This window comes from Rhizobium sp. O111 (assembly GCF_055616315.1).
In genome coordinates this window covers 2,496,828-2,610,478 of sequence record NZ_JBSHXL010000001.1, presented here as the reverse complement: position 1 = coordinate 2,610,478, position 113,651 = coordinate 2,496,828, and the positions used below count along the sequence as shown (strand labels likewise).

Here is a 113,651-nt window from a genome sequence, read left to right as displayed (position 1 = left end):
GTACTTGGTCATGCTGTCATCGAGGAGGACCTGCGTCATCGACGTGTATTGCGACGTGGAGAACAGCAGGTAGATCACCGCCAGCGTCACTGTCGCTGCAACGCAGAGCGCGATCGAGCCGACGCGGCGCATCAGGATCGCGATCAGGCGATCGATGTCGATGAAGGAATCGGAGTCGTCGGGCGCTTTTGGCAGAGAGCTGTGCAAGGTGAGGTTCCGTTGGTTCATGGCTCTATCCTTTGCGGGAACGGGTCGTGCCATCGATGGCTGTGAGGTCGGCCTGCGGGCCAATCAGTTTGCGGAGCGACGCGATAACGCGGTTGGCCCGTGCTGCGATGGGCATGCTGAGATGCCCGACAGCGGATGGGGTGCCCCAGGCTGTTCTGATCGTTCCGAGGATCGACCGGTCTTTGATATTCTGGACGAGAACGAGGAAGGCTCTTCCCCGAAGCAGGCTTTTTGCCCTGAAATCCTGGGCGGCGGCTGCTTCCGCATCCAGCGTGTGATTGCGAAGGAAGGTCTTATCTCCTTCGATCATGGCGTCGATGTGGTGAAGCGAAAGAACGCGGGAGATCGATCCTTCGCGGATATTGTAGTCGTAGCCGGCAAGCGGCTCGAAGACGCAGCGTCCGCCGAGCGCCATGGCGCTGGCGAGATAGAGATAGTCTTCACCGATCTTCAGGCTTTCATCGAAGCGAAGGGCATGGCTTTCGATGAAGGCGCGCTGAAAGATCGGCTTCAGGTAGCCGAAATTATGGGTGGTTTGGAAAAGGGCGTTGGAGCGAATGAAGGCGGAAAGGGTGAGCGTCGGCATTTGCGCCAGCGCGTCCTCGGCAAACATGGTTTCGGCCGGCGTGCCGTCGGTCCTGATGACACGCAGGTTGTCGACGGCGATTTCGGCGCCGGCATCTTCGGCGCGTGATATCATCCGGCGCAGCCGGTCGGGGTCAACCGTGTCGTCTGAATCGAGCACCGCCAGCCAGCGGCCGGTGGCGGCCGAGATCGCGGCGTTGCGTGCGGCCGACGGGCCGCCGTTGCGGGCGAGCGCGATCAGCCGGACGTTGCGGTCGGCATAGCTTTCGGCGATCGCCCTGGTTTCATCGGCCGAACAGTCGTCGGCGACGATCACCTCGACCGTGACGCCGCGCTGGGCAAGCGCGCTGTCGATCGCCTTTCCGAGCGTCGCCGCCGCATTATACGCGGCGATGATAAAGCTGACGTCGGGCATGTCTTGCTTCATGCGGCCTCCGCCGTTCCGTACTGGCGGATTTCGCGCACGCCGAGCAGGCCGCTGACGACGCCGGAATGCATGACGCCGCGAAGAGCGTAGCGGTAGCGCGGCACGGCCGAGAAGACGCAGGCGAGGGCGGCGGCGTAGCAGAAGCCGGCCTTTGCGGCTGCGAGCACGATCTGCTTCGTCCGGTTGAGGCCACCGGAACCCGTCTCCTGCAGCAACCGCCCATGGGTCTGGCCGAAGCGGAAGCGACGCTTGGCGAGCCAGGAGAGATCGGCGCGGTTTTCGGTCACGGGTTCGTAGACATAGGCCTTCTCGGCAAAGGCGATCTTGCCGCCGGCCTCATGCATGTGGCTGAAGAATTCCGTGTCCTCACCGCCGGTATGGCCGAGCGCCAGATTGAAGCGGCGGCCGGCAAGGCTTGGCGAGGAGAGGCGCAGCAACACGTTGCAGGTATAGCCGGTTCGGATTTCGCCGTTGACCCAGACGGGGAGCGTCGAATGGAAGTCGCCGACCCGCATCCAGCGCGGCGCGGTGTCCGCGTAGACGCTGCGGACAGGTCCGAGAACGGCGTCGGCTTTGGTTGATCGGGCGGTCGAGAGGAGCTCGACCAGCCAATCCTCGCTCGCATCCTCGTCGTCGTCGATGAAAGCCAGGAAGTCGCCGGTGGCGTTGTCGAGGCAGGCGTTGCGGGCGATCGAGATGTTCGATGCCGGGCAATGCACATAGGCGATCTCGTGGGCGATGCGCGGACGAAGCGCCTCGACGCGCTCCCTGGCGCTCGGGGTCTTGTCGTTATCGGCGACGATGATGCGCAGGCGTGAGCCGGGAGGCACTTCGAGGACGGCCAGCGACAGCAGCGCTTCGTCGAGCGACGCGCGGCGATAGGTGCAGATGCCGATGTCGATCTGCAATTGTCTCGTCTGCTGTTTCTTTGTCTGCTCTGGGGGCTGGTTCACGACGCCACCTTTCTGCCGCGGAAGCTCAGGAGTTCCATCCAGAAGCCGGCCGACCAGGCGAAATGCATCACCATGGCCGATACGGCGGCCAGCGGGCCGTAGGGGTTGCGCTGGCCGATCGCCATCCAGAAACCGTAGCCGACGCAGGCGACCGCCCAGAGGCTGAACGGTATGACGGCGGCCCAGTTCACCACGGCCAGGAATGCGCCGATGAAGACCGGAACGACCAGAAGCGGCAGCATCTGGCGAACATTCGGCATGCTGCCGTGCTTCAGGATGTTCTTGGCGCGGCCGCGGCCATAGCCGAGATACTGCCGGAACAGCGTGGCGACGCTGGAGCGCGGGTAATAGACCATGCGGGTCTTGTCGGTCATCCAGATGCCGAAGCCTGCCTTCTTCAAGCGGTAGTCGAGTTCGGCGTCTTCATTGTGGCTGAAGGTCTCGTCGTAACCGCCGACGGCCTCGAAGGCGGCGATGCGCATCAGGGCGTGGTGGCCATGATTGGTCCAATGGCCCTTGGCGCCCTCGCGGTGTTTCGAGCCGCCATTGCCGAGCTTGGAGTTCTGGGCGAAGGCGGTGGCCTTCTGGAACATGCCGAAGCCGACGGTTTCCATCGATACGACCACGGAATCGGCCTGGGTCGCGACGGCTTCCTCGACGAGGCGGCGGCAGTAATCGTCGGGATAATCGCCATGGGCGTCAATGCGGATGAGATAGTCGTAGTCGCGGCCGAAGGTGGCGACGGCCAGATTGGTGGCGGCGCTCTGCAGGCGGCGCGGATTGTCGAGGAGGACGATGCGCGGATCGGACATGCTGATGCGGGCGACGATCTCGCGCGTCGCATCCTTGCTGCCGCCGTCGGCGACGACGATCTTGGCGTTCATGTGATCGATCTCGCGGCTCAGCTTGGCGAGCAGCGGCTCGATGTGTTTCTCTTCGTTCAAGCAGGGGATGATTATGAGACTGGAGACGCTGGAACTGGCATCAGGCTGCATGGTTGTCCACCCTTCTGGAGATACGGTTTTCAGTGCGGATGCACTGCTGTCGCCCCTCTCGACGGCAGCAGGCACAAGGCGGGAAAGGCTGGCGACGAGCGCTTCGCAGTCGCTGCGGTCGGCGAGCCAGGTTTTCTGATCAGTGGCGGCGACGGCGTCGCTGAGCGCATGGTAGCGCTCGCCGGTCATGGTTTCGAACAGCGCGCGCAGCGCTGCCGGGCTTGCATCTGGAAGGGCAAGACCGATTGATTTTTCGCGCAGGAAACGCGCGGTCTGCGTGCCTTCAAGCGCGATCGGAACGGTGCCGTAGAGGCATCCCTCGTAGAGCCGGTTCGGCAGGAGCCAGCTGGAATTCAGGCCTTCCTCGAAGAAATCGATCGCCCAGGAGAAGTGGACGTCGTCATAGATCGCCCTCAAATCCTCCGGGTTCTTGTAGGGGCCTTCGAAGCGGAGATAGGGTTCGTTGGCGACGAAGCCGTCGAAATCCTCGAATTCGGAATAGGCGGGGCGGCCGCGCAATACGATCTCGAGGCGGCCTTCCATGAGGCGCGAGAACTCGGCGAGCATGGTCAGCGACTTCCTGCAGCGCAGCGCGCCGAACCAGCCGATCTTCCAGGGCTGGCCGGGCTGTTTCAGCGGGCGGGCGATGGTCGGCTGAACCGTCTGGTCGATTGATATTACCTTGTTTTCGATCAGCAGCGTTTCGGCCTTGATGCCGGAGCGCGGTGCGAAGTGGTGTTCGATGAAGGCGGGCGAGCTGGTCATGATCAGCCGCGCGTTGCGGCCGAAACGGGCCTCGGCGCCGCGCATGATCTTTCCGACCACGTCGTTGCGCGACAGCAGCCGGTGAATATCGAGGCATTCGTAGACGACGGGCACATCGCCGCCGAACATCGCATTGGCGCGATCGGCGACGGCGAGTGCCTCGAGGTTGCGGCCGATGATGACATCGGGCTTGTCGACGGTCTTCAGCAGGCTCTTCAGCCCGCTCATCGCTTTCACGACAGCACCGATGCGCTGCGCGAACTTGGCGTCGGCGGTGCGGCCAAGCTCGATCGGCGTGACGCCGTGCACTTCGGCGAGGCGGTTTTCGCCGCGCCGGAAGCCGGCCAGCGTCACCTCCGCGCCGCCCTCGCGCAGCATCAGCACCCGCCGCCGCACGGCGGGATCCGAGAGATCATGCACGAGATACAGGACTTTGAGCATGGCACTCCTTGTCATTTGCGCGCCTTCGGCGCCGATCAGTTCAGCGTGCATGCGATCGATTCAGGGAACTGGCACTTGTCGCCGGGGGCCGTGTAGGCGAAGCGCTCGACTTCTAGCGATGTCGGCTTGGTGTAGGCGAACTTGCCCATCCAATCCTTCAGCGTGTCGGTGCCCCAGAGGCTGAAGAAAATCTTCTGCTGGCTATCCGGGATCTTCGAGGGATCGGTGACATCCTGCACGAGCTTGCCGTTCAGATAATAGCGCAGCCGGCCGGGCTCCCAGACGAAGGCGTAGTCGTTGAAGCCGTCATCGGCATTGGCGCCGATCGGAACCAGCTTCTCGTTGCCGCCCTTGGCCTTGATGTACTGGTTGACCTGCACCTGGCCGGAATTCTTGCCGAGGATCTCGAAGTCGATCTCGTCATGCGGCTTTTTGTCGGCCGGGCCGATATAGGTGAAGAAGGCGGAGTTCAGGCCGGGACCGGTGGCTGTCTTCATCCGGGCCTCGTAGGTGCCGTAGCCGAAGCGCTTCTTGGTCTGGATTTCGCCGCAGAGATAGTTGCGGTCCTTCGACTGACCTTCGGCGAAGGAGAGCTGCAACGCGCCGCCTTCGACCTTCACCTGGTTTTTCGACCACGTGCAGTTCTGATGCGGGCCGTTGTTCCAGCCGTCGGAAATGAACCAGACGCTGCGGTCGAGCTTATCGAAGTTCTCCACGAAGGAGGCACTGCCCGGTTGTTGCGCGGCCTGCTGGGCAAAGGCCGAGGTGGCGCCGAGGAGGAGCGTGCCGATGATACCGAGTGCGGGGCAAAGTTTTCGCGCATGGGCGATTTTGGTCGTCATGTGTCACCTTTGCTGTGTAACGAGTTTGGAAGGAGCCGCGCCCGCCGTAACCAGCTTTTCATAGGGCTTCTTGGCGCGAGCGCCGGTCAGGACGGCGTAAAGGCGAGGGGCGATCCTGCGGCAGAGATTGTTCGAGAAAGCCAGAAACGGGAACAGGACCGCCAGCGAGAGAATGAAGAAGGCCGGGTAGAAGCTGACGCCCGCTTTGCCCCAGACGATCCACATGAAGATCAGCAGCGGATAGTGGCTGCAGAAAATCCAGAAGCTCAGGCTGCCTGTTTTCGACAGGCGCTGGCCGATCTGTGTCTCGATCAGCGGCGCCGACAAGAGCCAGAAGCCGAGCGCGCCGAAGATGGCGAGCGTGTTGCGCAGGAACTGGACCCAATCCGGCAGGCTCGGGCCGGTCATGTAAATGACAGTGGCAAGCGCCGCGCAGCTGGCGAGCAGGAGGACCGCGCCAAGCGTGGCGAAGCGGTCGAGCGCCTTCAGGTCGATCTTGTTCAGGCCGATGTAGATGCCGAGGCTGAACGAGAAGAGGATGGAGCGCTTCAGCACGACATAGAGCGATGCCTCCGGCACCACGGCGACCACGAGCAACACCGACAGCGTGAGCAGCGGCGCATGGCGGATCAGCCATGCCAGCAGCGGCGACAGCAGGATGCAGACGAACAGGTCGCGCAGGAAATAGAGCGGCACGTTGACCGGGAAGTCCTCGACCGCGAAGAGCTGGGTCATCAGCTCGCGCGCCGAGGCCTGCCACGGGTTCGGCACGTATCCGTCGCCGAGGCCGACGCCGAGCGCCAACAGGATCGCCAGGAAGAACAGCCCGTTCCACAAGAGGAATGGCAGGAGCACGGTCTTGGATTTCGTGCGTACCGTTTTCAGGTAGCTGAAATTCTCCAAGCCGCCACGGAACAGGAGATAGCCGGAAATCGCACTCAGGCAGGGCACACCCACCCTGAACAGCGCTTCCGCCAAGAATACTCTCAGCCAATCGAAGGCGCCGTAGGTCCCGACAAAGGGACTGGTCTGGTCGCCGAATGGTATGTGTACGAAGACGATGCCCGAAATGAGCACAATCCGCATCAGGTTGATCCGTGAGGACACGTTGGTATCAACATTCACGTTGTCAGTCACCCCTTTTGGGTCGCAGCTCCCCTTTGCAACCGTTTCAATCAGAGCAGACTTCAGCCCGCAGCGAGGGAAGTTAGGGCGAATTCACGGAAGAAAATATGGCACTGCAGCAAAAGTGATCGATCACGCCGTTTCGTAACGGATACTACTTGCCGTAACGGCTCGCGAAAAATGCGCGGCCTAGGTGTCTCCGCCCCGGCCAGAAGCCAGTGTCAGCAGTGCATTCAAGAAAATGATTATATTCACTGGCTTAGGTGCAAAAGGCGTGGTGCGGCGCACGAAAGTTTTTATCAAATGAGAGGAAATGTTACAGTAGCCGTCCGCAAGTGGTTCATCATTTATGGTCGGAATGGGGCGGTTTGATCCGGAATGGAGCGTTTCCGGATCGAGGGGCCGTCAGCGGTCTTCGTGCCGCCTTTGACAAATTTCGGCCGAAATGCCCCTGATGCTTGTGCGGTGCAGCAGCTGGCCTAGATGGCACGGCTACAGGCACCGACCGAAGCACCAATTCGAACCTCTCAGGGAGAGAGTATGGCGACTTTCACGATCATTATTCCGTTCTACCAGCGGGATGACGGCATCCTCAGACGGGCGCTTGCGTCGGCGTTTGCGCAGAGTTTTCAGGACTTCGATATCATCGTCGTCGACGATCAGTCGCCCTATGCGCCGGCAAGCGAGCTTGCGCCGCTGACCGCCGAAGAGCGGGCGCGAATCACCGTCGTCAGCCAGCCGAACGCCGGGCCGGGCGGCGCGCGCAATACCGGGCTCGATCATGTTCCCGCCGACACGCGCTATGTCGCGTTTCTCGATTCGGACGATATCTGGACGCCGGATCATCTGAAAAACGCGTTCACAGCCATGGATACGCTCGGCGGCGATTGCTACTGGGCGTCGATCGAGGGCGGGGCGGAATTCGACTATCACTTCGGGATCGCGGCGCTTGCGAAGATCGACGGTGCCAAGCGTCTGATGGAGACGCCCCACATCCTATCGGTTCCCGATATAGCGGGAGTGATGATCAACGACTGGGCCTTCCTGCACATGTCGTGCATGGTCATCGGCCGTCCCTTGATCGAGACCGTGCGTTTCGATGCGGCGCTGCGGCTGGCGGCGGAAGATGTCCTGTTCTTTTGCGACTGCATGCTGGCGGCCAAGCAGGTTCTCTTGTGCGCCGATGCGGGCGCGTTGCGCGGCGAGGGGATCAACATCTTCCATGGCGTCGACAACACGTCGCCGGAATATCTGAAGCAGCAGTTCATCACCTGGATGGCGCTCGACCGGCTGGAAAGCCGCTTCGCCTCGCGGCCGCGCGAGATCGCGACCATCCGGTCCTACAAGAGCCGGGCGCGCAAGCAGGCGCTGTGGGGGCAGGTCGGCCAGCTCAAACGCCGCCGCCGCCCCGATTTCGGCTTGCTCGCCCGCTGGCTGGTGCAGGATCCAAGACTGATCCAGAGCGCCTTCCAGCTCGCCGCCGGCAAGCTCTCAAAGTAACGCGCTACTCCGCCGGCGCGTCGAGCAGATAGCGAAGGCGGTCGCCGCTTGAGGTGACCGCCACCCCATCCGGGTTGCGCCAGCGCTCCGTCTTGTCGGCGAGGATGCCGCCGGCGATTGCCGGGAAGGCAGAGGGATGCGTCGCGACGTAACCGATCGCGGCGCCGGCGCCCTTCTGGTTCTTGATGTCGAGGAAGTGGCGCAGTTCGTATTTGGCGCGGATGTGCTGTTCGTGCCGGCGCACGGCGTCCGCCGCCATCGGCTTCAGCTTGAAATCCTTCAGCAGCGAACGGTCCGCCTCGTAAAGGCGGCGCAGGTCTTCCGTGCGGTGGCTGCCGCTCAGCGAATTGCCACGCACGACGGCGCCGTAGCCGCAGCTGTGGATCACCTTGTAGCGGGCGCCGAGCGCAAGCGCGCGGATGTAGAGATCGTAATCCTCGCCGAGGCGCATGTCCTCGCGGTAGCGCAGCTGATGCTTGTCGAGAAAGCTTCGGCGCATGACGGGCTTCAGGAAGCCGATCTCGCCGCGGCGCACGCCGCGCTTGGATATGTTGCCGTCCACGAAGGTCGTAAGATCGAGATAGAGAGGGTTTTCGGCGAAGCGATCGAGCTTCTGCGGCGCCTGGGCGACCGTGTCCGCATCGACGAAGGCGATGTTGTCGGCCACGAACTCCCAATCATCGTCCGAGAGCATGCGGGAGAAGCGGCCGGCGAAGAAGAAATCGTCGGCGTCGAGAATGGCGATCAGCGGCGCTGTGGAGATATCGATGGCATGATTGCGCGCGGCGGACGGGCCCTTGTTCTTCTCGAACCTGACGATCCTGAGCCTGCCGGTGGCGTCGTTTCCGCGTTCGGCGGCTTGCGCCGTGGAATCGCTCGAGCCGTCGTCGACAACCACGACTTCGGCGACCTCAGGCTCGAGAAGTGCTGATCTGACGGTGATTTCGATCGTATCGGCCGCGTTCTTGGCGGCGATGATGACGCATATGCTAGCTGTTTCAGCCACGCTCTACCTCCGTTGTTTCGCCCAAGACCTAGGACGTTGCAGCGCAGCAGACAACAAAGAGCGCTTCACATGATGTTACGAAGGGTGGGTTCGTGAGCGGCGACCGGGCAGTTACGGCTGCCCTTGGCGCTTAGCGATTGAACGGCTCGGAGCTGTTAAAAGGCGGTACGTGCAGCTTTTCAGCCTCTTCCGCGCGGCCGGCCGCGCGCTTGGCGCCGCTGCGCTCCTTGCTTTCCTTCCAGACGAGGTAGAGCACGCCGCCGAAATAGCCCGCCTGCAGCAGGATCGCGCAGATCACGGTCTTGATGATGGTGCCGGATAAGGAGCCGCTCAGCCAATAGGTCGCGACGGCGAACACGGCGAGTGCGCCCAACATGCTGACAAAAACGCGAGGTGCATACATTTGTTGCCTCCCCAGATGGTGCCCTTCAATGAACAGCCATTGAATACGCGGCCACACCAGGACCCTTTTGTAGATTCTTTTTACAGGACTTCGTCATATAACTAAAGCGGTGAAGACGTCGTTTGCGCCTGTATTCAGTATCTACAAGTGTCATCTTAAAGCTTTGTTCCGGGTATTGGTAAAAATGCCACTTATCGGTCTGGCCGCCCGGCAATCGGAAAACGTCGTTAAAGTTGGGTTTCGATGTGAGGGTTGCATCGAATTTGACAATGCACGTTCTTGTTTATGCCACAATCGATACCCGCTGAGGTGTAGTGGGCGCGTTTCGCATTCAACTTTTATTACAAAGATTTAATTTCAACCGATTTGTGAGTGCGGCGCAAAAACGATGCTGCGATGCAATAAAACGCCCCCGTTCAAGTTTAAAAACAGGTCCGTTGCAGAAGTGATGGCCGCGCTCAAGAACTTTCGACCGCGACCGGTCACCCCTGTAAACTTCGCTCAGGGTGTATTGGCAAGAAGTCACGGGACATTTTATTTCGATCTGCAAATATAGTTTTGATCGCTTTGGTGGAATCTAAATATGTTTCAGCGACCACTGAAATACAAAAAGTTGAACAAATGTTTCCAAAACCGTTCGATAACGACCGGTTTTAAAAACGTGGCTTAAAAAAACAAAATCCCCTCATACACTCCCAACTCGTCAGCGCTAGCTTAGCGTCCTGAGCCTTAACCGACCAAACGGCAAACATAAGTGGAGTTACCTCTATGAAGTCTGCGACGAGATCGGACAGTTCGCCATTTTATGGCGCAGTTCACGAAAACGCGTTTCCGCCCACGGGCGGCTTCGCAAAACGGGCATTCGATGTGTCCGCCGCCTGCCTCGGGCTTCTGTTTCTGAGCCCAATCTTTTTGATGGTGATGCTGCTTGTGAAGCTCACGGACAAGGGTCCGGCCTTCTATGGCCATCGCCGTATCGGCCACAATGGCCAGGAATTCCGTTGCCTGAAGTTTCGGACAATGGTCACCAATGGCGACAAGGTGCTGCAGGACTATCTGCGCAACAACCCTTCCGCCATGGATGAGTGGCGCGCCACGCGCAAGCTGCAGAACGACCCCCGGGTCACTGCCGTTGGCGCCGTGCTGCGCAAGCTGAGCCTTGATGAGCTTCCCCAGCTCTTCAACATCATTCGCGGTGAGATGAGCGTCGTCGGTCCGCGTCCCGTCGTTCAAGACGAACTTGAAATGTACGAGCACGCCGCCGTCTTCTATCTGCAGTCCCGCCCGGGCCTTACCGGTCTCTGGCAGGTCAGCGGACGCAACGACGTCTCCTATGCCGCTCGCGTCGCTTTCGACACCCACTATGTCGAAAACTGGTCGATGGCCCGGGACGTTGCGATCATCGCAAAGACCATTCCCGCCGTCTGCGCTCAGCGCGGAAGCTACTAACGGCATCCTTACGCCCGACGAGCACGTCTTATGGCTCGCCGTCGGGACGAAACACGGGGAAAAATATGAACGAACGTCTATTTGGCAGTCAGGCTGGGCGATCCCGTGCCCTTCGATCCGGTGTTGCAGTCGCTGCCGGGTTGAGTGCATTCCTGCTGTCCTCATTCATTGCCAGCGCGGACGACTACCGCCTTGGAACCATGGATAAAGTGAAGATTCGAGTTGCCGAATGGCAGACGGCGGATGGGACGATCCGCGACTGGTCTGTCGTCAGCGGCGACTATACGGTTGGCCCATCCGGCAGCATCTCGCTGCCATTCGTCGGCGATCTCGCCGCTTCCGGGCAGACCACCGACGCTATCGCCAAGCAGATCGGCATGGCCCTTCAGAAGCAGTTCGCCCTGAAGGACCGGCCGTCAGCATCCGTCGAATTGTCGGAATTCCGCCCTGTCTATCTCTCCGGAGACGTGGAGAAGCCGGGTGAGTTTCCGTTCGCGCCGAACCTGACCGTTGCCAAGGCTGTCAGCCTTGCCGGCGGCCTTCGCCGGGCTGATTCCGGCCAGCGGTTCGCCCGCGATTTCATCAACGCCAAGGGCGACGCCGTCGTCTACATGGCGGACAGGGCGCGGCTTCTGGTGAAGCAGGCTCGTCTTCAGGCCGAAATCGACAACAAGGATAGTTTCGAGATACCGGCCGAGCTGAAGGACAAGCCGGAGGCCAGAGCGCTCGTCGACAGCGAGAACGCGCTCATGACCTCGCGCAAGAAGCGGCTGACGCTGCAGCTTCAGGCACTCGATGACTTGAGAGCTCTGCTGCAGAGCGAAGTCGAGACGCTTGCCAAGAAGACGCAGACGCAGACCCGCCAGCTGGAACTTGCCACGGCCGATCGCGACAAGGTCGACGATCTCGCCGAGAAGGGGCTGGTGCTCAGCGCCCGCAAGATCACGGCCGAGCAACGCGCGGCCGATCTTGAGGCGATGCTTCTGGACATCGACACGAACTCGCTCAAGGCCAAGCAGGATATCAGCAAGGCCAACCAGGACGAGATCACGCTTCGCAACGACTGGGACGCTCAGCTCGCCCAGGAAAAGCAGAGTGCCGATGCGCAGATCGATCAGCTCAACCTGAAGCTCACGACCAGCAACTCGTTGATGGCCGAGGCGCTCACGCAGTCCACGGATGCAGCCCGGTTCGACACATCGACCGGTGCCGCCAGCATTGCCTACTCCGTCATCCGCGACGTGGATGGCAAGCCGAAGGAAATCCCGGTGCAGGAAAGCACCGCATTGCAGCCCGGCGATCTGATCAAGGTCACCGCCGGACTGGCCATGAGGTAACGAGGCAGTATGCGTATCGCTAAGTCGGCGCTCATCCAGCCCGGCGGGAATATGGCCTATGCCGTTCCCGCCGTGGCGCTCTCGCTTTTTGCATTCGCCTACTCGCTCAGGTTCGGGCAGGTGGCGATCCTGCTTTACTATGCGCTCTGGCTGCCGCTGATCGTGGTCGATTACCGCAAGGTGCTCGGCAACTACAATCGCTACGCCTGGATTTACGCCTTCGCGGCGATCGCCTTCCTTTCAGTCTTCTGGTCGGCGGCACCCAGCGTGTCGATGCGCGCTGCCATTCAATATTTCACGCAGGTGCTCTGCGCGCTCATCGCGGTCAGGGTGCTCGATGCCAGGACGCTGACGCTCGGCATGGTCGCCGGCATCGGCATCGTTCTCGTCTATTCGGTGCTGTTCGGTCACTACGAACTCGACGTGATGGACAACACCTACAGCTTCGTCGGCGCCTTCGCGTCGAAGAACCAGCTCGGGTTCTATGCCTCGCTCGGCCTGATCGCCTGCTACGCTACCGTCTTCATTTTCGGCGAACGCCGTCCATCATGGCTGGGTGCCACAGGCGTCGTCGGGCTGCTATCCGCCTACTGCCTCATGGTGTGCCAGTCGGCGACCTCGGTTTTGACGGCGGTCGTGGTTCTGGCGCTGATGGTCGGCTTGCGTGTGGTGCTGACGCTGACGCCCGACCAGCGCAAGCTGCTCGTCATCGGCGGCGGTGTCGCGGTGATCGTGCTTGCGGTCGCCGGTGTCTATCTCGGCGCGGTCGATGCTGTGCTCGGGATTTTCGGCAAGGATTCGACGCTCACGGGGCGCACTTATCTGTGGCAGCAGGGGATCGAGGCTGCGGCTGACAATCCCTATTTCGGCGTCGGTTACCAAGCCTATTGGGTTCAGGGCTTCTCGGAGCCGGAACGGCTCTGGGAAGAGTTCTTCATCGGCTCGCGCAGCGGCTTCCATTTCCACAATACCTATATCGAAACCGCGGTGGAGCTTGGTCTCGTCGGGGTGGCGATCCTGGCCTTCACGCTCTTGAAGATCCTGTGGGGGCATCTTCGCCGTCTCATCGAAGATATCAGGAACGACGAATCCTATCTGCTGTTTGCCATTGCCGTGCTTCTGGTGATCCGCTCCTTCGTCGAGATCGACATTCTGACGCCCTACAATGTCGGGACATTCCTGTTCTATTTCTGCGCCGGAAAGCTGATGAGCGTGCGCCGCCAGCCGGATGTTGCTGCATGGGCGCGGCAGGCGCGGCAGCCCGAACCGTTGATGCATTCGCACTAAAAAGCATTGTCGGCCGGCATTGACCGGTCATTTGAGGAAACCGGATGAAGACCCTTTACGGCATCCAATATCTGCGCGCCTTCGCGGCGCTTGCTGTCGTCGTTTTTCACGCGGCCGAGAAGTCCGGCGAGCACTTCGCCATCGGGGCTGCCGGTGTCGATGTGTTCTTCGTCATCAGCGGCTTCATCATGTGGGTGATCAGCGAGCGCCGGCCGATGACGCCGCAGGGCTTTCTCATCGACCGCCTGCGCCGCATCGCGCCATCCTACTGGCTGGTGACAGCAATCATGATCGCCGGCGCCGTGGCCGGGCTGTTTCCGAACCTGCAGCTGACGACGTCGCATATCCTTGCGTCGCTGTTCTTCATTCCCGCGCATTCGCCGAGCACCGGCGACATCTGGCCGGTGCTGGTGCAAGGGTGGACGCTGAATTTCGAGATCTTCTTCTACGTGCTCTTCGCCGGCGCGCTGTTTCTGCCGCGCAAATGGCGTCTCGTCTTTCTGCTCGCGCTGTTCGGCGGCTTCTTCCTGGCCGGTCAGATCCTGCAGCCGACGACGCCGGCGCTCTACACCTACACGCGGCCGATCATTCTCGAGTTTGTCGGCGGCGTATTGATTGCCGAGCTGTGGCTGCGCTGGTGGATTGCCGGCACCAGCCTCGGGCTTGCCTGCGTGGGCGCCGCCCTTTCCGGCTTCGCCGCCATCCATCTGATGGGCGCCGAGTTTAATGCCGGGATCTGCGGTCCGCTGGCGATGGTGCTTGTTTACGGCATGGTGTCGCTGGAGGCGGCCGGAAGTCTCGGCCGCATGCCGCTGCTCACCTATCTCGGCGACGCCTCCTACTCGATCTATCTCTGGCACACGCTGGCGATCTCGGTGGTCGCCAAGGCCGGGCAGGTAATCGGCCTCTCAGCCACCGTTATGGCTCCGGTGTGTGTTCTCGCTGGCGTGGTTCTTGGAACCGCGGCCTACGAACTCATCGAAAAGCCGCTGAGGAGGCTGCTTTCCAGCTCGCGGTCGAAACAGGCCACACTCGCCCGCCGAGCCTCATGACGAGGCTTCGGCTGGCGGTGCTTGCGTATCCGGTTCCTCTGTCTTTGCCGGCCGGGCCTTTCTCCTGAACGAGCGCAGCGCGACATAGAAGACGGGTGTCAGGAACAGACCGAAGATCGTGACGCCGAGCATGCCCGAGAAGACGGCCGTACCGAGAGACTGGCGCATTTCGGCGCCCGGGCCGGTGGCGATCGCAAGCGGCAGCACGCCGAAGATGAAGGCGAAGGCCGTCATCAGGATCGGGCGCAGGCGCAGATGGCTCGCCTCGACGGCTGCCTCCACCGGCGACTTGCCTTCGTCTTCCGCCTGGCGGGCGAATTCGACGATCAGGATCGCGTTCTTCGCCGCAAGACCGATCAAGACGATCAGGCCGATCTGCGTCAGCACGTTGTTGTCCATGCCCCGGAACCAGACGCCGATCAGTGCCGCGAGCACAGCCAGCGGAACGATCAGGATGATTGCCAGCGGCAGGACCCAGCTTTCATATTGCGCCGCGAGCGCCAGGAAGACGAAGATGACCGACAGGGCGAAGATATAGACCGCCGTGTTGCCGGTGTGGGTTTCCTGGTAGGCGAGTTCGGTCCATTCGAAGGTCGTGCCCGGCGGCAGGATCTTGGCGGCCAGCGCCTCCATCTTCTTCAGCGCGTCACCCGTCGATGTGCCCGGCGTCGGGTTGCCCTGCAGCGGGACGGACACATACATATTGTAGCGCTGGACCAGGGCAGGGCCGCTGGAATCCTGAATATCCATCAGCGTGCCGAGCGGCACCAGCGCGCCGGTCGCCGAGCGCACCTTGAGGCCTAAAATGTCCTCGCGGTCCATGCGGTATTGCCGGTCGGCCTGGGCGCGGACCTGGTAGACGCGGCCGAAGGCGTTGAAGTCGTTGACATAGGCGACGCCGAGATTGATCGACAGCGCGTTGAAGATGTTGGGGATCGGCACGTTGAGGAAACGGGCCTTGTCGCGATCAATCGCCAGGTAATATTGCGGGCTGGCGTCCGAGAAGGTCGTGAAGACGCCGGTCAGGCCTTCGGTCGTCGCGGCTGCGCCCATCATCTGCCGGGCAAGGCCGAGAACGCGGGTCATGTCGGCGTTCTCAAGATCGAGGATCTGCATCTTGAAGCCGCCGGAATTACCGACGCCGCGCACCGAAGGCGGCGGGACGGCGATGATGAAGGCCTCCTGGATGCTCTGCAGCTTGCCAAACAGCTCGCCGATGATCTTGTTTGCGGTCTCGCCGCCTTCCTCGCGCTCGGCGAACGACTTGAACGGCACGAAGACGACGCCGGAATTGGAGGCGTTGGTGAAGGTCGCGCCGCTGAAGCCGGCGAACTGGACGGCATTGCCGACGCCGGGCACGGTGCGAGCGATATCGCCCACCTGTTTCACCACCGCGTCGGTACGCGCCAGCGACGCGCCATCCGGCAGCTGGACGACGATGATCGCGTAGCCCTGGTCCATGGTCGGGATGAAGCCTGATGGGACCTTGGTGATCATGAAATAGGTGGCGCCGAGCAGGCCCGCAAAGACGAGCAGCGAGCAGGTGATGCCGATCCAGCTTCTGACGAGATGCCTGACGATCCACGAATAGCCGTGGCTCAGGCGATCGAAGCCGTTGTTGAAGCCATTGGCGAGACCGCGCCCGAAACGCAGGGCGATGTTGTTGCGCGTGTGCTGGTGATCGTGGCTTCTCAGCAGAATACCGGCGAGCGCCGGCGACAGCGTCAGCGAGTTCAGCGCGGAGATCGCGGTGGTGACCGAGATGGTCACGGCGAACTGCTTGTAGAACTGGCCCGAGATCCCAGGGATGAAGGCGGTGGGAACAAAGACGGCGATCAGCACCAGCGAGATGGCGATGACGGCGGTGCCGACTTCATCCATCGTCACATGCGCGGCCTCCTTCGGCGTCATGCCTTTGGCGAGATTGCGCTCGACATTCTCGACCACGACGATGGCGTCGTCGACGACGATGCCGATCGCGAGCACCAGGCCGAACAGCGTCAGCATGTTCAGCGAGAATCCGAAGGCGAGGAGCACGGCGAAGGTGCCGATCAGCGAGACCGGGATGGCGATGATCGGGATGATCGCGGTTCGCCAAGATTGCAGGAAGACGAGGACGACGATCGCCACCAGGATCGCGGCCTCGGCGATGGTTCGATAGACCTCGGTGATCGATTCCGAGATGAACTCGGTGGTGTCGTAGACGATGCGGTACTCCAGACCCTGCGGGAAGGTCTGGGAGATGTCCTTCATCAGCGACTGGATCTGGTGCGCGGTATCGAGCGCGTTGGTTCCGGGGCGGGCGAAGATGCCGAGCGCCACGGCGGGGTCGTTGTTGAGATAGCTGTTGGTCACATAGTCCTGCGCACCGAGCTCGATGCGGGCGACGTCCTGCAACTGCACAAGCCGGCCGGTGCCGGTCGACTTGACGATGACGTAGCGGAATTCGCGCACGTCGGAAAAGCGGCCGTCGGTTCTGACCGTATATTCGAAGGCGTTCTTGCCGGTGACAGGCGGCGCGCCGATCTTGCCGCCGGAGACCTGGACGTTCTGGTCGCGAAGGGCCGAGACCACGTCATCCGATGTCATGCCGTAAGCGGAGAGCTTCTGCGGATCGAGCCAGATGCGCATCGAATATTGGCGCTCGCCGAACACCTGTACGTCGCCGACGCCATCGAGGCGGACAAGGACGTCGCGGATGCGGTTGCGGGCGTAGTTGGAGACGTAAAGCTGGTCGTAGCGGTGCGAGGGCGAGAGCAGATGCACGACCATCATCAGGTCGGGCGAGCTCTTGTCGGTGGTGACGCCGAGGCGCTGCACCTCTTCGGGAAGGCGGGGCAGGGCGATCGAGACGCGGTTCTGGACGAGCACCTGCACCTTGTCGAGATCGGTGCCGAGCTTGAAGGTGATGGTCAGCGACATGGCGCCGTCGGCGCTGGAATAGGAGGACATGTAGAGCATGTCCTCGACGCCGTTGATCTGCTGCTCCAGCGGTGTGGAGACCGTATCGGCGATGGTCTGCGGGTCGGCGCCCGGATAGGAGGTGCGCACGACGATGGTCGGCGGCGCGATCTCCGGATATTGCGACACCGGCAGCTGCGTATAGGCGATGCTGCCGACGACGAGGAGCACGATCGAGATGACCGCCGCGAAGATCGGGCGGTCGACGAAGAAATGAGCGAACCTCATTGTGGCGTCTCCGTCGCGGCGTTCTCCGGCGGCGTATCGCGTCGTTCCTGCGGCAGTTCGGTCATCTGCGGCGTGATGGTGGCGCCGGGACGGGCGCGCATCAGGCCGTTGACGATGATCGTCTCGGTGCCATCGAGGCCTTCGCGGATGACGCGGTAGCCGTAGAGACGCGGGCCGGGGCGCACCGGCTTGGTCGAAACCTTGCCGTCGGTGCCGACGACGAAGACGACGCGTTCGTTCTGGTCGGAGCCGATCGCCTCGTCGGGCACGAGGATCGCCTTGTACTTGTTAGACGCCTCCACCTGCACACGGCCGAAGAGGCCGGGCTGTAGGATCAGGTCGGGATTGGCCAGCCGTGCGCGGATGCGGATCGTGCCGCTCTCATTGTCGATGCGGTTTTCGGCGAAGTCGAGCTTGCCGATGAAGGGCTTGGCGTTCGGATCGGAAATGGTCACCGTCACAGGCACGCCGCCGCCGCCCAGTTGCAGATCCTTGCCGAGCTTGCGCGCCGTATCGGCGAAGTTCAGCAGGCGGCGTTCATCGACGTCGAAGTAGAAATCGATCGGGTCCAGCGACACGATGGTCGTCAGGATCGTCTGGTCGGCCTGCACCAGATTGCCGGTGGAGATCAGGCGGCGGTCGATGCGGCCGCTGAGCGGCGCTGATATCGTCGTATATTCCATGTCGAGGGCCGCGCGGTCGGCGGTTGCCTGGGCGCCGCGGACATTGGCCTGCGCGGAGAGCCATTCACGCCGGCGATCATCGAGTGTGGAGACTGACTGGCTGCCGCTGGTGGCAAGGCTCTGCGCACGATTGAACTGTGCTTCGGCGTAGGTCTGGGTGGATTTGGCGACTTCGAGCGCGGCGTTGGCCTCGTTGAGCGCGGTGACGAAGGGGCGCTGGTCGATGACGAAGAGCTTGTCGCCCTTCTTCACCAGCGCGCCATCGGTGAAATCGACCTCATTCAGATAACCGCCGACGCGTGCGCGCACCGACACCTCGTCGACTGCCTCGAAGCGGCCGATGAACTCGTCGTTGTCGACGACCTCGCGCACAACGGGCTTGGCCACGGTGACGGGCGGCGGGGGCGGGGCCGCGGCCTGCTGGGCGGATGAGGCGAGGGGTAAGAACGCGACGCTGCTGAAGGCCAAGACGTATCGAAGCGAGAAAGGCATGGCGGCTCCCCATTCGGGCGGCCAAACACGCCGCCATGACTATGCTGAAAGAATGCGTTTCATGTCAGGCGGTACTCGAGCGACTGTGTGCCGCTCGCCTATTTCTAATGCTGTCTTACGTTCGTGGCGCGGTAGGCGCTCACGACTTGCATGCCGTTGCGATCGATTGGCCGGGAAGGTCCCCACCCGGTAAGCCTCTGGATTTCGATATAAACGGGTGTCTTGACGAAAAGCAAATCCGGGTGGGTTGCAATTTTCAAGGTCGTTGAAATCAGGGAGGGTATCGCGCAGTCATCAATGCCCTCTGGTTTCGGCGGCATGTTCCTTAGCCGGGTGCGACAATTTGGTCGCACATTAGCAATAATCAACCGAAGGTGACTTGTATGTTGCACCTGCTCAATATATCTAGGCACATTATAAGTGTGCTTACTATTGGCGCAGTCCTCAATGAACAGCAATCCGCCTCTCGGCTTCCTCCTGCACGATGTCGCACGTCTGCTTCGAAAACGTTTCGAGCAGCGGGCGAAGTGCCTTGGGTTGACGTCGTCGCAGTGGCAGGCGCTGGCGTATCTCTCTAACAATGAGGGGATACATCAGGGCGGGCTGGCGGAGATGCTGGAGATCGAACCGATCACACTTGTACGCATTCTCGACAAGCTCGCCGAACGCGGGCTGATCGAGCGCCGCCAGCACCCGACGGACCGCCGGATCTGGCTGCTTTACATGCGCGAGGAGGCACATCCGCTTTTGGCGGAAATGCGCGGACTTGGCGATGTGACGCGAGGCGAAGCCCTGGAGGATGTTTCCGCCTTAGAACGGGAGCAGCTTTTCCAAATCCTGTCGCAGATGAAGACCAACCTAGTGCAGGCCTGCCGGACCCCCCTGGCATTGGCTGAAAACGAGACCAACCATGGCTGATAAAATTCCCCTGCGCGTCGTTTCCGACGCCGATGCCAATACTGCTGCCGAAACGAACGAGGTTTCTCCGCGCGAGGAAACCGTCGCCGAGGCGCCATCGTCCACTCCCGCGCCTGTCGCCACTGTGGCGCCGCCCGTGACCACGCCCCCGCGCCGCAAGCGCAGCATGACCCGGCCGGTGCTGTTTGCACTGCTGCCCGTCGCGCTCGTCGTCGGCGGTTATTACTACGTCAATGGCGGACAGGTGATGTCGACCGACAACGCCTACATCAAGTCCGACATGATGGGGTTGACGACCGACGTTTCCGGCATCGTCGACACGATCGACGTGCATGAAAACGAAGCGGTTAAGCAGGGCCAGGTGCTGTTCAGCCTTCGCCAGGACGTGTTCAAGATCGCGCTCGACGGCGCCAAGGCGCAGCTCGGCGCGGTGCGCAACCAGATCCTGAACCTGGAAGCAAGCTACCAGCAGTCGCTGGCCGAGATCACCCAGGCCGAGGCCGATATCCCGTATTTCCAGACCGAGTTCGATCGCCAGCAGAGCCTGCTCAACAGCTCGGCTGCCACCCGCACGGCGTTCGATCAGGCAAAGCACAATTTGCAGGCCGGTCAGCAGAAGGTTGCCGTCGCCAAGGCGCAGGCGGCTGCCACGCTCGCCCAGCTCGGCGGCAATGCCGACCAGCCGGCCGAGCAGAACCCGCTTTATCTGGAAGCCAAGGCCAAGGTCGACGACGCGCAGCGCCAGCTCGATCACAGCGTCGTCCGCGCGCCGTTCGATGGCATCGCCACCAATGTCAACGCGCTGCAGCCGGGCTCCTATCTTGAGGCATCGACGCAGGCCTTCTCGCTGGTCGCGACCAAAAATCTATGGATCGATGCCAGCCCGAAGGAAACCGAGCTCACCTATGTGAAGCCCGGCCAGACGGCCACCATCTATGTCGACACCTATCCGGGTGTGACCTGGAAGGGCAAGGTCGAGAGCATCAGCCCGGCTTCCGGCTCCAGCTTCTCGCTGCTGCCGGCGCAGAACACCACCGGCAACTGGGTCAAGGTCGTGCAGCGTATCCCGATGCGCGTCAGCATCGAGGATGTCGCCGGCAAGCCGCCGCTTCGCGTCGGCATGAGCACGGTCGTTGATGTCGATACCGGCCATGCGCGCGGCCTGCCGGATTTCGTGTCCAAGCTTCTGGGCCGCTCGGGCGGAGATCATGAGTAACGCTGCCTCCGCGTCCTTCGTCCCGGTTGCCAACCGCGGCATGATTACGGCCTGCGTCATCCTGGCCGTCATCATGCAGGCGCTGGATACGACGATCGCCAACGTCGCGTTGCCCTATATTCAGGGCAGCGTTTCGGCGAGCGCCGACCAGATCAACTGGGTTCTGACCTCCTACATCGTCGCGGCCGCCATCATGACGCCGCCGTCGGGCTTTCTTGCCGCCAAGTTCGGCCGCAAGAAGGTGCTGTTGACGGCGATCACCGGCTTCGTCGTGGCCTCGGTGCTCTGCGGTCTGGCGCAATCGCTGAACCAGATCGTCGGCTTTCGCCTGCTGCAGGGCCTGTTCGGCGCATCGCTGGTGCCGCTGTCGCAGGGCATTCTGCTCGACATCTACACGCCGGAAGAACGCGGCTCCGCCATGGCGCTGTTCGGCGTGTCGGTCATGGTCGGACCGGTGCTCGGCCCCGTCATCGGCGGCTGGCTGACCGACAACATCAGCTGGCGCTGGGTGTTCTATATCAACGTCCCGATCGGGGCGCTCGCCTTTGCCGGCATCATGATCTACGTCACCGAGACGAAGCTGGACGCGCTCGCCAAGCTCGACTGGTTCGGCTTCGGGATGATGAGCCTCGGCATCGCATCGCTGCAGCTCTTCCTCGATCGCGGCGAACAGCTCAACTGGTTCGCTTCGGGCGAGATCATGATCGAGGCGATCATCTGTGCCGCGGCCTTCTATCTGCTTGTCGTGCACACGCTGACGGCGGAGAAATCCTTCGTCAATCCGAAGCTGTTTCTCGACCGGAACTTCTCCGTCAGCATGATCTTCATCTTCGTGATCGGGATCACCTATCTCGCCTCTCTTGCGCTGATGACGCCCTATCTGCAGACGCTGATGGGCTATCCCGTCATCACCGCAGGTATCGTCATGGGGCCGCGCGGGATGGGGACGATGCTGTGCATGTTCATCGTCGGGCGGCTGATCGGCAAGGTGGACACGCGCCTGCTTCTGGTGCTCGGCCTCGGGCTGACGGCATGGGCGATGTACGACATGACCGGCTGGACGCCCGATGTCTCGCAATGGACGATCGTCTCTGTCGGCTTCATCCAGGGCGCCGGGCTCGGCTTCCTGTTCGTGCCGCTGACGACGATCGCGTTTTCGACGCTGCCTGCGGAGATGCGCGGCGACGGCACCGGCCTCTACAACCTGTCGCGAAACATCGGCTCGAGCGTGGGTATCTCCATCGTCTCGGCGCTTTTGGTCGAAAACGCGCAGGTGAACCACGAGAACATCGCCGCCTATGTCACGCCGTTCAACCACGCATTCGATGCGGCGGCAGCGCAGGGGATGAGCCCGCTGACGGCCGCCGGTCGCGCGGCGCTGAACGAGCTGATCACGCTGCAGTCGACTGTTATAGCCTATATCGATGACTTCAAGCTGCTGATGATCATGTCGCTGGCGGTCATTCCGCTGGTGCTGTTGCTGCGCAAGCCCAAGGTGGCCCCGGTCATGGACCACAGCGCCGTGATGGAGTGATCAGCGAAACGGCTTGCTGAGATAGCGGGACCCTGAAATGCCGAAGCGCCATGGTGCTTCGGCATTTTTCGTGATGCCGATGCGTTTTCCGCTGACGATCTGCGCCGGTGCTGTCGGCGTCAGCGAATAGGGGTCGTGGTCGAGCAGGCGATCATTGAGGGCGATGGTGACGTCGAGCGCCTGGCAGAGCTTGCCGGGGCCGCTGCAGAGCTGCGTGAGCGCATCGGTGCCGCGGCGTTCGATCATCGTGGCGATGCCGATTTCGGGCTCGATGGCGCGGATCAGGACGGCGGAGCCGGGGGTGCAGACGAAATTCAGGCACCAGTGCATGCCGTAGATGCGGTAGATATAGACATTGCCCGGTTGGCCGAACATGGCGCCGTTGCGCTGTGTCGGGCCGCGAAAGCTGTGGGAGGCTTCGTCATCGGGGAAATAGGCCTCGGTCTCGACGATGCGTCCGCCGATGCCGGCGACGGTGAGGCGGCAGGCGAGAAGATCGCGGGCGACGGAGATCGCATCGCGCTCGAAGAAGCGGGTGAGGGCGTCGCCGGTTATCGGTGCCGCGCCGAGCGCGCCTGTCCTATCGTCCATATGATCTATCGGCCGGGCTTCGGATCATGCAGCGGGATGGATGAGCCGGTGACGGAGACCGGATCGCTTGCCGGGAAGGTGTCTTCGAGGCCTTCGTCCAGTTCCTCTTCCAGCGTCGCCGCATCCTTGCTGTGCGGCCCGTCGCCGGCCGAGCTGTCGTGCGCGGCGAGAAGCAGATGGCGGGCGTGGGAGACGGCGTTGTCGCGGGTCAGGCCGGGTGTGGCTGCATTATAAAGCGTCACCGAAATGCTGTTGCCGGTCTTATCGCCGAACATGACGGTAAAGCCGCCCTCGCGTGAATTCACTGTTATGTCTGTGATGGTCATGGTTTTGCTCCCGATGATGGGCTTGCCGACGTCTTTCTCGTATGCCTATGTTTGCCTCGCGAACACCTTCGTCAACCACTCGATGAACACGCGGACGCGCGGCGAGAGCTGGCGGTTTCGCGGATAGAGCAGCGAGACCGGCGTTTTCGTCAGCGGATAGTCTTGCAGGATAGGCTGGAGCTCGCCGCTGTCGATATAGCGCTGGGCGTGGTAGCGCGGCACCTGGATGATGCCGAGGCCGAGGCGCGCCGCCGCATGGAAGCTTTCGGCGGCGTTGACTGATAGTGTCGCTGGCAGGGTGATGTTGCGGATCTGGCCGCCGACGAGGAATTCGAGCGGCACCAGCGCGCCGGTGGCGCTGGAGTGAAAGCCGACCATGCGGTGGCCGTCGAGCCGGTCGGGATGCTCCGGCGTTCCGTAGCGGGCGAGATAGGAAGGCGAGGCGAGCGTGACTTCCTCCAGCATCGCCACACGGCGCGCGACCATGTCGCTATCGGCGGGGATGCCGACCCTCAGCACGCAGTCGATACCCTCGCGCACGAGATCGACGAGACGATCGCCCTCGCTCATGTAGAGTTCGATATCGGGATAGGCTTCGAGAAAGGATGGCAGGTTGGGCAGCACGAAATGGCGCGCCAGCGTGCCGTGCACATCGACGCGCAGCATGCCCTTCGGCTTGGCGCCGGCGAACGCGCCTTCCGCGTCTTCGATATCCGAGAGGATCGACAGGCAGCGGCGGTAATAGGCCTCGCCATCGAGTGTCGGGCTCACGTGGCGAGTCGTGCGCTGCAGCAGGCGGACGCCGAGGCGGGCCTCAAGCTGCTTGACCGCATCGGTCACCGTCGAGCGCGGCAGGCCGGTATCCTCGGCGGCGACGGTGAAGCTGCGGCGCTCGACGATACGGCAAAAGACGCGCATGGCATCGAATCTGTCCATCTATCTGTTCGCTATTTCCGGATAGTGATGGCGAATAATGGATGATTATCCGCCGCGAGAAAAGCGGCATCTTCTTTCCAACGGCGCGATATCGCGCTTCCAAGCAAGGAGAATGACAATGACGGTATTGGAAAACAGGGTCGCGATCGTGACCGGCGCGTCGAGAGGCATTGGCGCGGCGATTGCCGATCGGCTTGCGCGCGATGGATTTACCGTCGTGATCAACTATTCCGGCAACGCCGCACCGGCAGAGGAACTGGCTGCCGCGATCGAAAAGCGCGGCGGCAAGGCGCTGACGGCGAAGGCCGATGTCAGCGACGCGGAGGCCGTGCGGCGGATGTTCGACGCGGCCGAGGCAGCCTTCGGGGGCGTCGATGTGCTTGTTAATAATGCCGGGATCATGGCGCTTTCCTCGATCGCCGATGCCGATGACGCGCATTTCCAGCGTATGATCGACGTCAACCTCAGGGGCACGTTCAACACGCTGCGCGAGGCCGGCAAGCGGATGCGCGATGGCGGCCGGATCGTCAATTTCTCGACGTCGGTGGTGGGGCTGAAGCTCGAGACCTATGGCGTCTATGCCGCGACCAAGGCCGCCGTCGAGACGATGACGGGGATCATGGCCAAGGAAATGCGCGGCCGTAACATCACCATCAACGCGATTGCGCCGGGGCCGACGGCCACCGATCTGTTCCTCAACGGCAAGTCGGACGAACTGGTGGCGCAGATGGCGAAGATGAACCCGCTGGAGCGGCTCGGCACGCCCGAGGATATCGCCGCGGCCGTGTCCTTCTTGGCCGGTCCCGATGGTTCCTGGATCAACGGGCAGGTGCTGCGCGCCAATGGCGGCATGATCTGATTTATGCATACGGCGGGCGGCTTTCGGGCCGCTCGCGCCGTGGCGATCCGCCGCAGCGCTCAGCTGTGGATATCCTGCGCCGCAAAACGCCAGCACCCGGAAGAGGATAGGGTTGGCTGACGCATTGAGGCGATGAGCCTGCAATATCCTCTTACATTTGCATCATGATTGTCTATATTAGCAATGTAGGGATGTGCGGGACTCCTCCAATCCTACGCATCAGACCTCAATAGCTGCCGAGCCATTGTTCCCTGGTGACCCGGCAGAGAGTGAAAGAAGAAATGGCAAAACATATGGTTGCGGCCCGTTGAAGGTAAACGCCTCGCGGGCCGCAGTTCTGTCAGCGGGCATCCAGCTTGGCGTCGGTCAGGAGCTTGACCATCCAGTCGACGAAGACGCGGACCTTGTTGCTGAGGTGGCGGTTCGGGGGATAGACGATGTAGAGCCCGAGCGGCTCACGGTTCCACTCCGGCAGCACCTGTATCAGCTCGCCGTTTTCCAACTCGTTACGGATCATGAAGCGCGGTAATTGCGCGATGCCGAGCCCCCTCGTGGCGGCTGTCACGAAGGTTCGGCTGTCGTTGACCGAGACGAGATAGCGCGGATTGACCTCCAACTCCTCGTTGTCCCTGCGGAACTCGAACGGAAGCGTCCGGTTGGTCTGCGCGCGAAAATAGCTTACGGAATAGTGATCGTTTTCAAGTTCTTCCGGTCTCGACGGCATTCCGTATTTCTCGATGTAGAGCGGCGAGGCGCAGGTAATGAGCTCCACTTCCGACACGCGGCGTGCAATCAATGATTGGTCGGCCGGGGTGCCGGCGCGCAGCGCGCAGTCGACGTTCTCGGCGAGGTAATCCACGGTGCGGTCGCCGACGCCGAGGTCGATGCGGATATCGGGATATTTCTGATAGAAATCGCAAAGCGCCGGCACGACGATCCAATCGGCGAAGGCGCCGGCCATCTCGACGCGCAGGCGCCCGTTCGGAAGCCCTTGCGAGTTGGTGAGGCTGCCATCGAGCTCGGCGATCTCGGAGACGATCTGGGCCGCTCGTTCGTAGTAGAGTGCGCCGTCGGTCGTCACCATGACGCGGCGGGTGGTGCGGTTGAGGAGCTTGGTGTGCAGATGCGCTTCAAGCCCTTGAATGAGGTTGGTCACCGTCGCCTTGGGCATGGCGAGCGTGTCGGCGGCCCGTGTGAAATTGCCTGTCTCCACGACGCGAATGAAAGCGCGCATTGCCGAGAGCTGGTCCATCGGAATTCACCTGAGTAGTTTGCAGTGCGGTATTGTTCGAAATCCGGAACAGTGTAATCGTATTGAGGCTTCTTATTCCGTGAGTGGAATAACAATATCTTTTTTCAGAAATTGCAAGCCGTCGCCTTGGGCAATATGTTGCATCGGCAACATTACACCCGCGACGCAAGGATCGATACGATGACGGTGCAAGTGAAAGACATGGTGTTTGACAAGGTGGCCATTGGCCCCGTGTCGACGCGTATCTATCAGGGCGCCGAATACGGTAAGGGTTCGCCGATCGTGTTGTACTTCCACGGCGGCGCTTTCCAGTCCTCGGGACCGCAGGACAATGCCGTTGCCGAAGCGATCGCAAGCGCCGGCGCCATCGTCGTCGTCGCCGATTACAACGCGCCCTTGGGCGGTGTCTTCCCGAAGCCTCTCGAAGTCGGCTACTCGCTGTTTTCCTACATGGCCAACAAGCGCGCCTCCGGTCTCGGTGATCGCAACTCCGCGCTGCTGGTTGCCGGCGAGGAAGCGGGTGGCAACATCGCCGCCAGCGTGGCATTCAAGGCTCGCGATCACTATGCCGACGCCCTTGATGGGCAGGTTCTGATTTCGCCGCTGGTCGATCCGTTCATGGGATCGTCTTCGATGCGCGAAGCCGACAGCATCGGCATGCGCGAGCGCTGGGCGGCGGGCTGGAGCCATTATCTCAGCGGCGGCGGGTGCCACCCTTACGCGGCGCCGTGCCTCTGTTCACGCATCTCGGGCGTCGCGCCCGCACTGATCTTCACCGCGAAGGACGATCCCCTTCGCGATGAGACGCTTGGGTTCGCCGATCGCCTGAAACAGGCCGGCGTACCAGTTCGTCAGCATGTCGCTCCCGCCGGGGCAGGCTGGCCTACGATTTACGGCGGGACGTCCGACAAGGCTCCGGGTTGGCGCGAAACCATCGCCAATGAGTTCGGAAGCTTCGTTCGTGACATGCGAAGGCAACCCGTACCTTTGAAGACCTGATCAATACACGGCCGTGGGGGCCGTAAGGAGAATACAAATGACGTCCAGTAAGAAGCGCTGGGCCCTTGTGGGCGCCGGTCTGAGCCTTGTTGCGTCCGTTTCAGCCGCAGCACTGTTTTTCGAACTGCCGATGAGCGGTACCGCGACTGCCGCAACTGCCGAGGCACAGGCCGCTCCGCCGGCCGTGCCCGTTACCGTTGCTGTCGTCGCCAGCCGCGACGTTACCGAGTGGGAGCAGTTTTCCGGCCGGCTCGAAGCCGTCGATCGCGTGCAGATCCGCTCGCGTGTCGCCGGCGCCGTCCAGTCGGTGCATTTCCGCGAAGGCGCGCTGGTGAAGGCCGGCGACCTGCTCTTCACTATTGATCCGGCGCCCTACCAGGCAGCCGTATCGCAGGCCGAGGGCCAGATGGCTTCGGCCGAAGCCAAGGTCAATCTTGCGCAGATCGAGCTTGATCGCGGCCGCAGGCTTTCCGACAACCGGACGATTTCGCAGAGCGATCTCGACCAGCGTCAGAACGCATTCACCGAAGCGCAGGCCGGTCTTCGCACCGCGCAGGCAGCCCTTCGCTCGGCTCAGCTCGAGCTCGGTTATACCGAGGTGAAGGCACCGGTTGCCGGCCGCGTCGGCAAGCTCGAAGTGACGGTCGGCAATCTGGTCGCGGCCGGATCGACCTCGTCGGAGCTGGCCTCGCTCGTCTCCGTCGATCCGATCTACGCCAGCTTCAGCGCCAGTGAAGGCATGGTCGCCAAGGCGCTTGCCCAGCTTCCCGCCGCCGATGGCGCGGTTCCGGCACTTGAACAGATCCCCGTCGAAGTCGGCACGCTTGCCGATCAGGGCACGCCGATCAAGGGCAAGCTGCAGCTGATCGACAACCAGGTGGATGCTTCCAGCGGCACGATCGGCGTTCGCGCCGTGTTCGACAATCCGGGTGGCAAGCTGATCCCGGGCCAGTTCGTTCGGGTTCGCATGGGCCAGCCGAAGGCCGAGAACAAGATCCTTATCAGCGAACGTGCGATCGGCACCGACCAGGACAAGAAGTTCGTCTTCGTGGTCGATGGCGAGAACAAGGTGAGCTACCGGCCGGTGCAGCTCGGCATCGCCGAGGGTGGCGACCGCGTGATTGAAAACGGCCTTGCCGTCGGCGACAAGATCGTCGTCAACGGTCTGCAGCGCATTCGTCCGGGCGCGGTGGTCGCACCGCAGATGGAAGAGAAAGTCGCGGCCAAGTAAGACGCAGACCCCTCCCCAACCCCTCCCCACAAGGGGGAGGGGCTAAGCCTGCCGCACCGCCCAAGCCAGGATTTGGCAGGACAGTGCCACACGTCTTCTCCCCCTTGTGGGGGAGATGGCCGGCAGGCCAGAGAGGGCCTTTTAAGCATCCAGTTCTACCCCTACCGGCGGTATCCCAACCGCCGGAGAGGATCGTTGCATCCCAAATTTCATCCCGGAGAGGGCTTTGAAATGAATATCTCCAGATTCTTTGTCGACCGCCCGGTGTTTGCCGGGGTTCTATCGGTCCTCATCGTGGTCGCCGGCCTGATCGGCATGCGATCGCTGCCGATTTCCGAATACCCGGAAGTCGTTCCGCCATCGATCGTCGTCCGCGCCACCTATCCCGGCGCCAACCCGAAGGTCATCGCCGAAACCGTCGCCACGCCGCTGGAAGAGCAGATTAACGGCGTCGAGGGCATGCTCTACATGTCCAGCCAGGCGACATCCGATGGCGTGATGACGCTGACGGTGACCTTCAAGCTCGGGACCAATCCCGACCAGGCGCAGCAGCTGGTGCAGAACCGCGTGAGCCAGGCAGAGCCCCGCCTGCCGACGGAAGTGCGCGCGCTCGGCATCACGACGGTCAAGAGTTCGCCCGACCTGATGATGGTGGTGAACCTGACATCGCCGGACAATCGCTACGACATCACCTATCTGCGCAACTATGGCGTCCTGAACGTCAAGGACCGGCTTGCCCGCATCGAGGGCGTCGGCCAGGTGCAGATCTTCGGGTCGGGCGACTACTCGATGCGCATCTGGATCGATCCGCAGAAGGCGGCCGAGCATAATCTGGCGGCGAGCGACATCACCAATGCCATCCGCGCCCAGAACGTGCAGGCCGCCGCCGGCACGATCGGCGCGTCGCCGAGCCTTACCGGTGTCGATATCCAGCTGAACGTCAACGCCCAGGGCCGTCTGCAGACGCCCGAGGAGTTCGGCAACATCATCGTCAAGAGCGGCGCCAATGGCGAGATCACGCGTCTGCGCGATGTCGCGCGCGTCGAACTCGGTGCGTCGGATTATTCGCTGCGCTCGCTGCTCGACAGTAAGTCGGCGGTGGCTATCCCCGTGTTCCAGGCGCCCGGCTCCAACGCTATCACCATCTCGGACCAGGTCATCAAGACCATGGACGAGCTGCAGCTGGCGATGCCCGAGGGTGTGAAGTACGAGATCGTCTACGATACCACGCAGTTCGTCCGCGCTTCGATCGAGAAGGTCGTCGACACGCTGCTCGAAGCCATCGCGCTCGTCGTCATCGTCGTCATCCTGTTCCTGCAGACATGGCGCGCTTCGATCATTCCGCTGATCGCGGTTCCGGTCTCGATCATCGGCACCTTCGCGGTCATGTATGTCTTCGGCTTTTCGATCAATGCGCTCAGCCTGTTCGGGTTGGTGCTTGCGATCGGTATCGTCGTGGACGATGCGATCGTCGTTGTCGAAAACGTCGAGCGCAATATCGAGAACGGCCTTTCGCCGCGTGACGCCACCTACAAGGCCATGAAGGAAGTATCCGGCCCGATCATCGCGATCGCGCTGGTGCTGGTGGCAGTGTTCGTGCCGCTGGCCTTCATCACCGGCCTGTCCGGTCAGTTCTATCGCCAGTTCGCGCTGACGATCGCCATCTCGACCGTGATTTCCGCCATCAACTCGCTGACGCTTTCCCCGGCACTGGCGGCACTTCTTCTGAAGGGTCACCATGCGCCGAAGGATTGGCTGACGCGCGGCATGGACTTCGTGTTCGGCTGGTTCTTCCGCGGCTTCAATCGCGCCTTCAGCGCCAGCTCCAATGCCTATGGCAAGGGTGTCGGCGGCCTGGTGTCGCGCAAGAGCATCGTCATGGTCATCTATCTGGCGCTCGCCGGTGCGACCTATGGCCTGTTCAACGCGGTTCCCGGCGGCTTCGTGCCGGCGCAGGACAAGCAGTACCTGATCGGCTTCGCGCAGCTGCCCGACGCCGCCAGCCTCGACCGCACCGAAGACGTGATCAAGCGGATGAGCGATATCGCTCTTGCAACGCCCGGCGTCGAACACGCCATCGCGTTCCCCGGCCTGTCGATCAACGGCTTCACCAATGGCTCGAACGCCGGTGTCGTCTTCGTCAAGCTGAAGTCCTTCGAGGAGCGCAAGACGCCCGATCTCTCAGGCGGAGCGATCGCCATGACGCTCAACCAGAAATTCGGCGCGATCCAGGATGCGTTCATCGCCATGTTCCCGCCGCCGCCGGTCCAAGGTCTGGGCACGACGGGTGGTTTCAAGCTGCAGCTCGAAGACCGGGCGGGCCTGGGCTACAACGCGCTGGATGAGGCGACCAAGGCCTTCCTCGCCAAGGCTTACCAGACGCCTGAGCTGGCCGGCCTGTTCTCGAGCTACCAGATCAACGTGCCGCAGCTCTATGCTGACCTCGATCGCGCCAAGGCCGAACAGCTCGGCGTGTCGGTGACCGATGTCTTCGAAACGCTGCAGATCTATCTGGGTTCGCTCTACGTCAACGACTTCAACGCATTCGGCCGCACCTATAGCGTCCGCGTGCAGGCAGATGCGCAGTTCCGCGCCCATGCCGATGATATCGGCCAGCTGAAGGTGCGCTCGGCTTCGGGGCAGATGATCCCGCTGTCGGCACTGCTCAAGGTCGATGCCACGACGGGGCCGGAACGCACGACCCGCTACAACGGCTTCCTTGCCGCCGATATCAATGGCGGTCCGGCACCGGGCTTCTCGTCCGGCCAGGCACAGGCAGCTATCGAGCGGATCGCCGACGAAACGCTGCCGAAGGGCATCGGCTTCGAGTGGACGGATCTGACCTACCAGCAGATTCTCGCCGGCAGTTCGGGCGTGCTCGTCTTCCCGCTGGCGCTGCTGCTCGTCTATCTCGTGCTGGCTGCCCAGTATGAGAGCCTGACACTGCCCTTGGCGATCATCATGATCGTGCCGATGGGCGTGCTGGCCGCCTTGACGGGCGTCTGGCTCACCGGTGGAGACAACAACATCTTCACCCAGATCGGCCTGATCGTCCTTGTCGGTCTCTCGGCGAAGAACGCGATCCTGATCGTGGAATTCGCCCGCGAGCTGGAATTCGAAGGTCGTACGCCTGTTCAGGCCGCGGTCGAGGCCAGCCGCTTGCGTCTGCGCCCGATCCTGATGACGTCGATGGCGTTCATCATGGGCGTCGTGCCGCTCGTCGTGTCGACCGGTGCTGGTGCGGAGATGCGTGCCGCCATGGGTGTGGCGGTGTTCTCCGGCATGATCGGCGTCACCTTCTTCGGCATCTTCATGACGCCGGTGTTCTACGTGCTGATCCGCAAGCTGGCGGGCAACCGTCCGCTGGTGCAGCACAAGGACGACGATCACGGCCACGGTGGAGCCGAGGTGATCCGGATGGCGGCCGAATAGGCTTCCGATACAGTAGACAGAGCAAAGGGCGGGACGCGAGTTCCGCCCTTTGTGTTTTGAAGGATCGGTCAGTCGATGATGAACATCTTGGCGCCCGATGTCGTCCTGGAGCGGTGGGCGGCATCGCCGTGGTCGGAGACCGTGTATCCCATGCCAGGCTTCATCACGAAGCTGCGACCGTCCTTCAGCTCGCTCGTCACCTCTCCCTCGAGCACGTAGACGATATGGCCACGGTCGCACCAGTGGTCGGCCAGATAGCCCGGCGAGAGCTCGACGATCCGCATGCGGACATCGCTGTTGTTCAGCGTTCTCCATGTCGCCGTTCCGGTTTCGCCCTTGTGTTCGGTGGCCGGCAGCGCATGCCAGTCGAGCGAGGTGTAGGGGAGCGGGGGAAGTTTCATCGTGGGTATCCTTATGCGTTTCGTCGGCTCGGGTTCACGGATCCGGCGCGATATGTCCAGCATTTTGTTTGCAATGCAGCATGGCTTTTTGAGCTTGCATCGGCGCGGGCGGCCCTATCAATTGTGAGGGGTACGGGTGGTTGCTGCTTCGCCGCCTGTCACGGGAGGAGGTTCCATGCATATCGCTATCATCGGCGCTGCCGGCATGATCGCGCGCAAACTCACCGAACGACTGGTGTCCGACGGGCAACTGTCCGGGCAGTCGATAGGGCGGCTGACGCTTGTCGATGTTGTGACGCCGGCGGCACCTGCCGGCTTTGCCGGGCGGGTGGATGCGAGTGCGGCCGATATCTCGCAGGCGGGGCAGGCGGCGCTGATCGTCGGGTCGCGGCCGGATATCATCTTCCACCTCGCGGCGATCGTTTCGGCCGAGGCCGAGCTCGATTTCGAGAAGGGCTACGGCATCAATCTCGAGGGGACGCGGGCGCTGTTCGAGGCGATCCGTCTGGCGCATTTGCAGGATGGCTATCGCCCCTGCGTGGTCTTCACCTCCTCCATCGCCGTCTTCGGCGCGCCGATGCCCGATGTCATCCCCGACGATTTCAATCTGACGCCGCTGACGAGCTACGGCACGCAGAAGGCGATGAGCGAGCTTTTGCTTGCCGACTATACGAGGCGCGGCTTCATCGATGGTGTCGGTATTCGGTTGCCGACGATCTGTGTCAGGCCGGGCAAGCCGAACAAGGCCGCCTCCGGTTTCTTCTCCGGCATCATCCGCGAGCCGCTGGCGGGACAGCCGGCGATCCTTCCGGTGCCGGATACGGTTCGCCACTGGCATGCCTCGCCGCGCTCGGCGGTCGGCTTTCTCATTCATGCCGCGAGCATCGATCTTGAGCCGCTCGGCGCGCAGCGAAGCCTGACCATGCCCGGCGTCAGCGCCTCGGTCGGCGAGCAGATCGAGGCCTTGCGCGCGGTCGCGGGCGACAAGGCGGTGGCGCTGATCCGGCGTGAGCCGGACGAGCTGGTGATGCGGATCGTCAGCGGGTGGGCGCGGGGCTTTGCGCCGGAGCGGGCGATGCGCCTCGGTTTCGTGGCCGAGACGAGCTTCGAAGAGATCATTCGCGTGCATATAGAAGATGAAATGGAAGGCAGTATCCGATGAGCAGTCAACAACGGGCGATCGCATTTCTGGGCACGGGGCTGATGGGCGCGCCGATGGTTCGGCGTCTGCTCGATGCCGGGTTTGCCGTCACCGCCTGGAACCGTGACATCGCCAAGGCCGAAGCGCTGAGGGCCGATGGCGCTGCCGTTGCGACGACAGCGGCTTCGGCCGTTGAGGGGGCGTCGGTCGTCTTCACCATGCTCAGCGATGGCAATGCTGTTGGCGATGTGCTGTTCTCACAGGGTGTGGCGCAGGCGCTCGCACCCGGCGCGGTCGTCATCGATTGCAGCTCGATTACGCCGGAGGCTGCGCGCGAACATGCGGCGAGGCTTGGCGAACGTGGCATCCGCCATCTCGATGCGCCGGTTTCCGGTGGCGTCGTCGGCGCTTCGGCCGGTACGCTTGCGATTATGGCGGGCGGTAGCGCCGATGTCGTCGATGCACTGAGCGATGTGTTTTCCGCGCTCGGCCGGGTGACGCATGTGGGGCCAAGCGGCACGGGCCAGCTCGCCAAGCTCGGCAACCAGCAGATCGTGGCCATTACCATCGGTGCGGTTGCGGAGGCGATGATGCTGGTCGAGGCCGGTGGCGGTTCGCCGGAGGCGTTTCGCCGCGCGATCCGCGGCGGCTTTGCCGAGAGCCGAATTCTTGAGATCCACGGTCAACGTATGGTGGAGCGCAATTTCGGCGGCGCCGGCCCATCAAGGCTGCAGCTGAAGGATCTCAACAATATCGTCGCCGAGGCGAAAAGCCTGGCGTTGACCCTGCCGCTCACCGAGGCCGTGCGCGCGGAGTTTGCCGCGTTCGTCGAAGATGGCAATGGCGATACGGATCACAGCGGATTGCTGCTGCAGCTGGAGCGGAAGTCGGGCCGTGAAGGCGGAAAATCCTGATGGTCGGTACGATCCCTGACGAACAATAAATAGTGCTGGCGCGCTGGCATGCAATCATTGATAGATTTTTAGGGTGTTCTAATTAATGTCGCACTTGGCAATCACTGGTAGGTGGTTGTGGTTGCTAGCGGGTAGTGGGGATGGATTTCGCTTTGACGTGGTGTGAGGCATGAATGGCTTTGGCATCTAAGAACTCCATACGCTCGGAGCGGGAGTTTCAAGATCTTCTTCGGCGTTTGGAGCTTGCGCTCGATGCGTCGCAGATCGGTGTCTGGGAGCATGACCTGCGATCAAACGAGATCTCCTGGGACGTGCAGATGCATCGCCTCTACCGCACCGGCCAGCGCAGCGGTCCCGTGCCGACCTCGATCTGGTCGAATGCCATCCATCCTGATGATCGCGCGCGTGCCACCCAAGAATTCAACGACGCCATCGCCAGGCGCGGCCAGTATAATTCGGAATTCCGGATCATCTGGCCGAATGGCGAGATCCGCTACATCCGCTCGCGCGCGCATTTCTATGTGAGCGAGGAGGGGGCGCCGTCGTTCATCGGCGCGGAATGGGATGTGACCGCCGACGTGCTTCTCAACGCTGAAGCCGCGAGGCAGCGCGAGGTCGCGGAGGCCCGTGCGCTGGCGCTTGAGGAGAGCACGGCGCTCATCGAGCATGCGGCCGCGCACGACTACCTCACCGGCCTGCCGAACCGGCGCTTCTTCGACAAGCGGATCGCCGAGCTCGCCGAAGACGAAAGCGTCTCGACGCTAGCGGTGCTGCATCTCGATCTCGACGAGTTCAAGCAGATCAATGACAGCTACGGCCACGCCGCCGGCGATGCGGTGCTGCGCGCGGCAGCCTTGCGGATCGCCGCGGTGCTGCCGGAAACCGGGATGGCGGCGCGCATCGGCGGCGACGAGTTCGTCATCGTGCTCGTCAATTTCGAGAGCATGGACGAATTGCGAGAGATTGCGCGCCGTGTGCAGAAGCGGCTGCGCAAGAAGATCCGCTTCGGCCACGAGATGCTGCAATCGGGCAGTTCCATCGGCATTTCATGGTCGGCCGATCGCGGCGATACCAATCTTCTCGCCGAATCCGACATGGCGCTCTACGCGGCCAAGAGCGGCGGGCGCGACCGCATCGAGTTCTTCACGCAGCGGCTGAAGGACGAACTGATGGGCAAGCGGCGGATCGCCGAGGAGCTCAAGCTGGCGTTGACGGCAGGCGAAATCGTTCCCTATTACCAGCTGCAATTCGACGCGCGCACGCGGGAGATCGTCGGGCTCGAAGCGCTGGCGCGCTGGCGGCACAAGGAGCGCGGCATTCTGGCGCCGGCGGATTTCCTGAAGGTCGCCGACGAGCATGGACTGACCGCCGAAATCGACGCCTCGATCCTCCGCCACGTCCTGAGGGATCGCCGCGAATGGGAGCAGCATGGCTTCGATGTGCCGAGGATTTCGGTGAACATCTCCGGCCAGCGGCTTTATGATCCGCTTTTGATCAGCGATCTGGAAGCGCTTGATATCCCCGATAATTCGATCGTTTTCGAGCTGATCGAAACGATCTTTCTCGACGACTGCGACGACGAGATGATGCAGAGCGTGGACCGGATCAAGCTGATGGGCATCGAGATCGAGATCGACGATTTCGGCTCCGGCCATGCCTCGCTGATCGGCCTCGTCAGGCTGCGCCCGACGCGGCTGAAGATCGACCGCCAGCTGGTGGATGCGATCGATACATCCGACGAGCAGCGGCGGGTGGTGAAGTCGATCATCGAGATTGCCAAGGCGCTCGGCGTCAAGGTGATCGCCGAGGGTGTCGAGACCGAGCGACATGCCGCGACGCTGGCCAAGCTCGGCTGCGATGCCTTGCAGGGGTTTGCACTGAGCCGGCCGGTGCCGGCTGCCGAGATCGACCGCAAGTTTTCCGCCCTAGTCGCGGGCTGAGGATCAGGCGGCGGTGTCGAGTTCACCGCGCGCTTCGAGATACCACTCCACGAAAGCCGCCACACCTCGTTCGAGCGAGGTGCTCGGCGTGTAGCCGGTCAGCGCCTGCAGCAGATCGGGGCTGGCATAGGTGCGCGGCACGTCGCCCTGCTGCATCGGCAGCATGACGCGCTTGGCCGGGTGACCGAGGGCTTTCTCTACCGTATCGACGAAGTCGAGCAGGCTGATCGGCTGGCCGCCGCCAATGTTGACGATGCGGAACGGCGCCTGGTGCGAGAGCGTCTCGACCTTCTCGGACGCGACGCGATTGCTTTCGGCGGGGACGACGGCCGAGAGGCGCACAACGGCTTCCACGAGATCGTCGATATAGGTGAAATCCCGGCTCATCTTGCCTTCGCCGTAGATCTCGATCGGCTGGCCCTCCAGCATGTTCTTGACGAACTTGAAGAGCGCCATATCAGGCCGGCCCCAGGGACCGTAGACCGTGAAGAAGCGGAAGGCGGTGGTCGGGATCTTGTGGAGATGGGCGTAGCTGTGCGCCATCAGCTCCATCGACTTCTTGGTCGCGGCGTAGAAGGTGAGCGGTTCGTCGGCGCGGTCGGTCTCGTGGAAGGGAACGGTCGGATTGGCGCCGTAGATCGATGAGGTCGAGGCCAGCATCAGATGGGAGACGCCGGTGTTCTTGGCGATCTCCAGGATGTTCCACGAGCCGATCAGGTTCGAGTTCAGATAGGCCTCAGGGTTCTCGTTGCTGTAGCGAACGCCGGCCTGGGCCGCGAGGTGGATCATCACGTCGGGCTTGGCGGCGGCGACCGCCTGTTCGAGTGCGGCGCGATCTTCCAGCATCGCCGTGACCGGCGTGAAAGCCGGAAACTGGGCGAGGGCTGCGTTGCGCATATGCTTGAGCTTGATGTTGTAATAGTGCGTCATGCCATCGAAGCCGGTGACCTCGTGGCCGTCCTGCAGAAGCCGGCGCGCGAGATGGAAGCCGATGAAACCGGCTGTTCCGGTGATGAAATACCGCATGCTCATGCCCTGCTCTTGATTATGCCTTGCTCTTCTTGCCGACCGCGAAGTAGCTGAAACCGTGCCGGGTGACTTCTGCGATCGGATAGATGTTGCGCAGATCGACCAGCACCGGCGTCTTGACGAGCGTCTTCAGCCGCTTGAAATCGAGCGCGCGGAACTCTTCCCATTCGGTGACCAGCACCAGCGCATCGGCGCCTTCGGCGATCTCATAGGGATCCTTGCCGTAGACGACGGGGCCGAGCAGCTCTTTCGCTGCATCCATCCCCTCGGGATCGTAGACGTGAACCGTGGCGCCGCCGTCGAGCAGCGCCTGGATGATGGTGATCGAGGGCGCATCGCGCATGTCGTCGGTGTTCGGCTTGAAGGTGAGGCCGAGGATGGCGATCTTCTTGCCGCGCACATTGCCGTCGCAGGCCGCGACCACCTTGCGACCCATGGCGCGCTTGCGGTTGTCGTTGATGGCGACGGTGGTCTCGATCAGCCGCATCGGGCTGTCATGATCCTGCGCGGTCTTGACCAGCGCCAGCGTATCCTTGGGGAAGCACGAGCCGCCGTAGCCGGGACCTGCATGCAGGAACTTGTCGCCGATGCGCTTGTCCATGCCGATGCCCTTTGCGACCTTCTGCACGTCGGCGCCGATCTGCTCGCAGAGATCGGCAATCTCGTTGATGAAGGTGATCTTCATGGCCAGGAACGCGTTGGCCGCGTATTTGATCAGCTCGGAGGTGCGACGCTCGCAGAAATAGAGCGGGGCTTCGTTGAGATAGAGCGGGCGGTAGACTTCGCGCATGACCTCGATGGCACGCGGCTCCTCGGTGCCGAGCACGATGCGGTCGGGGCGCTTGAAGTCGGTGATGGCAGCACCTTCGCGCAGGAATTCCGGGTTGGACACGACCTCGATGTCCTTGTCGGGGAACTCTTCGCGGAAGATGCGCTCAAGTTCGTCGCCGGTGCCGACGGGGACCGTCGATTTGGTCACAACGACGGTGAAGCCTTCGACCGATGCGGCGATTTCACGCGCGGCGGCGTAGACGTAGCTGAGGTCCGCATGACCATCGCCGCGACGCGAGGGCGTGCCGACCGCGATGAAGACGACGTCGGCGGCTGCCACGGGGGCTGCGAGATCCCGGGAGAAATCCAGGCGTCCGGCGGTGCGGTTCTGCGCGATGATGGTGTCGAGGCCGGGTTCGAAGATCGGTACCTGGCCTGCTTCTAGCGCGTCGATCTTGGCGGCCGACTTGTCGACACAGGTGATATGATGGCCGAAATCCGCGAGGCAGGCCCCCGAGACGAGGCCGACATAGCCCGAGCCGATCATCACAATACGCATGGGAGTTTCCCTCAAACACCGATCACAGCCTCGTCGGTCGACGGGGCCATGATGGTGTTACAGAGGTAATTTTATAAGTTCAAGACAACCAAGAGGTCAGTTGCGGCCGAACTCGTCGACGATACGGATGATGTCATCCTCGCCGAGATAGGAGCCGGTCTGGACTTCGATCAGTTCGAGCAGGATCTTGCCCGGATTGGCGAGGCGATGGACTTCGCCAAGGGGGATGTAGACCGATTCGTTTTCGCGCAGCATCTGCACGTTCTCGCCGATCGTCACTTCCGCCGTGCCCTTGACGACGATCCAGTGCTCGGAGCGATGGTGATGCTTCTGCAGCGACAGCTTCTTGCCTGGGGTGACGAAGATGCGCTTCACCTGGAAGCGGTCGCCGTTGAAGATCGAGGTGTAGCCGCCCCAGGGACGGTAAGAGGTCGGATGCGTCTCGGTGAGCTTCGATGTCGCCGGCTTGGAGGCCAGCATCTTGACGATGGCGCCGACGTCCTGGCTGTCCTTGAGGTGACCGACATAGACGGCATCCTCGCTGGCGATGACGGCGACGTCGTCCATGCCGTTGACCGCGAGATGCACGCCGTGCGTCATGACCAGCGAGTTGCGGGTGTTGACGACCGTGGTGTTTTCGGCGGCGACATTGCCCTTTTCGTCAGGATTGCCGCTCTTCCATATCGCGTCCCAGCTGCCGAGATCCGACCATTGGAAGGGCGAGGGAACGACGGCTGCGTTCCTGGTCTTCTCCATGACGGCGTAGTCGATCGAGATATCGGGGCTATCGGCAAAGGCTGCCTTGTCGAGGCGGATGAAGTCGAGATCCTTGACGCCTTGGGCGACCGCTTCGCCGGCGGCCTTGAGGACATCGGGGGCAAACGTGGTCATTTCGCTGAGCAGCTTGGCGACCGGGAACATGAACATGCCGGAGTTCCAGTAGAAGCCGCCGGATGCCAGCATCTCCTCGGCCTTCGCAAGCGGTGGCTTTTCGATGAAGCGCTTGACGGCCATCGCGCCGCTCGGCAGCGCCTCGCCGCCTTCGATATAGCCATAGCCGGTTGCCGGTTCCGTCGGCTTGATGCCGAAGGTGACGAGCTTGCCGGTGGATGCGGCGGCGATCGCTGCGCGCACGGCGTCGAAATAGACGTCATCGGCATCGATCTCGTGATCCGAAGCCAGCACATGCATGATCGCGCTCTCGCCGAAGCGTTCACGCACCAGCGCGCCAGCTGCGGCAACGGCAGCTGCCGTGTTGCGGGCCATCGGCTCCAGAAGGATGCTCGACAGCGTCAGATCGAGTTCGCGGGCCTGCTCGGCGACGAGAAAACGGAATTCCTCGTTGGTGATGACGATCGCCGGCTCATAGAGCGCCTTGTCGGAGACGCGCAGCAATGTCTCCTGGAACAGGGTGGTGTCGCCGATGAAGCGGATGAACTGCTTGGGGGCGGCGGCGCGTGACAGCGGCCAGAGACGCGTGCCCTTGCCGCCTGCCATGATTACCGGAACGATCTTCTGCGTCATCTGCATTGGTCCTCGAAATGGTCTTTAATCGTTGATCAGTTTGCGCTTGCCCAGGCGCGGATGCGCTTGAGGCCTGCTGCAAGAAGGTCGGTGGCAGCGCTCTCCGTTTCCGCTTCCACATAGCAGCGCATCTCCGGCGCATTGCCCGATGGGCGGAAATGGATGATGCGCCTGTCGGCAAGCGTCACGCGCAGGCCGTCGATATCGCTGGTGCTGCCGACTTGGCCGATTGGCTGCAGGAAGTCGGAGAGATTGGCCGGGCTTGCGCGCAGGTAGGCCATCAGCTTGGCACTGGTCTCGACCGGGAAGTTCTCCAGCCGGTCGGCGGCAGCGAAGGGGAGCGCGTAGCCGGATGCGATTGAAGACAGCGGGCGCTTGTTTGCGGCCGCCTGCGCCAGTGTCGCCAGAACAGGCAGGAAGCAATCGCGGGTCGGCAAGGCCAGCAGCGTCGTTCCATCGAGCTCGAAATCGCTCGCCACCAGCGTGCCGCCATTGGCCTCGAAGCCGACGACGCCGGTCTTGCCCGATACCAGTGCGTCCTGCATGCCCGATATCACGAAGGGCGATCCGACGCGGGTGCGGATGACGCTGAATGACCCCGATGCTTCGATGCCGGAGTTGGAGGTGACCGGTGTTACCACGGCGTCCGCGCCAAGGAAGTTGGCGGCGATCAGGCCAAGGAGGTCACCGCGCAACGGAGTACCGGTTTCATCAGTGACCAGCGGCCGGTCGCCATCGCCATCGGCAGACACGATGGCGTCGAGGCCATGGTCGGTTGCCGCCTGCTTCAACAGCGCAATGGTCTCTTCCGAGACGGCTTCGGTATCGACGGGAATGAAGTGTTCGGAGCGCGCGAACGCCTTGACCTCGGCGCCGAAGTGCTGGAGCAAGTCGACCATCAGATCGCGGGCGACGGTGCTGTGCTGGTAGACGCCGACTTTCAGGCCGGCAAGTGCATGGGCGGGCAACAGGCTGGCGTTGCGCTTTATGAACAGGTCGAGACATGCGCTCGACTGATCCTCGGCCTGCCGGTCACTCAGCGGCCATTCGAAACCCGTGCGGTCGAGATCGCTTGCCGCCGCCGTGATGGCGGCTTCGTCGGCCTTGTCGATCTCGCCGTTCGGCCGATAGAACTTGATGCCGTTGCGGTCGGCGGGGATGTGGGAGCCGGTGATCATCAGCGAGGCGGCGCCGAGATGCAGGCTGTAAAGCGCCAGCGCCGGCGTCGGGATCGTGCCGCAATCGATCATCGCGAAGCCGAGCTTGCCAAGCGCCTTGATGCAGTCGGCTGATATCTCGGGGCTGGAATCGCGGAAGTCGCGGCCAATAAGGATCGGGTCTCCGGCCTTCGCCCGCCCACTTTCGAGGAGATAGCGGCCAAACGCCGTCGCATAGAGCGCCGATGCCCGGCCCTTCAGATCCTCGGAAAGGCCTCGAAGCCCGCTTGTCCCAAATTTCATTCTGAATAAGCCCTCGGCAACGCTTGAATTCGACCTTGTTTTGAAAGCAGACTACTCAACGTTCGTAAACTTTGATGGCAGGCGACCAGTAAAATATCCGCCAAATCCTTTTTCAACGCAAGTTTGTAGTTCGTTTTGGCGAGCCGGTGGAGGCAATTGCATGAATGAACAGACCATCGCACTCGAAGACAGCTGGAAGAGCGCCTTGTCCACCGAGTTCGAACAGCCCTACATGCAAAGGCTGAAAAACTTCCTTATCGAGCGAAAGCAGATGGGGAAACGGATTTTTCCGAGAGGGCCGGAATATTTCAGGGCTCTTGATCTGACGCCGCTTGACGATGTGAAGGTCGTGATCCTGGGACAGGACCCCTATCACGGCGCGGGTCAGGCGCATGGCCTGTGTTTCAGCGTACAGCCCGGTATCAGAATTCCGCCGTCGCTGGTCAATATCTACAAGGAGTTGCAGGCCGATCTCGGCATTACGCCGGCGCGCCACGGCTTTCTTGAGCATTGGGCGCGGCAGGGCGTTCTGCTCTTGAACAGCGTGCTGACGGTCGAGGAGGCGCAGGCCGCGTCGCATCAAGGCAAGGGGTGGGAGACCTTCACCGATGCCGTCATTCGCAAGGTCAACGACGAATGCGATGCGGTGGTCTTCATACTCTGGGGTGCCTATGCGCAGCGCAAGGCGGCGTTCGTCGATACATCCAGGCATCTCGTTCTCAAATCGCCGCATCCGTCGCCGCTTTCGGCGCATAACGGCTTTTTCGGCTGCCATCACTTCTCCAAGGCGAATGCCTTTCTCAAGGAGCATGGACGTTCGCCGATCGACTGGCAGCTTCCCGACAATCCTGCCGATGAATAGCTTGCGATGAACGACATCAGCTCGTCGTTCACTAAAAGTAGACAATGCGTTCTGGTCGCTGGGACTATTCCAACGGCCGGATAAGGATCATCTATGACCCATCGAACAGCCCGCCAGGCGGGCCAGAAAGGGGTCTCAAATGCTCGACCAGATCAAGGGTCTTCACCACGTTACGTCGATGGCTGCGAACGCCCAGACGAACAACCAATTCTTCACTCATGCGCTCGGTCTGCGCCGCGTCAAGAAGACCGTCAACTTCGACGCTCCCGACGTCTACCACCTCTATTACGGCGACGAAAACGGCGCGCCGGGCACGATCATGACCTACTTCCCGTTCCCGAAGATGGCGCAGGGCCGTCCGGGCACCGGCGAAGTGGGAACGACGGTCTATTCCATTCCGCAGGGTTCGATCGGCTTCTGGAGCGATCGTCTCGCCAAGCTGAATGTGACCGGTCTGAAGGCCGAGGAGACATTCGGCGAAAAGCGGCTGAACTTTGCCGGTCCCGATGGTGACGGCTTCGCGCTGGTCGAGGTCAAGGACGATGCCCGTCTGCCCTGGACGCATGGCGGCGTTGATCAGGATCACGCGATCCGCGGTTTCCATTCGGTCGCCATGCGGCTGCGCGACGACGGCGCGACGTCGGAACTGTTGAAGTTCATGGGTTATCAGGTCCAGGACGAACGCGACGGCGTCAAGCGCCTGACCATTCCCGGCGGCAATGGCGCGCATCTGATCGATCTCGAGACGATGCCGAACATCTCGCGGGCGCTTCCGGGCGCGGGTTCGGTGCATCACGTCGCTTTCGCCGTCGAAAACCGCGCGAAGCAGCTGGAGGTCCGCAAGGCCCTGATGGACACCGGATACCAGGTGACGCCGGTTATCGACCGCGATTACTTCTGGGCGATCTATTTCCGCACGCCAGGCGGCGTGCTGTTTGAAATCGCCACCAACGAACCGGGCTTCGACCGGGACGAGGATACGGCACATCTCGGCGAAGCGCTGAAGCTGCCGACGCAGCACGAGCATCTGCGCTCGCTGCTGGAACAGCACCTCGAACCGCTGGAAGCATAAGCTAAGGATATCGATATGACCGATCATGGATATGTGCACCGGCTGCATGCCGGTGCCGCGGGCAAGCCTATTCTCTTCACCCTGCACGGGACGGGCGGAGACGAGAACCAGTTCTTCGACTTTGCGCGGCAGCTTCTGCCCGAGGCAACCATCGTCTCGCCGCGTGGCGACGTCTCGGAATACGGCGCCGCGCGCTTCTTCAAGCGCACCGGCGAGGGCGTTTACGATATGGCCGATCTGGCGCGGGCAACCGACAAGATGGCTGGTTACGTCAGCGAGCTCGCGCGGGAGAACCAGGCTTCGGCGATCCTCGGGCTCGGCTTTTCGAACGGCGCCAACATTCTCGCCAACGTGCTGATCGAGAAGGGGTTGTTCGATGCGTCGGCGCTGATGCATCCGCTCATTCCCTTCCAGCCGAAGGCCAACGCAGGTCTGGCGGGTCGCAAGGTGCTGATCACCGCCGGCGAACGCGATCCGATCAGCCCCGTGCCGGTTACCAAAGCGCTGGCCGATTACTACGAGCGCCAGAACGCTGCCGTGACGACCGTATGGCATCCGGGCGGACACGAGATCCGGCCGAACGAGGTCGATGCGATCAAGGCGCTCTTTGAGCCATACAGATAAGAACATCATCGGGCAGGCCTTTCGGGGTCTGCCCGATGTCTTCCAGCGCACTACCACTTTGATCTATGGTCATGCCTTCAATCTTCTGTGGTAATTTTTCATCATTGATACTGGAGCGCGTATAGGATCTCATTTTCCGAGGAAATGCATTCGTATGAGCGATATTGCCGACCTCAGAATGATCTTGGGCCTTCTCCGTCGCCAGATATGTGTGGTCTTGGCCACCGCCGCAGCCATTCTCTTTTTGACCGCTATCGTCCTGACGGTGTTGACGCCGCGATATACGGCGCAGGCGCTTGTCGTCGTCGATACCAGCGCCAAGAACCTGTTGGCGCCGGAGAGTGCTGCCATTGCCAGCGCCTCCGATAACGCGCGGGTGGAGGGAGAGGTGCGGATCGCGCAGTCCGATGCCGTGCTTCTCGATGTCGTGCGCGAGGGAAAGTTGGCCGATGACCCGGAATTCGCGCCGCGATCCGGCTACCTTACGGGCATCTTGGCTCGCTTCAGCGGCGCATCCTCCCACACCACGGATGCCGCCGAGCGCGAGACGCTGGACGCGTTCAAGAAGGCGGTCCGGGTCCGTCGCGAGGGGCTGACTTATCTCATCACCGTTGGCGTCACATCCGAGGATGCCGGGAAGGCCGCGCTTCTCGCCAATCGCGTGGCGTCGGTTTACATCAGGCATCAGATCGACGCGAAGGTGGCGGGCACGATCGCGGCCCGCAACAGCCTGCAAGCACGGGTGAGCGCCGCCAAGGACAGCCTTGCAAGCCACGAAGGGCGGCTGGATGCCTTCCTAGCCGCCAATGTCGGCATGCGCGATGCCTTCAGCAACGGCAATATGGGCCTGCGCGTCGCAGATGCGCAGCTCAATCGAGCGGCCACGCTACCGACAACCACGCCGCAGCTGCCGACACCCTCCGAGACGTTGACGCAGTTCTACAGCCTGCAGCAATCGGCCGAGATCGCCCGGGCGCAATATCAGAACCTGCTCACCCGACTGCAGGATTTCGAGGCGCAGGCCAGCCTGCAACTGGCCGATAGCCGGGTGATTTCGGAGGCCTTGCCGCCAATCGAGCCGTCCTATCCGAGGGTTGCTGCTATCCTTGCCGTCATGAGCCTCGTCGCGCTTGGGCTCGGTATCGGGGCGGGTTTTCTGCGGGAGTTCTTCCTTGGCGGATTTACCGGGGAGGATCAGGTCGAGGCGGTGCTGAACATCCAGCTGGCCTCGGTCGTGCCGCATGAAGAGGGTGGCGAACTGGAGCGGCCGCATGGGCGCGGGCTCTCCGATCGGATCATGACGGCGCCGCTCTCGGTTTTTTCGGAATCGATCCGGCGTATCCGGGTCTCGGTCGAGCAGGCGCTTCTCAGCCGGCATCCTGTAACGGAGGATGCCCGCGAGGAGGGCATCGTGATCATGGTGTCCTCCAGCCTTCCGGGCGAGGGGAAATCGACGCTCGCCACAGCGCTGGCGCGGACCTATGCGCTTGCGGGAAAGCGCACGCTGCTCATCGACTGCGATCTCAGGAAGCCCAGCATTCACCGCCACGTCGATCGCGAGCCGACACCCGCTTTCGTCAATCTTCTGCGCGGCGAGGCCGATCCGGGGCTCGCCAGCATGGTGGCGGTCGATCACGCCACGAACCTCTCCGTCATTCTCGGCGCGCGCCCGGCGGAGTTTGCGACCGACGAGCTGCTGATGAGCGCGCGGGTGCGGGCGCTTCTCGCTCGGGCGCGGCTGCATTTCGATTACGTCGTCATCGACACGCCGCCGGTCGAGGCGGCGGTGGATGCGCTTTATCTGGCGAGGCTCTGCGATGTCGCGCTTTTCGTGGTTCGCTGGGCTCGGACGCCGCAGAACGTCGCGCGAAAGGCGGCGGCGCTGAAGGGGAATGTCGGCGGCGGCACGCCCGTGATCGCGGTGCTGAACGGGCAGGACCAGCGCCACTGGTTCAGCTTCAAGGCCAAGCCGCTGTGGCGCACGGCCTATGCGGGATAGGTGTTAGCAGCGCCCGTTGACCCGGTGGTCTACCTCTTTAGGGGCAATCCAGGCGGTTATCGATGGCGTGCGCTTGACATGCTGGTTGCCTTACTAAAGGTTTAACTCATTCATAAATGCAACCTTATTCGCGTCATGGCTGCGCTCCGGCTTTTCTCGGTGGCGCTTGATTGCAGGCATTTGAAATAGCGATTTCACTCATTCGTTGAAGAGCGACGCATGGTCCGTGCAAGACGCATTCTTGTCCACGATTATTCCGGTCATCCGTTTCAGGTGCAGCTCGCCCGTTCGCTGGCGCGGCGCGGGCACGAGGTTCTGCACGTCTATTCCGAGAGCTTCCAGACGCCGAAGGGTGATCTCGTCGCGCGGCCGGATGATCCGTCCGGGTTTCGTATCGCCGGCCTTTCGCTGTCCGAGCCGTTCCATAAATCGAGCTTCCTGAAACGGCGTGCGCAGGAGATCGAGTTCGGACGGCTGGTGGCCCGCGAGATCAGACGGTTTCAGCCTCACATCGTGCTCTCCGCCAATGCGCCGCTCGATACGCAAGCCGCCATCCACAAGGCTGCGCGCGCCTGCGGAGCGCGGTTCGTTTTCTGGCTGCAGGATATCTACAGCGAGGCCATCGCTCGCTTTCTGCCAGCGTTTCCGCTGATTGGGAATGCGGTGGCGCGCCGGTATCAGCGGCTGGAGTTCGGTCTGTTGAGGGCAAGCGATCATGTCGTCGCGATCACCGACGACTTCGTTCCTTATCTCCAGCAGAACGGTATCACGCCGGGTCGAATCTCCGTTATCGAGAACTGGGCGCCGCTGGATGAAATGCAATCAGTCGAGCCGAAACAGTCCGAGAGCGAAAGCGGCAATGGCCCGATCCGGGCGATCTATGCCGGCACGCTCGGCTACAAGCACAATCCCGATCTGCTGCTGCAGGCGGCGAAAGCGCTGCCTGTCACGATCGATGTTCATTCCGAGGGAGCGATTGCCGAGAGCCTAGCGCGCAAGGCGGTGGCGGAAGGTGTCAGCAATCTGCGCGTAAAGCCGTGGGTGCCGTTTGCCGATCTGCCCGATGTGCTCGGGTCAGCCGATATTCTGATCGCGATGATCGAAGAGGGAGCCGGGGCCTTTTGCGTGCCATCCAAGGTGCTGACCTATTTCGGATGCGGGCGACCGGTGTTGGCTTCGGTGCCACGCAACAACCTGGCCCGGAGGCTCATCGAGCGCGCCGATGCCGGGCTTGCATCGGATCCTGATGATGCGACGGCGTTCATCGACAATCTTCGAAAGCTTGCTGGCGATGTCGCGCTGCGGCGCAGGCTTGGTGCGAACGGCTTTGCCTATGCCCGCGCCAACTTCGCGATCGAGCCGATCACAGATCGCTTCGAGGCGATTTTCGCCGGCCTTTATCAGATGGAGAAACAGGCAATCTAGCGCTGGGGGTGTTGCATGCTGGAGAAGACTGCACTTGTCTGCGGCGCCGGAGGTTTTATCGGCAGCCACCTCGTTGCCCGCCTGAAGCGCGACGGCTTCTGGGTTCGCGGCGTCGATTTGAAGCTGCCGGACTATGAAGAAAGCACGGCCGACGAGTTCATCGTTGGAGATCTCCGGCAGATCGACGTCTGCGAACGGGTGATCGATCGCGATTTCCACGAGGTTTACCAGCTGGCGGCCGATATGGGCGGTGCCGGTTACATTTTCACCGGACAGCACGATGCCGACATCATCCACAATTCGGCAACGATCAATCTCAACGTCGCCGATCTATGCCGTCGGCGCGGCGTTGGCCGCGTGTTTTTCTCCTCGTCGGCCTGCGTTTATCCCGCCGTCAACCAGGCCGATCCCGACAACCCGAACTGCGAGGAAACGTCCGCCTATCCCGCAGCACCCGACAGCGAGTATGGCTGGGAGAAGCTGATTTCGGAACGGCTCTATCAGTCCTATGCCCGCAACTACGGCATGACCTGCCGCATCGCCCGCTACCACAACATCTTCGGCCCATCGGGAACCTGGGACGGCGGCAAGGAGAAGGCGCCGGCGGCGATTTGCCGGAAGGTGGCTCAGGCCGACCATGGCGGTGAGATCGAGATCTGGGGCGATGGCCTGCAGACGCGCTCGTTCCTCTACATCGACGAATGCATCGAGGGCACGATCCGGCTGATGCGCTCGGATTTTTCCGGGCCGGTCAATATCGGCTCGGATGAGATGGTGAGCATCAACCGCTTGGTCGATATGGTGTGCGAGATCGCCGGCAAGCGGCTGCACAAGCGGCATGTCGCTGGGCCGATGGGTGTTCGCGGCCGCAGATCGGACAATCAGCTGATTGCCGAAACACTGCAGTGGCGGCCGACGCAACGCCTGATGTATGGCCTGGAAAAGACCTATGCGTGGATCGAGAGCCAGCTGCTGCGGAGTGCGGCGTGAGACGCGGGTTTCCCCAGTGGGATAGGCTCTCGGCGAGGTAGTGTGCGGGAGGTTCTGCAAAAATCTATTGAGGATTTGAGCGGCCATGGCAGGCTGGTGATGTCTAACGTCACCAACTCCCTAGGAGCCCCACCATGACCAGGAGTGAGAATAAACCATCGATAGCCGCCGTCAAAGATTTGATGGGTGCAAACCACGACGCATTGCGCATGATTATGCAGGATCTGCTGCAAGAGATGCTGGAAGGCGAGATGACCGAGGCACTCGGTGCCGCAAAGAGTGAACGGGCCGAGGCTCGGATCGGCTATCGTTCCGGGCATTACAATCGAACGCTGATCACGCGAGTCGGCAAGCTGGAGCTGCGAGTGCCGCAGGACCGCGATGGGCGGTTTTCAACTGAGCTGTTTGAGCGCTATCAACGCTCCGAACAGGCGCTAGTAGCGTCGCTGGCGGAGATGTACGTTCAGGGCGTTTCGACCCGGAAGGTGAAGGCGATCACTGAAGAGCTATGCGGCCACAGCTTCTCAGCTTCGACGATATCCGCGATCAACAAGCGACTGGACGAGAGTTTGACGGCTTTTGCCGAACGGCGGCTGGACGAGCCGTTCGCCTATCTCATCATCGATGCGAAGTACGAGAAAGTCCGCCAGGCAGGTGTCGTTCGCTCGTGCGCCGTGCTTGTCGCGCTCGGAATCGATTGGGAAGGGCGTCGTCAGATCCTTGCAGTCGAGCTTGCCAACCGAGAGAGCCACTCGTCGTGGAAGGACTTCCTGCTCGGCCTCAAACAGCGCGGACTGCACGGTGTCGAATACATCGTTGCCGATGACCATGCCGGCTTGCGCGCCGCCGTTCGCGAGGTGCTGCCCGACGCATGGTTCCAGCGCTGCTATGTTCATTTCCTTCGCAACGCACTCGATCACCTGCCGCGCAAAGCAGACGACGATTGCCTCCAGGAACTGCGTTGGATCTATGATCGCCGGGAATTGTCAGAGGCCAAGAGCGATCTCGCTGCTTGGCTGAGAAAATGGTCACCGCGATACCCCAAACTCGCAAGCTGGGCGGAGGAGACCATCGAGGAGACATTCACCTTCTACAGGCTGCCTCGCCAGCACCACAAACACATGAAGTCCACAAACATGCTCGAGCGTTTCAACGAGGAGATCAAACGCAGGACGATCGTGCTGCGCATCTTTCCCAACGAGGACAGTTGCCTACGCCTCATCCGTTCGCTCGCAGTAGAGACCCACGAAAACTGGCTCGAGGCAAACCGCTATCTCAACATGAACGACTTGAAGGAGATGAAAAAAGCCGACCTGCGTCAAGCAGCCTGACCAGCAGGCCAAGCCGCTATTTGCAGGACTTGCCGTACACGACCCTCGGCGATGGGCGGACGGCCGCGCGGCTTGACCAACGCGGCGTGGTTGATCCTGAGCTTCGCGATCGGGCAGGGATCGATTTTCCTGGCGCAGACATGGCTGATCCATCGCGGTGCGCTCGATCTCCTGGCTGCGTTCGCGACGCACTTCTCCTTTGCGATCCTGGCATTGATGATCGTCGACTTCGGCGCGCCCGTGGTCGTCGCGAGGCGGATTTCGCTGGCGGGGGACGGTGAGGTCCTGGATGTGGCACGGCGCTGCTACTGGCAGGCGTCGGCTGTTCGGCTCGGCGTTGCGCTCGTGCTGTCGGTGGCGGCCTTTATCTACGCCTGGATTGGCGGAGACGGATTTTCGCGGGCCTATATTCCCGCGGCCGTTCCTGCGCTGTTGATCTCGGCATTCAACGCGGCCGGCGTCTTCGATGGGCTGGGGCTCAGCGGCATCAGCGGGTTGACCGGGATGCTCGCCTATATCGCGTCCGCCATCGCGCTCGTTGTGACGGGCGCGCAGTCGGCGGATGCGGGCGTGATCCTCGGGGTGGCGCTATCGGTGGGCTATGGCATCGCGGTCGTCGCGCAACTGGTCGTGCTTTGGCGGTTGGGTTGCCCGATGCGGGTGGTTTCGGTCAGCGTCGCTGATTGCGGCGCGATTGCCCGCGAGGGCTTGAGCGTGCTCCTTGCGATCCTGCCCGGGCAGCTGTCGTTTCGGTTTCAGATCGTGGTTTGCGCGGCGGTGATGGGGCAGGCGGGTGTGGGATTGTTCGTCTATGGCAGGCAGATCGCGGCTGCCGCGTCGCAGGTTCTGGAGTTCGTGCGGCGCGCGCATTTTCCTGGCATGGTCCGCGCTCTTCAATCGGCTGGCGCCACACTGAGAGCGGGCTTTGAGGCGCAGCGGTTGGCGACGCTGCTTGCGATCGCGTTGACGCTTGGGCTGATGCTGGCTGGCGGCGCCTGTTTCTTGCTGATGAGTGACGCCTTCGCGCAATCGGGTCTGGTGGTTGCGCTCTTTTCTATCGGCGTGCTGACCGGCGCGTTGTCGCAGACGCTAGCGCAGGCTGCCCAAGGGCTTGGCCGCTTTCGCGTCGTGGCCGTTGCTGCCGTGCTTGCGATGCTTGTCGGCTTTGCGGCGAGCGCCGGTCTCGGGGCGTTCCTCGGGTTTGTTGGGCTGGCAGTGGCGGAAGTGGTGACGCATGTGGTCGGGGCGCTGGTGATCTGGGCCTCGGTGTTCCGGCGAGTGGACGGGCGCAGGATCCTGCGGGTCAGTGCATGATCAGGCTCTGGACCGTTACGGCGCTCTATCTCGCCAATCTGCCCTTCGCCGATAGCCTCTTCGTCGTTCTCTTGACGCTGCCGATGTTCCTCATGGTGCTGGTGGGGCTGCATCGCATTCAGTCACGCCAGTTCCAGGTCGGCGATGTCTTCTGGTTCTGCCTCTTCGTCTATTTCGTGATCTCGCCTCTGCAGCGCATTCATGGGGACCGGATCGGCGGCGCAACGGCGATCACGGCCTATGCCTATGAGCCGCACGAGTTTATTGCAGCGATGCTGATCATCGTCCTGTTTTGCCTGCCGTTTCTGTTTGTCCAGATGGAACGAGACGAGCCGTCCGCCGAAGGGGATGGTTCGACATTGCCGATGCCGGTTCTCCTCATTTTGAACGGGCTCGGCTTCGCATCCTTCGTCGCATCCGAAGGCGGAATGGCGCGGCTGTTGTCGTCGCGGCTGGAGCAGAACCCGGCGCAGGCCTTCATCGGCAGCCTTTTCTTTCTCGGGTTGCAATCGGTGACCGCGTGCCTTGTCGCGGTGCGGTTTCATGCCGCCCGATCGCGGCTGATCTCTCTTGCTCCGCTTCTTCTCGTCATCGCTTTGCTGGCAGTCTCGCGAAATCCGTTCAACGCGCCGCGCTTCATGCTGCTGGCCGTCTGGGGGCCGGTCATGCTGGCGCTATGCGGCGGCCGGGTTGCGGCTGCGTGGTTTTATGTCGTCGGGCTGTTGGCGTTGACGATCCTGTTTCCGGTGCTGAACATAACCACGCGGCTTGGACTGGACGGCGTGGGCGATCTCTCCGAAATATCCGTCTTCGGCAATTTCTTCGATATTCCCTCGGTCGATGTCTTCGACATGGCGGTTCATGCGGTGCGCTTCATGTCGGCGCATGATCAGATGTGGGGCGAGAAGCTCACCGCCATCCTGTTGTTCTTCGTGCCGCGCACGGCCTGGCCCGGGAAGCCTGTCGTGGGCGGGCTCGATGTCGGCAACGAGCTGTTTGCGGCGGGCATGTACGGGACGCCGAACCTGTCCTTCTTCGCCGGCTGCGATCTCTACATGGATTTCGGCTTCGCCGGCGTCGCGCTGGGCGGGGTTGTCACCGCCGTGCTGCTGCGGTCGGTGCTGATGGCGAAATGGGGCGTGTTCGGCGGTGTCAGCGTGTCGCGTATTCTCATCGCCGCGTCGATGCCGATCCTGCTGCGCGGCCCTGTCGGTGCGGTGCTGCCGCTGTTTGTTTGCCAGATCGCGATTGTTTTGGCGCTGTCCCGGTCGGTCCGGGACCAAGCTTATACGACGCTGCTCTATCAGGAGCGGTTGAGACGATGAGCGACAGCGTGGAGCAAAATTTCGGCATACTCGACGCCGCCCGATCCGGCTCGCGTCAGGGCGGGCCGAGTTTTAGCGTCAGGCATCGCGCATTGCGTCTGGCGTGGGGGATTGCTTGGGCGCTGTTGGCGGCGTGGACGCCGGCGCCGCTGCATCGGTGGCGGGCGTTTCTGTTGCGGCTATTTGGTGCGCGGTTGAGCCGCAATGCACGGGTGCATGGATCGGCCTGCATCTGGTTTCCGCCGCATCTCGTCATGGAGGAGAACACGCTGATCGGTCGCGGGGCGATCATCTATAGCATCGCGCCTGTTCGTATCGGTCGCGGGGCGGTGATATCGCAGGGGGCGCATTTGTGCACCGGGTCGCATGATATCGATGATGGGGCCTTCCAGCTTACGGCTCGGCCGATTACCATTGGTGTGGATGCTTGGGTCGCCGCCGAGGCCTTTGTCGGCCCCGGCGTTTCGATCGGGGAGGGGACGGTGCTCGGCGCGCGGGGCGTTGCCTTCAGCGATCTTGCCGCATGGACCGTTTATGCGGGCAATCCGGCGCTGCCTATCCGTGCTCGGGTTACCAGCCCATAGCTTCGCGCGCGTCACCAGTCCATAGCCAGCGTCGCCGACACCCAGGCTGCGGCGGCGATCGCATAGCCCTGGTCGTTCAAATGCAGGGCGTCGGCGCGAAGCGACCTCGGTACGAGGCCGGCGGCGATGTCCTGTTGGTCCTCTGTCGTTTGGTTCGCGGCAGCCGCGAGTGCGGCGTGCAGGTCGACGAAGTGTGTAGCGTAGAGGGTAGCCAAGGCGGTGTTGAGGGCCGCGATCGTCTGGCGGGTTTCGGGGGTGTCCGTTGCCGAAGGCAGGATCGAGCCGATCAGGTAGCGGCCGCCGGAGGCATTGGCCGTCATGGCCGCGATGTCGGCGAGAACGGTCTCGGGTGTGACCGCATTGTTGCGGCCGGCCCATAGCCATTGGATCTGGCCGGCGGTCGCATCGCTGGGGTGGAAGGGTGTGGCGTATGCGACAGCCGCGGCGTCGCCCGCATGGCTGCGCGTGAACAGGTGGCGCGTGCCGCCATCGGTCGTCAGCGTCCCCTCCACCCCGGCCAGCGTGCCGTGTAGGCCGATGGCGCCATTGGCGCCGTGCAGCGCCTCGACCGATTGATAGAGGACCTCCACTTGCGGGGTCTCGTCGCCCCATTCGATGACGATATTGTCGAGCGACCAGCTGACAAGGCTGCCGCTGCTGAGGAAGGCGATTGCCTGGCACGATGGGTTTGCGCTGGCGAAATTGCCGGCGGTGAAGACCAGTTCATAGTGGCCGCTTGCCGAGATCGGCCATGTCGGGTCGCCGCTCGATGTCGTCGTCGCCCAGCTGCCGCCCGGCGCGCCGAGCCCGCCGACATGGATCTGGCCGCTGCCGTCGATGATCTCGATGTCGAAGGCAATGTGGATGAGCTTGCCACCCGGGATGATCTGGCCGCCGGGGATTTCGGCGATGGCGAGTTCGCAGCCGCGCAGCACGCCGGCGTCGTCGTTTTCGACGATCAGCCTGCCGTCGCGCGTGGAGACCGGTGCCGCGTGGCCGTCCTGGATGCGGGGCAGCCAGCCGTCGCTATCCTGATCGAAACGATAGAGCCGCGAGAACTCCGGGTGATAGGCGGGGATTTCGCCATCGCCGGGTGTTAGCTGCGGCGCGGTCGCGGTGGCGCCCTGTTCGAACTGGCCGGGGAATATGCGCAGGGTGATGTCGATCGCGCTGCCCGGGATGATGTCGAGCAGGTGGGTGGAGCGGATGAAGCCGTGGGTGTTCGTCGACGTTGTCGAGATGTTGCTGCGCCTGCCATCGAGGGCGAAAGCGGGCGCGGCGATTTCGGCGAGGTAGCCGCCGAGTTCGTCGGCCTCGATGAGCAGAAGGCGCATGCCCGCTATGCCCGAGGTGGAGCCGGCGATCATCTGGACCGCGCTTGAGATCGTCCAGGGGGTGCCCGGCTCCGCCGCGTAGTTGGCGGTAATAGTGCCGTAGATCTGCCGGCCGATGTCGGTGAAGCCGGCGGTTGCCGTCCCGTGGATCCTGACGTCGCCGTAGGGCAGGCCGTTTTCGTCGATGCCCTTGTTGATGCATTCATGCGTGAGGCCGTTGACGATGCCGGTCTCGAACCGGTCCATCCAGTCGCGGGTATGCGGATAGAGGTTTCTGATATCGCCGCCGGCCACGGCAAGCTTGAGCGGCACACCGCCTTGTCTGGCTGCGATCTCGGTCGAGGTCTGGCCGCCGATGCCGCGATTGATGATCGTTCTCGGCGGATCGAAGAGGCCGGCGGCGATGGACGGGAAGGTATGGTCGCGGGACGATGCACCTGCACCCTCGGTGAGGCTGTCGCCGAATGCGATGATCGTGCGTGGGCGTATGCGTTGCCGGGCGGGGGATTGGGCAGGCGAAAGGCCGATACCGAGAAGCATTGCGGGTCTCCTGTAGGAATTGGGAAAAATATCCTAATTCAGTGCCGGGAGACGGGGACGAGCTGTCAGTGCAAGTTCTTTTGCGATCGAGCCGCGCAAAGCCCAGTGAGCTTCATGGTCTCTTAAGTAATTATCTTGAGATTACAGTTTCCTTGTTCCATGATGATTCCGGCCGGAAGGTTTTCTGTGTCCGACGTCATGTCGATCGATGCAGATCGCTTCCGTAGAGAACATGTTTCCTGGTCATCGATCGCGTATTGCGGCCGCTAGACTTGATTTCACAATAGTACGCCGCCTGTGTGCACTCGCCGTGGGCCTGATTGGGAAGATTGCATGAATTCGGAGTTTGCCGTTCGCCCCATGCGGCCCGGTGAGTTGGAGCTAGTGCTCGAATGGGCGCGCCAGGAGGGGTGGAATCCAGGTCTCGACGATTCGCTTCCCTTTCATGACGCGGATCCATCGGGGTTTTTCGTCGGCGCGGTCGGCGAAGTTCCCGTCGGCTCGATCTCCGTCGTCAAGTATGGCGACGACCTGGCCTTTCTCGGGCTCTACATGGTTCACCCGGAATTTCGTGGCAAGGGTTACGGCAGGGCGATATGGGATGCCGGCATCGCCTCGGCGAATGGCCGCAGTATCGGGCTCGACGGGGTCGTTGCCCAGCAGGAGAGTTACCGCAAGGCCGGCTTCGAGGAAGCCTATAAGACGGTTCGTTATGGCGGCGTGATCGGCTCTTTGCCGTCGTCGTCGCTGACGGCCACGCCCGTGACCGACAAGCTGGACGGGCTGGTGCGCTATGATGCCAGCGTGTTTTCGGCGCAGCGCCCGGCTTTCGTGACCTCGTGGTGCACCAATCGCAAGCATCGGCGCACGGCCGTCGTGCGCAAGAGCGGCAAGATCCGTGGCTATGGCACGATCCGCCGCTGTTATGACGGATACAAGATCGGGCCGCTGTTTGCCGCCGATGCGGATAGCGCCGCGGCGCTGCTCTCCACGCTTGGGCAAGAGGCGAAGGGCGCGCGGGTGTTCATCGATATCCCCTCCGACAATCGCGAAGCCGTGGCGCTTGCCGTCGGCATGGGATTGGAGCCTGTGTTCGAGACATCTCGCATGTATCGCGGCGCTGTTCCCACCGTTCCGCTGAAGAATGTCTTCGGCGTCACCACGCTGGAACTGGGCTAGCTAGCTCGCCTCCGACGTTGCTGGCGCCGCTCGATTGGGGCGGCCCTTTTCGGCGATGGCGATGCCGCCGAGCGTCAGCACCAGCGCCACGATGTGGAACGTTTGCAGCGCTTCGCCGAGCAGAGCGACTGAAAACAGCGTGCCGAAGACGGGCACGAGGTTGATGAAGAGCGCTGCGCGGTTGGCGCCGATCCATTCCACGCCCTTGATGTAGAGGACCTGCGCCATCAGCGAGGCGAAGATCGCCGTGTAGATGGTGATGAGCCATCCCGTTCCATCGGGAAGCTCAGCCGCGCCCTTCGATGCCTCCCAGGCCAGAAGTGGCAGTGCGCTGATGGTGGCGCCGAGCGCGGGTACGGCCATCAGCGTGCGCCAGTCGAGCGGCGGCTTCCACCGCAGGAAGATCGTGTAGACGGCGTAGGCGGCGACCGCGACCAGCATCAGGCCGTCGCCGGTGTTGAGACCGAGCTCCAGAAGCGTGGTCAGGCTGCCATGGGCGGCGGTGAGTGCCACGCCGAGCAAGGTCATCGCGAAGCCGAGGATCTGGGCCAGCGACACGCCGGTGCGGAAGAATAGGAAGTTGAGCAGGAATATCAGCATCGGGATGCCTGCCTGCTCGATTGCGACATTGATGGCGGTCGTATATTTTACCGCGGAATAAAGCATGGCATTGAAGAGCGTGTAGCCGACGATGCCGTAGAAGAAGAGCAGAGGGAGGTTTTTGCGCACGACCGGCCAATCGCGTTTCAGCTGCGGCACGGATATGGCGGCAATGATCGCCGTTGCGACGAACCAGCGCAGCGATGTCAGCATCATCGGGCTGACGTGACCGAGCGCCAGTTTTCCGGCAACGGTATTGCCACCCCAGCACATCGCGGCAACGACAAGGCATATGTAGGCGGCAAACTGCACGGCCGATTCTCTCCCGGTCGGCTGCGCGGGCGCAGAACTTCCTCCGACTACGGCGGCAAATAGCCTGCCAATAGCTGATTTGTCACGTAAAAAGCCAATTCAGACGGCAATACAGGGTCGCTTTCCCAAAAACAAAGCCTTATAGATGCGCGGGTTTGAGCAGGGAGCGGTTAAATCCGCCTTTAACAGGAAGACGTGAATGACGAACGTAGTTGTGGTCGGTTCGCAATGGGGTGACGAAGGCAAGGGCAAGATTGTCGACTGGCTTTCGGAACGTGCCGATGTGATCGTGCGCTATCAGGGCGGACACAATGCGGGCCATACGCTGGTCATCGATGGTGTCAGCTACAAGCTGGCGCTGCTGCCGTCGGGCCTCGTGCGCGGCAAGCTCAGCGTCATCGGCAACGGCGTCGTCGTCGATCCGCATCATTTCGTCGCCGAAGTCGAGAAGCTGCGTGCCCAGGGCGTCAACGTATCGCCCGAGATTTTGCGCATCGCCGACAACGCGCCGCTGATCCTCTCCCTGCATCGCGATCTCGACGGTTTCCGTGAAGATGCTGCCTCCAACAGCGGCACCAAGATCGGCACCACCCGCCGCGGCATCGGCCCTGCCTACGAAGACAAGGTCGGCCGCCGCGCGATCCGCGCCATCGACCTCGCCGACAAGGAAGCGCTGCCGGCCAAGATCGACCGTCTTCTGACGCACCACAATGCGCTGCGCCGCGGCCTCGGCCTGCCGGAGATTTCGGTGCAATCGCTCGAGAAGGAACTGAACGACGTGGCCGACCAGGTTCTGCCCTATGTCGACCAGGTCTGGCGTATCCTCGACGACCAGCGCAAGGCCGGTGCCCGCATCCTGTTCGAAGGTGCGCAGGGCGCGCTGCTCGACAACGACCACGGCACCTATCCTTTCGTCACCTCGTCGAACACGGTTGCCGGTCAGGCTGCCGCCGGTTCTGGTCTCGGCCCGACGGCGATCGGCTATGTTCTCGGCATCACCAAGGCCTACACGACCCGCGTCGGCGAAGGTCCGTTCCCGTGCGAACTGAACGACGAAGTCGGCAAGCATCTTTCGACCGTCGGCCGCGAAGTCGGCGTCAATACCGGCCGTCCGCGTCGCTGCGGCTGGTTCGATTCCGTTCTGGTTCGCCAGACGGTAAAGACCTCGGGCATCACGGGTATCGCGCTCACCAAACTCGACGTTCTCGATGGTCTCGACGAACTGAAGATCTGCGTCGCCTACAAGCTCGACGGCAAGGAGATCGATTATCTTCCGGCCAGCCAGGCTGCGCAGGCGCGCGTCGAGCCTGTCTACATCACGCTCGAGGGCTGGGAGGAATCGACCGTCGGCGCGCGCAGCTGGGCCGATCTGCCGGCCCAGGCGATCAAGTATGTCCGCCAGGTTGAAGAGCTGATCGGCGCCCCCGTCGCTCTCCTGTCTACAAGTCCTGAGCGCGATGACACCATACTTGTGACCGATCCTTTTGAGGATTAAGGTTTTATATGATTATTTGTGTGGTTCGCGCGGCGAACCACACTCTTAGAGAAAGTACGTATGGCGGATTTTATCGCAGTTATCCGGCGGGCGGTTGACGGCCTGACCGACAACACTCCCGATATGCGGGTGAAGGTTTACGAGCGTGCTCGCGGTGCCGTACAGCGGCAGCTCGAGAACATGAAGCCGCGTCCGCCCGAGGCCATGCTGCAGCGCCAGCTGGAAAAGCTCGAAGCCGCCATTCGTGAAGTCGAAGCCGAGCATGCCGATGCACTGCCGGCCGAGGATCAGGCCGCCATCGCCGAGCCGGTGACGGAAGCGCCGGCGGAGCCCGAGCCCGAGGTTGCCGCAGCACCTGAGCCAGTCGCCGAACAGGCGGAAGAGGCACCGGAAGCCGAGCCCGCTTACGAGCACCCGGCCTATGAGGCGCCCGCGCAGGAAGAACCCGTTTACGAGGAACCGGCTTACGAAGCGCCCGTCGAGCCCGAGGCTCCGCTTGCTGACGAGCCAGTCGCGCATGAGGAGCCGGTTTACGAAGAGCCGGCGCCGGTGCATGCCGCCGACGTTCACGAAGAGCCGGAAGTTCAGCCCGAGCCTGAAGTCTATCACGAGCCCGTGCATTCGCATGACGAGCCCGTGTTCGAGGACGCTCCGCATGTGTCCGCCGCCGAGCCTGAGCCGGAGACGGTCGAGCCGTGGCAGCTGCCGGTCGAGGACCAGTATGACGCCGCGCGCGAAACGCATGGCCATGATTTCGCTGCCGCGCCCGACGTTGAGCCCTATGCCGAGCCTGTCATCGACGATGCGCCGCGGGCGCAGCCGGTCGCGCGCGATTTCGACCTGAGCAACCGTCTCGTCGAGCCGGTTCCAGTGTTCGAGCCGCCGCATCAGTTCGTCGAGCAGACGCAGGACGATCCCATTCATGCCGACGCCGCCGGTCATTTCGATCCGGTTTGGAACGAGCCAGCGGAAGAAGTACCGGAACCGTCCACGAAGACGGTTGAGCCGACGGATTGGGCGCTCGAGGAGCTGCGCCAGTTCTCCGAGACTTCGCATGCAGCACCTGCCGCCAATGATGCGGCACGCGCCTTCGACGAGGTGGTTTCGAGCATCGACTACGCTGCGGGGCCGGTACCGACTGCGCCGGCAAAGATGCCGGCTGCCAATGAGAGCTTCTCCTGGGAAGCCGCCGCGTTCGACGATCTGCCGCCGATCGACAACGACAAGAAGACACCGGCTGCCACATCCTACGAGGATGTCGATCTCTTTTCCGAAATTCATGGCGGACCGACGCCGAAAAACGAGCCTCTCGCGGGCGACGACTGGCAGGAAGCAACCCGACTTCGCGGCTACGACAATCGCGGCGTCGTTGCCGAGGATGACGATGGTCTGTCGGTTGGAAACAGCGACGACGACATCGCCTCGAAGTTCCAGGGCAAGAATTTTCGCATGGAGCCGAAGCGCCGTCGTTTCGGCATCGGCTCCATCATCGCGCTTCTGATCGCCTTGGGCGTTGTCGGTGGCGGCGGTTATGCCGCCTATACGCACCAGGCCGCGCTGACCGAAATGGTCAAGGGCCTGGTCAGTGCCGCACCATCGCAGACCGCGCAAACGCCGCCGCCTGTTGCAGGAACCACGGCGCCTGCGGACCAGACGAGCGATGCCAAGCCGGCAACCACGCCTGATGCCGCGCAGAGCGGTGCGGCTTCCGCCGACGGTTCGGCCGCCGGCAACAAGTTCACGCAGCGGCTGATGGCCGATGGCACCGAGGTCGATAGCGGCCCGGCCGCCGCACCAAGCACGCAGGTCGCCGAAGGCAAGTCCGTCGCCGAGCAGAATGTCGCGTCCGCGGACCCGGTCGCACCGGCCGCCGCGGGCACGACGCCGCCGGCCGCCGCTTCCGGCACGGCCGCACCTGCCACCGCGGCATCCGCCGCCGGCCAGACAGCGCCTGCCGGTTCCAGCGAGAAGATGTTCCTCTATGAGGAGCGCATCGGCCAGAGCTCGCCAACGGCGATCCAGGGCTCGATCGTCTGGAGCCTGCATCATGAGGCCGGCGCTGATGGCAAGCAGGAGGCCTCCGTGCAGGGCACGCTGACCGTGCCCGAGCGGAACCTCACGGCGCAGATCAACTTCAAACGCAATTCCGATCCTTCGCTCCCGGCCAGCCACATCGTCGAGATGGTGTTCTCGCTGCCGGCGAATTTCGAAGGTGGCGCGATCGACAGCGTTCAGCGTATTTCGATGAAGCGGACCGAGCAGGATCGCGGTGATGCGCTTGTCGCGGTGCCGGCGAAGATCACCGACGACTTCCACATGATCGCGCTCAACGATTATCCGGATGCCCGCAAGGCCAACCTCGACCTTCTGTCGACGCGCGACTGGATCGATATCCCGATCACCTATCGCAACGGCCGCCGCGCGCTTCTGACCATGCAGAAAGGCCAGACCGGCATCGAAGCCTTCAACGCCGCGATCCGCGAATGGAACGCAGCCGGCGACGTCTCGACCAGCCAGTAAGGCTGGTCGTCCAGACTGAACAGATACAGGAAAGGGCAGGTCGCAAGACTTGCCCTTTTTGACGAGATCGGCCCACTTCGTTGCCGGGCCTTCTGGATTTGGAGTTTGGACAAGATGACCGCTGCAAGCCGCCCGGATCTGAGCGATATCAACCTCGACGACTGGGTGGAGCGCAGGCTTCCCAGAGCATGGCGACCCTACACGCGTCTGGCGCGGCTGGATCGTCCCGTCGGGATATGGCTCACGCTTTTCCCATGCTGGGCGGCACTCATTCAAGCGTCGCACGGCTTTCCCGATATTCGGCAGCTGCTGATATTCTCGCTCGGCGCCTTGCTGATGAGAAGTGCCGGGTCCACCGTCAACGATATCGCCGATCGCAAGTTTGACGGCCATGTCGAGCGGACGCGCTTCCGGCCCCTGGCGAATGGCCAGATTGGTATCCTGCAAGCCCTGAGCTTTCTCGCCGTTCAGCTTGCGCTGGCGGCCTCACTACTGTTCTTCCTTTCGCCCTACACACGGCTGGTCGCGATCTGTGTCGTTCCGCTCGTCTTCATCTATCCGCTCTGCAAGCGCTTCACGCACTGGCCACAGGCTATTCTTGGCGCGGCGTTCAACTGGGGCATGCTGATGGCCTGGGCCGAGGTCGCCGGGCACATCCCGCTTGGGGCCATCCTGATGTGGGGCGGGGCGATTGCATGGCAGATCGGCTACGACACGGTCTACGCCTATGTCGACGTCAAGGATGACACCCGGCTTGGGCTGAAATCGACGGCGATCCTGTTTGGCCGGCATGGCAAGGCGATCATTGGCGTCTTCTACGGTCTGGCCGTTGGCGCATGGGCGCTCGGCGGCTGGCTGCTCGGGATGTCGCTGCCTTACATGCTCGGCATTCTGGTGATTGCCGCCCACCTTGCGTGGCAGACCGGGCGGATCGATCTTGTTCGCCCGGAGGTGAACTATCGGCTGTTCCTGGCAAATATCCTGACGGGATTGCTGCTGGCGGGCGCGGCAGTGTTGGGAACCCTGTAAACGAAAAGGGCGGGTCGTGAGACCCGCCCTTTGTCTTTAGGAATTGGTTCGCTTACGCCGTGGCTTCGACGACGCGGACGGCCTTGGCGCGGTCGAGCGCGTCCTTACGGACGGCGTCCTGGACCTTTTCGAAGGCGCGGACCTCGATCTGGCGCACGCGCTCGCGGCTGATGTCGAACTCGCTCGACAGATCTTCCAGCGTCACCGGATCTTCGGAGAGGCGGCGTGCCTCGAAGATGCGGCGTTCGCGGTCGTTCAGAACGCTCATCGCCTTGGCCAGCATGCGCCGGCGGGTGTCGAGTTCGTCCTGCTCGATCAGCACGTCTTCCTGGCTGTCATGATCGTCGACGAGCCAATCCTGCCACTGGCCGCTGTCGCCTTCCGACGCCTTGATCGGCGCGTTGAGCGAGGCGTCGCCGGACAGGCGACGGTTCATCGAGATCACTTCTTCCTCGGAGACGCGCAGCTTGGTTGCGATCTCGGCCACGTGTTCCGGCTTCAGGTCACCTTCGTCGATGGCCTGAATACGGCCCTTGAGGCGACGCAGATTGAAGAACAGACGCTTCTGGTTGGCGGTGGTGCCCATCTTCACGAGCGACCAGGACCGCAGGATGTATTCCTGGATCGAGGCCTTGATCCACCACATGGCATAAGTTGCCAGCCGGAAACCGCGTTCCGGGTCGAACTTCTTGACGGCCTGCATCAGGCCGACATTGCCTTCCGACACGACTTCGCCGATCGGCAGGCCGTAGCCGCGATAACCCATGGCGATCTTTGCGACGAGACGCAGGTGGCTGGTGACGAGACGATGCGCAGCCTCGCGGTCGCCATGTTCGGAATACCGCTTTGCCAGCATGTATTCTTCCTGCGGCTCCAACATCGGGAACTTGCGGATTTCGTCGAGATAACGGTTGAGACCGGCTTCGCCGGCGGTAATGGACGGCAAACTGCTTCGGGCCATTCTTGCACCCTCCTATCTGAATTCCGATCCCCGCTTGGACGCGTCCCTGCGTCTTGAAGGCGAACCGGGAACGTGCGGCTTTGTCAAAGCCCGCACGAAGTCAGTGTAGAGATAAGTGTGGCGAAACCGTAGTTCAAGGCTCAGGCCCGCTTCACGATGCCGTTACAGCTCGGCATTGCGCAAGGCGTCGACCAGCGCCACCATATCGTCGGGCAGGGGAACCTCGAAGCGCATGAGTTCGCCGCTGCGCGGGTGTTCGAACTGCAGCATGTAGGCGTGCAGCGCCTGGCGGCCGAAGCTGTTGACCGCCTTCTTGGCCGCATCCGGCAGAAGGTTGGCCTTGGTCTTGAAGCCAGCGCCATAGACGGTGTCGCCGAGCAAGGGGTGGCCGATATGGGCCATGTGGACGCGGATCTGGTGGGTGCGGCCTGTTTCCAGATGGCACTCGACCAGCGAGGCCAGCGACAGCGCATCCGGCGTCTCATGGAAACGCTCGATCACCTCATAATGCGTGATCGCCTCATCGGCATCGGCGGTGCCCGGGCGCTTGACGGCGCGGCGGGTGCGGTCGCCGGTATCGCGGCCGAGCGGCGCGTCGATGCTGCCGGTCAATGTGCGCGGGCGGCCCCAGACGACGGCCTGATAGGCGCGCTCGATCGGCATGGTGCGGCCGTGGTCGGCGAACTGGGCGGAGAGGTGGCGATGCGCGACGTCGTTCTTGGCGACGACCATGACGCCGGTCGTGTCCTTGTCGAGGCGGTGCACGATGCCAGGACGGCGCACGCCGCCGATGCCCGACAGGCTGTCGCCGCAGTGATAGATCAGCGCGTTGACCAGCGTTCCCGTCCAGTTGCCGGCAGCCGGGTGTACGACCATGCCGGATGGCTTGGAGATGACGATCAGGTCGTCGTCTTCATAGAGAATGTCGAGCGGGATGTTCTCGCCCTTCGGCGTTGGGTCCTCGGGCTCGGGCAGGTTGATCTCGAAGACGTCGCCGGGGCGGACCTTCTTCTGCGGATCGGCGACGACTGATCCCTTCGACGTGACCTGGCCTTCCTTGATCAGCACCTTGATGCGGCTGCGGGAGAATTCCTCGCCGAGCTGAGCCGTCATCCACGCATCAAGCCGGCCTTCGGCATGTTCATCCGCCGTCAGGACTTTCATATTGCCGGCTGCTTGTTTAAAGGGGTCGCTCAAGACGCTTCTTCTCCGAAGTATTTTATAGAATGGAACGCCATATATGACGAATGTCCAGCCAGAAGACGATCAGGAAGAAAAGCCCCTCGATCCGGCAATGGAAAATGTCCGACGCAAGATGATCCGCCTGCAGATCGTCTCGGGCTTCATCATGTTCGTGAGCCTTATGGCGGTCTTCGGCGCGGTTGTCTACAAGACGATGCGGGCGCCGGCCAAGGAGCCGGCCGCGATCACGTCCGCCGGAATTCCGTCGGATGCGCCGGTTTCCGTGACAGCAAACCTGCCCGCCGGCTTCGTGCTTCAGTCCTCTTCGCTTTCGGGCGGCCAGATCATGTTCTTCGGCAAGACCGCCGAGGGCGTGGCCAAGGCGCTGGTGTTCGACATCAAGGCGGGAAGCATCATCGCCGACGTGACGGTCAACGGCGGCTGACAACGATGGCCCCTCGGCTGATTGCGATCGACAATGCCGACGACCCCGAGATTGCCGAGTTTCGCGACATTCGCGAGCGCGATCTGACGGGGCGGCATAACCGGTTTATCGCCGAGGGTACCGTCGTTCTGCGTATGCTGGCCGAAGCGCACCGGGCGGGCGGCGATTTCGCGGCCGAGAAGGTGCTTTTGCTGCGCAACCGTGTCGAGGGTGTTGCCGATATTCTCGAGCGGCTGCCGGAGGACGTTCCCGTCTACGTCGCGGAAGCGGATGTGCTCGACCGTATCGTCGGCTTCCATCTGCATCGCGGCGTGCTTGCGCTGGGGCGGCGTCAACCCCAGGGCGCCGCGCTGATCGATCGGTTGCCCGAGCGCTCGCTGGTGCTGGTCGGTTGCGGCATTTCCAATCACGACAATGCCGGCTCGATGTTCCGCAATGCGGCCGCCTTCGATGCCGATGCGATCTTCCTCGACGAGACCTCGTGCGATCCGCTCTATCGCAAGGCTATGCGTGTTTCGGTGGGCTCCGTGTTGAGCGTTCCCTATCAGCGCGGTGGTGATGCGGTTGAGTTGCTCACGCAACTGGCTGAGCGGGACTTTGCGATCTGGACGCTGTCGCCACGCGGCGAGGTCGATATCCGCTCGATTCCTGCCTCGGAGCGCATGGCGCTGGTCGTCGGCACGGAAGGCGAGGGGTTGCCACAGGCGGTGCTGTCGCGCTTCCGTAGCGCCCGCATTCCGCAATCGCCGGGGCTCGACAGCCTCAACGTCGCGACCGCAACCGGCATCGCGCTGTTTGCCATGTCTTCCACGGCCAAGCGTATCTGAAAACTTTTGGCGACTTAGTCTTAGCCGGGCTGCGACAGGATCGTGGCGGCGCGCTGGGCGAGGTCGATGCGCTCGCCTTCCTTGGTCTCCGCCGTCTCCGGCAGCAACTCGCGGATCGGCGAGGATTTGCCTTCGTTGATGGCGGTCAGCGCTACCATGTCGGCCGCGATGGTCGCGATCTCTTCGCGGATCGCGCCGTCGTTGGAGGTGTTCAGCCTGGCGGCGAGGATTTCCTCGGAAACGGCGGCGCTGCGGGCGCGCACTTCTTCGGCGAGGCGGGCTGCGACCGCGGCTGTGTCGAGTTCTGAGATCGGGGCTTCTTCCGGCACGGGCTTTTCCTGCGGCGGGATGAGGACGAGGGGAGCAAGGCCGGCCGAGCGAAGCGCGCGGTTTGCCTTGCGCATGTCGGCATTGGCGGCCTTCACCTGATCCTTGAGCTTGGTCAGGTCCTGCTGCCGGCGCGTCAGAAGCGCTTCCTTGTCGGCAAGGGTCGCCTTGTCGCGCTCGGCGCGGTCTTCAAGGCGCAGAACAGCGTGTTCCTGCTGCGTCAGCTTCTGTTCGGCATCCTTGGCGCGCTTCTGCAGCAGGCCGACGTCCTGGCGAAGCTCGTCTCGCTCGGTGCGCAATCCGCTGTGCTTGAAATTCAGGTTCTCGAGCTCGGTCTCGCGCGCGGCCATGTCGATCTTCAGATTGTCGGTCTGCTCGACGATCTTGTTCAGGCGGATACGGAGAGCGTCAAGCTCGCCTTCCTTGGCGGCACTGGCCTGTTCGGCGATGTGCAGGCTCGTCTTCAGCTGGCTGATATAGTTCTCGTCCTTGCGCAGATGCGAGCGCAATTCGGCGGCCTCGACGCTCATGTCGGCGATCTGGGCCTGAAGCGCGCTGATCTCGGAGGCGAAGTGGCCGGCGTCGCGGGCGATCTGGTCGTGCTTCAATTGCAGCGACATCGACTTTTCGCGTTCGCGAATCAGATCCTGCGTGGTGCGGGCGTTTTCGGCGGCATAAAGCGCGCGGACCATGTCCTTTTGCGCACGCACTTCCTGGGGGCTGAGCGGCATCGTCGCGCGCATGCGGTTTTCGGTGTACCAGACGATACGGCGATGAACGGCCGGCGATACGAGGAAAACCAGGAACGCCGCGGCCAGAAAGCCCAATCCGAACAAGAGCGCGTATTCGATCACGGCGAGGCCACTGCTTCCAGAAGTTGATTTGCGTCAGCCAATGATTAAGCGGCCAACGCCGTTAGGGCAAGTGGCGGATGGGTCACGGCGACACAGAGTTCGCCGTGACGATGATCTCAGAAGGGGTTCCAGGTCGGATTTGGGGTAACCTTGAGATAGCCGACGTTAAGGCCGAGGCGGGCGCCGACGCCTGTGCGGATCGGCACGACGAGGACGTTGTTGTTCTTGAGCAGCGTCATGCCGAAGCCGGCGATGACGAAGGCCTGGCCGCTGACGCCGCCGAAGCGGGCATAGATCGCGTCGGTCGAGGGCAGGTCGTAGACCAGCATCATGACGCGCGTGCCCTGGCCACCGTAGTCGATGCCGAGCGACGGACCCTGCCAGTAGAGCGGATGCTCGCCGGCGTTCTTGGTGTTCAGCTGGCCTTCGCCATAGGTCAGGCCGGCGATGAAGGCGCCGGAGCCTTCCTGGCCGAGAATGTAGCCATTCGGCAAGCCGTACTTCTGGAAGGCGGCCTCGACCGCCTTTGCAAGGCCGCCGCTGGTCGAGCCGAAGAAGGAGTGGCCGGCGTCGACGATCTCCTGAACCGAGTATTGGTCGTTTCTTGCCTGCTGAGCCGCGGCCTGGGTCGCGACGAGCATCAGGCACGAGATCGCGAGCATAGAGACCCGCCGGCAGTCGGCCAGGAATCTTCCTAGGATTGAGGGGCGCATGGTGTCATCCGTTCATCATGGTCGATACATGGTGCCGTTTCCGGCGTTTCTATCATTTTGCGCGGATGGTCTTAACAATCGGTTTACCAAATATGGTGTCATTATGGCGCCGAGTACGCTCGCAAACTTCGTGCAATGATGAAGCAATATGTGTGGCGGAATGAATCACCGCCCTCTTGGAGACAATGATGTCGAAGAATCCAAACCTTACCCTGACCGGCCCAGATCTGGCCGCGCTTCTCTGCAGCCGTGTTTGCCATGACGTCATCTCGCCCGTCGGCGCGATCAACAACGGCCTTGAACTGCTCGACGAGGGCGGCGCCGATGCAGACGCCATGGATCTTATCCGCACCAGCGCGCTGAACGCGTCGGTTCGTCTCAAATTCGCACGCCTTGCCTTCGGCGCTTCCGGCTCCGTCGGCGCCTCGATCGACACCGGCGAAGCCGAGCGCGCCGCCAAGGATTTCGCCGCCGCCGAGAAGAAGACCGAAGTGGTCTGGAACGGACCGCGCGCAATCATCGCGAAGAACCGCGTCAAGCTGCTGCTTAACCTGTTCCTCGTCGCTTATTCTTCCATTCCGCGCGGCGGTCAGATCGATATCACGCTTGAGAACCCGGAATTCGACGCGAAGTTCACGCTCGTCGCCAAGGGCAAGCTGATGCGCCTGCCGCCGAAGTTCGTGGAGATTTCGACGGGTGAGATCGAAGAAGCGATCGATGCCCATACGATCCAGCCCTATTACGCAGTGCTGCTCGCGGAAGAGTGCGGCATGAAGCTTGGCCATAGCGCCAGCGCCGAAGAGATCGTCTTCACCGCCGAAGTCATTCCGGCCTGATCTAAAACAGCGCCGGGACAGATTCCCGGCACATTGCTTGTATCGAAGTAATACTTCCTTAGCCGAATGTTTCTATCCTTGCCCGTGAAGATGCCCGCCGGGACAGAAGCTGGGCAATGGAGCAGCGATGCAAAGGTTCATGATCACCGATTCGTCGGACGTCGTTCGTAAGGTCGGGAAGCGGATTCTCTCTGAACTCGACTTCATGGTCAGTGAAGCCTCCAGCGCTAGCGAAGCATTGTCCCATTGCCAGGTGGAGCTGCCCGATTACCTGATCGTCGATTCATCCATGGATGGAGCGCTCGATCTGATCGTGGCGGTTCGCGCCATGGAAGGCGGCAAGGAGGTCAAGATCTACTATTGCGTGATCGAGGCCGACCTGAAGAAGCTGATGATGGGCAAGCGGGCAGGGGCCACGGACTTCCTGCTCAAGCCCTTCGACCGCAAGATCCTGACGGCGGTCTTCGGTAATCGCGCCATCGCCGCCTGATATTCCCATTCGATCTATATGCAAAAGCCGCCTTCAGGGCGGCTTTTGTCGTTTCAGACGTGTTCACAGACACAAAAAATCCCGCCGTGAAGGCGGGATCTTAAGGATGATCGGCGTAGGGACCGAAATCGGATATCAGGCTGTTTCGGCGTATTCGGCACCGTCAGGCTCGCGCAGAACGTAGCCGCGGCCCCAGACGGTTTCGATGTAGTTTGCGCCGCCGGCAGCGTTTGCAAGCTTCTTGCGCAGCTTGCAGATGAAGACGTCGATGATCTTCAGTTCCGGCTCGTCCATGCCGCCATAAAGGTGGTTCAGGAACATTTCCTTGGTGAGCGTGGTACCCTTGCGGAGCGAAAGCAGCTCCAGCATCTGGTATTCCTTGCCCGTCAGGTGAACGCGCTGGCCACCGACTTCGACGGTCTTGGCGTCGAGGTTGACGATCAGTTCGCCGGTCATGATGACCGACTGGGCGTGACCCTTGGAACGACGGACGATCGCATGGATGCGAGCAACCAGTTCGTCCTTGTGGAAAGGCTTGGTCATGTAGTCGTCGGCGCCGAATCCGAGACCGCGAACCTTGTCCTCGATGCCGGCCATGCCGGAGAGGATCAGGATCGGTGTTTTAACCTTGGACAGACGGAGAGTGCGGAGCACTTCATATCCGGACATGTCTGGAAGGTTGAGATCAAGAAGGATGATATCATAATCATACAACTTGCCGAGATCGACGCCTTCTTCACCAAGATCGGTGGTGTAGACGTTGAAACTTTCTGACTTGAGCATCAGTTCGATGCTCTGCGCTGTCGCGCTGTCATCTTCGATGAGTAGTACCCGCATTCTTATCCCCTTTACCGCCGCCGAAAGGTGGTCTGGCCCCTACGCGATACAGATATGTCACTGCGTGATTTGGAAGCTGCCACGAAATGGTTAACAAATTCTGATTCACTCTGGCAAGAGGTAATCAATTTATTAAATATTTTGTCCATTCCGCTGTTTTCCAACGAGAATCCGCAAGGCCCTCTTCTCAACTGTTACATTAAGAAAGGCCGGCAAGCGATTCATTCGACTCACCAATGAAACGGACCGGAAATCGCGTAGTTGTGTTTACCGACCCTTAAATCATCGGCACTATCATTAACGATGCCCGTAAACGAAAGGTTACCAGCGGTAGGTTTTTGTTAACGCCGAGGGAAATTTTTTGGGCAAGTCGCATGACAGCGGCAGCTAATGGGCGGTTTCAAGTGAAGCCGGGGTCTCGCATCACTGGAGTAATGCGTATGAAGTCGCGTGAGAGCCTAGTTCGTCTGAAAGAGTTTCAGGTGAACGAAAAGCGTCGTCAGCTGCAGCAGTTGCAGATGATGATGTCTGAATTTGACCGTATGACGAAGGATCTGGAGAGCCAGATCGTCGTCGAGGAAAAGAAGTCCGGCATTTCCGACCCGAATCACTTCGCCTATCCCACCTTCGCGAAGGCAGCACGCCAGCGCGCGGACAATCTTCAGGTTTCGATCAAGGAACTGAGGATGCAGGAAGAGGCCTTGGAGCAGACGCTCGAAGAGATGCAGGCGGAATATGCACGCGCTGCCGCGCTCGAAGAGCGCGACGGAGCGGTTCGGGCACGAGCCTAAGCCAAGATGGCCGATGCCTTCGGGCATCTGGGGTGTCATCTCATAAAAGCCATGCATGACGGGCGTGCTGTCCGTCATACATGGCTTTTGGCGTTTCTCGACTTCAGAAGATCAGTTGATGACGTCGCGCCATTCTTCATGGCGAAGCGCCTGCGCCTTGAAGAAGGGGCAGAGCGGAATGATCTTCCAGCCGCCGGTTCTGGCGGCTTCGACCGCGTGGAGCGCCAGCGCCTGGCCGACGCCCTTGCCGCGCAGCGCATCCGGCACGCCAGTATGATCGATGATGATGAGTGTCGGCGTTGTGCGGGAATAGGTCATTTCGGCCTGATGACCTTCGAGTTCGGCGACGTAGCGGCCGCCCGATGCGTTTTCTTCGTTGGTGATCTTCATCCGAACTGCCTTCATTTCGATTGCGTTGAAGCAAACGTGCCATGGCGCCGGCGCAAAGCAAAGGCCGCTCAAGGTGACGGATTGTTCGATGAAAGGGGAGGTGGCTGATAGGATTGTCGAGCCTTGCTCGCGCAGCCGCTGTCCGAGTGGTCTTTGTGGACGGTGGCCGCGCTTCAGAGCGTCGGTTCAGTTCGGCAATAAAATAAACGCCGGAAAGCAGCAAAAGCTTCGGGCCGGCTTCACATCCTGCGATGTGCGGTCGGCCCGAACTGAAATGGAATCAACTTCAATAATTAATCAATGGCGATACTGCTGGATGCGCGTGGTGCGCAGGCCGGCAAGACCATGGCTGTTGATGGACGACTGCCAGGAGAGAAACTCCTCGACGGTCAGGGTATAGCGTTCGCAAGCTTCTTCCAAGCTCAACAGGCCACCGCGCACAGCTGCGACAACCTCTGCCTTACGGCGAATTACCCAGCGCCGAGTATTCGGCGGCGGCAAATCCGCAATCGTCAGCGGGCTGCCATCGGGGCCGATGACATATTTCACTCGGGGACGTATCATTTCGGTCATTGGACTCTCTACACAACTCAAGACCACGAGAGCCACTCTAGCTTGTCACATTTAAAAATTGCCTAAACGCGTCGTAACACTTTGATAATAAATTTAACCGCGTCGCATGATGGCGCTCGTCTGCGCCCTGTGCACGGCTTCCCTTGCGTAAATTTGTCATGAGCGCATGGGAGCCATGCACAATGAATATTAGTTGTCTGATCCTCAGCAAACTATAAGCCTCCCCAGGGGCAGATAGAACGTTGCGTGTCGTCGCGATTGTTTGTTCTGCGTGCGTTGGGAATAGAATGTCAGGCTTCGCATAACGTCGAAGTGACCGTTTTTTCTTTCCCTATACTTTGATTGTTGCTGCCAGAAGAGCGTTTTTAGGCAAGTTTAGCCTTTGAAGGACGAAATCGATGCGGAATGAGGAACGTGCCGTTCAAGACGGCGCGGTGAATATTGCTTTTTTATCGCCTGAGAAATCCAGTCGATCGCCAGCCGATTCCAAGGAACACCTCGCGCGTCTCGCGAAAGCGGCGGGTTTCAACCACTATTTGTTCGCGGGTTTTCCCCACGGCGACAATGGCGGCTTTGCTGGAAACCACATTTTCAGCAACTGGCCCGACAGTCTCGTTGCCGCCTATGACGAAGACGACCTGTTTCACAATAGTGCGCTTGTTTCGGAGCTCCGAAAATCGAGCCTGCCGGTCTCGTTTGGTGTCAGCGCATTCGAAAGCAGCGTGACCAACCCGAAGAACGAGCGGATTACCGGTCTGTTTCGCGAGCTCGGATTTCGCCGGACATTTGCCTTCGTGCTGCATGACGCCGATCGCCAGCCTTATATTTTCGCGTTTTCGGGCGCGCGGGCGGATCTTTCGCGCGAGGAGGCGATGGCGCATGTGTTCAGCGCCATGGAATTTCTCGATGTCTATGCGCGCCTGCAGGTGACCGAGCAGCCGTTGGAGAACCTCAGTAGCCGCGAGATCGAATGCCTGCGCTGGTCGGCGGCGGGCAAGAGCAGCGACGAGATCGCCATCATACTCGAGCTCTCGCCGCACACCGTGGTCGGATATCTGAAAAGCGCGATGCGCAAGCTCGATTCCGTCAACCGGATGCAGGCGGTTGCCCGGGCCTTCCGTTACCGCCTGCTTTAACATCCTTAGAGCATGACGGCGCAGAGTTCGGTCTTCGCCGGTCCAAATTCGTATTGCGCCGTGCCGGTGTGAAGCAATGCGAGCCAGTCTCCCTGGTTCAGCCAGACGATCGTCGTTGCGTTCTGCCGGGTTGGTGATGTCGAGGCGGGTCCGCCTGCGCTGGCGACGACCGTCGCGCCGTTGACCTCGATCGCCACATCGTGGCCTGATGAGGTGAGGGTGCTGACAGAAAGCGACAGCAGGTAGAAGCCGTCGGCAGGGACGATCAGCCGCCTGCCGGCACCTGATGGTACGGCGGCGCTAAGTTCGAAGCCGCCTTGTTCTGCGTGGATATCCGTAAAGCCGGTGCGGCTTGCCGGTGGCTGGGAGGTGATACCTGCAGCGGGCGATGTCCGCACGATCGGCCGAGACGGCATGCGCACGACGCCGTCAAGCGCCACGACCAGCGCCGTCGACCAATCATTGCCATCGCCGCTGACCTTGATCGAAAACGCATCGCTTCCCGCAAGCCCCATCTCGGCGCGGCCCGACCAAGCGGTCTGGAAGAGAAGCGTGCCTGTTTGAGACGGATCGGCCTTGTTGATCTTCAGCTGATGTCCCTGTCCTGCGTGGCTGAAGAGGCTGGCCTCGGAGGCGACCGCCAGCCGGTTGATCTCGTCGGCCGTCGCGTTGATGCCGATCATCGGAAGCGCGCCATCCGCATCGAGGGAGATGACGTTCCATTTCGTGCCGTCGTAAGCGCGGAGCTGACGGGTATCGAGAAAGAAGGCGCGCCAGCCGGGGTTTGGCGAGAGATAGGCCCATGCACCATCCTGCCAGACGGAAATGAGCCCCTGCCGGCCGAGCCACTCGCCTTCGGGATCGGCGCCGACGAGGTAGCGGTCGCCTTCATCAGCTGTTTCGGGTGGTCCTTGGCGTTCGGCGATGATCGTCAGCTGGACCACGGTGTCGAGACGTTGCAGCGCCTCGTTATGCGGCACGTGCTTCTGCGCCTGGGAGGGCAGGATGTAGGGCAAGGCGAGGTTGTTGGTCTGGTCCGACACGATCGAGCTCCGGTGTTCGCGGCAGGTTTCACTGCCGCAAATCGTAGGGGCGTGTCGGGAAACGGGGACAGCGCGCGGGGTCGGGCGCTGATTTCAAACGGATATTGGCGAAAGATATCCCCGCGCTCAAAGCCGGGGCGCGTTGCCCCAGGAGATGAAATCGGGATTCGCGAAATCCGCGTCGTGGGCCTGCCGGGTCTTGCCGTAGGTGAGGGGGCGGCCGTCGAGGGTCACGGTGCAGCCGCCGGCTGCGCGCAGGATGGCATCGCCGGCCGCGGTGTCCCACTCCATCGTGCGGGTGAAGCGCGGATAGACGTCCGCTTCTCCCTCCGCGAGAAGACAGAATTTCAATGACGAGCCGATATTCTTGCACTCCGAGATAGCCTGCTCGGCCAGGAAGCGCGCCGTCTGCGGGCTGTCGTGCGAACGGCTGGCGAGCGCCGTGCGTTCGGCCTTGGCGAGGCGTACATTGATCGGCAGCCGCTTTTCGACACGAAAGTCCGGGCCGACATGCAGCTTCTCGGCCGTGCCGTTCTCGCCGAGAAAAGCGACGCCTAGGGCCGGTGCGAAGACGATGCCGGCAGCCGGGTGGCCATCGACGATGAAGGCGATGTTGACGGTGAATTCCGGCCGCTTGTCGACGAACTCGCGCGTGCCATCCAGGGGGTCGACGAGGAAGAACGATGAGCCGACCGCCGGCACGATACCGGCCGCGACCGATTCTTCGGCGATGACGGGAATATCGGGAAAATCGCGATAGAGATGAGCCAGAATGATCCGCTCGGCCTGCTCATCGGCGATCGTCACCGGGCTGTTGTCGGCCTTGCTGGCCGCCGTGCAGCCGGCGCGGTACACATCCATGATCGCCTTGCCAGCCTCAAGGGCGGCGCGTTCAAACGTTGCGAGCATCGCGGGCCGGTTCGATCCCTTCTCCATCATGCTTCTCATATAGTCGTTTTCACGCTTCATTGCACGGCTCGTCCGCCGTCGCAAAAGGACGCAGGTGTGCTTTGACGTTTTTCCATCCATCGGCGAAGGCTAAAGATCCCAGGGAAAAGTGAATTTGCGGTGAAAAGTGGCGTCAGAGGCCGGATTGTGTTGAAAAAATCAACTTTCTGAACGACAAAAAGTCATTTTCACCAAAACGGCAAAGAACTTTGGAGCTTTGAAATTTTGCGCTTCCCTTTTGCTTTGAAAGCAGTATGAAATCTTTAATCAAGGGCTCAACAAGGGCTCTAATAACAAGAGACGCAGGCTTTTCACGGTTCTGTGTCCAGGGGAAAGACATATGGAATATTTTGTCCAGCAGCTCATTAATGGGCTGACTCTTGGATCCATCTATGGCCTTGTGGCTATCGGCTATACGATGGTTTACGGCATCATCGGCATGATCAACTTCGCTCACGGCGATATTTTCATGATCGGTGGCTTCGCCGCCCTTATCGTCTTTCTCGTCCTCACATCGATTTTTGCTGGTTTGCCGGTCGCGGTTCTGCTGCTGCTGATGCTGCTTATCGCGATGCTGATGACGAGTTTGTGGAATTGGACGATCGAGCGCGTCGCTTATCGCCCGCTGCGCGGTTCGTTCCGTCTGGCACCGCTGATCACAGCGATCGGCATGTCGATCACGCTGTCGAACTTCATCCAGGTGACGCAGGGTCCGCGCAACAAGCCGATCCCGCCGCTGATCAGCAGTGTCTATAACATTGGTGGTGTCACCATCTCGCTGAAGCAGATCGTGATCATCATCATCACGGCCGTGCTGCTCACCGTCTTCTGGTACCTCGTCAATCATACGGCGCTTGGCCGCGCGCAGCGCGCCACCGAGCAGGACCGCAAGATGGCGGCGCTGCTTGGCGTCAATGTCGACCAGACGATCTCGGTGACCTTCATCATGGGTGCCGCACTCGCTGCCGTCGCCGGCACGATGTATCTGATGTACTACGGCGTGGTGAACTTCAACGACGGCTTCGTGCCTGGCGTGAAGGCGTTCACGGCGGCCGTTCTCGGCGGTATCGGTTCGCTTCCAGGCGCTGTTCTCGGTGGTCTGATGATCGGCCTGATCGAAAGCCTGTGGTCGGCCTACTTCACCATCGCCTACAAGGATGTGGCGACCTTCGCCATCCTCGCTTTCGTGCTGATCTTCAAGCCGACAGGTATCCTGGGCCGGCCGGAAGTCGAGAAGGTTTAACGTCATGGCAAATGTTGAAAACGCCCCTGGCAAGCCCGCATCCGGACTTGTCCAGAAGGGTATTAAAGAAGCTATCTTCGCAGCCGTTATCTCCTTCGGCATGTTCGTTCTCTATGTCGGTCTCGGCACGCAGCAGAACATCAGCAACGAACTCGTCGTCGTTCAGCGCTGGGGTCTGCTCGCGATCTTCGTCGCCATCGCGGCGGTCGGCCGGTTTGCGATCGTGGTGTTCCTGCGTCCGCATCTCGATGCCCGCAAGCTTGCCAAGGCGCGCAGCGGCGAGCTCGATATCTCCGACAAGAAGGGCTTCTTCCACGCCCATTTCCTGAAGATCGCGCTTCTGGCGCTGGTGCTCTATCCCGTCGTCATCGTGGCGCTGGTCGGTGCGCAGGGTTCGCTGAAGTGGGTCGACAACTTCGGTATCCAGATCCTGATCTACGTGATGCTGGCCTGGGGCCTGAACATCGTCGTCGGTCTCGCCGGTCTGCTCGATCTCGGTTATGTCGCCTTCTACGCGGTCGGCGCCTATTCCTACGCGCTGCTTTCCAGCTATTTCGGCCTGTCCTTCTGGGTTCTTCTGCCGCTGTCGGGCATTCTCGCCGGTCTGTGGGGCATCATCCTCGGCTTCCCGGTGCTGCGTCTGCGCGGTGACTATCTGGCGATCGTGACGCTGGCCTTCGGCGAAATCATCCGCCTCGTCATCATCAACTGGACGGATCTGACCAAGGGCACGTTCGGTATCGCCAGCATTCCGAAGGCAACGCTGTTCGGCATCCCCTTCGATGCCAGCCCGCACGGCTTTGCCAAGCTGTTTCACCTGCCGATCTCGTCGGCCTACTACAAGATCTTCCTCTTCTATCTGATCCTGGCGCTGTGCCTCCTGACGGCATACGTGACGATCCGCCTGCGCCGCATGCCGATCGGTCGTGCCTGGGAAGCGCTCCGCGAAGACGAGATTGCCTGCCGTTCGCTCGGCATCAACACGGTGACGACCAAGCTCACGGCTTTCGCCACCGGTGCGATGTTCGGCGGTTTCGCCGGCTCCTTCTTCGCCGCTCGCCAGGGCTTCGTATCGCCTGAATCCTTCGTGTTCCTGGAATCGGCCGTCATCCTCGCCATCGTCGTTCTCGGCGGCATGGGCTCGCTGACCGGCATCGCGATTGCCGCGATTGTCATGATCGGCGGTACCGAGATGCTGCGCGAGATGGAGTTCCTGAAGCTGATCTTCGGACCCGACTTCACGCCGGAACTCTACCGCATGCTGCTCTTCGGCTTAGCGATGGTCGTCGTCATGCTGATCAAGCCGCGCGGCTTCGTCGGATCGCGTGAGCCGACGGCGTTCCTGAAAGAACGGAAATCGGTATCGGGAAGCTTCACCAAGGAGGGTCACGGTTGATGAGCCCTCAGGAAACCAACATGTCCAGCGATACCCTGCTCAAGGTCGAGCACCTGTCGATGAAGTTCGGCGGCCTGATGGCCATCAACGACTTCTCGTTCGAGGCCAAGCGCGGCGAGATCACCGCGCTGATCGGCCCGAACGGCGCCGGCAAGACCACCGTGTTCAATTGCATCACCGGTTTCTACAAGCCGACCATGGGCATGATCACTATGCGCCACAAGGATGGCAGAGAACACCTGCTCGAGCGCTTGCCGGACTTTCGCATCACCCGCGAAGCCAAGGTCGCCCGTACCTTCCAGAATATCCGTTTGTTCTCGGGCCTGACGGTTCTCGAAAACCTTCTGGTCGCGCAGCACAACAAGCTGATGCTGGCATCGGGTTACACCATTCTCGGCCTGCTCGGGATCGGTCGCTACAGCGCGGAAGCGAAGAACGCGATCGAGCTTGCCCGCTACTGGCTGGAGAAGGCCGATCTGATCGATCGCGCCGACGATCCCGCCGGTGACCTGCCTTACGGCGCTCAACGTCGTCTGGAAATAGCGCGCGCCATGTGCACAGGGCCGGAACTGCTCTGCCTGGACGAGCCGGCCGCCGGTCTTAACCCGAAGGAATCGCTGACGCTGAACACGCTTCTGCGTGGGATACGCGACGAGGGCACGTCGCTGCTCCTGATCGAGCATGACATGTCCGTGGTCATGGAAATTTCCGACCACGTCGTCGTGCTCGAATATGGCCAGAAGATTTCCGATGGCACGCCAGACCATGTGAAGAACGATCCGAAGGTCATCGCGGCCTATCTCGGTGTCGAAGACGAGGAAGTGGAACAGGTGATCGCAGACGTCGAAAACCTCGAAGGAGGTACGCACTGATGACCGGTCAGCCACTTCTCAAGGTCGAGGGTGTTGAAACCTATTACGGCAACATTCGCGCGCTCGCCGGCATCGATGTCCACGTCAACCAGGGCGAAATCGTCAGCCTGATCGGCGCCAACGGCGCCGGCAAGTCGACGCTGATGATGACGATCTGCGGCAGTCCGCAGGCGCGCGCCGGCAAGGTCATCTTCGAAGGCCGCGACATCACCAAGATGCCGACCCACGAAATCGCCCGACTGCGCATCGCGCAGTCGCCGGAAGGACGCCGCATTTTCCCGCGCATGAGCGTGATGGAAAACCTGCAGATGGGCGCCGGCCTCGACAACTTGAAATACTTCAAGGAAGACGTCGAGAAGATCTTCGCGATGTTCCCGCGCCTGAAGGAGCGCCAGACGCAGCGCGGCGGCACGCTTTCGGGCGGCGAGCAGCAGATGCTGTCGATCGGCCGCGCGCTGATGGCCCGCCCGAAGCTTTTGCTTCTCGACGAGCCCTCGCTCGGCCTCGCGCCGCTGATCGTCAAGGGCATCTTCGAGGCGATCAAGAAGCTGAACAAGGATGAGGGGCTCACCGTGTTCCTCGTCGAGCAGAACGCATTCGCGGCGCTGAAGCTGTCGGACCGGGCCTATGTCATGGTCAACGGCAAGGTGACGATGTCTGGCTCCGGCCAGGAGCTGCTCGCCAATCCTGAAGTTCGCGCCGCCTATCTCGAAGGCGGACGGCATTGAGCATGACGAAGGGGAGACTTTGATATGCAGGGACTTTTCTTTGAAGGTGATACCGGCGTTCGCAGCGTCATCCGCCTGATCGTCGTGTTGATCGGCTTCTGGACGGCATGGCGTTCCGGCAAGGCTGCTGCCGATGGCTGGAGCGACTATCCAATTGTCATCGGCTACAGCGTGCTTCTGGCGGCCGCGATGCAGTTTCTGCATCATGCGCTGTTCGACGGACCGGTGCTGAGCGTGTTTTACTACGCCATCGACTTCGTCCTTCTCTTGATCTTCGCGACGGCGGGATACCGCTATCGCCGGACCAATCAGATGGTCAATAATTACTACTGGCTCTACGAAAAGACGTCGCCCTTCTCCTGGAAGGCAAAACATTGACAGCCGGTTGAATCTAGGGACAAATTACCTCTCCGAGTGGAACAGGTTTCCCGGCGCAGTAAAGTGGGTGATGCGCTGGGTAATGGAACGGAACCCGCTAAAAAACTGGGAGTAACATAATGAAGAAGTCTCTTCTGTCGGCAGTGGCTCTGACGGCGATGGTCGCCTTCAGCAGCAACGCTTGGGCCGACATCACGGTTGCCGTTGCTGGTCCGCTGACCGGCCCGAACGCTGCGTTCGGCGCACAGCTCCAGAAGGGTGCCGAGCAGGCAGCTGCCGACATCAACGCTGCTGGCGGCATCAACGGCGAGCAGATCAAGATCGTGCTCGGCGACGACGTGTCAGACCCGAAGCAGGGTATCTCGGTTGCCAACAAGTTCGCAGCTGACGGCGTCAAGTTCGTTATCGGCCACTTCAACTCGGGCGTTTCGATCCCGGCTTCCGAAGTTTACGCTGAAAACGGCATCCTCGAAATCACGCCGGCTGCGACCAACCCGCAGTTCACCGAGCGTGGTCTGTGGAACACGTTCCGTACTTGCGGTCGCGACGACCAGCAGGGCGGCATTGCCGGCAAGTATCTGGCCGACCACTTCAAGGACGCCAAGATCGCTGTCGTTCACGACAAGACCCCATACGGCCAGGGCCTCGCTGACGAAACCAAGAAGGCCATGAATGCCGCTGGTCTCACCGAAGCCATGTACGAAGGCATCAACGTCGGCGACAAGGACTTCTCGGCCCTCATCGCCAAGATGAAGGAAGCCGGCGTTTCGATCATCTACTGGGGTGGTCTCCACACCGAAGCTGGTCTGATCATCCGCCAGGCCGCCGACCAGGGCCTGAAGGCAACGCTCGTATCGGGTGACGGTATCGTTTCGAACGAACTGGCATCGATCGCTGGTGACGCAGTCGCCGGCACGCTGAACACGTTCGGCCCGGACGCAACGCTGAACCCCGACAACAAGGCACTCGTCGAGAAGTTCAAGGCTGCCGGCTTCAACCCGGAAGCTTACACGCTGTACTCCTACGCCGCGATGCAGACGATCGCTGAAGCTGCGAAGGCAGCTGCTTCGACCGACGCTGAAGCCGTTGCCGCAGCGATGAAGGCCAAGGGTCCGTTCAAGACCGTTCTCGGCGAAATCTCGTTCGACGAAAAGGGCGACCCGAAGATCCCAGGCTACGTCATGTACGAATGGAAGAAGGGCCCAGACGGCAAGTTCTCCTACTTCCCGCAGGACGCGAAGTAAGAACTTTCGTTCTCACCTTGGAAGCCCGGTCTCGCACCGGGCTTCTTGCGTTTTGGGCACCCGGTCCAACCGCCTGGTGCAGGGGCGCTAACGTTCTGCGTTGACCGTCTTTCGACCGCTTGGTTTGCCTGATGGTCTGACCTCAAGGCCGAAGAGCAGGCGCGCGGGGCCGGGGATGAGGTCCACCATGATGGCGAAGAGGCTCGACAGTACGAAGGTTGCGGCCGCGATGATGATGAAGCTCGGCACGGCGGGCAGGCCGAGCGGCAGGACGTAATAGAGCGCGCCGACGATCACCGTCTGATGGATGATGTAGAGCGGGAAGACGAGCCGGTTGACCGTGACCAGCCGCGCATCCGGCTGGTTGAAATCGCGAGCGGCGAAGCCGATCAGAGTCAGGATCATCGACCAGGCAAGCAGGAAGATCGCGGCCTTGAAGAGCGGGGTTTCGTCGGCATAGCTGCCGATCGCCTGTTCGGCCGGAGCAAGCCAGGCGAAGGCGTAGAGGAACACCGTTACCGCCAGAGCAATCGCGGCGCTGACAAAGCGCTTGGCGATGATCGGCTCGATCAGGCTGCGATGATTGCGGGCGACGAGGAAGCCGAGGCCGAACCAGCTTGCCCACACCGCGAACCAGGCGCCGTCATTGTAGAGCGCATTGGTTTCCTTGGGATAGAACGGCGACAGAGCAAGGTTCAGTACCAGCGGCAGCAGGAAGAAGAGATAGATGGCGCCCGACTTCGCGACACGCTCGAACCAGGCCATGATCCTGTTTTCGGGTCGGCTGAGATAGAGAAAGATCGGGTAGCAGATCACCGACATCACAAGCAGATAGGCGACGAACCACATGTGCGCCCAGGTGAAATTGCCCGTCGGATAGCGGCCCTCGGTGAAATAGCGCGTCAGCCAGAATGTCAGCAGCGAACCGTCATAACCGGTCTCGTACATGCGCTCGTACCAGACCTGTGGGACGACGAGGACGGCCATGGCGAAAAGCAGGGGGACGAGCAGGCGGATGGTGCGCTTGCGCAGGAAGGCAAGGCTGGAATCCGAGCGGAACGAGAATGCAGCCCCCATGCCGGAGACGAAGAACAGCAGTGCCAGCCGCCAGGCGCGCGGGAATTCCATGATCAGTGATAGCGTGGGGCTGGTGCGCTCGCTATGGATCAGCCAGCCCATGTCGGTAAAGAAGGCCGCCGAGGAGTGATAGAGGATCAGGATCGCGAAGGCGGAAATCCGCAGCCGATCCACGTAATAAAGCCTGTCCTTCATGACCTGCCGGATATCATCTTGATGCCATGCCCGGATTGCGGGCGTCGCTCAAAGATATCCGTGTGTGCTTTCTAAAGTGTGAGCGGCTCGCTCATCTACGTCTCATGCAACACGTGTGCGGCCTTGACCGCCGCCGAGGCGCGGTTTTCGACGCCGAGTTTGACGTAGATCTGCTCGAGATGCTTGTTCACCGTGCGGGCGGAGAGGCCGAGAATTTCGCCGATGTCGCGGTTGGCTTTGCCCTTGGCGATCCAGAGCAGCACCTCGGATTCGCGGTTCGTGAGCGCGAAGCGCTGGCGCAGCACCTGGTCGTCGGCGCGCTGGCTGGCGGTGAGGCGGAAGAGATATTCGTCGGGGCCGATCGTGCCCAAGAAGGCGAGCTGCAGTACGTCTTGGCCGCCATGGGCGACGGCGATGGTTGCGGCGGTGCGGTCCTTCATCCAGGCGGCGATGGTCGATATCACCGTGTCCATGCCGTCGTCGCTGCCCATGGCGGCGTTGACGAGGCGGGTGGCCTGGGGCGTCGACCAGTGGATGTTGCCGTCGCCCTTGACCGCCAGCAGATGGCGGCCGGCGGCGTCGAGGGCGACGCGGGCGCTCTGGGCGGAGCGGGCGTTCTTTAGGTGCACGCCGATGCGGGCGCGCAGTTCATCGATGTTGATCGGCTTGGTCAGATAATCGACGCCGCCTGAGCCGAGCGCGTGGACCACGTGTTCGGTCTCGGTCAGGCCGGTCATGAAGATGACGGGTATCTGGCTGATCGCCGGGTTGGCCTTCAGCCGCCGGCAGGTCTCGAAGCCGTCCATCGTTGGCATTACCGCGTCGAGCAGGATGAGATCGGGGGTGATGCGCTCGACGATATTGAGTGCTGCCGAGCCCGAGGTCGCGATCAGGACGGAGAAGCCGGATTGCTCCAGCGCATCGGTCAAGAAGCCGAGCGCTTCCGGCGAGTCGTCGACCAAGAGAACGATGTCGCGCGGGAGTTCAGCCAATGTGTTCCACCTTTTCGTCGAAGCGGTGCAGGAAGGCCATGAAGCCGTTCAGGTCGAAGGCGGCGACATAGGATCGAAGTTCCTCGGTAAATGGCTGATTTGCCTCCACCTTGGCAAGGTCGGCGAGCTTGGCCTCGATGCCCCTGATATAGCCGATCTCGCCGAGGCGCAGCAGTTCCTGAACATGCGCATCGCCGGGGCTTTGCAGTATCTGCTCTGCCTTCTTGGGTGTCGCGGGAGCTGCTTCGGCGTAGAGCCATTTGAGCCCGAGGTGCAAAGCGAGCTTGTCGCGCAGGCGGCGGATGTCGACCGGTTTGCCGATCGCGTCGTTGTGACTGTCGTCGCTGTCGCCATGGGCGGCGGCGTCGCCGATGTTGGCCGATAGCATGACGATCGGCGCGGTCTGGCCGGCTTCGCGCAGGCGCGAGACCAGCTGCCAGCCGTTCATTCCCGGCATCAGGATATCGACGAGGAAGAGATCGGGCTGGATGCCTTCGATCAGCGTCAGGCAATCCGTGCCGCTGGCCGCCGTCAGCACGACGAAATCGAGCGGCACGAGGATCTCGCGCATCATCTCGCGGTGATCCTCGTTATCGTCGACGACGACGATGGTGCGGCGCGGGCCGTCGTAGCTGACGATCTTCTTTTCCTGCGGCGGCGCAGCCATCTCGCGCAGCACGGCCGAGAGCATCAGGCGCACCCGGAAGGTCGAGCCCTTGTCCTTTTCGCTGGTCACCGAAATTTCGCCGCCGAGCGTGTTGGTCAGAAGCTGGGTGATTGTCAGCCCAAGGCCGAGGCCGGGCATGGGGCGGATGCTGTCGGCCTCGCCGCGCTGGAAGGGCTCGTAGATGCGGCTCAGATCCTTCTCGGCGATGCCGCGGCCGGTATCTGATACGGTGAAGGTGGCCACCTGGCTGCGATAGGCGACGTCGAAGGTCACGGTGCCTTCGTCGGTGAACTTGATGGCGTTGGACAGGAGATTGACGAGGATCTGGCGCAGGCGCTTCTCGTCGGTGCGCACGAACTGGGGCAGGGCAGGCGCGCGCTGGTGGTTGAAGGTCAAGCCCTTGGCGAGCGCCTGCGGACGGAACATGTCGACGATCTGGTCGAGGAAATCCTGGATGTTGATCTCGTTGGAATAGACCTGCAGGCGGCCGGCCTCGATTTTCGAGATATCGAGCAGGCCGTCGATCAAGCCGGAGAGATGTTCGGCCGAGCGGCGGATGACCTTGATCGAGGATTGGCGCGGCGTCGGAATGGTCTCGTCGCGCTCAAGGATCTGGGCGTAGCCGAGCACGGCGTTGAGCGGTGTGCGCAGCTCGTGGCTGAGGCCGACGACGTACCGGCTCTTGGCGCGGTTGGCGGCCTCGGCGGTCTCCTTGGCGGCCTGCAGGGCGGCGTCGGTCTTCTTGTGGGCGGCGATTTCCTTGAGCAGCAGCGTGTTCTGGCGCGAGGATTCCTCCTCGGCGACGACGCGGCTGTCATGGGCGAGCACATAGAACCAGCAGACGACGCCGGCGATGACCGCGAAAACGAAGAAGACGATGAGGATCGTGCCGTTGACGACCTCGGCGGTCTCCGGCGAGGCTGCGGACACTTGATGCGCGATCATCGCCAGGATGGCGCCGACTGATGTCAGCGCCAGGATGACGGCGATGCCGTAGCGGCCGAGGCGGGTGGTGAGCTTCTGGACGATGGTTTCCGGCAGCACGGCCTTGGCGACGTAACCGACCTGCGCGTTCAGATGCGCATTGGGCTTGCACATGTCGTGGCAGCGGCTGTCGAGCGAACAGCAGAGCGAGCAGATCGGCGCGGCATAGGCGGGACACCAGGCCATGTCTTCGGGCTCGAAGGGATGTTCGCAGACCGAGCAGGTGATGTTGGTCAGGTTCTTCCAGCTCTGGCGCGGCTTGCGGGCAAGGTAGAACTTGCCCTTCGTCGCCCATGCAATCGCGGGCGAGGCGATGAGGGCGACGATGAGGGTGATGTAGGGCGCCAGCGACGCCGCGATCGTGCCGAAGACGCCGAAATGGGCGATGAGCGCGATGGTCGCCGACAGCGTCATGGCGCCGAGGCCGACCGGGTTGATGTCGTAGAGATGGGCGCGCTTGAACTCGATGCCGGGAGGAGCGAGCCCGAGCGGCTTGTTGATGAAGAGATCGGCCGAGATGGTGCAGAGCCAGGCCATGGCGATGATCGAGAAGATGCCGAGCGTCTCTTCAAGCAGCCGGTAGATGCCGAGCTCCATCAGGAGCAGCGCGATCGCCACGTTGAACACCAGCCAGATGACGCGGCCGGGGTGGCTGTGGGTGAGGCGCGAGAAGAAGTTCGACCATGCCAGCGACCCGGCATAGGCGTTCATCACGTTGATCTTCAGCTGCGAGACCATGACGAAGGCGGCCATCAAGAGTAGCGCGGCGTTGTGCCAGGGGATCATGTAGCCGAAGGCGGTGAGATACATCTGCGCCGGATCGGCGGCGCGGTCCGCCGGCACACCGGAGGCGAAGGTCAGCACGACGAGGAAGGAGCCGGCCAAGAGCTTCGGTGCGCCGATGATGACCCAGCCGGGACCGGCGAGGAAGACGGCGAGGCGGTGGCGCCACTTGGTCTGCTTTTCCGGGGGCAAGAAGCGCAGGAAATCGGCCTGTTCGCCGATCTGCGACATCAGCGCCAGGATGACGGCCGAGGCCGCGCCGAACTCGACGAGGTCGAAGGGAGCGATGGTGCCGGGTGGACCCGAGGCATGGCGGATGCCGGAGAAGGCGCGCCAGAGATCGAACTTCTCCCAGTCCATTACGGCGATGAAAAGGAAGGGCAGGATGTTGAGGACGATCCAGAAGGGCTGCGTCAGGAGCTGGAAGCGGCTGATCAGCCTGACCCCGTGGGTGACCAGCGGGATGACCATGACGGCGCTGATGATGTAGCCGATCCACAAGGGTATGCCGAGCGTCAGCTCCAGCGCGCCGGACATGATCGACGCCTCGATCGCAAACAGCATGAAGGTGAAGCTGGCATAGATCAGCGAGGTGATGGTGGAGCCGATATAGCCGAAGCTCGCGCCACGGGTCAGCAGGTCGATATCGACGCCGTGGCGGATCGCATAGCGGCTGATCGGCAGGCCGATGGCGAGCATGGCGATCGAGGCGACGATGATGGCGTAGAAGGCGTTGGTGGTGCCGTAGGAGAGCGTGATCGCGCCGCCGATCGCCTCCAGCGCCAGGAAGGAGATGGCGCCGATCGCCGTCTGCGAGATGCGCTGCGAGGAGAACTGCCGAGCGCTCTTGGCGGTGAAGCGCAGCGCATAGTCTTCCAGCGTCTGGTTGGCGACCCAGCGATTGTATTCGCGCCTGACCGGAATAATGCGTTGCCGCGCTGCCATGCCCGTAATCGGCCCCTTCGTTCCCCTTGTCATGCGTTCGTAACATGGAACAGTGCGGGGCTTAAGAGTGCGGTGCAACGCAAACTGCACATTTCGCCCCGTCACCTACGTCATTTCGCGTATACGCTTTCGCAGTGCAGCACCGGATAGTCCCTTAAGCAACAGTTAATCGCCGTTTCAGGCCTGTTGTCGGAACAAGAAGAGGGGATCAACCAGATGAATCTGCGATCATATGTTTCCGGTGCCGTGCTCGGCGCCGTCATGTCGGCCACGGCCGCATTCCATGGAGCCGTTGCGGCTGACGACACCATCAAGGTCGGCGTTCTGCATTCGCTGTCCGGCACGATGGCGATCTCCGAAACGACGCTGAAAGACGCCATGCTGATGCTCATCGACGAGCAGAACAAGAAGGGCGGCCTTCTCGGCAAGAAGCTCGAGGCCGTCGTTGTCGACCCGGCTTCCGACTGGCCGCTGTTTGCCGAAAAGGCACGCGAGCTGATCGAAAAGGACAAGGTCGCGGCCGTCTTCGGTTGCTGGACGTCCTCGTCGCGCAAGTCGGTCCTGCCGGTTTTCGAAGAGCTCAACTCCATCCTGTTCTACCCGGTTCAGTATGAAGGCGAAGAGTCCTCGCGCAACATCTTCTACACGGGCGCCGCTCCGAACCAGCAGGCAATCCCGGCTGTCGACTACCTGATGGAAAAGGAAGGCGTTAAGCGCTTCGTTCTCGAAGGCACCGACTACGTCTATCCGCGCACGACCAACAAGATCCTGGAAGCCTACCTGATCTCGAAGGGCATTCCGAAGGAAGACATCATCGTCAACTACACGCCGTTCGGCTTCTCCGACTGGCAGACGGAAGTCTCCAAGATCAAGGAATTCGGCGGCGCGGGCAAGAAGACCGCCGTCGTCTCCACCATCAACGGTGACGCCAACGTGCCGTTCTACAAGGAACTCGGCAACCAGGGCGTCAAGGCAACCGACATCCCTGTCGTCGCCTTCTCGGTCGGCGAAGAAGAGCTTGCCGGTCTCGACACCAAGCCGCTCGTCGGCCACCTCGCTGCCTGGAACTACTTCGAGTCGGTCGAAAGCCCGGCAAACAAGAAGTTCATCAAGGAATGGCATGCCTACACCAAGAACGACAAGCGCGTGACCAACGACCCGATGGAAGCTGCCTATATCGGCTTCAACGCATGGGTTAAGGCGGTCCAGGCTGCCGGCACGACCGACACGGACAAGGTTCTCGACACGATCATCGGCACCACGGTTCCGAACCTCTCGGGCGGCTACGCCACCGTCATGCCGAACCACCACATCACCAAGCCGGTGCTGATCGGTGAAATCCAGGCGAACGGCCAGTTCGAAATCGTCCAGCAGACCCCTGCCGTGGTCGGCGACGAATGGTCCGACTTCCTGCCTGACTCCAAGGACCTGATCTCCGATTGGCGCAAGCCCATGAACTGCGGCAACTTCAATGTCGCAACGGGCAAGTGCGGCGGCAAGGGCTCCTGAGTGGACACCCCTTCACTCTAAAGCCTGAAAACAGCTTCCGTTCGGCCCTCCTGTCCGGGCGGAAGTTCTCTCTCCGAAGCGTGGCCTTGAGGCTTCGGACGGCAGTTGCCGAGTTAGAGGCCTGAATTTCTCCCGATTGCGCCGGAAGGCCAACGATAACCGAGGCAGAAAGCCGATGTATCGCGCCATCAAGATTTTGCTTTTGACCTTGTGCCTGGCCCTGCCGGCATTCGCCACGGCGCTGAAGGCGCAGGAAGACATCCACGCGCTGGTCGACGCGCTCGGCGTCGGCGATTTCCCGGAGCGCGAGGTCGCCATCAAGGCGCTGGTCGCATCCGGCGATGCCCATGTCAGCCAGATCCTGCAGCAGCTCAGCGACGGCCAGCTTTACGTGAATTCGGAAAGCGGTGGCCCGGTTCTGCTTCAGGGCGGCACGGAAGATGAGCCGACATTTTCCGATCCGATCAGCGGCGAAGCCGTCGCCGATATTGATGCGGACTACATGTCCAAGGTCCGGATCAACAATTCGCTGCGCGGCGTCATCGCCTCGGCGATGAGCCAGCTGACGCTGCTCTCTCCCGATCGTGGCGCCCGCCTTGCGGCTGCCCAGGGGCTGCTGCGCGATGCCGATCCCGCCAATCTCGAACTGCTGAACTCCGCACTTGCCACTGAGAAGGACGGCGAGGTCAAGGAGACGATGGAGGCCGCCCGCGCCGTCATGGTGCTGAAAAGCGATGTCGGCGCCGAGGACAAGAAGGCCGCCATCGACACGATCGCTGCCCGCGGTGGCCGCAACGCGCTGACCATCCTGACGACGGCCATGGCGACCGCGCCCGACGAGTTGAAGGGCGAGATCCAGACGCATATCAACACGATCAACCGCAGCCTGGCGCTCTGGGACGTGGTGCAGAACGTCTGGTACGGCCTGTCGCTGGGCTCGGTGCTACTGCTCGCCGCCATCGGCCTTGCCATCACCTTCGGCGTCATGGGCGTCATCAACATGGCGCATGGCGAGATGGTTATGATCGGCGCCTACACGACCTATGTCGTGCAGCAGTATATCGCCTCGACATTCCCCGACCTTGAAGTCTATTCGCTGGCCTTCGCCGTTCCCGCCGCCTTCGTCTTCACCGGCTTCGTCGGCCTCGTCATCGAACGCACCGTGATCCGCTATCTCTACGGTCGTCCGCTGGAAACGCTGCTCGCCACCTGGGGCGTCTCGCTCATCCTGCAGCAGGCGGTGCGCTCGATCTTCGGGCCGACCAACCGCGAAGTGCGCAATCCGAGCTGGATGTCGGGCGCGTTCGAGCTCGGCGGTCTGTCGATCACCTGGAACCGCCTGTGGATCATCGTCTTCTCGATGGCCGTGTTCGTGACGCTGCTCATGCTGCTCAAGCGTTCCGCCTTCGGCCTGCAGATGCGCGCCGTCACGCAGAACCGGCGCATGGCCTCATCGATGGGTATCCGCACCGGCTGGGTCGATGCCTTCACCTTCGCGCTCGGCTCCGGCATCGCCGGCATGGCGGGCGTGGCGCTCAGCCAGATCGACAACGTCTCGCCCAATCTCGGCCAGAGCTACATCATCGATAGCTTCATGGTCGTGGTGTTCGGCGGCGTCGGCAATCTGTGGGGTACGCTGGTGGGCGCGCTGTCGCTCGGCGTCGTCAACAAGTTCCTCGAGCCCTTCGCCGGCGCCGTGCTCGGCAAGATCCTGGTGCTCGTCCTCATCATTCTCTTCATCCAGAAGCGGCCGCGTGGGCTCTTCGCACTCAAAGGAAGGGCGGTGGAAGCATGATTACGGCCTTCCTTCTCCGGTCTCTCGATCGTAAGATCATCGTCGCGCTCTTCATCCTGCTGGCGCTTGCCGTGCTGGTGCCGGTGCTGAACCTGATGACGCCGGCAACGAGCCCGCTGCATATCCCGACCTACATCATGTCGCTGTTCGGCAAGTATTTGACCTATGCGCTTCTCGCGCTGGCGCTCGATCTCGTCTGGGGCTTCTGCGGCATTCTCTCGCTCGGCCACGGCGCGTTCTTTGCGCTCGGCGGCTATGCGATGGGCATGTACCTGATGCGCCAGATCGGCACGCGCGGCAGCTATGGCGACCCCATCCTGCCCGATTTCATGGTGTTCCTGAACTACAAGGAACTGCCGTGGTTCTGGCATGGGTTCGACCATTTCTGGTTCGCGGCGCTGATGGTGCTCGTCGTGCCCGGGTTGCTCGCCTTCGTCTTCGGCTGGTTCGCCTTCCGCTCCCGCGTCAACGGCGTCTACCTCTCGATCATCACCCAGGCGATGACCTATGCGCTGCTGCTCGCCTTCTTCCGCAACGACATGGGCTTCGGCGGCAATAACGGCCTGACCGATTTCAAGGATATCATCGGCTACAACATCCAGGCCGACGGCACCCGCGCGGCACTCTTCTCGGCCACCGCGATCCTGCTTGCACTGTCGCTGCTGATCGCGTCCGCCATCGTGCGCTCGAAGTTCGGCAAGGTGCTGGTCGGCGTGCGCGATGCGGAAAGCCGCACGCGCTTCCTCGGCTACCGCGTCGAGCATTTCAAGCTCTTCACCTTCGTCGTCTCGGCGATGATGGCGGGGATCGCCGGTGCGCTCTATGTGCCGCAGGTCGGCATCATCAACCCCGGCGAATTCGCGCCGGCCAACTCGATCGAGGTCGTCATCTGGACGGCGGTGGGCGGGCGTTCGACGCTGATCGGGCCGATCATCGGCGCCATCATGGTCAATGGCGGCAAGACGATCTTTACCGGTCTATTCCCGGAATTCTGGCTCTTCGCGCTCGGCGGGCTTTTCGTGGCGGTGACGCTGTTCCTGCCCAAGGGCATCGTCGGCACGATCGGCCAGTATATCGGCAAGCGCAAGCCATCCTCCAGCGACACGCCGCCCGCCAAGCGCGAAGACGGTGTCGACGCAGAAATCCAGCCCGCGGAGTGAGCGCCATGATCCCTGACGTCAAACCCAACAGCGTTCTCTATCTCGACAACGTCTCCGTCTCCTTCGATGGCTTCAAGGCGCTGAATTCGCTGTCGATCGTCATCGAACCGGGCGAACTGCGGGCCATCATCGGTCCCAACGGCGCCGGCAAGACGACGATGATGGACATCATCACCGGCAAGACCCGGCCGGATACCGGCCAGGTGTTCTTCAACGGCCAGACCGATCTCACCAAGCTCGACGAAGCCGACATCGCTCAACTCGGCATCGGCCGCAAGTTCCAGAAGCCGACGGTGTTCGAGAGCCACACGGTCTGGGACAATATCGAACTGGCGCTGAACCGCAGGCGCGGCGTGTTTTCGACGCTGTTCTATCGGCTGTCGAGCGAGGATCGGTCGCGCATCGACGAGATCCTCGCGACCGTTCGCCTGACGCATCGCCGCGACGACCTCGCCGCCAATCTCAGCCATGGGCAGAAGCAGTGGCTGGAGATCGGTATGCTGCTAGCGCAGGAGCCGAAGCTGTTGCTGGTCGACGAGCCGGTGGCCGGGATGACGGATGCGGAGACGGCGGAGACGGCGATCCTGCTCAAGGAGATCGCCAAGACGCGGTCGGTGGTCGTTGTCGAGCACGACATGGGCTTTATCCGCGATCTTGGGGTGAAGGTGACGTGCTTGGCTGAAGGCTCGGTACTGGCTGAAGGGTCGATTGATTTTGTGAGCTCCGATCCGAAGGTGATCGAGAATTATCTGGGGCGGTGATGAGCGTCGAGCAAGGATTACCCCCCTCTGCCCTGCCGGGCATCTCCCCGGAGATCGGCTGGGCGCTGTCGCTCGCTCCGACCTTCATTGTTTGGCGAGGCGGTAACAACAGGTCGATCTCCCCACCTGTGGGGGAGATGCCCGGCAGGGCAGAGGGGGGCGCCACAACCGTAAGCGATCATAGGGGAAAACCATGCTGACCGTCGAAAACGCAAACCTCCACTATGGCGCAGCACAAGCGCTGCGTGGCATCTCGCTGAAGGCGGAGATGGGCAAGATCACCTGCGTCTTGGGTCGCAACGGCGTCGGCAAGAGCTCGCTGTTGCGCGCCGTCACCGGTCAGCATCCGCTGTCATCGGGAACCGTGACCTTCAACGACACTAGGCTCAACGGCCTTGCGCCCTATGCGCGCGCCAAGCAGGGCATCGGCTATGTGCCGCAGGGGCGCGAGATCTTTCCGTTGCTGACGGTGAAGGAAAACCTCGAGACCGGCTTCGCCCCGCTGACGCGTCGCGACAAGAACATTCCCGACGATATCTTCAGCCTGTTTCCCGTTTTGCAGACCATGCTCGGGCGGCGCGGCGGCGATCTCTCGGGTGGGCAGCAGCAGCAGCTGGCGATCGGTCGGGCGATGGTGACGCGGCCGAAGATCCTCGTGCTCGACGAGCCGACCGAGGGCATCCAGCCGTCGATCATCAAGGATATCGGCCGGGCGATCCGCTATCTGCGCGACAGCACCGGGATGGCGATCCTGCTGGTCGAGCAGTATCTCGATTTCTGCCGCGAGCTTGCCGATTACGTCTACATCATGGATCGCGGCGAGATCGTGCATGAAGGCTTGGCGGAGACGCTGGATACGCCGGAGGCGCGCCGGCATCTGACCGTCTGATCGGCAATCGCCGCTTTTAAAGGCACTCGACGAGATGCGCCCTGTTGGCCTGCGCCGGGATTGCGGTGTCCTTCGCGCGGCACGGAAATTGCTTGCTTTCAATCAGTTACAGGATTGAATGAGAACGGCCGGGCAAACCGGCGGCATGAAAAGGGCATGGAATGACGAACGCCGCGGCAGCCACCAGACCGCAAAGGGCCGAAGGCCGCGGGCATCTGGCCGCGAAGGCGCTGGGCGGGCGCACGCGCATCCGCGAACTCTACCAGGAGGGGGCGGCAAAGATCCGGCTGCCGGATACCTTCGATGCCTCGATGGAAGCCGTCATCATCAATACGGCCGGCGGGCTCACCGGCGGCGACCGCATGGACTGGAGCGTCGTTGCCGGTCCCGGAACGCGCATCGACGTGACCACGCAGGCCTGCGAGAAAATCTACAAGGCGTCGGCCGGCACCGCCGAGATCACCACGAAAATCCAGGTCGGCGCCAATGCGCGGGTCGACTGGCTGCCTCAGGAAACCATTCTCTTCGATCGCTCGTCGCTCTATCGACGGCTCGATGTCGATCTCGACGAGGGCGCGGAATTCCTTGCGGTCGAAGCGGTGCTGCTCGGGCGCAAGGCGATGGGCGAGGCGGTTGTCTCCGGGTTCTTCCGCGACCGCTGGCGTATCCGAAAGGAAGGCCGGCTCTGCCATGCCGAAGATCTGAGGCTCGCGGGCGAGGTGCAAGCGCTGACGCGCGAGCAGGCGGTGCTGTCGGGCCAGGTCGCCTTCGCGACGCTGCTTTATGTCGGGCCGCAGGCGGAGAGCTATCTCAATGCCGTCAGGCCGTTGCTCGACGGTCATATGGGCGGCGCCAGTTGCTGGGCGGGCAAGCTGGTCGTTCGGCTCGCGGCGTCGGATGGCTTCGCACTTCGAAAAATCCTGATCCCGATCATTTCAGCCTTGCGCAACGGCGCGCCTGTGCCGAAAGTCTGGAATCTCTAGTTCAAGCAGATGGATGCACGATGAACCTCACACCAAGAGAAAAAGACAAGCTGTTGATTTCGATGGCGGCGATGGTCGCGCGGCGGCGGCTGGAGCGGGGCGTCAAGCTCAACTATCCCGAGGCGATCGCGCTCATCACCGACTACGTCGTCGAAGGCGCGCGCGACGGCCGGCCGGTGGCCGAGCTCATGGAAGCCGGCGCCCATGTCATCGGCCGCGATCAGGTGATGGATGGCATCGCCGAGATGATCCACGACGTGCAGGTGGAAGCGACGTTCCCTGACGGAACAAAGCTTGTCACCGTCCACGAACCGATCCGCTGAGGCCATCATGCTCGAGCTTCGACCCAATTGCGAATGCTGCGACAAGGACCTGCCGCCCGAAAGCCTGATGGCCATGATGTGCAGCTTCGAGTGCACCTATTGCGCTGACTGCGCCGACAACGTGCTTTCAGGCATCTGCCCGAATTGCGGCGGCGAATTGGTGCGCCGGCCGGTGCGCCCGGCGGCCAAGCTCATCAACAACCCGGCATCGACGAAACGCGTGCTGAAGGCCGAGGGCTGCGCGCCCGTGAAGGCTGCGTGAGGAGAAAATCATGATCCCAGGCGAAATCATTGCCGCACCCGGCGAAATCGAACTCAACGCCGGCGCGCCGACGATCACCATCGAGGTGTCGAACACCGGCGACCGTCCGGTGCAGGTCGGCAGCCATTATCACTTCGGCGAGACCAATGCCGGGCTCTCCTTCGATCGCGAGAAGGCGCATGGCATGCGGCTCGATATTCCGGCCGGCACCGCTGTGCGCTTCGAGCCGGGGCAGACGCGTTCGGTGACGCTCATTCCGCTATCCGGCAAGCGCGAAGTCTACGGCTTCCGTCAGCTGGTGATGGGCAAGCTGTGATCATGTCTCGGGAGGAGATGATGCGTGTTGCAATGCCCGTGGCGTTTGGCCTGCTCGCGCTGATTGGTGCCGGTGGCGCCAGCGCCGAGGAGATCGACTGCAAGAGCCCGACGACGCAGACCGACATGACGCTCTGCGAGCGGGCGCGGCAGGACGAGGCCGACAAGGCGCTCAACGTTCAATACAAGAAGACCCGCGCCGCCATGGTCGCCATCGACAAGGATCAGGATGACGACATGAAGGGGGCGGAGAAGGCGCTGGTCACTGCCCAGCGCGCATGGATTACCTACCGTGATGCGCAGTGCGAAGCCGAAGGCTTTCAGGCGCGTGGCGGCACGATGGAGCCGATGCTGGTTGCCGGCTGCATCGCCAACGTGACCGATGCCAGGACCAAGGAGCTGAAGACGCTCGAAGACGCGATGAGCAATTGAGGTGGCAGAGAGCATCATGATCGTCGGCAATGGTGAGATCGGTGCGGAAGGGGCCGCGGCTGTTGCGGCAGCTGGCTTCGTCATCCGGTTCAACGAATGCCGATCCTACGAGGCGAGCCCCGGCCGCACGGATGTCGTTGCTGTCTGCAATACCGGCCGTCCCGCCAAGGCGATGCTGTCTTCTCAAGCGTGGCGGGAGCATCCTGCAGTCGTCGAAGCTGCGGAAATCTGGAGTGTGCGAGATCCGGAGAAGTTCGCGGCGCTGAAGGTCCCGCTTGCCATATCGCATCCAGAGCTCGACGATTTCTGCGACGACTATACGAGTCAATTCAACAGTTTCTGCAAGGATGCTGGCAAGGCGCATGTGGTCGTTGACAAAGTGATTCATGATCGCGTCGACCAGGCGCTGGCCGCATTTGACCCCGCGCCTTACGTCGTGCCGAGCAGCGGCATGATCGTGATCGCTGAGGTCATGAACCGATTTCCCGATGCCCCGATCGCGCTTGCCGGCTTCGGCCATCAAGGCTGGGAGTGGCATCCCTTCGCTGCCGAAAGGCAGCTCGTCGACGCTTACGTCGCCGCCAGCCGCGTCACGCGGTTTTATCCGTCCGCATCCCGTTCGTCCTCCCAAGGAGCCTGACCCATGCCCTACAAGATTTCCCGCGCCGCCTATGCCGGTATGTTCGGCCCGACCACCGGCGACAAGGTGCGGCTTGCCGATACCGAGCTCTTCATCGAGATCGAGAAGGATTTCACCACTTATGGCGAAGAGGTAAAGTTCGGCGGCGGCAAGGTCATCCGTGACGGTATGGGGCAGAGCCAGGCAACGCGGGCGCAGGACGCGGTCGATACCGTCATCACCAATGTCGTGATCATCGACCATACCGGTATCGTCAAGGCTGATATCGGGCTGAAGAACGGCCGCATCCACGCGATCGGCAAGGCCGGCAATCCGGATACGCAGCCTGGCGTCAACATCATCGTCGGCCCTTCCACCGAGGCGATCGCCGGCGAGGGCAAGATCATTACGGCCGGCGGTATGGACGCGCATATCCATTACATCTGCCCGCAGCAGATCGAGGAAGCGCTGATGTCCGGCATCACCTGCATGCTCGGCGGCGGCTCTGGCCCGGCGCACGGCACGCTCGCCACCACCTGCACCGGCGCCTGGCATATCGAGCGGATGATCGAAAGCTTCGACGGCTTCCCGATGAATCTCGCGCTCGCGGGCAAGGGCAATGCCTCGCTGCCGGCTGCACTCGAGGAAATGGTGCTGGCAGGCGCGTCGTCGCTGAAGCTGCATGAGGACTGGGGCACGACACCGGCTGCGATCGACTGCTGCCTCTCGGTCGCCGACGAATACGATATCCAGGTGATGATCCACACCGACACGCTGAACGAAAGCGGCTTCGTCGAGGATACGATCGGGGCTCTCAAGGGCCGCACCATCCATGCCTTCCACACGGAAGGGGCGGGCGGTGGCCATGCGCCCGATATCATCAAGATCTGCGGCCAGTCGAACGTCATTCCGTCGTCGACCAACCCGACGCGGCCCTATACGGTCAACACCGTCGCCGAGCATCTCGACATGCTGATGGTCTGCCACCACCTGTCGCCGTCGATCCCCGAGGATATCGCGTTTGCCGAAAGCCGCATCCGCAAGGAAACGATCGCGGCCGAAGACATCCTGCACGATATCGGCGCCTTCTCGATCATCTCGTCGGACAGCCAGGCCATGGGTCGTGTCGGGGAAGTGGCGATCCGCACCTGGCAGACGGCCGACAAGATGAAGCGCCAGCGCGGTCCGCTGAAGGAGGAGACGGGGGATAACGACAACTTCCGCGTCCGCCGCTATATCGCCAAGTACACGATCAACCCGGCGATTGCTCAAGGGGTCAGCCACGAGATCGGCTCGATCGAAGTCGGCAAGCGCGCCGACCTCGTTTTGTGGAACCCGGCCTTCTTCGGCGTGAAGCCGGAGATGGTGCTGCTCGCCGGCTCGATCGCGGCCGCCCCGATGGGTGATCCGAACGCCTCGATCCCGACGCCGCAGCCGATGCACTATCGCCCGATGTTCGCCGCCTATGGCAAGCTGCGCACCAACTCGTCGGTCACCTTCGTTTCGCAGGCTTCGCTCGACGCCGGCCTGAAGGGTCGCCTCGGCGTCGCCAAGGACCTCGTCGCCATCAGGAACACGCGCGGCGGCATTTCCAAGGCGTCGATGATTCACAACAGCTTGACGCCCCATATCGAGGTCGATCCGGAGACATACGAGGTGCGCGCCGACGGCGAGCTTCTGACCTGCGAACCAGCGACCTCGCTGCCGATGGCGCAGCGCTACTTCATGTACTAGGACATGGAGCAGCCCTGGGGAGATCTACCAGAGAAGAATTATGATGCCGGGAGACCTGCCGCTTCCTACGCGCCATCACCGTTCAAGCACGTGAATATAGTGCATATGCCGAAGATAAATGGGCTGACGGCGATGTCTGTGGTTCGATATGCTCTGCGAGCAGAACGCCACTTCCTAAACGCTCAACGCCAGCACCGAGAAGCATTTTCATCGCATTTCGGTGCTGGCGATCAGATATCGTTGATGCGCGACGAGCTCGAGCTAATGATTTATTGTATGCGAAAGTCATTGGACCATTTGATCCAGGGCGTATTTTCTAAATTATATCAATCAGAACTCGAACTAACTGGAAGCATTGCGGTGGATTCCCTTGGTCGAGCTCTCATGCCGAACTTGCGACGGAAATATCCCGAGTTGTCTGCTGTCGTTCTCGGCGCAGATGCTGAGAAGTCTTCGAATTTCTTCGAAGTCGTCAACGAGCTGTCCAATGCATTCAAGCATGGCTTTCTAGTCCCGGAAAGCGTCGCTTACTGCTCTCCTGATCGTCCGAACATCCTCGTATTTGATGTGCCCAATAAGAGTGTGAATGAAATTCCTGTGGTCCATAATCACACGGCTGTTCATCTTATGATGGGATACCAGGATGTCTTTGATCGGTTGCTTGTTGATTTGGGCGCGCAGCCGTTGTTCGCAGCGCGTTCAGCCCCGCTTTGAGCGCAGAATGAGGTTTTAAGAAACGTAAAGTGCCGACGCGGCTGTTGCGCGTTAGTTTCCGGCTACACGTTTAGCAATGCATTCTTAAAGTTGTATGTCGATTGTGTTCTGTTCCACCATGGGGCGTTGCGTCCGAAATGGGACGCGGCGACCGGCGAGATCCTGAAAAATGTGATTTATCAATTTCTTAGCTGCGCGACCTCGCGACCACTTCCAGAGCCATTTTCGTCGCGTTTCGATCCATTGTGCAGCGCACGAACAATTTACAAAACTCGTTAAAATCCTAGCGATTCCCTTAAGACCCCGGCAGCGGTTCGTGTCTCATCAATAGACTTGGGCGAGGGCAAAAAGGTCGATTCGGATGCACATTTTACTCGAGGCGGAGCTCGGCGATTTCAGGAATCGCCTGACGATTTACACCTATGCGCTGAAGATGAGTTTCGCCGCGGTGATGCTCTCGTCGCTTGGTATTGCGGTGCTGTTGTTGCCCCTCGATTGGGCCGGTGTGCTGCCTGTCTCGCTGGAGCATGCCGTGATCTATGGCGTGGCGCTGTCCTGGGTGATCGGGGGGATCGTATCGGGAGCGCTGGCCTTGGTCGCGGGTTATGCCATGCATCAACTCAGCGTCTCGCGCGCCGAGTTCGAGCAGCTGAGCCGCACCGACATGCTGTCCGGCCTCCTGAACCGTCGGGCCTTCACCGAGGCGCTCGATGATGTCGACGGGCCTGCCTGTCTCGCGATCTTCGATGTGGACCGCTTCAAGGCTGTCAACGATCGTTACGGGCATGCCTGCGGCGATGCTGTCATCGTCGCGGTTGCGGCGGAGCTGTCGGCGGCATTCAGCGCGGACTCGACCATTGCGCGGCTCGGCGGCGAGGAGTTCGGGGTTGTCGTCATCGCGCCCTTGAAGGAGGAGCGGGTGGCACAGATCAGGGCGGCCTGCAACCGGCTTGCCGAACGGACGATCGCGCTCGATGGCTGCAGCTTCAATGTCACGATGTCGGCCGGCATCGCGGAGCTCTTCGATGGGCGAAGCAGGCAGGCGGCCTATACTGCCGCCGACAAGGCGCTCTATCTGGCGAAGACGCTCGGCCGTAATCGCGTCGTCCACGAGGATGAGGGGCTGCAGCGCCGCATGCGGCTCAGCCAGGATGAAACCAATGTCGACGGCAGGTCGTCCGCCATTCATTAGACTAAAGCGTTGCAACGACACGCGTATAGTGCGCAAACCAGCGTTTTGACCCTTGCGCGGTTCCAGCCGATTTTGCATGCTCCTCGCCTGAACCGGAATGGACACATCATGCAGTATATCACCTCCTATCTGCCGGCCGGCACGCCGTCTTCCCACCCCACGCACAAGGTCGTGCTGCCGCATGATCTGAGGCATCTCCGGCGCAAGCTGCTGCATCTCGACAATGGCGAGATGGTCATGCTCGACCTCAAGGAGCCGGTGCTGTTCGCCAATGGCGACATGCTGGTGCTCGGCGATGGCGAGCTGGTGGAGATCGTTGCCGCCGACGAGAAGCTTTTCGAGATCAAGGCGCGCGATCGCCTGCATCTGATCGAGCTCGCCTGGCATTTGGGCAACCGGCATCTCGGCGCGCAGATCGAGGAAGAGCGTATCCTCATCCTGCGCGACCATGTCATCCGCGCCATGCTCGAAGGGCTGGGTGCGACGGTCTCGGATGTCACCGAGCCGTTCCAGCCGGCGCGGGGCGCCTATCATTCCCATGGCAGCCATTCGCATGGACATGATCACGGGCATGGCCACGGGCACGACCATGGACATGACCACTGACATGACATGGGCACAATCATTCGCACGACTGAGCCATGACCGAGAACGGTGATCTGCAGGCGCTGCTGCGGTTGATGGCATGGCTTTCGCCCGCCTTTCCGGTGGGCTCGTTTGCCTATTCGGGCGGGCTGGAGCGGGCGGTGCATGACGGGCTGGTGCACGATGCCGCCTCGCTCAGCGATTGGCTCGGTGCCATGATGGATCACGGCGCCGTCTGGAACGACGTCGTGCTGCTTGCCGAGGGCAACAGGGTGCAGGGCAACGCCTCTGCGCTGTCTGAGGTGGCTGAGCTTGCCGAGGCGTTGGCGGGATCGCGCGAGCGGCATCAAGAGACGATGCTGCTTGGCGACGCTTTCCTGTCTGCCGCCGGCGCATGGCCTGATGAGGTGTTCACACGGTTGCCGAAACATGTGGCTTATCCTGTTGCCGTCGGCGCCGTTTCCGGTGCGCATGGGATCGGCGCCGAAAAGGCGGTCGCTGCCTTCTTGCACGCCTATGTCTCGCAGGCCGTCTCCGCCGGCATCCGGCTCGGCGTTGCCGGGCAGAAGGATGGTGTCGCGATCATGGCGGCGCGGGAAGGGGATATCGCTCTGCTTGCGCGGCGGGCGGCGGGCTCGACGCTCGATGAACTGGGCTCGGCGACGGTGCAGGCAGATATCGTCTCGCTACGGCACGAGACGCAATCGACGCGGCTCTTTCGGTCGTGATAGCGGCGCTTGTCGCTAACGATCTGCGCCATTTGCCGGTGGCCGCCTTGCGGTTGACGCGCTATGATTATTCTCGATTGGAGTGCACGATATGAAATCAGGAAATGGACCTCTACGGGTCGGCATCGGCGGACCGGTCGGCTCGGGCAAGACGGCGTTGACGGAAAAGCTCTGCAAGGCGATGCGCGACGAATATTCGGTCGCCGTCGTCACCAATGACATCTACACAACTGAGGATGCCGAGGCGCTGATGCGCATGCAGGCGCTGCCGTCGGAGCGTATCGTCGGCGTGGAAACGGGCGGTTGCCCGCACACGGCCATTCGCGAGGACGCCACGATCAACCTGCAGGCCATTGCCGGCCTCAACGAGCGCATTCCCGATCTCGACGTGGTCTTCATCGAATCGGGCGGCGACAATCTGGCCGCGACCTTCTCGCCCGATCTTGCAGACATCACCATCTACGTGATCTCGGTCTGCCAGGGTGAGGAAATCCCGCGCAAGGGCGGGCCCGGGATCACCAAGTCGGACCTTCTCGTCATCAACAAGAAGGACCTCGCTCCCTATGTCGGCGCCGATCTCGACGTGATGGACCGCGACGCGACGCGCATGCGCGATACGCGCCCCTTCGTGTTCTCAGACATGAAACGCGGCGATGGCATCGGCGCCATCGTCGATTTCCTCAAGGTGCATGGCGGCCTGTAATCGCCGGGATCGTCTTCAGGACGTTGAGATTGCTGATCTCGATCGAGCGGCCGCTGACGGTAACGCCGGCGGCGCGCAGCGACGAGAAGGCGCGGGAGAGCGCCTCGGGCGCCAGCCCGAGCTTGCGCGCCAAGAGGCTCTTCTGGAAGGGAAGCCGCATCTTCGCCGCCAGTCCTTCCGGCTTGCAATGGGTGAGCAGATAGGTCGCGACGCGCTGGGGTGCGGTCTGCATGCGGTCGCTCGCCAGGCAGTCGATCGTCGATAGAAGGTGCTGCGAGAGGCTGCGCATGATGGCGATGCCGATATGCGGCCGGTGCTCGACCAGCGCCCGGACCTGTTCGAGATTGAAGCGCGCGAAGATCGAGTGCTCCATGGCCTGGGCGCCATAGCGATAATCGCCGCCATCCGTGACCAGGCATTCGGCGAAGCTGTCGCCGGGCTCGCAGATGCGGATGTCGCCTTCCTGATTGTCGCCGCCGAGGCGATAGAGCCGGGCAAAGCCCGTCAGCACGCAATAGAAATACTCGCCGCGTTCGCCCTGATGAAACAGGATGTCATGCGTCTGGTAGCGTACGATGGTTGCGCAAGCGAGAAGCGCGTTGCGCTCATCCCGGTTGAGGCCGGAAAAAAGAATGGTTTCGCCAAGCATGGCCTTGTGCACATTGCTCAGTTTCAAGCCCGTCGTCATCTCTTTCTCCACATTCGTCGGTCGCAGGCCGCGCCTGCCATGCGCTTAAACTAGCCGGAATGGTTGCGGTGAAAGTTGATCTGCATCAAGTGGGAGCAAGAAACAAGAAAGCCTGAGGTCGCAGCCATGCGCCACTTGCGGACATTTCATGAAGCCGAAGATCAAAAGCCGGGGCGAACCCCGGCTTTTTCATTTCATCCGTTTATTCCGCCGCGAAGGGCGGCAGGCGGACGACGTTGCCGCCGGATTTGCCCTTCTTGTCGTCGGGCTTCTCGATCGCGGTGACGCGGCCGTCGAGGCTGGTGACGGCGGTTGTGAGTTCCTCGGGCGAGAGCGGCAGCTGCTCTTCGTCCTTCTTGCCGACAAGGCGGCCGAACAGCCAGCCGAGCAGGCGGGAGAGGTCGTCCATGATCAGGAAGAAGGAGGGCACGACGACGAGCGAGAGCACCGTCGATACGATGATGCCGCCGATCACGGCGATTGCCATCGGCGAGCGGAACGAGCCGCCTTCGCCGACACCGAGCGCCGAGGGAAGCATACCCGCCGACATGGCGATCGAGGTCATGATGATCGGGCGGGCGCGCTTGCGGCCGGCTTCCACCATGGCTTCGACACGTTCCATCCCATGCCGCTTCATCTCGATCGCGAAATCGACGAGCAGGATCGCGTTCTTGGTGACGATACCCATCAGCATCAGGATGCCGATCAAAACAGGCATGGAGAGCGCGTTCTGGGTGACGATCAGCGCCAGTGCCACGCCGCCGATCGCAAGCGGCAGCGAGAACAGGATGGTGAAGGGCTGGATCACGTCCTTGAAGAGCAGGATCAGAACGACCAGAACCAGCATCAGGCCCATCAGCATGGCATTGCCGAAGCTCTGGACCATTTCACCCTGAACCTTGGCGTCACCGCTTTCGGCCAGATGCACGCTCTTCGGCAGCTCGGTTTCGGAGACGATGCGTTTGAACTCGGCGGTCGAGGTATCGAGCGCCGTGCCGAAGGGCACGTCGGAGCCGATGGCGACGACGCGGTTGCGGTTGTTGCGCTTGATCGAGCTCGGACCTTCCGAATAGTCGACATCGGCGACGCTGTAGAGCGGAACGCTGGCGCCGCTCGCCGTCTTGATCTTGATGGCGCGAATGGCGGCCAGATCGCGGCGGACATCGAGCGATGCCTGCACGCGGATCGGGATCTGCCGGTCATCGAGCGAGATCTTGGCGAGGTTGGCGTCGATATCGCCGATGGTGGCGACGCGGATCGTCTCGGAGATCTGCTGCGGCGTAATGCCGAGGCGTGAAGCTTCGGCCATGCGTGGGCGGATCTGCAGTTCCGGACGGGGCAGGGCGCCTTCGGAAGAGACGTTCGCCAGGATCGGCGACGCGCGCAGCTTCGATTCCAGCAGGCTGACGGCCTCGTTCAGGTCGTCCTCGTTGGAGGAGAGGAAGTTGAAGGTGAGGTCGCGTTCGGCGCGGTCGTTGACCTTGGAGATGCGCACGTCAGGGATACCGCGCACTGCGGCGAAGATATCCTTTTCCACATCCCACTGCGGACGCGTGCGGCCGTGTTCTTCCATCTTTGGGATCAGCTTGCCGATAACAGGCAGCCCGCCGAGACCCTTGTTGACGAGGGTCTTCAGCAGGGAGTGATCGATGTTGCCGAGGATGACGCGCACGGTGGCGCGGCGCAGTTCGAGATCGCCCTTGGGCGATGCGCCGCCTAGAACAAAGACGCTTTCCACGCCGTCGATCCCGCGCACGGCGTCGTAGACCTTGGTCGAGGCTGCGGCCGTGTCTTCGAGCGTGGCGTTCGGCGGCAGCTCGACGGAGAGCACGACGCGTGAGGAATCGTCCGGCGGCATGAAGCTGCCGGGCACGCGGCTGAGCAACATCATCGAGCCGATCAGGAAGGCGATGGCGCAGAGCAGCGTCGTGTAGCGCCAGTACCATTTGCGCGTGGTGCCGGTGACCAGGCGCGTATAGCCGCGCATGATCGTGCCGTCATTGTCGTGATGGTCTTCCATGCCGTCTTCCGCGCGCATCAGATAGGCGGCCATCAAGGGTGTGATGAGGCGCGCCACAACGAGCGAGAAGAAGACGGAGAAGGCGACCGTCAGGCCGAACTGGATGAAATACTGGCCGGCGATGCCAGGCATGAATGACACCGGCACGAAGACAGCGATGATGGTGAAGCTGGTTGCGATAACGGCGAGGCCGATTTCGTCAGCGGCTTCCAGCGCTGCCTTGTAGGGCGTCTTGCCCATCTTGATATGGCGGGCGATGTTCTCGATCTCGACGATCGCGTCGTCGACGAGAATACCGGTTGCGAGCGTCAGCGCCAGGAAGCTCACAAGGTTCAGCGAGAACCCCATGATATCCATGATCCAGAAGGTCGGAATGGCCGACAAGGGCAGCGCCACGGCGGCAATCAGCGTCGCGCGCCAGTTGCGCAGGAAGAGGAAGACGACGATGACGGCGAGGATCGAGCCTTCGATCAGCGTGTGAAGGGCCGCTTCATAGTTTCCGTAGGTGAAGTAGACGCTGTCATCCACCATCTCGATCTTGACGTTCGGATTGGCCTTGCGGATCTCCGTCAGGCTTTCCGACACGGTTTCGGCGACAGAGACTTCGCTGGCGCCCTTGGCGCGGAACACGGCGAAGGTGACCGACGGCGTGCCGTTGAAGCGCGAGAAGGATTTCTGCTCCTCGTAGGTGTCGTCGATCGTGCCGAGCTCGGAGAGCTTGACGAAGCGGCCGTTCGGCAGACTGATCGTGGTCGTGTTGAGCTGCGAGACGTCGCGCGTGTCACCCAGCGTGCGGATCGTCTGCTCGTTGCCGGCGACCTGGCCGCGGCCGGAGCCGAGGTTGACGTTGGTGCCGCGCAGCTGCTGGTTCACGTCGGCGGCGGTGATGCCATAGGCGTCGAGCTTGCCGGGATCGAGCGAGACACGCACTTCGCGGTCGGCGCCGCCGTAGCGGTCGATGCGGCCGATGCCGGGCTGGCCCTGAAGGGCGCGCTTGACGGTGTCGTCGACGAACCAGGACAGCTCCTCAAGCGTCATGTTGGGGGAGGAGACGGCAAACGTCTGGATCGCCTGTCCTTCGACATCGACCTTGGTGACGATCGGTTCCTCGATGCCGGCGGGAAGGTCACTGCGGATCTTGTCGACCGCGTCCTTGGTGTCCTGAACGGCTTCGGCGGTCGGCTTCTCGATGCGGAAGACGACAACCGTCTGCGACAGGCCGTCGGTGACCGTCGACTGGATTTCATCGATGCCGCTGATGGAGGCGACCGCGTCCTCGACCTCCTTCGTCACCTGCATTTCGAGCTCGGCCGGCGAGGCGCCGCTCTGTGTGACGGTGATGGAGACGACGGGAACGTCGATATTCGGGAAGCGGGTGATCGGCAGCTTGTAGAAGGCCTGGATGCCCACGAACACCAGCAGCGCGAAGGCGAGCAGCGGCGCAATCGGATTTCGGATCGACCATGCGGAGAAATTCATGGATTGGCCTCGGTCAGTTCGATTGTGCCGATACGGCTTCGGTGACAGGGGTGATCTTGTCGCCATCGCGAACGAAGGCGCCGGCCTTGGCGACGACGGTGTCGCCTTCCTTCAGGCCTTCCGAGATCTCGACGAAGCCACCATCCTGGATACCTGTCGTCACCTTCACCTGCTTGACGACGCCGTCCTCGACCTTGCGGGCGGTGGAGCCGTTACGGCCTGTGGTGACCGCCGACAGCGGCAGGGCGATGTCGTTCTTTTCGGCGACGATGATGTCGGCGCTGGCATACATGCCGGAGCGGGCAGCACTCTCGTCGTCGATATAGATGTGCACGAGGCCGAGGCGGGTGGACTGGTCGACCGTCGGGGAGACGATCCTGACCTTGCCTTCGATCTTCGTGCGGTTGCCGGACAGCGTGACGATGGCGCGCTGGCCGACCTTGATCTTCTGGATATCGGTTTCCGAAAGCTCGGCGACGAGCTCTATGGCGCTATCCTTGATGACGGTGAACATCGGTTCGCCGGTGCCGGCGGCAATGGCGCCGATGCGGGCGTTCTTGGCCGAGATCACGCCTGAAACCGGCGTCTTCACGTCCGTGCGCGCCAGCTTCAGGTCGGCATCGGCGATCTGGCTGTCGATCACCTTCAGGTCGGCGATCGCCACCTCGATTGCCTGTTCCGCCGAGGAGACGCGCGCATTGGCGGTCGCAGCGGTCGCGTCGGCCTGCTCGACCTGGGCGGTGGAGACGGTGCCCTTCTTGCCCATCTCGTCGGCGCGCGACTGCTGCAGGCGGGCCTGCTCGGCATTGGCCTTGGCTTCGACCAGCTGGGCGCGGAGCTGGGCGAGACTTGCCTCGCCCTTGGCCTTGGTCGCCATCATCTGCGCCTTCTGCAGCACCAGCGCATCATCATTCAGCGTGGCAAGCGTGCTGTCGGCCGTAACCTTGTCGCCGACATCGACGTTGAGCGCGCGGATGGAGAGACCCTCGACCTGCGGCTGGATATAGACTTCCTCGATCGGGCGGATCGTGCCGGTGCCGATGACGCGATCGACCAGCGCGCGCTTGGCCGCAGTCGTGACCACGATCACGGGCAGGTTCTGCTGTGCCTTGGGCGGCTGGTTTTCCTGCGCGAACGCGACCGATGCGGCAAAGGCAGCCGCGATCAGGGTGGAGGCGCGTAGAGTTTTAGGCGTCATGCGTACCATGCGTCTTTGTCCAGTCTTTGAAAAAGGTTGGCCAAACTCGCGCCTTGTCCTCAGCTCGCGAAGGCCTTCTCCCGTAAGTGCAAGCTCAGAAATATTCCCGCATCATTGCCGTCTCTTACTCCGTAAGATGACCCTCGTCCGGCAAATCCGACATGTACGTGGTATCGTTTTGCCCCACGCGCAAGCCCGGCAGAAAATAATTCCTCGCGGCGCACATTAGTAATCTCGACGGCCGAGATCAATCACCATTCCGTGATGCCGACATTCGGTTTGTTGATCCGCAATTCCGTCATTCCTATGACGCGCCAGCCGACGCTGATCCGACAACGCCACGAATTTTTTGTGATTTAAATGAAAAACGCGCGGTGCCAGCCCGCGCGTTCCTCGTTCATTGATGCGACTTGGTCGCCGCTTCTTACTTGGCGGCCGCGTCGGTGATGTCGTGCGTCCAGGCGCCCGTCGGTTCCTTGCTGATGATCTTCTGGTCGAGCAGGGCCTTGGCGGTGCGGTCGTAGAGCGTGGTGTCGAGCTTGCCGGTGCCGTCGCCGATCAGCTTGGCCACTTCGCTCATCATCCGCTTCTGGTGGTTTTCGTCCTGACCGCCTGCATCGACGACGATCTCGGCTGCATCATCGGGGTTCTCGACGGCATACTTCCAGCCCTTCATCGAAGCCTTGACGAACTTGGCCATCTTTTCCTTGAAGGCCGGGTCCTTTAGCTTTTCCTCGTTGGCGTAGAGGCCGTCCTCGAGCAGGTCGTTGCCCATGGCGGTGTAGTTGAAGACCGTCAGCTCTTCCGGCTTGAAGCCGGCATCGATCGCCTGCCAGTATTCGTTATAGGTCATGACGGAGATGCAATCGGCCTGCTTCTGCAGGAGCGGCTGCACGTCGAAGCTCTGCTTGAGCACGGTCACACCGTCCTTGCCGCCATCGGTCTTCAGGCCGATCTTGTTCATCCAGGCGAAGAAGGGATATTCGTTGCCGAAGAACCAGACGCCGAGCGTGTGGCCCTTGAAGTCGGCTTCGGTCTTGATCGGGCCATCCTTGCGGCAGATCAGTTCCATGCCCGACTTCTGGAAAGGCTGGGCGATGTTGACGAGCGGAACGCCCTTTTCGCGGGCAACCAGCGCGCCGCCCATCCAGTCGACGATCACATCGGCGCCGCCGCCGGCGATCACCTGCTCCGGCGCGATATCAGGCCCACCCGGCTTGATGTCGACGTCGAGGCCTTCCTCTTCGTAGTAACCCTTCTCCTTGGCGACGTAGTAGCCGGCGAACTGCGACTGGGCGACCCACTTCAGCTGAAGCGTCACCTTGTCGGCGGCCATCGCGTGGCTTGCCGCCATCGCCATGGCGCTCGCCATCATTGCAAGAACCAGTTTTTTCATTTTCTTGTTCCCTCTTTCTTTCTCTACGCCCGACCCCAGTGTCGGGAATAAATGACGCCTAGCCACCACGGATAGACGGATGCCAGAACGTCACCGCCCGCTCAGCGAGGGCGACGACGCCATAAAAGATCGAGCCAGCCAGCGCCGCAACGGCGATTTCGGCCCAGACCATGTCGACATTCATGCGGCCGATCTCGGTGGAGATGCGGAAGCCCATGCCGACGATCGGCGTACCGAAGAACTCCGCGACGATGGCACCGATCAGCGCCAGCGTCGAGTTGATCTTCAATGCATTGAAAATGAAAGGCATGGCCGCCGGCAGACGCAGTTTCAGGAGCGTCTGCCAGTAGCTGGAGGCGTAGGTCTGCATCAGGTCGCGTTCCATCGGACCGGAGGCGGCAAGGCCGGCGACGGTGTTCACCAACATCGGGAAGAAGGTCATGATGACGACAACAGCGGCCTTGGACTGCCAGTCGAAGCCGAACCACATAACCATGATCGGGGCGACGCCGATCATCGGCAGCGCCGAGACCATGTTGCCGATCGGCAGCAGGCCACGGCGCAGGAAGGCGACGCGATCGGCGAGGATGGCGACGACGAAGCCGGCGCCGCAGCCGATGACATAACCCGCAAGCACGGCCTTGAAGATCGTCTGCCTGACGTCATCGCCGAGTATCGGGAGCGACCCGACGATGCGCGCGGCAATGGCGCTCGGCGGCGGCAAAAGCACGAAGGGGATGCCGGCGCCGCGCGTGGCTGTTTCCCAGAGGATCAGGATCCAGGCGCCGAAGATCGCGGGCACGAGCAGCCGCAGGGCGGTATCATCGGCGCGCGAGCTGGTCCTGATTTCGACGATCTCGCTGACGGTGCGCCAGGCGAGCAGCCAGCAGGCCGTCATCAGCAGGAAGAAGGGTTTCGCCGCGTAGCCTTCGTTCCCACTCAGGCTCGACAGCAGCAGCCAGGCGCCGCCATGGGCGCCGATGAAGAGCACCGTCGCGCGGCTGGTCTTCGATTGCGGCAGCAGAGAGATGAGGGCGGATGCCGCGATCAGGATGAAGGTGATCGCCGTCATGCCTGTCGATGGTGGCTTGCCTGATGCGGCGGAGAACAGCGGCAGCGTTGCCGCGGCCGCGATGGTGAGGAGGAGGGCGACGATCGCCTGCCAGGATGCGTTCTTCATGCCGACCTCCCGCCCATGGCGCGATCAACGATCTTGGCGGCGATGCTGACGACCATGATCAGGAGTGCCGCCAGCAACGAGCCGGCGATCAGCGCCGCCCAGATGTCGATGGTCTGGCTGTAATAGGAGCCGGCGAGCAGCTTGGAGCCGATACCGGCCACCGCTCCCGTCGGCAGCTCACCGACGATGGCGCCGACGAGGCTGGCCGCAATCGCCACCTTCATGGAGGTGAAGAGATAGGGCACGGAGGCCGGCACGCGCAGCTTCCAAAAGGTCTGGGCTGCCGAGGAATTATAGGTGCGCATCAGGTCGAGCAGCATGACCTCAGGCGAGCGCAGGCCTTTCACCATGCCCACGGTGATGGGGAAGAAGGACAGATAGGTCGAGATCAGCGCCTTGGGGATCAGGCCGGTGATGTTGATGGCGCCCAATACGACGATCACCATCGGCGCGATCGCCAGGATCGGGATGGTCTGCGAGGTGATGATCCACGGCATCAGGCTGCGGTCGAGCGCCTTTATATGGACGATGCCGACGGCGATCAGGATGCCGAGCAGCGTGCCGAGGGTGAAGCCGAGCACGGTGGAGGAGAGGGTGACGCCCGAGTGATAGACGAGGCTGCGGTTGCTCGTGAGCTTGCGCAAGAAGGTGTTCTCGAAGACGTTCTGCGCCACCTGGTGCGGGGCAGGCAGGAGCGGCTTTGGCTGCGAGAGGGTTTTTTCGATGAACTCCATCGTGGTCGGGGTCTGGCCGGCGCGGGTGTCCATGTCGCGCTGGAAGGAGGCGTTCATCAGGATGGCCGCGACGTACCAGATGGCGACGAGGGCGGCCAGGATGGTGGTGACGGGGATGATCTTGTCTTTGAGGGTGTCGGGGGTCATGCGGCTTGCCTCGCATTGGCGAGGGTGTGCCGTGAGTTACCCCCCTCTGTCCTGCCGGACATCTCCCCCACAAGGGGGGAGATTGGCTGGGCTAGCCCGCTCGCTCCTACCTCAAAGTTTGACGAAGACCTCACCGCGGGTCGATCTCCCCCCTTGTGGGGGAGATGCCCGGCAGGGCAGAGGGGGGTAGCCACAGAAAGCCGACCTTCAATGCTCATAACTATGCCCCGCTCTCAGCCCGTCCCGCACGCGGTGAGCGATCTCGAGGAACTCCGGGCTCTCACGGATATCCAGCGGGCGTTCGCGGGGAAGCGGCGAGTCGATGATATCGGTGACGCGGCCGGGGCGGGGGGACATGACGACGATCTTGGTCGAGAGATAGACCGCCTCGGGGATCGAGTGGGTGACGAAGCAGATGGTCTTGTTGGTGCGCGCCCAGAGCTTCAGCAGTTCCTCGTTCAGGTGGTCGCGGACGATCTCGTCCAGCGCGCCGAAGGGCTCGTCCATCAACAACAGGTCGGCGTCGAAGGCGAGCGCGCGGGCGATCGAGGCGCGCTGCTGCATGCCGCCGGAGAGTTGCCAGGGAAACTTCTTCTCGAAGCCGGTGAGACCAACCAGATCGAGCGCCTCGGCGATGCGCTTCTGTCGCTCATCGGCCGGGTAGTTCATGATCTCGAGCGGCAGCGCGATGTTCTTATCGATGGTGCGCCAGGGATAGAGCGCCGGCGCCTGGAAGACATAGCCGTAGGCGCGGGCCTTGCGGGCTTCCTCCGGCGTCATGCCGTTGACCGTGATATCGCCCGAAGTCTTCTTCTCAAGATCGGCGATAACCCGCAGGAAGGTGGTCTTGCCGCAGCCCGATGGGCCGATGAAGGAGACGAAGTCACCTTTGCGGACATCGAGGTTGACGTTGCTCAGCGCATGCACCGGCGCGTCATTGGCCTGGTAGGTGAGACACAGATCCTTGGCGGATACGACGGAGGCAGCTTGCGTCAATGCGGATCGATCCTGTTTTCCCCGCGCGGCGGCGGTTTGCGTGATATCATTAGTGGCGGTTTGGGCCGCGCCGGCAAGCTTTGAGGAGGACGACGATGGATGCGACATCAAAACCGACCTGCCATATCGTGCGCCCCGACCATTCCTACGACGGAAAGCAGGGGCTGAGCTATTTCCAGGGCATTGCCGCCGAGACGGTCGGCGCCAAGGGCATCTGCATGCATCTTCTGACTATCCCGCCCGGCGTGCGCGCCAAGGCGCATCTGCACGAGGCGCACGAGACGGCGATCTACATGCTGTCGGGCGAGGCGCACACCTGGTACGGCGACGACCTCGAGCACCACGTCATCGTGCATGCCGGCGAGCTCTTCTACATCCCCGCCGGCGTGCCGCACCTGCCGGCGAACCTCAGCAGCACGCCGTGCACGGCGATCATCGCGCGCACCGATCCCAACGAGCAGGAGAGCGTCGTGCTCTTGCCGGAGCTGGATGGGAACGTGCCGGTGTGATGTCACTTGCATAGTGGCAGTGGCCCCCACTTTATGCCGGCATCCGAGGTGAAACCGATGGTGTAGCCTTTCAGGCCATAGGTGATCTTTGCCGTGTCCTCGCTTGCCGCTTCTTCGCCTTCGGCCTCGCAGGAGACCTTGGCGGTGAAGTTCTTGCCCTCGGTCTTCAGCACCTTCTCGATGGTGCAGGCGGAGGCCGCCGTGGTGATGGCTTCCGATGTCAGCAGGAAGAAACTTTCCGATCCGGTGGATTCGCCCGACTTGGCGTAGGCGCAACCGTCCTTGTTGCCGTAGCTCCCCTTGATCGGCAAGGTGTCGGCGCTTGCCGCGGAGGTCAGCGCGGCAAGCGAAACGAGAGTAAGAACCAGCCTGCCGCGCGCCATCGATCACACCCCGCTTGCCGGAATGCCCGATCGTTCGACCTTGCGCGGCGCGGTGATTTCCTTCCAGGTGGAGAGCGCCTTCGAGACGGCGGTGACCGGTTCGCGCTTGACGAACTCGCCATGGCCCTCGCGGGTCTTCATCGTCTCCTCCTCGACGACGACAACACCACGGCTCAGCGTGTAGCGCGGCAGGCCGGTGACCTGCTTGCCCTCGAAGACGTTGTAATCGATCGCGGATTGCTGGGTCTTGGCCGAAATCGTCTTGGAGCGCTTCGGGTCCCAGACCACGAGGTCGGCATCAGCGCCGACGAGGATGGCGCCCTTGCGGGGGTAGATGTTGAGGATCTTGGCGATGTTGGTGGAGGTGACGGCGACGAATTCGTTCATCGTCAGGCGGCCGGTGTTGACGCCGTAGGTCCAGAGCATCGGCATGCGGTCCTGCAGGCCGCCGGTGCCATTCGGGATCTTGGTGAAATCGCCGACGCCGTAGCGCTTCTGCTCTGTCGTAAATGCGCAGTGGTCGGTGGCGACGACCTGCAGCGAACCGGAGGCGAGGCCGGCCCAGAGACTGTCCTGGTGCTGCTTGTTGCGGAAGGGGGGCGACATGACGCGGCGGGCGGCGTGGTCCCAGTCCTTGTCGAAATATTCGCTTTCATCGAGCGTCAGGTGCTGGATCAGCGGTTCGCCATAGGCGCGGATGCCCTTCTGGCGGGCGCGGCGGATGGCTTCGTGGGCCTGTTCGCAGGAGGTGTGGACGATATAGACGGGGCAGCCGGCCATATCGGCGATCATGATGGCGCGGTTGGTGGCCTCACCCTCGACTTCCGCCGGGCGGGAGTAGGCGTGTGCCTCGGGACCGTTGTTGCCTTCAGCGAGCAGCTTCGCCGACATGGAAGCGACGACGTCACCGTTTTCGGCGTGAACCAGCGGCAGCGCGCCAAGCTCGGCGCAACGCTGGAAGGAGGCGAACATCTCGTCGTCGTTCACCATCAGCGAGCCCTTGTAGGCCATGAAGTGCTTGAAGGTGTTGATGCCCTTGTGCTGAACGATCGTCTTCATCTCGTTGAAGACCTGCTCGCTCCACCAGGTGATCGCCATGTGGAAGGAATAGTCGCAATTGGCGCGGGTCGACTTGTTGTCCCACATGGTGAGTGCTTCGAGCAGCGACTGGCCGGGGGCGGGGAGCGCGAAGTCGACCACCATCGTGGTGCCGCCGGCAAGTGCGGCGCGCGTGCCGCTGTCGAAGTCGTCGGAAGAATAGGTGCCCATGAAGGGCATTTCGAGATGGGTGTGCGGATCGATGCCGCCGGGCATGATGTAGCAGCCGGTAGCATCGAGCGTTTCGGTTCCGGAGAGGTTGGGCCCGATCTCGACGATCTTGCCGCCATCGACCTTCACATCCGCCTTGTAGGTCAGGTCGGCGGTGACGATGGTGCCGTTCTTGATGACTGTGCTCATTGGTCGGGTTCCCTGTTTTTATGAGACGGGGCACCGTTCACGGTGCCGTCGCGCCGTGTCCAGCAGTCTAATGAATATGAAATACGCCTTCCGGAAAATGCTCGTTGAAGGCTGGCTCAGGTCTCCACGAGGTCGAGCCTGCGCTCGACGCGCTCAAGGCGTTCATCGATGCGATCGACGCGCCGCGAGATGCTTGCATATTGCTGTTCGAGAAAACCAAGCCGCTCCTTGGTTTCGAGATGATACTGCGTGTGCGATCCGAGCGTTTCCTGAATCCGCTTGAGCGTTTCGTAGATAAGCTCGTTGGTGACCTTGTCTGACATTGCTCAATCCCTTTGAGACAGAAGCGCAGACGACGCCGGTTGCCCTCAACCGTCGACGAGCTCAAGCCGCTTTTCGATGCGCAGGACGCGTTCATCAAGGCGGTCAAGCCGTGTCGAAATGGTCGCGTATTGATGTTCGAGGCTGCCGAGACGCTGCTTGATGACCAGTATGTCGTCGGACAATCGCTCAACCGTGCCACGGATGGCACGCAAATGTTCAAGGATGAGGTTGTCAGTTGACATGCACCAGCC

The 113,651-nt window shown here is 61.9% G+C and carries 102 protein-coding genes and 2 pseudogenes (1 of these 104 only partly in view); 59 read left to right on the top strand and 45 right to left on the bottom strand.

From position 1 onward, the window contains the following. The 7 genes and pseudogenes from ACVTFQ_RS13250 to ACVTFQ_RS13220 all read right to left on the bottom strand — a co-directional run. A protein-coding gene (locus ACVTFQ_RS13250; protein WP_111564085.1) for a polysaccharide biosynthesis tyrosine autokinase crosses the window boundary here: on the bottom strand, positions 1-228 show its 5' portion. 2,130 nt of this gene lie to the left of the window's left edge; only the first 228 of its 2,358 coding nucleotides appear in the window; it begins with the start codon at positions 226-228; the stop codon falls past the left edge of the window. A 4-nt stretch (positions 229-232) separates the two neighbouring features. Next, positions 233-1,240, bottom strand: coding sequence for a glycosyltransferase family 2 protein (locus ACVTFQ_RS13245; RefSeq protein ID WP_111564086.1), 1,008 nt, complete (start codon positions 1,238-1,240; stop codon positions 233-235). Continuing rightward, positions 1,237-2,193: a glycosyltransferase family 2 protein gene (locus ACVTFQ_RS13240; RefSeq protein WP_409527877.1), complete on the bottom strand. Its 957-nt coding sequence runs from the start codon at positions 2,191-2,193 to the stop codon at positions 1,237-1,239. The genes ACVTFQ_RS13245 and ACVTFQ_RS13240 overlap by 4 nt, the downstream gene beginning before the upstream one ends. Beyond that, entirely contained in the window at positions 2,190-3,188 is a 999-nt protein-coding gene (locus tag ACVTFQ_RS13235; protein ID WP_026282735.1) for a glycosyltransferase family 2 protein, read from the bottom strand. Before ACVTFQ_RS13235 ends, ACVTFQ_RS13240 begins: the two co-directional genes overlap by 4 nt. Before the next feature lie 63 nt (positions 3,189-3,251). Beyond that, positions 3,252-4,394 (bottom strand): annotated as a pseudogene (locus ACVTFQ_RS13230) (glycosyltransferase family protein); the annotation flags it as partial. A 35-nt stretch (positions 4,395-4,429) separates the two neighbouring features. Next, entirely contained in the window at positions 4,430-5,236 is an 807-nt protein-coding gene (exoK, locus tag ACVTFQ_RS13225; RefSeq protein ID WP_111564088.1) for an endo-1,3-1,4-beta-glycanase ExoK, read from the bottom strand. 3 nt (positions 5,237-5,239) lie between these two features. Further along, a complete protein-coding gene (locus ACVTFQ_RS13220; RefSeq protein ID WP_313759971.1) occupies positions 5,240-6,361 on the bottom strand; it encodes an acyltransferase family protein in 1,122 nt (373 codons plus the stop codon). Between the two features lie 540 nt (positions 6,362-6,901). On the opposite strand from ACVTFQ_RS13220, the gene ACVTFQ_RS13215 reads away from it, so the two are divergent. Next, positions 6,902-7,861, top strand: a complete 960-nt coding sequence (locus ACVTFQ_RS13215) for a glycosyltransferase family 2 protein (RefSeq protein WP_111564089.1) — start codon at positions 6,902-6,904, stop codon at positions 7,859-7,861. Between the two features lie 4 nt (positions 7,862-7,865). Here ACVTFQ_RS13215 and ACVTFQ_RS13210 read toward each other — a convergent pair whose 3' ends face one another. Continuing rightward, complete coding sequence (locus ACVTFQ_RS13210; RefSeq protein WP_112437141.1) at positions 7,866-8,867, bottom strand: glycosyltransferase family 2 protein; 1,002 nt, start codon at positions 8,865-8,867, stop codon at positions 7,866-7,868. A 130-nt stretch (positions 8,868-8,997) separates the two neighbouring features. Then, entirely contained in the window at positions 8,998-9,270 is a 273-nt protein-coding gene (locus ACVTFQ_RS13205; RefSeq protein ID WP_047513954.1) for an exopolysaccharide production repressor protein, read from the bottom strand. A gap of 768 nt (positions 9,271-10,038) precedes the next feature. Here ACVTFQ_RS13205 and ACVTFQ_RS13200 point away from each other — a divergent pair. The 4 genes from ACVTFQ_RS13200 to ACVTFQ_RS13185 all read left to right on the top strand — a co-directional run bounded on the left by ACVTFQ_RS13200 (position 10,039) and on the right by ACVTFQ_RS13185 (position 14,395). Then, the gene (locus tag ACVTFQ_RS13200) at positions 10,039-10,719 is read left to right on the top strand and encodes a sugar transferase (protein WP_047513953.1); all 681 of its coding nucleotides are present in this window, start codon (positions 10,039-10,041) and stop codon (positions 10,717-10,719) included. 65 nt (positions 10,720-10,784) lie between these two features. Next, the gene (locus tag ACVTFQ_RS13195; RefSeq protein ID WP_047513951.1) at positions 10,785-12,056 is read left to right on the top strand and encodes a polysaccharide biosynthesis/export family protein; all 1,272 of its coding nucleotides are present in this window, start codon (positions 10,785-10,787) and stop codon (positions 12,054-12,056) included. Positions 12,057-12,065: 9 nt separating this feature from the next. Continuing rightward, on the top strand, positions 12,066-13,343 hold the full coding sequence (locus tag ACVTFQ_RS13190; protein WP_111564091.1) for an O-antigen ligase family protein: 1,278 nt from the start codon (positions 12,066-12,068) through the stop codon (positions 13,341-13,343). A 44-nt stretch (positions 13,344-13,387) separates the two neighbouring features. Beyond that, positions 13,388-14,395: an acyltransferase family protein gene (locus tag ACVTFQ_RS13185; protein WP_111564092.1), complete on the top strand. Its 1,008-nt coding sequence runs from the start codon at positions 13,388-13,390 to the stop codon at positions 14,393-14,395. Here ACVTFQ_RS13185 and ACVTFQ_RS13180 read toward each other — a convergent pair. Both ACVTFQ_RS13180 and ACVTFQ_RS13175 read right to left on the bottom strand, forming a co-directional pair. Then, entirely contained in the window at positions 14,390-17,584 is a 3,195-nt protein-coding gene (locus ACVTFQ_RS13180) for an efflux RND transporter permease subunit (RefSeq protein ID WP_111564093.1), read from the bottom strand. The genes ACVTFQ_RS13185 and ACVTFQ_RS13180 overlap by 6 nt on opposite strands. Further along, positions 17,581-18,759 (bottom strand): efflux RND transporter periplasmic adaptor subunit, encoded by a 1,179-nt coding sequence (locus tag ACVTFQ_RS13175; protein ID WP_111564094.1) that lies wholly within the window; start codon positions 18,757-18,759, stop codon positions 17,581-17,583. Before ACVTFQ_RS13175 ends, ACVTFQ_RS13180 begins: the two co-directional genes overlap by 4 nt. 447 nt (positions 18,760-19,206) lie before the next feature. On the opposite strand from ACVTFQ_RS13175, the gene ACVTFQ_RS13170 reads away from it, so the two are divergent. The 3 genes from ACVTFQ_RS13170 to ACVTFQ_RS13160 are packed head-to-tail and all read left to right on the top strand — an operon-like array spanning position 19,207 to position 22,427. Beyond that, complete coding sequence (locus tag ACVTFQ_RS13170) at positions 19,207-19,677, top strand: MarR family winged helix-turn-helix transcriptional regulator (protein ID WP_111564095.1); 471 nt, start codon at positions 19,207-19,209, stop codon at positions 19,675-19,677. Next, complete coding sequence (locus ACVTFQ_RS13165; RefSeq protein WP_111564096.1) at positions 19,670-20,893, top strand: HlyD family secretion protein; 1,224 nt, start codon at positions 19,670-19,672, stop codon at positions 20,891-20,893. The genes ACVTFQ_RS13170 and ACVTFQ_RS13165 overlap by 8 nt, the downstream gene beginning before the upstream one ends. Beyond that, entirely contained in the window at positions 20,886-22,427 is a 1,542-nt protein-coding gene (locus ACVTFQ_RS13160; protein ID WP_111564097.1) for a DHA2 family efflux MFS transporter permease subunit, read from the top strand. Before ACVTFQ_RS13165 ends, ACVTFQ_RS13160 begins: the two co-directional genes overlap by 8 nt. Here ACVTFQ_RS13160 and ACVTFQ_RS13155 read toward each other — a convergent pair whose 3' ends face one another. Genes ACVTFQ_RS13155 through ACVTFQ_RS13145 form a run of 3 tightly spaced genes read right to left on the bottom strand, consistent with a single transcriptional unit; the run spans position 22,428 to position 24,280 of the window. Beyond that, complete coding sequence (locus ACVTFQ_RS13155; RefSeq protein ID WP_111564098.1) at positions 22,428-23,018, bottom strand: DNA-3-methyladenine glycosylase; 591 nt, start codon at positions 23,016-23,018, stop codon at positions 22,428-22,430. Between the two features lie 5 nt (positions 23,019-23,023). Beyond that, entirely contained in the window at positions 23,024-23,344 is a 321-nt protein-coding gene (locus tag ACVTFQ_RS13150) for a hypothetical protein (RefSeq protein ID WP_111564099.1), read from the bottom strand. 45 nt (positions 23,345-23,389) lie between these two features. Next, a complete protein-coding gene (locus ACVTFQ_RS13145; protein WP_111564100.1) occupies positions 23,390-24,280 on the bottom strand; it encodes a LysR family transcriptional regulator in 891 nt (296 codons plus the stop codon). 118 nt (positions 24,281-24,398) lie between these two features. Between ACVTFQ_RS13145 and ACVTFQ_RS13140 the strand changes: the two genes are divergently transcribed. Next, positions 24,399-25,139 (top strand): SDR family oxidoreductase, encoded by a 741-nt coding sequence (locus ACVTFQ_RS13140; protein ID WP_111564101.1) that lies wholly within the window; start codon positions 24,399-24,401, stop codon positions 25,137-25,139. A 340-nt stretch (positions 25,140-25,479) separates the two neighbouring features. Here ACVTFQ_RS13140 and ACVTFQ_RS13135 read toward each other — a convergent pair whose 3' ends face one another. Next, positions 25,480-26,391: a LysR family transcriptional regulator gene (locus tag ACVTFQ_RS13135; RefSeq protein ID WP_111564102.1), complete on the bottom strand. Its 912-nt coding sequence runs from the start codon at positions 26,389-26,391 to the stop codon at positions 25,480-25,482. 180 nt (positions 26,392-26,571) lie between these two features. Between ACVTFQ_RS13135 and ACVTFQ_RS13130 the strand changes: the two genes are divergently transcribed. The 3 genes from ACVTFQ_RS13130 (at position 26,572) to ACVTFQ_RS13120 (ending at position 32,053) form a co-directional block, all read left to right on the top strand. Beyond that, complete coding sequence (locus ACVTFQ_RS13130; RefSeq protein ID WP_111564178.1) at positions 26,572-27,390, top strand: alpha/beta hydrolase fold domain-containing protein; 819 nt, start codon at positions 26,572-26,574, stop codon at positions 27,388-27,390. 37 nt (positions 27,391-27,427) lie between these two features. Continuing rightward, the gene (locus ACVTFQ_RS13125; protein ID WP_047513923.1) at positions 27,428-28,621 is read left to right on the top strand and encodes an efflux RND transporter periplasmic adaptor subunit; all 1,194 of its coding nucleotides are present in this window, start codon (positions 27,428-27,430) and stop codon (positions 28,619-28,621) included. A 231-nt stretch (positions 28,622-28,852) separates the two neighbouring features. Beyond that, the gene (locus ACVTFQ_RS13120) at positions 28,853-32,053 is read left to right on the top strand and encodes an efflux RND transporter permease subunit (protein ID WP_111564103.1); all 3,201 of its coding nucleotides are present in this window, start codon (positions 28,853-28,855) and stop codon (positions 32,051-32,053) included. Between the two features lie 68 nt (positions 32,054-32,121). Here the strand turns inward: ACVTFQ_RS13120 and ACVTFQ_RS13115 are convergent, their stop codons facing one another. Then, entirely contained in the window at positions 32,122-32,454 is a 333-nt protein-coding gene (locus ACVTFQ_RS13115) for a DHCW motif cupin fold protein (RefSeq protein WP_111564104.1), read from the bottom strand. Between the two features lie 175 nt (positions 32,455-32,629). Between ACVTFQ_RS13115 and denD the strand changes: the two genes are divergently transcribed. The 3 genes from denD to ACVTFQ_RS13100 all read left to right on the top strand — a co-directional run bounded on the left by denD (position 32,630) and on the right by ACVTFQ_RS13100 (position 36,449). Continuing rightward, positions 32,630-33,616, top strand: coding sequence for a D-erythronate dehydrogenase (denD, locus tag ACVTFQ_RS13110; protein ID WP_111564105.1), 987 nt, complete (start codon positions 32,630-32,632; stop codon positions 33,614-33,616). Next, positions 33,613-34,509, top strand: coding sequence for an NAD(P)-dependent oxidoreductase (locus ACVTFQ_RS13105; RefSeq protein ID WP_112437140.1), 897 nt, complete (start codon positions 33,613-33,615; stop codon positions 34,507-34,509). The genes denD and ACVTFQ_RS13105 overlap by 4 nt, the downstream gene beginning before the upstream one ends. 173 nt (positions 34,510-34,682) lie before the next feature. After that, complete coding sequence (locus ACVTFQ_RS13100; RefSeq protein WP_181459309.1) at positions 34,683-36,449, top strand: putative bifunctional diguanylate cyclase/phosphodiesterase; 1,767 nt, start codon at positions 34,683-34,685, stop codon at positions 36,447-36,449. Positions 36,450-36,452: 3 nt separating this feature from the next. Here ACVTFQ_RS13100 and ACVTFQ_RS13095 read toward each other — a convergent pair whose 3' ends face one another. The 4 genes from ACVTFQ_RS13095 to ACVTFQ_RS13080 all read right to left on the bottom strand — a co-directional run bounded on the left by ACVTFQ_RS13095 (position 36,453) and on the right by ACVTFQ_RS13080 (position 41,792). Continuing rightward, on the bottom strand, positions 36,453-37,475 hold the full coding sequence (locus ACVTFQ_RS13095; RefSeq protein ID WP_111564179.1) for an NAD-dependent epimerase/dehydratase family protein: 1,023 nt from the start codon (positions 37,473-37,475) through the stop codon (positions 36,453-36,455). Between the two features lie 19 nt (positions 37,476-37,494). Next, positions 37,495-38,808, bottom strand: coding sequence for a UDP-glucose dehydrogenase family protein (locus ACVTFQ_RS13090; RefSeq protein ID WP_111564107.1), 1,314 nt, complete (start codon positions 38,806-38,808; stop codon positions 37,495-37,497). Between the two features lie 96 nt (positions 38,809-38,904). Further along, a complete protein-coding gene (locus ACVTFQ_RS13085; protein ID WP_111564181.1) occupies positions 38,905-40,332 on the bottom strand; it encodes a mannose-1-phosphate guanylyltransferase/mannose-6-phosphate isomerase in 1,428 nt (475 codons plus the stop codon). A gap of 35 nt (positions 40,333-40,367) precedes the next feature. Further along, a complete protein-coding gene (locus ACVTFQ_RS13080; RefSeq protein WP_111564108.1) occupies positions 40,368-41,792 on the bottom strand; it encodes a phosphomannomutase in 1,425 nt (474 codons plus the stop codon). Between the two features lie 160 nt (positions 41,793-41,952). Here ACVTFQ_RS13080 and ung point away from each other — a divergent pair, with 160 nt between their 5' ends. From ung to ACVTFQ_RS13030, 10 genes are all read left to right on the top strand, one after another. After that, positions 41,953-42,654 (top strand): uracil-DNA glycosylase, encoded by a 702-nt coding sequence (ung, locus tag ACVTFQ_RS13075; protein ID WP_111564109.1) that lies wholly within the window; start codon positions 41,953-41,955, stop codon positions 42,652-42,654. Positions 42,655-42,793: 139 nt separating this feature from the next. After that, positions 42,794-43,726 (top strand): VOC family protein, encoded by a 933-nt coding sequence (locus ACVTFQ_RS13070; protein ID WP_111564110.1) that lies wholly within the window; start codon positions 42,794-42,796, stop codon positions 43,724-43,726. A 15-nt stretch (positions 43,727-43,741) separates the two neighbouring features. Continuing rightward, entirely contained in the window at positions 43,742-44,350 is a 609-nt protein-coding gene (locus ACVTFQ_RS13065) for an alpha/beta hydrolase (RefSeq protein WP_111564111.1), read from the top strand. Positions 44,351-44,504: 154 nt separating this feature from the next. Then, a complete protein-coding gene (locus ACVTFQ_RS13060) occupies positions 44,505-46,349 on the top strand; it encodes a Wzz/FepE/Etk N-terminal domain-containing protein (protein WP_112436919.1) in 1,845 nt (614 codons plus the stop codon). 219 nt (positions 46,350-46,568) lie between these two features. Further along, entirely contained in the window at positions 46,569-47,774 is a 1,206-nt protein-coding gene (locus ACVTFQ_RS13055) for a glycosyltransferase family 4 protein (protein ID WP_112436918.1), read from the top strand. Positions 47,775-47,789: 15 nt separating this feature from the next. Further along, complete coding sequence (locus ACVTFQ_RS13050; protein ID WP_111564113.1) at positions 47,790-48,764, top strand: NAD-dependent epimerase/dehydratase family protein; 975 nt, start codon at positions 47,790-47,792, stop codon at positions 48,762-48,764. 134 nt (positions 48,765-48,898) lie between these two features. Beyond that, the gene (locus ACVTFQ_RS13045) at positions 48,899-50,095 is read left to right on the top strand and encodes an IS256 family transposase (RefSeq protein WP_470423900.1); all 1,197 of its coding nucleotides are present in this window, start codon (positions 48,899-48,901) and stop codon (positions 50,093-50,095) included. Positions 50,096-50,167: 72 nt separating this feature from the next. After that, positions 50,168-51,409, top strand: a complete 1,242-nt coding sequence (locus ACVTFQ_RS13040; protein WP_146618530.1) for a lipopolysaccharide biosynthesis protein — start codon at positions 50,168-50,170, stop codon at positions 51,407-51,409. Next, positions 51,406-52,734, top strand: coding sequence for a hypothetical protein (locus ACVTFQ_RS13035; RefSeq protein ID WP_111564115.1), 1,329 nt, complete (start codon positions 51,406-51,408; stop codon positions 52,732-52,734). The genes ACVTFQ_RS13040 and ACVTFQ_RS13035 overlap by 4 nt, the downstream gene beginning before the upstream one ends. Then, positions 52,731-53,318 (top strand): LbetaH domain-containing protein, encoded by a 588-nt coding sequence (locus ACVTFQ_RS13030; protein WP_112436917.1) that lies wholly within the window; start codon positions 52,731-52,733, stop codon positions 53,316-53,318. Before ACVTFQ_RS13035 ends, ACVTFQ_RS13030 begins: the two co-directional genes overlap by 4 nt. Before the next feature lie 11 nt (positions 53,319-53,329). On the opposite strand, the gene ACVTFQ_RS13025 is transcribed toward ACVTFQ_RS13030, so the two are convergent. Next, positions 53,330-55,192 carry an SGNH/GDSL hydrolase family protein gene (locus ACVTFQ_RS13025; RefSeq protein ID WP_112436916.1) on the bottom strand — a complete coding sequence of 621 codons (1,863 nt, stop codon included), beginning with the start codon at positions 55,190-55,192 and terminating at the stop codon, positions 53,330-53,332. Positions 55,193-55,525: 333 nt separating this feature from the next. Here ACVTFQ_RS13025 and ACVTFQ_RS13020 point away from each other — a divergent pair, with 333 nt between their 5' ends. Beyond that, positions 55,526-56,371: a GNAT family N-acetyltransferase gene (locus tag ACVTFQ_RS13020; RefSeq protein WP_111564117.1), complete on the top strand. Its 846-nt coding sequence runs from the start codon at positions 55,526-55,528 to the stop codon at positions 56,369-56,371. On the opposite strand, the gene ACVTFQ_RS13015 is transcribed toward ACVTFQ_RS13020, so the two are convergent. After that, positions 56,372-57,283 (bottom strand): DMT family transporter, encoded by a 912-nt coding sequence (locus ACVTFQ_RS13015; RefSeq protein ID WP_111564118.1) that lies wholly within the window; start codon positions 57,281-57,283, stop codon positions 56,372-56,374. Between the two features lie 199 nt (positions 57,284-57,482). Between ACVTFQ_RS13015 and ACVTFQ_RS13010 the strand changes: the two genes are divergently transcribed. From ACVTFQ_RS13010 to ubiA, 3 genes are all read left to right on the top strand, one after another. Further along, positions 57,483-58,778: an adenylosuccinate synthase gene (locus ACVTFQ_RS13010; protein ID WP_111564119.1), complete on the top strand. Its 1,296-nt coding sequence runs from the start codon at positions 57,483-57,485 to the stop codon at positions 58,776-58,778. A 60-nt stretch (positions 58,779-58,838) separates the two neighbouring features. After that, positions 58,839-61,298 (top strand): hypothetical protein, encoded by a 2,460-nt coding sequence (locus tag ACVTFQ_RS13005; protein WP_111564120.1) that lies wholly within the window; start codon positions 58,839-58,841, stop codon positions 61,296-61,298. 114 nt (positions 61,299-61,412) lie between these two features. Continuing rightward, positions 61,413-62,327, top strand: a complete 915-nt coding sequence (gene ubiA / locus ACVTFQ_RS13000) for a 4-hydroxybenzoate octaprenyltransferase (protein ID WP_111564183.1) — start codon at positions 61,413-61,415, stop codon at positions 62,325-62,327. A 52-nt stretch (positions 62,328-62,379) separates the two neighbouring features. Here the strand turns inward: ubiA and rpoH are convergent, their stop codons facing one another. Together rpoH and ACVTFQ_RS12990 are read right to left on the bottom strand one after the other, a co-directional pair. Further along, positions 62,380-63,288 (bottom strand): RNA polymerase sigma factor RpoH, encoded by a 909-nt coding sequence (gene rpoH / locus ACVTFQ_RS12995; protein WP_018897070.1) that lies wholly within the window; start codon positions 63,286-63,288, stop codon positions 62,380-62,382. 162 nt (positions 63,289-63,450) lie between these two features. Next, positions 63,451-64,485 (bottom strand): RluA family pseudouridine synthase, encoded by a 1,035-nt coding sequence (locus ACVTFQ_RS12990; protein WP_111564121.1) that lies wholly within the window; start codon positions 64,483-64,485, stop codon positions 63,451-63,453. Between the two features lie 43 nt (positions 64,486-64,528). Here ACVTFQ_RS12990 and ACVTFQ_RS12985 point away from each other — a divergent pair, with 43 nt between their 5' ends. Together ACVTFQ_RS12985 and ACVTFQ_RS12980 are read left to right on the top strand one after the other, a co-directional pair. Continuing rightward, positions 64,529-64,915, top strand: a complete 387-nt coding sequence (locus ACVTFQ_RS12985) for a hypothetical protein (protein ID WP_111564122.1) — start codon at positions 64,529-64,531, stop codon at positions 64,913-64,915. Between the two features lie 5 nt (positions 64,916-64,920). Next, positions 64,921-65,742 carry a TrmH family RNA methyltransferase gene (locus ACVTFQ_RS12980; RefSeq protein ID WP_111564123.1) on the top strand — a complete coding sequence of 274 codons (822 nt, stop codon included), beginning with the start codon at positions 64,921-64,923 and terminating at the stop codon, positions 65,740-65,742. Positions 65,743-65,762: 20 nt separating this feature from the next. Here the strand turns inward: ACVTFQ_RS12980 and ACVTFQ_RS12975 are convergent, their stop codons facing one another. Together ACVTFQ_RS12975 and ACVTFQ_RS12970 are read right to left on the bottom strand one after the other, a co-directional pair. Next, the gene (locus ACVTFQ_RS12975; protein WP_111564124.1) at positions 65,763-66,923 is read right to left on the bottom strand and encodes a hypothetical protein; all 1,161 of its coding nucleotides are present in this window, start codon (positions 66,921-66,923) and stop codon (positions 65,763-65,765) included. Between the two features lie 116 nt (positions 66,924-67,039). Further along, positions 67,040-67,636, bottom strand: coding sequence for a DUF1134 domain-containing protein (locus tag ACVTFQ_RS12970; RefSeq protein ID WP_111564125.1), 597 nt, complete (start codon positions 67,634-67,636; stop codon positions 67,040-67,042). A gap of 185 nt (positions 67,637-67,821) precedes the next feature. Between ACVTFQ_RS12970 and chpT the strand changes: the two genes are divergently transcribed. Together chpT and ACVTFQ_RS12960 are read left to right on the top strand one after the other, a co-directional pair. Beyond that, entirely contained in the window at positions 67,822-68,472 is a 651-nt protein-coding gene (gene chpT, locus ACVTFQ_RS12965; protein WP_026282744.1) for a histidine phosphotransferase ChpT, read from the top strand. 127 nt (positions 68,473-68,599) lie between these two features. Then, positions 68,600-68,962, top strand: coding sequence for a response regulator (locus ACVTFQ_RS12960; RefSeq protein WP_018897077.1), 363 nt, complete (start codon positions 68,600-68,602; stop codon positions 68,960-68,962). Between the two features lie 135 nt (positions 68,963-69,097). Here ACVTFQ_RS12960 and ctrA read toward each other — a convergent pair whose 3' ends face one another. Continuing rightward, positions 69,098-69,799, bottom strand: coding sequence for a response regulator transcription factor CtrA (ctrA, locus tag ACVTFQ_RS12955; RefSeq protein ID WP_003542362.1), 702 nt, complete (start codon positions 69,797-69,799; stop codon positions 69,098-69,100). Between the two features lie 440 nt (positions 69,800-70,239). Here ctrA and ACVTFQ_RS12950 point away from each other — a divergent pair, with 440 nt between their 5' ends. After that, complete coding sequence (locus ACVTFQ_RS12950; RefSeq protein WP_018897078.1) at positions 70,240-70,590, top strand: hypothetical protein; 351 nt, start codon at positions 70,240-70,242, stop codon at positions 70,588-70,590. A gap of 111 nt (positions 70,591-70,701) precedes the next feature. On the opposite strand, the gene ACVTFQ_RS12945 is transcribed toward ACVTFQ_RS12950, so the two are convergent. Next, positions 70,702-70,980, bottom strand: a complete 279-nt coding sequence (locus ACVTFQ_RS12945; protein ID WP_111564126.1) for a GNAT family N-acetyltransferase — start codon at positions 70,978-70,980, stop codon at positions 70,702-70,704. Between the two features lie 297 nt (positions 70,981-71,277). Continuing rightward, the gene (gene sciP / locus ACVTFQ_RS12940) at positions 71,278-71,553 is read right to left on the bottom strand and encodes a CtrA inhibitor SciP (RefSeq protein ID WP_007533628.1); all 276 of its coding nucleotides are present in this window, start codon (positions 71,551-71,553) and stop codon (positions 71,278-71,280) included. Between the two features lie 398 nt (positions 71,554-71,951). Here sciP and ACVTFQ_RS12935 point away from each other — a divergent pair, with 398 nt between their 5' ends. After that, positions 71,952-72,689 (top strand): helix-turn-helix transcriptional regulator, encoded by a 738-nt coding sequence (locus ACVTFQ_RS12935; protein WP_111564127.1) that lies wholly within the window; start codon positions 71,952-71,954, stop codon positions 72,687-72,689. A gap of 5 nt (positions 72,690-72,694) precedes the next feature. Here the strand turns inward: ACVTFQ_RS12935 and ACVTFQ_RS12930 are convergent, their stop codons facing one another. Continuing rightward, positions 72,695-73,732 (bottom strand): DUF2793 domain-containing protein, encoded by a 1,038-nt coding sequence (locus tag ACVTFQ_RS12930; protein ID WP_112436915.1) that lies wholly within the window; start codon positions 73,730-73,732, stop codon positions 72,695-72,697. 126 nt (positions 73,733-73,858) lie between these two features. Continuing rightward, positions 73,859-74,641 carry a 3'(2'),5'-bisphosphate nucleotidase CysQ gene (gene cysQ / locus ACVTFQ_RS12925; protein ID WP_111564184.1) on the bottom strand — a complete coding sequence of 261 codons (783 nt, stop codon included), beginning with the start codon at positions 74,639-74,641 and terminating at the stop codon, positions 73,859-73,861. Between the two features lie 379 nt (positions 74,642-75,020). On the opposite strand from cysQ, the gene ACVTFQ_RS12920 reads away from it, so the two are divergent. From ACVTFQ_RS12920 to ACVTFQ_RS12895, 6 genes are all read left to right on the top strand, one after another. Further along, entirely contained in the window at positions 75,021-75,923 is a 903-nt protein-coding gene (locus tag ACVTFQ_RS12920) for a branched-chain amino acid ABC transporter permease (protein WP_018897084.1), read from the top strand. Positions 75,924-75,927: 4 nt separating this feature from the next. Further along, complete coding sequence (livM, locus tag ACVTFQ_RS12915; protein WP_047514563.1) at positions 75,928-77,319, top strand: high-affinity branched-chain amino acid ABC transporter permease LivM; 1,392 nt, start codon at positions 75,928-75,930, stop codon at positions 77,317-77,319. Next, positions 77,319-78,191: an ABC transporter ATP-binding protein gene (locus ACVTFQ_RS12910; RefSeq protein WP_026282746.1), complete on the top strand. Its 873-nt coding sequence runs from the start codon at positions 77,319-77,321 to the stop codon at positions 78,189-78,191. Before livM ends, ACVTFQ_RS12910 begins: the two co-directional genes overlap by 1 nt. Continuing rightward, on the top strand, positions 78,191-78,919 hold the full coding sequence (locus ACVTFQ_RS12905) for an ABC transporter ATP-binding protein (protein WP_018897087.1): 729 nt from the start codon (positions 78,191-78,193) through the stop codon (positions 78,917-78,919). Before ACVTFQ_RS12910 ends, ACVTFQ_RS12905 begins: the two co-directional genes overlap by 1 nt. Positions 78,920-78,943: 24 nt before the next feature. Continuing rightward, complete coding sequence (locus tag ACVTFQ_RS12900) at positions 78,944-79,297, top strand: DUF6867 family protein (protein WP_018897088.1); 354 nt, start codon at positions 78,944-78,946, stop codon at positions 79,295-79,297. Positions 79,298-79,416: 119 nt separating this feature from the next. Continuing rightward, a complete protein-coding gene (locus ACVTFQ_RS12895) occupies positions 79,417-80,541 on the top strand; it encodes a branched-chain amino acid ABC transporter substrate-binding protein (protein WP_018897089.1) in 1,125 nt (374 codons plus the stop codon). An 87-nt stretch (positions 80,542-80,628) separates the two neighbouring features. Here ACVTFQ_RS12895 and ACVTFQ_RS12890 read toward each other — a convergent pair whose 3' ends face one another. The 3 genes from ACVTFQ_RS12890 to ACVTFQ_RS12880 form a co-directional block, all read right to left on the bottom strand. Next, positions 80,629-81,813, bottom strand: a complete 1,185-nt coding sequence (locus ACVTFQ_RS12890; RefSeq protein WP_112436914.1) for an acyltransferase family protein — start codon at positions 81,811-81,813, stop codon at positions 80,629-80,631. Between the two features lie 95 nt (positions 81,814-81,908). After that, complete coding sequence (locus tag ACVTFQ_RS12885; RefSeq protein WP_111564131.1) at positions 81,909-82,805, bottom strand: response regulator transcription factor; 897 nt, start codon at positions 82,803-82,805, stop codon at positions 81,909-81,911. Continuing rightward, the gene (locus tag ACVTFQ_RS12880; RefSeq protein WP_111564132.1) at positions 82,798-86,184 is read right to left on the bottom strand and encodes a hybrid sensor histidine kinase/response regulator; all 3,387 of its coding nucleotides are present in this window, start codon (positions 86,182-86,184) and stop codon (positions 82,798-82,800) included. Before ACVTFQ_RS12880 ends, ACVTFQ_RS12885 begins: the two co-directional genes overlap by 8 nt. Positions 86,185-86,400: 216 nt before the next feature. Between ACVTFQ_RS12880 and urtA the strand changes: the two genes are divergently transcribed. From urtA to ureG, 17 genes and pseudogenes are all read left to right on the top strand, one after another. Next, positions 86,401-87,693 (top strand): urea ABC transporter substrate-binding protein, encoded by a 1,293-nt coding sequence (gene urtA / locus ACVTFQ_RS12875; RefSeq protein WP_037186085.1) that lies wholly within the window; start codon positions 86,401-86,403, stop codon positions 87,691-87,693. Between the two features lie 175 nt (positions 87,694-87,868). Beyond that, complete coding sequence (gene urtB / locus ACVTFQ_RS12870; protein WP_111564133.1) at positions 87,869-89,488, top strand: urea ABC transporter permease subunit UrtB; 1,620 nt, start codon at positions 87,869-87,871, stop codon at positions 89,486-89,488. Then, positions 89,485-90,556, top strand: a pseudogene (urtC, locus tag ACVTFQ_RS12865) (urea ABC transporter permease subunit UrtC); the annotation flags it as partial. The gene urtB and the pseudogene urtC, both read left to right, overlap by 4 nt. Positions 90,557-90,653: 97 nt before the next feature. After that, positions 90,654-91,409 carry an urea ABC transporter ATP-binding protein UrtD gene (urtD, locus tag ACVTFQ_RS12860; RefSeq protein WP_018897097.1) on the top strand — a complete coding sequence of 252 codons (756 nt, stop codon included), beginning with the start codon at positions 90,654-90,656 and terminating at the stop codon, positions 91,407-91,409. A gap of 193 nt (positions 91,410-91,602) precedes the next feature. Beyond that, positions 91,603-92,298: an urea ABC transporter ATP-binding subunit UrtE gene (gene urtE / locus ACVTFQ_RS12855; RefSeq protein ID WP_037186079.1), complete on the top strand. Its 696-nt coding sequence runs from the start codon at positions 91,603-91,605 to the stop codon at positions 92,296-92,298. Between the two features lie 161 nt (positions 92,299-92,459). Then, on the top strand, positions 92,460-93,281 hold the full coding sequence (locus ACVTFQ_RS12850; RefSeq protein ID WP_111564135.1) for an urease accessory protein UreD: 822 nt from the start codon (positions 92,460-92,462) through the stop codon (positions 93,279-93,281). A 20-nt stretch (positions 93,282-93,301) separates the two neighbouring features. Beyond that, positions 93,302-93,604, top strand: a complete 303-nt coding sequence (locus ACVTFQ_RS12845) for an urease subunit gamma (RefSeq protein ID WP_018897100.1) — start codon at positions 93,302-93,304, stop codon at positions 93,602-93,604. A gap of 7 nt (positions 93,605-93,611) precedes the next feature. Continuing rightward, a complete protein-coding gene (locus ACVTFQ_RS12840; protein WP_162718190.1) occupies positions 93,612-93,866 on the top strand; it encodes a DUF1272 domain-containing protein in 255 nt (84 codons plus the stop codon). A 10-nt stretch (positions 93,867-93,876) separates the two neighbouring features. After that, positions 93,877-94,182 (top strand): urease subunit beta, encoded by a 306-nt coding sequence (locus ACVTFQ_RS12835; RefSeq protein ID WP_018897102.1) that lies wholly within the window; start codon positions 93,877-93,879, stop codon positions 94,180-94,182. Between the two features lie 20 nt (positions 94,183-94,202). Next, on the top strand, positions 94,203-94,613 hold the full coding sequence (locus tag ACVTFQ_RS12830; RefSeq protein WP_111564136.1) for a lysozyme inhibitor LprI family protein: 411 nt from the start codon (positions 94,203-94,205) through the stop codon (positions 94,611-94,613). Between the two features lie 16 nt (positions 94,614-94,629). Beyond that, positions 94,630-95,253 (top strand): Urease operon accessory protein, encoded by a 624-nt coding sequence (locus ACVTFQ_RS12825; RefSeq protein ID WP_111564186.1) that lies wholly within the window; start codon positions 94,630-94,632, stop codon positions 95,251-95,253. A 3-nt stretch (positions 95,254-95,256) separates the two neighbouring features. Beyond that, the gene (gene ureC / locus ACVTFQ_RS12820) at positions 95,257-96,966 is read left to right on the top strand and encodes an urease subunit alpha (RefSeq protein WP_112436913.1); all 1,710 of its coding nucleotides are present in this window, start codon (positions 95,257-95,259) and stop codon (positions 96,964-96,966) included. Positions 96,967-96,969: 3 nt separating this feature from the next. Then, entirely contained in the window at positions 96,970-97,680 is a 711-nt protein-coding gene (locus ACVTFQ_RS12815) for a hypothetical protein (protein WP_146618531.1), read from the top strand. Positions 97,681-98,041: 361 nt separating this feature from the next. Continuing rightward, positions 98,042-98,872, top strand: a complete 831-nt coding sequence (locus ACVTFQ_RS12810; protein ID WP_111564139.1) for a GGDEF domain-containing protein — start codon at positions 98,042-98,044, stop codon at positions 98,870-98,872. Positions 98,873-98,980: 108 nt separating this feature from the next. Next, positions 98,981-99,478, top strand: coding sequence for an urease accessory protein UreE (ureE, locus tag ACVTFQ_RS12805; RefSeq protein WP_047514514.1), 498 nt, complete (start codon positions 98,981-98,983; stop codon positions 99,476-99,478). Between the two features lie 35 nt (positions 99,479-99,513). Beyond that, on the top strand, positions 99,514-100,185 hold the full coding sequence (locus ACVTFQ_RS12800) for an urease accessory protein UreF (RefSeq protein ID WP_111564140.1): 672 nt from the start codon (positions 99,514-99,516) through the stop codon (positions 100,183-100,185). Positions 100,186-100,276: 91 nt separating this feature from the next. Then, positions 100,277-100,888, top strand: coding sequence for an urease accessory protein UreG (gene ureG, locus ACVTFQ_RS12795; RefSeq protein ID WP_111564141.1), 612 nt, complete (start codon positions 100,277-100,279; stop codon positions 100,886-100,888). Here the strand turns inward: ureG and ACVTFQ_RS12790 are convergent. The 7 genes from ACVTFQ_RS12790 to ACVTFQ_RS12760 all read right to left on the bottom strand — a co-directional run bounded on the left by ACVTFQ_RS12790 (position 100,866) and on the right by ACVTFQ_RS12760 (position 110,726). After that, on the bottom strand, positions 100,866-101,576 hold the full coding sequence (locus ACVTFQ_RS12790) for a Crp/Fnr family transcriptional regulator (RefSeq protein WP_111564142.1): 711 nt from the start codon (positions 101,574-101,576) through the stop codon (positions 100,866-100,868). The genes ureG and ACVTFQ_RS12790 overlap by 23 nt on opposite strands. 202 nt (positions 101,577-101,778) lie before the next feature. After that, positions 101,779-105,075, bottom strand: a complete 3,297-nt coding sequence (locus ACVTFQ_RS12785) for an efflux RND transporter permease subunit (RefSeq protein ID WP_111564143.1) — start codon at positions 105,073-105,075, stop codon at positions 101,779-101,781. Positions 105,076-105,088: 13 nt separating this feature from the next. Next, on the bottom strand, positions 105,089-106,282 hold the full coding sequence (locus ACVTFQ_RS12780; RefSeq protein ID WP_111564144.1) for an efflux RND transporter periplasmic adaptor subunit: 1,194 nt from the start codon (positions 106,280-106,282) through the stop codon (positions 105,089-105,091). A 415-nt stretch (positions 106,283-106,697) separates the two neighbouring features. Then, a complete protein-coding gene (locus tag ACVTFQ_RS12775; RefSeq protein WP_047514495.1) occupies positions 106,698-107,669 on the bottom strand; it encodes an ABC transporter substrate-binding protein in 972 nt (323 codons plus the stop codon). Between the two features lie 58 nt (positions 107,670-107,727). Beyond that, positions 107,728-108,849 (bottom strand): ABC transporter permease, encoded by a 1,122-nt coding sequence (locus ACVTFQ_RS12770; RefSeq protein WP_111564145.1) that lies wholly within the window; start codon positions 108,847-108,849, stop codon positions 107,728-107,730. Then, positions 108,846-109,730, bottom strand: coding sequence for an ABC transporter permease (locus tag ACVTFQ_RS12765; protein WP_111564146.1), 885 nt, complete (start codon positions 109,728-109,730; stop codon positions 108,846-108,848). The genes ACVTFQ_RS12770 and ACVTFQ_RS12765 overlap by 4 nt, the downstream gene beginning before the upstream one ends. A gap of 207 nt (positions 109,731-109,937) precedes the next feature. After that, the gene (locus ACVTFQ_RS12760) at positions 109,938-110,726 is read right to left on the bottom strand and encodes an ABC transporter ATP-binding protein (protein ID WP_047514642.1); all 789 of its coding nucleotides are present in this window, start codon (positions 110,724-110,726) and stop codon (positions 109,938-109,940) included. Between the two features lie 95 nt (positions 110,727-110,821). On the opposite strand from ACVTFQ_RS12760, the gene ACVTFQ_RS12755 reads away from it, so the two are divergent. Then, complete coding sequence (locus ACVTFQ_RS12755; RefSeq protein WP_047514486.1) at positions 110,822-111,235, top strand: cupin domain-containing protein; 414 nt, start codon at positions 110,822-110,824, stop codon at positions 111,233-111,235. Between the two features lie 2 nt (positions 111,236-111,237). Here the strand turns inward: ACVTFQ_RS12755 and ACVTFQ_RS12750 are convergent, their stop codons facing one another. From ACVTFQ_RS12750 to ACVTFQ_RS12735, 4 genes are all read right to left on the bottom strand, one after another. Further along, positions 111,238-111,618 carry a hypothetical protein gene (locus tag ACVTFQ_RS12750; RefSeq protein WP_111564147.1) on the bottom strand — a complete coding sequence of 127 codons (381 nt, stop codon included), beginning with the start codon at positions 111,616-111,618 and terminating at the stop codon, positions 111,238-111,240. Positions 111,619-111,621: 3 nt separating this feature from the next. Continuing rightward, the gene (gene hydA / locus ACVTFQ_RS12745) at positions 111,622-113,076 is read right to left on the bottom strand and encodes a dihydropyrimidinase (protein ID WP_111564148.1); all 1,455 of its coding nucleotides are present in this window, start codon (positions 113,074-113,076) and stop codon (positions 111,622-111,624) included. Between the two features lie 116 nt (positions 113,077-113,192). Next, entirely contained in the window at positions 113,193-113,399 is a 207-nt protein-coding gene (locus tag ACVTFQ_RS12740) for a hypothetical protein (protein ID WP_111564149.1), read from the bottom strand. Between the two features lie 45 nt (positions 113,400-113,444). After that, a complete protein-coding gene (locus ACVTFQ_RS12735; protein WP_111564150.1) occupies positions 113,445-113,642 on the bottom strand; it encodes a hypothetical protein in 198 nt (65 codons plus the stop codon). Positions 113,643-113,651 lie beyond the last annotated feature (9 nt).

Excerpts from the sequence above, each read along its gene's own strand:
- ACVTFQ_RS13245 (WP_111564086.1), bottom strand. The coding sequence starts at position 1,240 with ATGAAGCAAGACATGCCCGACGTCAGCTTTATCATCGCCGCGTATAAT.
- ACVTFQ_RS13235 (WP_026282735.1), bottom strand. The coding sequence starts at position 3,188 with ATGCAGCCTGATGCCAGTTCCAGCGTCTCCAGTCTCATAATCATCCCC.
- exoK (WP_111564088.1), bottom strand. The coding sequence starts at position 5,236 with ATGACGACCAAAATCGCCCATGCGCGAAAACTTTGCCCCGCACTCGGT.
- ACVTFQ_RS13215 (WP_111564089.1), top strand. The coding sequence starts at position 6,902 with ATGGCGACTTTCACGATCATTATTCCGTTCTACCAGCGGGATGACGGC.
- ACVTFQ_RS13205 (WP_047513954.1), bottom strand. The coding sequence starts at position 9,270 with ATGTATGCACCTCGCGTTTTTGTCAGCATGTTGGGCGCACTCGCCGTG.
- ACVTFQ_RS13200 (WP_047513953.1), top strand. The coding sequence starts at position 10,039 with ATGAAGTCTGCGACGAGATCGGACAGTTCGCCATTTTATGGCGCAGTT.
- ACVTFQ_RS13195 (WP_047513951.1), top strand. The coding sequence starts at position 10,785 with ATGAACGAACGTCTATTTGGCAGTCAGGCTGGGCGATCCCGTGCCCTT.
- ACVTFQ_RS13190 (WP_111564091.1), top strand. The coding sequence starts at position 12,066 with ATGCGTATCGCTAAGTCGGCGCTCATCCAGCCCGGCGGGAATATGGCC.
- ACVTFQ_RS13185 (WP_111564092.1), top strand. The coding sequence starts at position 13,388 with ATGAAGACCCTTTACGGCATCCAATATCTGCGCGCCTTCGCGGCGCTT.
- ACVTFQ_RS13180 (WP_111564093.1), bottom strand. The coding sequence starts at position 17,584 with ATGAGGTTCGCTCATTTCTTCGTCGACCGCCCGATCTTCGCGGCGGTC.
- ACVTFQ_RS13175 (WP_111564094.1), bottom strand. The coding sequence starts at position 18,759 with ATGCCTTTCTCGCTTCGATACGTCTTGGCCTTCAGCAGCGTCGCGTTC.
- ACVTFQ_RS13170 (WP_111564095.1), top strand. The coding sequence starts at position 19,207 with ATGAACAGCAATCCGCCTCTCGGCTTCCTCCTGCACGATGTCGCACGT.
- ACVTFQ_RS13165 (WP_111564096.1), top strand. The coding sequence starts at position 19,670 with ATGGCTGATAAAATTCCCCTGCGCGTCGTTTCCGACGCCGATGCCAAT.
- ACVTFQ_RS13160 (WP_111564097.1), top strand. The coding sequence starts at position 20,886 with ATGAGTAACGCTGCCTCCGCGTCCTTCGTCCCGGTTGCCAACCGCGGC.
- ACVTFQ_RS13155 (WP_111564098.1), bottom strand. The coding sequence starts at position 23,018 with ATGGACGATAGGACAGGCGCGCTCGGCGCGGCACCGATAACCGGCGAC.
- ACVTFQ_RS13150 (WP_111564099.1), bottom strand. The coding sequence starts at position 23,344 with ATGACCATCACAGACATAACAGTGAATTCACGCGAGGGCGGCTTTACC.
- ACVTFQ_RS13145 (WP_111564100.1), bottom strand. The coding sequence starts at position 24,280 with ATGGACAGATTCGATGCCATGCGCGTCTTTTGCCGTATCGTCGAGCGC.
- ACVTFQ_RS13140 (WP_111564101.1), top strand. The coding sequence starts at position 24,399 with ATGACGGTATTGGAAAACAGGGTCGCGATCGTGACCGGCGCGTCGAGA.
- ACVTFQ_RS13135 (WP_111564102.1), bottom strand. The coding sequence starts at position 26,391 with ATGGACCAGCTCTCGGCAATGCGCGCTTTCATTCGCGTCGTGGAGACA.
- ACVTFQ_RS13130 (WP_111564178.1), top strand. The coding sequence starts at position 26,572 with ATGACGGTGCAAGTGAAAGACATGGTGTTTGACAAGGTGGCCATTGGC.
- ACVTFQ_RS13125 (WP_047513923.1), top strand. The coding sequence starts at position 27,428 with ATGACGTCCAGTAAGAAGCGCTGGGCCCTTGTGGGCGCCGGTCTGAGC.
- ACVTFQ_RS13120 (WP_111564103.1), top strand. The coding sequence starts at position 28,853 with ATGAATATCTCCAGATTCTTTGTCGACCGCCCGGTGTTTGCCGGGGTT.
- ACVTFQ_RS13115 (WP_111564104.1), bottom strand. The coding sequence starts at position 32,454 with ATGAAACTTCCCCCGCTCCCCTACACCTCGCTCGACTGGCATGCGCTG.
- denD (WP_111564105.1), top strand. The coding sequence starts at position 32,630 with ATGCATATCGCTATCATCGGCGCTGCCGGCATGATCGCGCGCAAACTC.
- ACVTFQ_RS13105 (WP_112437140.1), top strand. The coding sequence starts at position 33,613 with ATGAGCAGTCAACAACGGGCGATCGCATTTCTGGGCACGGGGCTGATG.
- ACVTFQ_RS13100 (WP_181459309.1), top strand. The coding sequence starts at position 34,683 with ATGGCTTTGGCATCTAAGAACTCCATACGCTCGGAGCGGGAGTTTCAA.
- ACVTFQ_RS13095 (WP_111564179.1), bottom strand. The coding sequence starts at position 37,475 with ATGCGGTATTTCATCACCGGAACAGCCGGTTTCATCGGCTTCCATCTC.
- ACVTFQ_RS13090 (WP_111564107.1), bottom strand. The coding sequence starts at position 38,808 with ATGCGTATTGTGATGATCGGCTCGGGCTATGTCGGCCTCGTCTCGGGG.
- ACVTFQ_RS13085 (WP_111564181.1), bottom strand. The coding sequence starts at position 40,332 with ATGACGCAGAAGATCGTTCCGGTAATCATGGCAGGCGGCAAGGGCACG.
- ACVTFQ_RS13080 (WP_111564108.1), bottom strand. The coding sequence starts at position 41,792 with ATGAAATTTGGGACAAGCGGGCTTCGAGGCCTTTCCGAGGATCTGAAG.
- ung (WP_111564109.1), top strand. The coding sequence starts at position 41,953 with ATGAATGAACAGACCATCGCACTCGAAGACAGCTGGAAGAGCGCCTTG.
- ACVTFQ_RS13070 (WP_111564110.1), top strand. The coding sequence starts at position 42,794 with ATGCTCGACCAGATCAAGGGTCTTCACCACGTTACGTCGATGGCTGCG.
- ACVTFQ_RS13065 (WP_111564111.1), top strand. The coding sequence starts at position 43,742 with ATGACCGATCATGGATATGTGCACCGGCTGCATGCCGGTGCCGCGGGC.
- ACVTFQ_RS13060 (WP_112436919.1), top strand. The coding sequence starts at position 44,505 with ATGAGCGATATTGCCGACCTCAGAATGATCTTGGGCCTTCTCCGTCGC.
- ACVTFQ_RS13055 (WP_112436918.1), top strand. The coding sequence starts at position 46,569 with ATGGTCCGTGCAAGACGCATTCTTGTCCACGATTATTCCGGTCATCCG.
- ACVTFQ_RS13050 (WP_111564113.1), top strand. The coding sequence starts at position 47,790 with ATGCTGGAGAAGACTGCACTTGTCTGCGGCGCCGGAGGTTTTATCGGC.
- ACVTFQ_RS13045 (WP_470423900.1), top strand. The coding sequence starts at position 48,899 with ATGACCAGGAGTGAGAATAAACCATCGATAGCCGCCGTCAAAGATTTG.
- ACVTFQ_RS13035 (WP_111564115.1), top strand. The coding sequence starts at position 51,406 with ATGATCAGGCTCTGGACCGTTACGGCGCTCTATCTCGCCAATCTGCCC.
- ACVTFQ_RS13030 (WP_112436917.1), top strand. The coding sequence starts at position 52,731 with ATGAGCGACAGCGTGGAGCAAAATTTCGGCATACTCGACGCCGCCCGA.
- ACVTFQ_RS13025 (WP_112436916.1), bottom strand. The coding sequence starts at position 55,192 with ATGCTTCTCGGTATCGGCCTTTCGCCTGCCCAATCCCCCGCCCGGCAA.
- ACVTFQ_RS13020 (WP_111564117.1), top strand. The coding sequence starts at position 55,526 with ATGAATTCGGAGTTTGCCGTTCGCCCCATGCGGCCCGGTGAGTTGGAG.
- ACVTFQ_RS13010 (WP_111564119.1), top strand. The coding sequence starts at position 57,483 with ATGACGAACGTAGTTGTGGTCGGTTCGCAATGGGGTGACGAAGGCAAG.
- ACVTFQ_RS13005 (WP_111564120.1), top strand. The coding sequence starts at position 58,839 with ATGGCGGATTTTATCGCAGTTATCCGGCGGGCGGTTGACGGCCTGACC.
- ubiA (WP_111564183.1), top strand. The coding sequence starts at position 61,413 with ATGACCGCTGCAAGCCGCCCGGATCTGAGCGATATCAACCTCGACGAC.
- rpoH (WP_018897070.1), bottom strand. The coding sequence starts at position 63,288 with ATGGCCCGAAGCAGTTTGCCGTCCATTACCGCCGGCGAAGCCGGTCTC.
- ACVTFQ_RS12985 (WP_111564122.1), top strand. The coding sequence starts at position 64,529 with ATGACGAATGTCCAGCCAGAAGACGATCAGGAAGAAAAGCCCCTCGAT.
- ACVTFQ_RS12980 (WP_111564123.1), top strand. The coding sequence starts at position 64,921 with ATGGCCCCTCGGCTGATTGCGATCGACAATGCCGACGACCCCGAGATT.
- ACVTFQ_RS12970 (WP_111564125.1), bottom strand. The coding sequence starts at position 67,636 with ATGCGCCCCTCAATCCTAGGAAGATTCCTGGCCGACTGCCGGCGGGTC.
- chpT (WP_026282744.1), top strand. The coding sequence starts at position 67,822 with ATGATGTCGAAGAATCCAAACCTTACCCTGACCGGCCCAGATCTGGCC.
- ACVTFQ_RS12960 (WP_018897077.1), top strand. The coding sequence starts at position 68,600 with ATGCAAAGGTTCATGATCACCGATTCGTCGGACGTCGTTCGTAAGGTC.
- ctrA (WP_003542362.1), bottom strand. The coding sequence starts at position 69,799 with ATGCGGGTACTACTCATCGAAGATGACAGCGCGACAGCGCAGAGCATC.
- ACVTFQ_RS12950 (WP_018897078.1), top strand. The coding sequence starts at position 70,240 with ATGAAGTCGCGTGAGAGCCTAGTTCGTCTGAAAGAGTTTCAGGTGAAC.
- ACVTFQ_RS12945 (WP_111564126.1), bottom strand. The coding sequence starts at position 70,980 with ATGAAGATCACCAACGAAGAAAACGCATCGGGCGGCCGCTACGTCGCC.
- sciP (WP_007533628.1), bottom strand. The coding sequence starts at position 71,553 with ATGACCGAAATGATACGTCCCCGAGTGAAATATGTCATCGGCCCCGAT.
- ACVTFQ_RS12935 (WP_111564127.1), top strand. The coding sequence starts at position 71,952 with ATGCGGAATGAGGAACGTGCCGTTCAAGACGGCGCGGTGAATATTGCT.
- cysQ (WP_111564184.1), bottom strand. The coding sequence starts at position 74,641 with ATGCTCGCAACGTTTGAACGCGCCGCCCTTGAGGCTGGCAAGGCGATC.
- ACVTFQ_RS12920 (WP_018897084.1), top strand. The coding sequence starts at position 75,021 with ATGGAATATTTTGTCCAGCAGCTCATTAATGGGCTGACTCTTGGATCC.
- livM (WP_047514563.1), top strand. The coding sequence starts at position 75,928 with ATGGCAAATGTTGAAAACGCCCCTGGCAAGCCCGCATCCGGACTTGTC.
- ACVTFQ_RS12910 (WP_026282746.1), top strand. The coding sequence starts at position 77,319 with ATGAGCCCTCAGGAAACCAACATGTCCAGCGATACCCTGCTCAAGGTC.
- ACVTFQ_RS12905 (WP_018897087.1), top strand. The coding sequence starts at position 78,191 with ATGACCGGTCAGCCACTTCTCAAGGTCGAGGGTGTTGAAACCTATTAC.
- ACVTFQ_RS12900 (WP_018897088.1), top strand. The coding sequence starts at position 78,944 with ATGCAGGGACTTTTCTTTGAAGGTGATACCGGCGTTCGCAGCGTCATC.
- ACVTFQ_RS12895 (WP_018897089.1), top strand. The coding sequence starts at position 79,417 with ATGAAGAAGTCTCTTCTGTCGGCAGTGGCTCTGACGGCGATGGTCGCC.
- ACVTFQ_RS12890 (WP_112436914.1), bottom strand. The coding sequence starts at position 81,813 with ATGAAGGACAGGCTTTATTACGTGGATCGGCTGCGGATTTCCGCCTTC.
- ACVTFQ_RS12880 (WP_111564132.1), bottom strand. The coding sequence starts at position 86,184 with ATGGCAGCGCGGCAACGCATTATTCCGGTCAGGCGCGAATACAATCGC.
- urtA (WP_037186085.1), top strand. The coding sequence starts at position 86,401 with ATGAATCTGCGATCATATGTTTCCGGTGCCGTGCTCGGCGCCGTCATG.
- urtB (WP_111564133.1), top strand. The coding sequence starts at position 87,869 with ATGTATCGCGCCATCAAGATTTTGCTTTTGACCTTGTGCCTGGCCCTG.
- urtD (WP_018897097.1), top strand. The coding sequence starts at position 90,654 with ATGATCCCTGACGTCAAACCCAACAGCGTTCTCTATCTCGACAACGTC.
- urtE (WP_037186079.1), top strand. The coding sequence starts at position 91,603 with ATGCTGACCGTCGAAAACGCAAACCTCCACTATGGCGCAGCACAAGCG.
- ACVTFQ_RS12850 (WP_111564135.1), top strand. The coding sequence starts at position 92,460 with ATGACGAACGCCGCGGCAGCCACCAGACCGCAAAGGGCCGAAGGCCGC.
- ACVTFQ_RS12845 (WP_018897100.1), top strand. The coding sequence starts at position 93,302 with ATGAACCTCACACCAAGAGAAAAAGACAAGCTGTTGATTTCGATGGCG.
- ACVTFQ_RS12840 (WP_162718190.1), top strand. The coding sequence starts at position 93,612 with ATGCTCGAGCTTCGACCCAATTGCGAATGCTGCGACAAGGACCTGCCG.
- ACVTFQ_RS12835 (WP_018897102.1), top strand. The coding sequence starts at position 93,877 with ATGATCCCAGGCGAAATCATTGCCGCACCCGGCGAAATCGAACTCAAC.
- ACVTFQ_RS12830 (WP_111564136.1), top strand. The coding sequence starts at position 94,203 with ATGCGTGTTGCAATGCCCGTGGCGTTTGGCCTGCTCGCGCTGATTGGT.
- ACVTFQ_RS12825 (WP_111564186.1), top strand. The coding sequence starts at position 94,630 with ATGATCGTCGGCAATGGTGAGATCGGTGCGGAAGGGGCCGCGGCTGTT.
- ureC (WP_112436913.1), top strand. The coding sequence starts at position 95,257 with ATGCCCTACAAGATTTCCCGCGCCGCCTATGCCGGTATGTTCGGCCCG.
- ACVTFQ_RS12815 (WP_146618531.1), top strand. The coding sequence starts at position 96,970 with ATGGAGCAGCCCTGGGGAGATCTACCAGAGAAGAATTATGATGCCGGG.
- ACVTFQ_RS12810 (WP_111564139.1), top strand. The coding sequence starts at position 98,042 with ATGCACATTTTACTCGAGGCGGAGCTCGGCGATTTCAGGAATCGCCTG.
- ureE (WP_047514514.1), top strand. The coding sequence starts at position 98,981 with ATGCAGTATATCACCTCCTATCTGCCGGCCGGCACGCCGTCTTCCCAC.
- ACVTFQ_RS12800 (WP_111564140.1), top strand. The coding sequence starts at position 99,514 with ATGACCGAGAACGGTGATCTGCAGGCGCTGCTGCGGTTGATGGCATGG.
- ureG (WP_111564141.1), top strand. The coding sequence starts at position 100,277 with ATGAAATCAGGAAATGGACCTCTACGGGTCGGCATCGGCGGACCGGTC.
- ACVTFQ_RS12790 (WP_111564142.1), bottom strand. The coding sequence starts at position 101,576 with ATGACGACGGGCTTGAAACTGAGCAATGTGCACAAGGCCATGCTTGGC.
- ACVTFQ_RS12785 (WP_111564143.1), bottom strand. The coding sequence starts at position 105,075 with ATGAATTTCTCCGCATGGTCGATCCGAAATCCGATTGCGCCGCTGCTC.
- ACVTFQ_RS12780 (WP_111564144.1), bottom strand. The coding sequence starts at position 106,282 with ATGGTACGCATGACGCCTAAAACTCTACGCGCCTCCACCCTGATCGCG.
- ACVTFQ_RS12775 (WP_047514495.1), bottom strand. The coding sequence starts at position 107,669 with ATGAAAAAACTGGTTCTTGCAATGATGGCGAGCGCCATGGCGATGGCG.
- ACVTFQ_RS12770 (WP_111564145.1), bottom strand. The coding sequence starts at position 108,849 with ATGAAGAACGCATCCTGGCAGGCGATCGTCGCCCTCCTCCTCACCATC.
- ACVTFQ_RS12765 (WP_111564146.1), bottom strand. The coding sequence starts at position 109,730 with ATGACCCCCGACACCCTCAAAGACAAGATCATCCCCGTCACCACCATC.
- ACVTFQ_RS12755 (WP_047514486.1), top strand. The coding sequence starts at position 110,822 with ATGGATGCGACATCAAAACCGACCTGCCATATCGTGCGCCCCGACCAT.
- ACVTFQ_RS12750 (WP_111564147.1), bottom strand. The coding sequence starts at position 111,618 with ATGGCGCGCGGCAGGCTGGTTCTTACTCTCGTTTCGCTTGCCGCGCTG.
- hydA (WP_111564148.1), bottom strand. The coding sequence starts at position 113,076 with ATGAGCACAGTCATCAAGAACGGCACCATCGTCACCGCCGACCTGACC.
- ACVTFQ_RS12740 (WP_111564149.1), bottom strand. The coding sequence starts at position 113,399 with ATGTCAGACAAGGTCACCAACGAGCTTATCTACGAAACGCTCAAGCGG.
- ACVTFQ_RS12735 (WP_111564150.1), bottom strand. The coding sequence starts at position 113,642 with ATGTCAACTGACAACCTCATCCTTGAACATTTGCGTGCCATCCGTGGC.